The 112690-nt window shown below is 60.1% G+C and carries 112 protein-coding genes, 4 tRNA genes and 3 pseudogenes (1 of these 119 cut by a window edge); 84 read left to right on the top strand and 35 right to left on the bottom strand.

From position 1 onward, the window contains the following. From bamA to ispD, 15 genes are all read left to right on the top strand, one after another. A protein-coding gene (gene bamA, locus KY379_RS06950) for an outer membrane protein assembly factor BamA (protein WP_133326014.1) crosses the window boundary here: on the top strand, positions 1–1285 show its 3' portion. Its footprint begins 1064 nt before the window's first position; only the last 1285 of its 2349 coding nucleotides appear in the window; its start codon lies off the left edge, out of view; it ends in the stop codon at positions 1283–1285. Between the two features lie 42 nt (positions 1286–1327). Further along, complete coding sequence (locus KY379_RS06945; protein WP_133326012.1) at positions 1328–1831, top strand: OmpH family outer membrane protein; 504 nt, start codon at positions 1328–1330, stop codon at positions 1829–1831. Between the two features lies 1 nt (position 1832). Continuing rightward, a complete protein-coding gene (gene lpxD, locus KY379_RS06940) occupies positions 1833–2888 on the top strand; it encodes a UDP-3-O-(3-hydroxymyristoyl)glucosamine N-acyltransferase (RefSeq protein WP_133326010.1) in 1056 nt (351 codons plus the stop codon). 113 nt (positions 2889–3001) lie between these two features. After that, a complete protein-coding gene (fabZ, locus tag KY379_RS06935) occupies positions 3002–3442 on the top strand; it encodes a 3-hydroxyacyl-ACP dehydratase FabZ (RefSeq protein WP_003252314.1) in 441 nt (146 codons plus the stop codon). Beyond that, positions 3439–4215 (top strand): acyl-ACP--UDP-N-acetylglucosamine O-acyltransferase, encoded by a 777-nt coding sequence (gene lpxA, locus KY379_RS06930; RefSeq protein ID WP_133326008.1) that lies wholly within the window; start codon positions 3439–3441, stop codon positions 4213–4215. The genes fabZ and lpxA overlap by 4 nt, the downstream gene beginning before the upstream one ends. A gap of 1 nt (position 4216) precedes the next feature. Further along, on the top strand, positions 4217–5344 hold the full coding sequence (lpxB, locus tag KY379_RS06925) for a lipid-A-disaccharide synthase (protein WP_261239496.1): 1128 nt from the start codon (positions 4217–4219) through the stop codon (positions 5342–5344). 1 nt (position 5345) lies between these two features. Beyond that, entirely contained in the window at positions 5346–5969 is a 624-nt protein-coding gene (rnhB, locus tag KY379_RS06920) for a ribonuclease HII (RefSeq protein ID WP_133326004.1), read from the top strand. A gap of 179 nt (positions 5970–6148) precedes the next feature. After that, complete coding sequence (gene dnaE / locus KY379_RS06915) at positions 6149–9673, top strand: DNA polymerase III subunit alpha (RefSeq protein ID WP_133326002.1); 3525 nt, start codon at positions 6149–6151, stop codon at positions 9671–9673. 105 nt (positions 9674–9778) lie between these two features. Continuing rightward, the gene (locus tag KY379_RS06910; RefSeq protein ID WP_133326000.1) at positions 9779–10726 is read left to right on the top strand and encodes an acetyl-CoA carboxylase carboxyltransferase subunit alpha; all 948 of its coding nucleotides are present in this window, start codon (positions 9779–9781) and stop codon (positions 10724–10726) included. 136 nt (positions 10727–10862) lie between these two features. Continuing rightward, on the top strand, positions 10863–12146 hold the full coding sequence (tilS, locus tag KY379_RS06905; protein ID WP_261239498.1) for a tRNA lysidine(34) synthetase TilS: 1284 nt from the start codon (positions 10863–10865) through the stop codon (positions 12144–12146). Positions 12147–12415: 269 nt separating this feature from the next. Beyond that, entirely contained in the window at positions 12416–14044 is a 1629-nt protein-coding gene (locus KY379_RS06900) for a CTP synthase (RefSeq protein ID WP_133325996.1), read from the top strand. Between the two features lie 3 nt (positions 14045–14047). Then, positions 14048–14893: a 3-deoxy-8-phosphooctulonate synthase gene (gene kdsA / locus KY379_RS06895; protein WP_133325994.1), complete on the top strand. Its 846-nt coding sequence runs from the start codon at positions 14048–14050 to the stop codon at positions 14891–14893. Positions 14894–15045: 152 nt separating this feature from the next. Beyond that, entirely contained in the window at positions 15046–16335 is a 1290-nt protein-coding gene (eno, locus tag KY379_RS06890; RefSeq protein ID WP_133325992.1) for a phosphopyruvate hydratase, read from the top strand. Between the two features lie 156 nt (positions 16336–16491). Next, positions 16492–16773, top strand: a complete 282-nt coding sequence (gene ftsB, locus KY379_RS06885) for a cell division protein FtsB (protein ID WP_012315882.1) — start codon at positions 16492–16494, stop codon at positions 16771–16773. After that, the gene (gene ispD / locus KY379_RS06880) at positions 16770–17477 is read left to right on the top strand and encodes a 2-C-methyl-D-erythritol 4-phosphate cytidylyltransferase (protein WP_133325990.1); all 708 of its coding nucleotides are present in this window, start codon (positions 16770–16772) and stop codon (positions 17475–17477) included. The genes ftsB and ispD overlap by 4 nt, the downstream gene beginning before the upstream one ends. A 126-nt stretch (positions 17478–17603) precedes the next feature. Here ispD and KY379_RS06875 read toward each other — a convergent pair whose 3' ends face one another. Then, a complete protein-coding gene (locus tag KY379_RS06875) occupies positions 17604–18497 on the bottom strand; it encodes a LysR substrate-binding domain-containing protein (protein ID WP_196172213.1) in 894 nt (297 codons plus the stop codon). Between the two features lie 111 nt (positions 18498–18608). Between KY379_RS06875 and KY379_RS06870 the strand changes: the two genes are divergently transcribed. From KY379_RS06870 to rpoS, 8 genes are all read left to right on the top strand, one after another. Further along, entirely contained in the window at positions 18609–19721 is a 1113-nt protein-coding gene (locus KY379_RS06870; RefSeq protein ID WP_133325986.1) for an S-(hydroxymethyl)glutathione dehydrogenase/class III alcohol dehydrogenase, read from the top strand. Between the two features lie 8 nt (positions 19722–19729). After that, positions 19730–20584, top strand: coding sequence for an S-formylglutathione hydrolase (gene fghA, locus KY379_RS06865; protein ID WP_133325984.1), 855 nt, complete (start codon positions 19730–19732; stop codon positions 20582–20584). 137 nt (positions 20585–20721) lie between these two features. Next, the gene (gene ispF / locus KY379_RS06860) at positions 20722–21195 is read left to right on the top strand and encodes a 2-C-methyl-D-erythritol 2,4-cyclodiphosphate synthase (protein ID WP_133325982.1); all 474 of its coding nucleotides are present in this window, start codon (positions 20722–20724) and stop codon (positions 21193–21195) included. After that, positions 21192–22250, top strand: coding sequence for a tRNA pseudouridine(13) synthase TruD (gene truD, locus KY379_RS06855; RefSeq protein ID WP_261239502.1), 1059 nt, complete (start codon positions 21192–21194; stop codon positions 22248–22250). The genes ispF and truD overlap by 4 nt, the downstream gene beginning before the upstream one ends. Beyond that, positions 22238–22987 (top strand): 5'/3'-nucleotidase SurE, encoded by a 750-nt coding sequence (gene surE / locus KY379_RS06850; protein WP_133325978.1) that lies wholly within the window; start codon positions 22238–22240, stop codon positions 22985–22987. The genes truD and surE overlap by 13 nt, the downstream gene beginning before the upstream one ends. Positions 22988–23025: 38 nt before the next feature. Then, the gene (locus KY379_RS06845; protein ID WP_165976041.1) at positions 23026–23664 is read left to right on the top strand and encodes a protein-L-isoaspartate(D-aspartate) O-methyltransferase; all 639 of its coding nucleotides are present in this window, start codon (positions 23026–23028) and stop codon (positions 23662–23664) included. A 189-nt stretch (positions 23665–23853) separates the two neighbouring features. Next, on the top strand, positions 23854–24708 hold the full coding sequence (locus KY379_RS06840; protein ID WP_133325976.1) for a peptidoglycan DD-metalloendopeptidase family protein: 855 nt from the start codon (positions 23854–23856) through the stop codon (positions 24706–24708). Between the two features lie 108 nt (positions 24709–24816). Further along, positions 24817–25824: an RNA polymerase sigma factor RpoS gene (gene rpoS, locus KY379_RS06835; RefSeq protein WP_133325974.1), complete on the top strand. Its 1008-nt coding sequence runs from the start codon at positions 24817–24819 to the stop codon at positions 25822–25824. Between the two features lie 519 nt (positions 25825–26343). Here rpoS and fdxA read toward each other — a convergent pair. Then, entirely contained in the window at positions 26344–26667 is a 324-nt protein-coding gene (gene fdxA, locus KY379_RS06830; protein ID WP_133325972.1) for a ferredoxin FdxA, read from the bottom strand. Between the two features lie 139 nt (positions 26668–26806). Continuing rightward, positions 26807–29380, bottom strand: a complete 2574-nt coding sequence (mutS, locus tag KY379_RS06825; RefSeq protein WP_133325970.1) for a DNA mismatch repair protein MutS — start codon at positions 29378–29380, stop codon at positions 26807–26809. A 145-nt stretch (positions 29381–29525) separates the two neighbouring features. Here mutS and KY379_RS06820 point away from each other — a divergent pair, with 145 nt between their 5' ends. The 3 genes from KY379_RS06820 to KY379_RS06810 all read left to right on the top strand — a co-directional run bounded on the left by KY379_RS06820 (position 29526) and on the right by KY379_RS06810 (position 31660). Further along, complete coding sequence (locus tag KY379_RS06820) at positions 29526–30263, top strand: helix-turn-helix transcriptional regulator (protein WP_133326577.1); 738 nt, start codon at positions 29526–29528, stop codon at positions 30261–30263. A 274-nt stretch (positions 30264–30537) separates the two neighbouring features. Continuing rightward, positions 30538–30891 (top strand): phage holin family protein, encoded by a 354-nt coding sequence (locus KY379_RS06815; RefSeq protein WP_261239504.1) that lies wholly within the window; start codon positions 30538–30540, stop codon positions 30889–30891. A gap of 220 nt (positions 30892–31111) precedes the next feature. Further along, complete coding sequence (locus KY379_RS06810) at positions 31112–31660, top strand: glycoside hydrolase family 19 protein (RefSeq protein ID WP_261239505.1); 549 nt, start codon at positions 31112–31114, stop codon at positions 31658–31660. 127 nt (positions 31661–31787) lie between these two features. On the opposite strand, the gene KY379_RS06805 is transcribed toward KY379_RS06810, so the two are convergent. Continuing rightward, the gene (locus KY379_RS06805) at positions 31788–32039 is read right to left on the bottom strand and encodes a DUF3077 domain-containing protein (RefSeq protein ID WP_196172190.1); all 252 of its coding nucleotides are present in this window, start codon (positions 32037–32039) and stop codon (positions 31788–31790) included. Next, the gene (locus tag KY379_RS06800; RefSeq protein ID WP_261239507.1) at positions 32036–32284 is read right to left on the bottom strand and encodes a hypothetical protein; all 249 of its coding nucleotides are present in this window, start codon (positions 32282–32284) and stop codon (positions 32036–32038) included. Before KY379_RS06800 ends, KY379_RS06805 begins: the two co-directional genes overlap by 4 nt. 741 nt (positions 32285–33025) lie before the next feature. Between KY379_RS06800 and KY379_RS06795 the strand changes: the two genes are divergently transcribed. The 3 genes from KY379_RS06795 to recX all read left to right on the top strand — a co-directional run bounded on the left by KY379_RS06795 (position 33026) and on the right by recX (position 35160). Continuing rightward, positions 33026–33508 carry a CinA family protein gene (locus tag KY379_RS06795; protein ID WP_261239508.1) on the top strand — a complete coding sequence of 161 codons (483 nt, stop codon included), beginning with the start codon at positions 33026–33028 and terminating at the stop codon, positions 33506–33508. A gap of 103 nt (positions 33509–33611) precedes the next feature. Continuing rightward, positions 33612–34679: a recombinase RecA gene (gene recA, locus KY379_RS06790; RefSeq protein WP_196172189.1), complete on the top strand. Its 1068-nt coding sequence runs from the start codon at positions 33612–33614 to the stop codon at positions 34677–34679. Between the two features lie 10 nt (positions 34680–34689). Then, the gene (gene recX, locus KY379_RS06785) at positions 34690–35160 is read left to right on the top strand and encodes a recombination regulator RecX (RefSeq protein ID WP_133325931.1); all 471 of its coding nucleotides are present in this window, start codon (positions 34690–34692) and stop codon (positions 35158–35160) included. A gap of 62 nt (positions 35161–35222) precedes the next feature. Here recX and KY379_RS06780 read toward each other — a convergent pair whose 3' ends face one another. Then, a complete protein-coding gene (locus KY379_RS06780) occupies positions 35223–36341 on the bottom strand; it encodes a TIGR00730 family Rossman fold protein (protein ID WP_133325929.1) in 1119 nt (372 codons plus the stop codon). Positions 36342–36620: 279 nt separating this feature from the next. Between KY379_RS06780 and KY379_RS06775 the strand changes: the two genes are divergently transcribed. Further along, positions 36621–36824 carry a hypothetical protein gene (locus KY379_RS06775; RefSeq protein ID WP_133325927.1) on the top strand — a complete coding sequence of 68 codons (204 nt, stop codon included), beginning with the start codon at positions 36621–36623 and terminating at the stop codon, positions 36822–36824. Here KY379_RS06775 and KY379_RS06770 read toward each other — a convergent pair whose 3' ends face one another. Then, on the bottom strand, positions 36825–37244 hold the full coding sequence (locus tag KY379_RS06770) for a quorum-sensing-regulated virulence factor family protein (protein ID WP_133325925.1): 420 nt from the start codon (positions 37242–37244) through the stop codon (positions 36825–36827). A gap of 218 nt (positions 37245–37462) precedes the next feature. Between KY379_RS06770 and KY379_RS06765 the strand changes: the two genes are divergently transcribed. The 3 genes from KY379_RS06765 to KY379_RS06755 all read left to right on the top strand — a co-directional run bounded on the left by KY379_RS06765 (position 37463) and on the right by KY379_RS06755 (position 39440). Further along, complete coding sequence (locus KY379_RS06765; RefSeq protein ID WP_133325923.1) at positions 37463–38173, top strand: tRNA-uridine aminocarboxypropyltransferase; 711 nt, start codon at positions 37463–37465, stop codon at positions 38171–38173. A gap of 180 nt (positions 38174–38353) precedes the next feature. Beyond that, positions 38354–39004 carry a response regulator transcription factor ErdR gene (erdR, locus tag KY379_RS06760; RefSeq protein ID WP_133325921.1) on the top strand — a complete coding sequence of 217 codons (651 nt, stop codon included), beginning with the start codon at positions 38354–38356 and terminating at the stop codon, positions 39002–39004. A gap of 73 nt (positions 39005–39077) precedes the next feature. Continuing rightward, positions 39078–39440, top strand: coding sequence for a diacylglycerol kinase (locus KY379_RS06755; RefSeq protein ID WP_133325919.1), 363 nt, complete (start codon positions 39078–39080; stop codon positions 39438–39440). Here KY379_RS06755 and finR read toward each other — a convergent pair. Beyond that, entirely contained in the window at positions 39437–40363 is a 927-nt protein-coding gene (gene finR, locus KY379_RS06750) for a LysR family transcriptional regulator FinR (RefSeq protein WP_133325917.1), read from the bottom strand. The two genes, KY379_RS06755 and finR, sit on opposite strands and share 4 nt — an antisense overlap. A 119-nt stretch (positions 40364–40482) precedes the next feature. Here finR and fpr point away from each other — a divergent pair, with 119 nt between their 5' ends. Beyond that, entirely contained in the window at positions 40483–41262 is a 780-nt protein-coding gene (gene fpr, locus KY379_RS06745; RefSeq protein ID WP_023381933.1) for a ferredoxin-NADP reductase, read from the top strand. 66 nt (positions 41263–41328) lie between these two features. Here fpr and tsaA read toward each other — a convergent pair whose 3' ends face one another. The 4 genes from tsaA to KY379_RS06725 all read right to left on the bottom strand — a co-directional run bounded on the left by tsaA (position 41329) and on the right by KY379_RS06725 (position 43831). Next, a complete protein-coding gene (tsaA, locus tag KY379_RS06740; protein WP_196172186.1) occupies positions 41329–42024 on the bottom strand; it encodes a tRNA (N6-threonylcarbamoyladenosine(37)-N6)-methyltransferase TrmO in 696 nt (231 codons plus the stop codon). Positions 42025–42030: 6 nt separating this feature from the next. After that, a complete protein-coding gene (locus KY379_RS06735) occupies positions 42031–42492 on the bottom strand; it encodes a DUF1456 family protein (protein ID WP_133325913.1) in 462 nt (153 codons plus the stop codon). Between the two features lie 49 nt (positions 42493–42541). Beyond that, positions 42542–43252, bottom strand: coding sequence for an rRNA pseudouridine synthase (locus tag KY379_RS06730; RefSeq protein ID WP_133325911.1), 711 nt, complete (start codon positions 43250–43252; stop codon positions 42542–42544). Between the two features lie 120 nt (positions 43253–43372). Continuing rightward, a complete protein-coding gene (locus tag KY379_RS06725) occupies positions 43373–43831 on the bottom strand; it encodes a GNAT family N-acetyltransferase (protein ID WP_133325909.1) in 459 nt (152 codons plus the stop codon). A 291-nt stretch (positions 43832–44122) separates the two neighbouring features. On the opposite strand from KY379_RS06725, the gene KY379_RS06720 reads away from it, so the two are divergent. The 4 genes from KY379_RS06720 to KY379_RS06705 all read left to right on the top strand — a co-directional run bounded on the left by KY379_RS06720 (position 44123) and on the right by KY379_RS06705 (position 48374). Then, positions 44123–44821: a hypothetical protein gene (locus KY379_RS06720; RefSeq protein ID WP_261239511.1), complete on the top strand. Its 699-nt coding sequence runs from the start codon at positions 44123–44125 to the stop codon at positions 44819–44821. Between the two features lie 147 nt (positions 44822–44968). Further along, positions 44969–45814, top strand: coding sequence for a DUF6502 family protein (locus KY379_RS06715; protein WP_133327833.1), 846 nt, complete (start codon positions 44969–44971; stop codon positions 45812–45814). Continuing rightward, entirely contained in the window at positions 45811–47535 is a 1725-nt protein-coding gene (locus KY379_RS06710) for a DUF5666 domain-containing protein (protein ID WP_409977263.1), read from the top strand. The genes KY379_RS06715 and KY379_RS06710 overlap by 4 nt, the downstream gene beginning before the upstream one ends. Before the next feature lie 89 nt (positions 47536–47624). After that, positions 47625–48374, top strand: a complete 750-nt coding sequence (locus KY379_RS06705) for a hypothetical protein (RefSeq protein ID WP_133327837.1) — start codon at positions 47625–47627, stop codon at positions 48372–48374. Positions 48375–48468: 94 nt separating this feature from the next. Here the strand turns inward: KY379_RS06705 and rimO are convergent, their stop codons facing one another. The 3 genes from rimO to KY379_RS06690 form a co-directional block, all read right to left on the bottom strand. After that, entirely contained in the window at positions 48469–49800 is a 1332-nt protein-coding gene (gene rimO / locus KY379_RS06700; RefSeq protein ID WP_133327839.1) for a 30S ribosomal protein S12 methylthiotransferase RimO, read from the bottom strand. A 380-nt stretch (positions 49801–50180) separates the two neighbouring features. Next, positions 50181–50468: a helix-turn-helix domain-containing protein gene (locus tag KY379_RS06695; RefSeq protein ID WP_133327844.1), complete on the bottom strand. Its 288-nt coding sequence runs from the start codon at positions 50466–50468 to the stop codon at positions 50181–50183. Then, a complete protein-coding gene (locus KY379_RS06690; RefSeq protein WP_133327846.1) occupies positions 50468–50782 on the bottom strand; it encodes a hypothetical protein in 315 nt (104 codons plus the stop codon). The genes KY379_RS06695 and KY379_RS06690 overlap by 1 nt, the downstream gene beginning before the upstream one ends. A gap of 224 nt (positions 50783–51006) precedes the next feature. On the opposite strand from KY379_RS06690, the gene KY379_RS06685 reads away from it, so the two are divergent. After that, the gene (locus KY379_RS06685) at positions 51007–52917 is read left to right on the top strand and encodes a potassium transporter Kup (RefSeq protein WP_261239514.1); all 1911 of its coding nucleotides are present in this window, start codon (positions 51007–51009) and stop codon (positions 52915–52917) included. Between the two features lie 85 nt (positions 52918–53002). Here the strand turns inward: KY379_RS06685 and KY379_RS06680 are convergent, their stop codons facing one another. The 4 genes from KY379_RS06680 to KY379_RS06665 form a co-directional block, all read right to left on the bottom strand. Then, positions 53003–54295 carry a virulence factor family protein gene (locus tag KY379_RS06680; RefSeq protein WP_133327850.1) on the bottom strand — a complete coding sequence of 431 codons (1293 nt, stop codon included), beginning with the start codon at positions 54293–54295 and terminating at the stop codon, positions 53003–53005. Then, a complete protein-coding gene (gene mprF, locus KY379_RS06675; RefSeq protein ID WP_261239515.1) occupies positions 54295–56937 on the bottom strand; it encodes a bifunctional lysylphosphatidylglycerol flippase/synthetase MprF in 2643 nt (880 codons plus the stop codon). The genes KY379_RS06680 and mprF overlap by 1 nt, the downstream gene beginning before the upstream one ends. 244 nt (positions 56938–57181) lie before the next feature. Further along, positions 57182–57258: transfer RNA gene (locus KY379_RS06670), tRNA-Met, on the bottom strand. Between the two features lie 133 nt (positions 57259–57391). Further along, positions 57392–57468: transfer RNA gene (locus tag KY379_RS06665), tRNA-Met, on the bottom strand. A 221-nt stretch (positions 57469–57689) separates the two neighbouring features. Between KY379_RS06665 and dinB the strand changes: the two genes are divergently transcribed. Further along, on the top strand, positions 57690–58748 hold the full coding sequence (gene dinB, locus KY379_RS06660; RefSeq protein ID WP_165976063.1) for a DNA polymerase IV: 1059 nt from the start codon (positions 57690–57692) through the stop codon (positions 58746–58748). Positions 58749–58775: 27 nt separating this feature from the next. Here the strand turns inward: dinB and KY379_RS06655 are convergent, their stop codons facing one another. The 3 genes from KY379_RS06655 to KY379_RS06645 form a co-directional block, all read right to left on the bottom strand. Next, on the bottom strand, positions 58776–59729 hold the full coding sequence (locus KY379_RS06655; RefSeq protein ID WP_133327858.1) for a hypothetical protein: 954 nt from the start codon (positions 59727–59729) through the stop codon (positions 58776–58778). Between the two features lie 20 nt (positions 59730–59749). Beyond that, complete coding sequence (locus tag KY379_RS06650) at positions 59750–61465, bottom strand: proline--tRNA ligase (RefSeq protein ID WP_133327860.1); 1716 nt, start codon at positions 61463–61465, stop codon at positions 59750–59752. Between the two features lie 160 nt (positions 61466–61625). Further along, the gene (locus KY379_RS06645; RefSeq protein WP_133327862.1) at positions 61626–62897 is read right to left on the bottom strand and encodes an OprD family porin; all 1272 of its coding nucleotides are present in this window, start codon (positions 62895–62897) and stop codon (positions 61626–61628) included. Positions 62898–63613: 716 nt separating this feature from the next. On the opposite strand from KY379_RS06645, the gene KY379_RS06640 reads away from it, so the two are divergent. Then, positions 63614–64033 carry an HIT domain-containing protein gene (locus KY379_RS06640; protein WP_261239516.1) on the top strand — a complete coding sequence of 140 codons (420 nt, stop codon included), beginning with the start codon at positions 63614–63616 and terminating at the stop codon, positions 64031–64033. A 1-nt stretch (position 64034) separates the two neighbouring features. After that, positions 64035–64247, top strand: coding sequence for a SlyX family protein (locus KY379_RS06635; RefSeq protein ID WP_196172179.1), 213 nt, complete (start codon positions 64035–64037; stop codon positions 64245–64247). Between the two features lie 70 nt (positions 64248–64317). Here the strand turns inward: KY379_RS06635 and KY379_RS27260 are convergent, their stop codons facing one another. Beyond that, positions 64318–64911, bottom strand: a complete 594-nt coding sequence (locus KY379_RS27260; RefSeq protein WP_133327868.1) for a cold-shock protein — start codon at positions 64909–64911, stop codon at positions 64318–64320. 280 nt (positions 64912–65191) lie between these two features. On the opposite strand from KY379_RS27260, the gene KY379_RS06625 reads away from it, so the two are divergent. The 23 genes from KY379_RS06625 (at position 65192) to KY379_RS06515 (ending at position 83901) form a co-directional block, all read left to right on the top strand. After that, positions 65192–65665, top strand: coding sequence for a Dps family protein (locus tag KY379_RS06625; RefSeq protein ID WP_133327870.1), 474 nt, complete (start codon positions 65192–65194; stop codon positions 65663–65665). Positions 65666–65894: 229 nt separating this feature from the next. Further along, on the top strand, positions 65895–66140 hold the full coding sequence (locus tag KY379_RS06620) for a ribbon-helix-helix domain-containing protein (protein ID WP_261239517.1): 246 nt from the start codon (positions 65895–65897) through the stop codon (positions 66138–66140). Between the two features lie 92 nt (positions 66141–66232). Further along, positions 66233–66454 (top strand): FmdB family zinc ribbon protein, encoded by a 222-nt coding sequence (locus tag KY379_RS06615; RefSeq protein ID WP_133327874.1) that lies wholly within the window; start codon positions 66233–66235, stop codon positions 66452–66454. A 95-nt stretch (positions 66455–66549) separates the two neighbouring features. Then, positions 66550–68325 (top strand): aspartate--tRNA ligase, encoded by a 1776-nt coding sequence (gene aspS, locus KY379_RS06610; RefSeq protein WP_196172178.1) that lies wholly within the window; start codon positions 66550–66552, stop codon positions 68323–68325. A gap of 111 nt (positions 68326–68436) precedes the next feature. Further along, positions 68437–69183, top strand: a complete 747-nt coding sequence (locus KY379_RS06605; protein WP_133327878.1) for a YebC/PmpR family DNA-binding transcriptional regulator — start codon at positions 68437–68439, stop codon at positions 69181–69183. 140 nt (positions 69184–69323) lie between these two features. Further along, positions 69324–69848, top strand: a complete 525-nt coding sequence (gene ruvC / locus KY379_RS06600; protein WP_261239518.1) for a crossover junction endodeoxyribonuclease RuvC — start codon at positions 69324–69326, stop codon at positions 69846–69848. Positions 69849–69957: 109 nt separating this feature from the next. Beyond that, entirely contained in the window at positions 69958–70575 is a 618-nt protein-coding gene (gene ruvA / locus KY379_RS06595; protein WP_133327882.1) for a Holliday junction branch migration protein RuvA, read from the top strand. Beyond that, on the top strand, positions 70572–71618 hold the full coding sequence (gene ruvB / locus KY379_RS06590; protein ID WP_133327884.1) for a Holliday junction branch migration DNA helicase RuvB: 1047 nt from the start codon (positions 70572–70574) through the stop codon (positions 71616–71618). The genes ruvA and ruvB overlap by 4 nt, the downstream gene beginning before the upstream one ends. Positions 71619–71743: 125 nt before the next feature. Continuing rightward, the gene (gene ybgC / locus KY379_RS06585) at positions 71744–72196 is read left to right on the top strand and encodes a tol-pal system-associated acyl-CoA thioesterase (RefSeq protein ID WP_133327886.1); all 453 of its coding nucleotides are present in this window, start codon (positions 71744–71746) and stop codon (positions 72194–72196) included. A gap of 2 nt (positions 72197–72198) precedes the next feature. Further along, positions 72199–72894 carry a protein TolQ gene (gene tolQ, locus KY379_RS06580; protein ID WP_133327888.1) on the top strand — a complete coding sequence of 232 codons (696 nt, stop codon included), beginning with the start codon at positions 72199–72201 and terminating at the stop codon, positions 72892–72894. 15 nt (positions 72895–72909) lie between these two features. After that, positions 72910–73362, top strand: coding sequence for a protein TolR (gene tolR, locus KY379_RS06575; protein ID WP_133327890.1), 453 nt, complete (start codon positions 72910–72912; stop codon positions 73360–73362). Continuing rightward, positions 73362–74438 carry a cell envelope integrity protein TolA gene (gene tolA / locus KY379_RS06570; RefSeq protein WP_196172177.1) on the top strand — a complete coding sequence of 359 codons (1077 nt, stop codon included), beginning with the start codon at positions 73362–73364 and terminating at the stop codon, positions 74436–74438. Before tolR ends, tolA begins: the two co-directional genes overlap by 1 nt. A 26-nt stretch (positions 74439–74464) precedes the next feature. After that, a complete protein-coding gene (gene tolB, locus KY379_RS06565; RefSeq protein WP_397465978.1) occupies positions 74465–75736 on the top strand; it encodes a Tol-Pal system beta propeller repeat protein TolB in 1272 nt (423 codons plus the stop codon). 54 nt (positions 75737–75790) lie between these two features. Further along, the gene (gene pal / locus KY379_RS06560) at positions 75791–76291 is read left to right on the top strand and encodes a peptidoglycan-associated lipoprotein Pal (protein ID WP_043209505.1); all 501 of its coding nucleotides are present in this window, start codon (positions 75791–75793) and stop codon (positions 76289–76291) included. Between the two features lie 6 nt (positions 76292–76297). Beyond that, a complete protein-coding gene (gene ybgF, locus KY379_RS06555; RefSeq protein ID WP_261239521.1) occupies positions 76298–77110 on the top strand; it encodes a tol-pal system protein YbgF in 813 nt (270 codons plus the stop codon). A 217-nt stretch (positions 77111–77327) separates the two neighbouring features. After that, positions 77328–78815 (top strand): DUF6538 domain-containing protein, encoded by a 1488-nt coding sequence (locus KY379_RS06550; RefSeq protein WP_023381904.1) that lies wholly within the window; start codon positions 77328–77330, stop codon positions 78813–78815. Between the two features lie 542 nt (positions 78816–79357). Then, positions 79358–79984, top strand: a complete 627-nt coding sequence (locus KY379_RS06545; RefSeq protein ID WP_186600706.1) for a recombinase family protein — start codon at positions 79358–79360, stop codon at positions 79982–79984. Between the two features lie 500 nt (positions 79985–80484). Further along, on the top strand, positions 80485–80832 hold the full coding sequence (locus KY379_RS06540; RefSeq protein ID WP_261239523.1) for a hypothetical protein: 348 nt from the start codon (positions 80485–80487) through the stop codon (positions 80830–80832). Then, entirely contained in the window at positions 80832–81167 is a 336-nt protein-coding gene (locus KY379_RS06535; protein WP_186600704.1) for a hypothetical protein, read from the top strand. The genes KY379_RS06540 and KY379_RS06535 overlap by 1 nt, the downstream gene beginning before the upstream one ends. Positions 81168–81199: 32 nt before the next feature. Further along, complete coding sequence (locus KY379_RS06530; protein ID WP_261239524.1) at positions 81200–82024, top strand: hypothetical protein; 825 nt, start codon at positions 81200–81202, stop codon at positions 82022–82024. Between the two features lie 213 nt (positions 82025–82237). Beyond that, on the top strand, positions 82238–82546 hold the full coding sequence (locus KY379_RS06525) for a hypothetical protein (protein WP_261239525.1): 309 nt from the start codon (positions 82238–82240) through the stop codon (positions 82544–82546). Then, positions 82543–82842 (top strand): hypothetical protein, encoded by a 300-nt coding sequence (locus KY379_RS06520; protein ID WP_261239526.1) that lies wholly within the window; start codon positions 82543–82545, stop codon positions 82840–82842. Before KY379_RS06525 ends, KY379_RS06520 begins: the two co-directional genes overlap by 4 nt. 60 nt (positions 82843–82902) lie before the next feature. After that, positions 82903–83901: a hypothetical protein gene (locus KY379_RS06515; RefSeq protein ID WP_261239527.1), complete on the top strand. Its 999-nt coding sequence runs from the start codon at positions 82903–82905 to the stop codon at positions 83899–83901. 26 nt (positions 83902–83927) lie between these two features. On the opposite strand, the gene KY379_RS06510 is transcribed toward KY379_RS06515, so the two are convergent. Beyond that, entirely contained in the window at positions 83928–84299 is a 372-nt protein-coding gene (locus KY379_RS06510; RefSeq protein WP_216891486.1) for a hypothetical protein, read from the bottom strand. A 315-nt stretch (positions 84300–84614) separates the two neighbouring features. Between KY379_RS06510 and queE the strand changes: the two genes are divergently transcribed. The 4 genes from queE (at position 84615) to KY379_RS06490 (ending at position 87523) form a co-directional block, all read left to right on the top strand. After that, positions 84615–85262, top strand: coding sequence for a 7-carboxy-7-deazaguanine synthase QueE (gene queE, locus KY379_RS06505; RefSeq protein WP_133327898.1), 648 nt, complete (start codon positions 84615–84617; stop codon positions 85260–85262). A 16-nt stretch (positions 85263–85278) separates the two neighbouring features. Next, a complete protein-coding gene (gene queC, locus KY379_RS06500) occupies positions 85279–85953 on the top strand; it encodes a 7-cyano-7-deazaguanine synthase QueC (RefSeq protein ID WP_261239528.1) in 675 nt (224 codons plus the stop codon). A gap of 61 nt (positions 85954–86014) precedes the next feature. Next, positions 86015–86090: transfer RNA gene (locus KY379_RS06495), tRNA-Lys, on the top strand. A 149-nt stretch (positions 86091–86239) separates the two neighbouring features. Continuing rightward, positions 86240–87523, top strand: a complete 1284-nt coding sequence (locus KY379_RS06490; RefSeq protein ID WP_261239529.1) for an AAA family ATPase — start codon at positions 86240–86242, stop codon at positions 87521–87523. A 708-nt stretch (positions 87524–88231) separates the two neighbouring features. Here KY379_RS06490 and KY379_RS06485 read toward each other — a convergent pair. The 4 genes and pseudogenes from KY379_RS06485 to KY379_RS06475 form a co-directional block, all read right to left on the bottom strand. After that, positions 88232–89191: a cation diffusion facilitator family transporter gene (locus KY379_RS06485; protein ID WP_133327902.1), complete on the bottom strand. Its 960-nt coding sequence runs from the start codon at positions 89189–89191 to the stop codon at positions 88232–88234. Positions 89192–89255: 64 nt separating this feature from the next. Next, a pseudogene (locus KY379_RS27355) lies at positions 89256–89768 on the bottom strand (methyl-accepting chemotaxis protein); the annotation flags it as partial. A gap of 345 nt (positions 89769–90113) precedes the next feature. After that, positions 90114–90815, bottom strand: a pseudogene (locus tag KY379_RS27350) (HAMP domain-containing protein); the annotation flags it as partial. A gap of 570 nt (positions 90816–91385) precedes the next feature. After that, on the bottom strand, positions 91386–92738 hold the full coding sequence (locus tag KY379_RS06475) for an APC family permease (protein WP_261239531.1): 1353 nt from the start codon (positions 92736–92738) through the stop codon (positions 91386–91388). An 80-nt stretch (positions 92739–92818) separates the two neighbouring features. On the opposite strand from KY379_RS06475, the gene KY379_RS06470 reads away from it, so the two are divergent. The 3 genes from KY379_RS06470 to nadA all read left to right on the top strand — a co-directional run bounded on the left by KY379_RS06470 (position 92819) and on the right by nadA (position 96077). Beyond that, complete coding sequence (locus KY379_RS06470) at positions 92819–93046, top strand: hypothetical protein (protein ID WP_261239532.1); 228 nt, start codon at positions 92819–92821, stop codon at positions 93044–93046. Positions 93047–93290: 244 nt separating this feature from the next. Beyond that, positions 93291–94796, top strand: a complete 1506-nt coding sequence (locus tag KY379_RS06465; RefSeq protein WP_261239533.1) for a YdgA family protein — start codon at positions 93291–93293, stop codon at positions 94794–94796. A gap of 222 nt (positions 94797–95018) precedes the next feature. Continuing rightward, a complete protein-coding gene (gene nadA, locus KY379_RS06460) occupies positions 95019–96077 on the top strand; it encodes a quinolinate synthase NadA (RefSeq protein WP_196172171.1) in 1059 nt (352 codons plus the stop codon). A gap of 32 nt (positions 96078–96109) precedes the next feature. Here nadA and KY379_RS06455 read toward each other — a convergent pair whose 3' ends face one another. Then, on the bottom strand, positions 96110–97546 hold the full coding sequence (locus KY379_RS06455) for a M48 family metalloprotease (RefSeq protein WP_133327913.1): 1437 nt from the start codon (positions 97544–97546) through the stop codon (positions 96110–96112). Positions 97547–97664: 118 nt separating this feature from the next. On the opposite strand from KY379_RS06455, the gene KY379_RS06450 reads away from it, so the two are divergent. Both KY379_RS06450 and KY379_RS06445 read left to right on the top strand, forming a co-directional pair. After that, positions 97665–97904: a sulfurtransferase TusA family protein gene (locus KY379_RS06450; RefSeq protein ID WP_133327915.1), complete on the top strand. Its 240-nt coding sequence runs from the start codon at positions 97665–97667 to the stop codon at positions 97902–97904. Positions 97905–97924: 20 nt separating this feature from the next. Then, complete coding sequence (locus KY379_RS06445; RefSeq protein WP_261239534.1) at positions 97925–98995, top strand: AI-2E family transporter; 1071 nt, start codon at positions 97925–97927, stop codon at positions 98993–98995. A gap of 33 nt (positions 98996–99028) precedes the next feature. On the opposite strand, the gene KY379_RS06440 is transcribed toward KY379_RS06445, so the two are convergent. Next, positions 99029–99502, bottom strand: coding sequence for a peroxiredoxin (locus KY379_RS06440; protein ID WP_133327919.1), 474 nt, complete (start codon positions 99500–99502; stop codon positions 99029–99031). A gap of 10 nt (positions 99503–99512) precedes the next feature. Continuing rightward, positions 99513–100073, bottom strand: a complete 561-nt coding sequence (locus KY379_RS06435) for a glycine cleavage system protein R (RefSeq protein ID WP_133327921.1) — start codon at positions 100071–100073, stop codon at positions 99513–99515. A gap of 259 nt (positions 100074–100332) precedes the next feature. On the opposite strand from KY379_RS06435, the gene dapA reads away from it, so the two are divergent. From dapA to KY379_RS06400, 7 genes are all read left to right on the top strand, one after another. Further along, complete coding sequence (gene dapA, locus KY379_RS06430) at positions 100333–101211, top strand: 4-hydroxy-tetrahydrodipicolinate synthase (RefSeq protein ID WP_133327923.1); 879 nt, start codon at positions 100333–100335, stop codon at positions 101209–101211. A gap of 17 nt (positions 101212–101228) precedes the next feature. Beyond that, complete coding sequence (bamC, locus tag KY379_RS06425; RefSeq protein ID WP_133327925.1) at positions 101229–102347, top strand: outer membrane protein assembly factor BamC; 1119 nt, start codon at positions 101229–101231, stop codon at positions 102345–102347. Further along, positions 102348–103106 carry an MBL fold metallo-hydrolase gene (locus KY379_RS06420; protein WP_133327927.1) on the top strand — a complete coding sequence of 253 codons (759 nt, stop codon included), beginning with the start codon at positions 102348–102350 and terminating at the stop codon, positions 103104–103106. A 29-nt stretch (positions 103107–103135) separates the two neighbouring features. Continuing rightward, positions 103136–103846, top strand: a complete 711-nt coding sequence (purC, locus tag KY379_RS06415) for a phosphoribosylaminoimidazolesuccinocarboxamide synthase (protein WP_004375217.1) — start codon at positions 103136–103138, stop codon at positions 103844–103846. Between the two features lie 92 nt (positions 103847–103938). Further along, positions 103939–104028 (top strand) — tRNA-Ser (locus tag KY379_RS06410). Positions 104029–104419: 391 nt separating this feature from the next. Continuing rightward, positions 104420–104914 carry a hypothetical protein gene (locus KY379_RS06405; protein WP_261239535.1) on the top strand — a complete coding sequence of 165 codons (495 nt, stop codon included), beginning with the start codon at positions 104420–104422 and terminating at the stop codon, positions 104912–104914. Between the two features lie 121 nt (positions 104915–105035). After that, complete coding sequence (locus KY379_RS06400) at positions 105036–105536, top strand: hypothetical protein (protein WP_261239536.1); 501 nt, start codon at positions 105036–105038, stop codon at positions 105534–105536. 61 nt (positions 105537–105597) lie between these two features. On the opposite strand, the gene KY379_RS06395 is transcribed toward KY379_RS06400, so the two are convergent. The 3 genes from KY379_RS06395 to KY379_RS06385 form a co-directional block, all read right to left on the bottom strand. After that, complete coding sequence (locus KY379_RS06395; RefSeq protein WP_261261826.1) at positions 105598–107001, bottom strand: hypothetical protein; 1404 nt, start codon at positions 106999–107001, stop codon at positions 105598–105600. 88 nt (positions 107002–107089) lie between these two features. Next, a complete protein-coding gene (locus KY379_RS06390; protein ID WP_261242593.1) occupies positions 107090–107476 on the bottom strand; it encodes a hypothetical protein in 387 nt (128 codons plus the stop codon). An 856-nt stretch (positions 107477–108332) separates the two neighbouring features. Further along, positions 108333–109220 (bottom strand): replication initiation protein, encoded by an 888-nt coding sequence (locus KY379_RS06385; RefSeq protein ID WP_261242604.1) that lies wholly within the window; start codon positions 109218–109220, stop codon positions 108333–108335. A 356-nt stretch (positions 109221–109576) separates the two neighbouring features. Between KY379_RS06385 and KY379_RS06380 the strand changes: the two genes are divergently transcribed. The 3 genes and pseudogenes from KY379_RS06380 (at position 109577) to KY379_RS27340 (ending at position 111593) form a co-directional block, all read left to right on the top strand. Next, the gene (locus tag KY379_RS06380; protein ID WP_261242606.1) at positions 109577–109816 is read left to right on the top strand and encodes a hypothetical protein; all 240 of its coding nucleotides are present in this window, start codon (positions 109577–109579) and stop codon (positions 109814–109816) included. Positions 109817–109892: 76 nt separating this feature from the next. After that, positions 109893–110726, top strand: a pseudogene (locus KY379_RS27345) (MCP four helix bundle domain-containing protein); the annotation flags it as partial. Further along, positions 110718–111593: a methyl-accepting chemotaxis protein gene (locus tag KY379_RS27340; RefSeq protein WP_404821199.1), complete on the top strand. Its 876-nt coding sequence runs from the start codon at positions 110718–110720 to the stop codon at positions 111591–111593. The pseudogene KY379_RS27345 and the gene KY379_RS27340, both read left to right, overlap by 9 nt. Positions 111594–111629: 36 nt before the next feature. Here KY379_RS27340 and KY379_RS06370 read toward each other — a convergent pair whose 3' ends face one another. Continuing rightward, on the bottom strand, positions 111630–112136 hold the full coding sequence (locus KY379_RS06370; RefSeq protein ID WP_078473297.1) for a DNA-binding protein: 507 nt from the start codon (positions 112134–112136) through the stop codon (positions 111630–111632). Between the last annotated feature and the right edge of the window lie 554 nt (positions 112137–112690).

Raw genomic sequence — 112690 nt, 5'->3', positions numbered from 1 at the left:
CAACACCAAGACCGAAGACGAAGTGCTGCGTCGCGAGATGCGCCAGATGGAAGGTGGCTGGGCTTCGACCTACCTGATCGACCAGTCCAAGACCCGTCTCGAGCGTCTGGGCTTCTTCAAGGAAGTCAACGTCGAGACGCCGCCGGTGCCTGGCACCGACGACCAGGTCGACGTCAACTACAGCGTCGAGGAACAGGCGTCCGGCTCGATCACCGCCAGCGTCGGTTTCGCCCAGAGCGCCGGTCTGATCCTCGGTGGCTCGATCAGCCAGAGCAACTTCCTCGGTACCGGTAACAAGGTGTCCATCGGCCTGACCCGTTCGGAATACCAGACCCGTTACAACTTCGGCTACGTCGATCCCTACTTCACCGCCGATGGTGTGAGCCTGGGCTACAACGCCTTCTACCGCAGCACCGACTACGATGACCTCGACGTCGACGTGGCCAGCTATGCGGTGGACAGCCTGGGTGCAGGCGTCAGCCTGGGCTACCCGATCAGCGAAACCTCGCGCCTGACCTACGGCTTGAGCGTGCAGCAGGACAAGATCAAGACCGGTAAGTACACCGTCGACGAGATCTTCGACTTCCTGGACGAAGAGGGCGACAACTTCCTCAACTTCAAGGCATCCATCGGCTGGTCCGAGTCCACCCTGAACAAAGGCGTACTGGCGACCCGGGGTCATTCCCAGAGCCTGACCCTGGAGTCCACCATTCCGGGCAGCGACCTGTCGTTCTACAAGCTCGACTACCGCGGCCAGCTGTTCCAGCCGATCAACAACGACTACACCCTGCGCCTGCACACCGAGTTGGGCTATGGTGATGGTTTCGGTGGCACTTCCGGCCTGCCGTTCTACGAGAACTACTATGCGGGTGGTTTCAACTCCGTACGTGGCTTCAAGGACAGCAGCCTGGGCCCACGCAGTACGCCGAGCGATGGTACACGGGACGGCACCGTTCGTGACCCGGACCAGGATCCGCTGCCGTTCGGTGGCAACGTGCTGGTCCAGGGTGGTGTGGAGCTGTTGTTCCCACTGCCATTCGTCAAGGATCAGCGTTCGCTGCGCACTTCCGTGTTCTGGGACGTGGGTAACGTCTTCGACACCAATTGCGGTAGCAAGCCGGACTGCGAGAAGGTCGGTTTCTCGGGCATGGCCAGCTCGGTGGGCCTGGGCGTAACCTGGATCACCGCACTCGGCCCGCTGAGCTTCAGCTTGGCGATGCCGGTGAAGAAGCCGGACGACGCCGATACCCAGGTGTTCCAATTCTCTCTGGGCCAGACCTTCTAAGGTCGGCCCTTGCTCAAACAACGGTTTATCCAGGAGTGCATCGTGCGTAAGTTGACCCAATTGGCCCTCGTGGCTGCGGCGCTGGTCGCCACCCCGGCTTTCGCTGAAATGAAGGTTGCCGTACTGAACTATCAGATGGCCCTGCTCGAATCCGACGCGGCCAAGAAGTACGCCGTCGATGCCGAGAAGAAGTTCGGCCCGCAGCTGACCAAGCTCAAGACCCTGGAAAGCAGCGCCAAAGGCATCCAGGACCGTCTGATCAAGGGTGGTGACAAGATGCAGCAACAGGAGCGTGAGCGCCTGGAGCTCGAATTCAAGCAGAAGGCACGCGACTTCCAGTTCCAGTCCAAGGAGCTGAACGAAGCCAAGGCCGTCGCCGATCGTGACATGCTCAAGCAGCTCAAGCCCAAGCTGGACGGTGCTGTCGAGGAAGTGATCAAAAAGGGCGGCTACGACCTGGTCCTCGAGCGCGGTGCGGTCATCGATGTCAAACCTCAGTACGACATCACCCGCCAAGTCATCGAGCGCATGAACCAAGCGCGTTGATATGACCGTGACCATGACACTCGGCCAGCTGGCCGAGGCGCTCGGCGCCACCCTCCAGGGCGCCGAGGCCGTGCAGATTACCGGGCTGGCGACCTTGCAAGAGGCCGGCCCCGGTCAATTGAGCTTTCTCGCCAATCCGCAGTACCGCAAGTACCTGGAGCACAGCCAGGCTGCAGCGGTGTTGCTGAAGGCGGCGGATGCCGAAGGCTTCGCCGGTAACGCTCTGATCGTCGCTGACCCTTACCTGGCGTATGCGCGCATTTCGCACCTGTTCGATCCCAAACCCAAGGCTGTGGCGGGTATTCATCCCAGCGCCGTGGTGGCGGAGGATGCCCAGGTCGATGCCAGTGCCTGCATCGGGCCCTTCGTGGTCATCGAAAGCGGCGCACGCATCGGGGCCAATGTCACCCTGGGTGCCCACTGCGTGATCGGTGCCCGCAGCGTGATCGGCGAAGGTGGCTGGCTGGCGCCGCGGGTGACGCTGTATCACGATGTGACCATCGGCAAGCGCGTGGTGATCCAATCCGGGGCAGTGATCGGCGGTGAAGGTTTCGGCTTTGCCAACGAAAAGGGCGTGTGGCAGAAGATCGCCCAGATCGGTGGGGTGACCATCGGTGATGACGTGGAAATCGGCGTCAACACCGCTGTCGACCGCGGCGCCTTGTCCGATACCCGCATCGGCGATGGCGTCAAGCTCGACAACCAGATCCAGATCGCACACAACGTGCAGATCGGCGATCACACCGCCATGGCGGCCTGCGTCGGGATCTCTGGCAGCGCGCGCATTGGCAAGCACTGCATGCTCGCCGGCGGCGTCGGCCTGGTGGGGCATATCGATATTTGCGACAACGTGTTCGTTTCCGGGATGACCATGGTGACCCGTTCGATTACCGAACCGGGCTCCTATTCTTCCGGTACAGCCATGCAGCCTCTGGCTGACTGGCGCAAGAGTGCCGCGCGTATCCGCCAGCTGGATGACATGGCTAAACGTCTGCAACAGCTGGAAAAACGCGTCGCTACCGTGACCTCAGGTGGCCAGCCGGCATCAGAAGGCTGATACCATTTCCTGAGCAAGAGTGAACAGTCGCTAGCTGGCTCCTCTTTGGATTGCAAAAGGAGCGTGCGGTCAGCCCCTGCGCTCCCTATTCTTATTACAGGCTTCCCCCCGAAATGATGGACATCAACGAGATTCGCGAATACCTGCCTCACCGCTACCCGTTCCTGCTGGTAGATCGCGTGACGGATCTGGACTTCGAGGCCCAGAGCATTCGTGCCTACAAGAATGTCAGCATCAACGAGCCGTTCTTCAATGGCCATTTCCCGGCGCATCCGATCATGCCGGGCGTTCTGATCATCGAGGCCATGGCCCAGGCGGCCGGCATCCTCGGTTTCAAGATGCTCGACGCCAAGCCGGCAGATGGCACGCTGTATTACTTCGTCGGGTCCGACAAGCTGCGTTTCCGCCAGCCGGTGCTGCCGGGTGACCAGTTGGTGCTCGAAGCCAAGTTCCTCAGCCGCAAGAGCATGATCTGGAAGTTCGAGTGCCGTGCGCTGGTCGACGGCAAGCCGGTTTGCTCGGCGGAGATCACCTGCGCGGAACGCTCCCTATGAATTCGATCGACCCTCGGGCGATCATCGATCCGTCGGCCAAGCTGGCCGACGGCGTCGAAGTCGGGCCCTGGTCCATCGTCGGTCCCGATGTCGAGATCGGCGAAGGTACGGTCATCGGCCCGCACGTGGTGCTCAAGGGTCCGACCCGTATCGGCAAGCACAATCGCATCTACCAGTTCTCGTCGATCGGCGAAGACACCCCTGACCTCAAGTACAAGGGTGAGCCTACTCGCCTGGTGATCGGCGATCACAACGTGATTCGCGAAGGCGTGACCATTCATCGCGGCACCATCCAGGACCGCGCCGAAACCACCCTGGGCGATCACAACCTGGTCATGGCCTATGCCCACATCGGCCATGACAGCGTGATCGGCAATCACTGCATCCTGGTCAACAACACCGCCTTGGCCGGCCACGTCCACGTCGGCGACTGGGCTATCCTGTCCGGCTACACGCTGGTGCACCAGTACTGTCATATCGGCGCCCATGCGTTTTCCGGTATGGGCACGGCCATCGGCAAAGATGTACCGGCGTTCGTCACGGTCTTCGGCAGCCCGGCCGAAGCGCGCAGCATGAACTTCGAAGGCATGCGCCGTCGCGGCTTCAGCGATGAAGTGATCCACGCCTTGCGTCGCTCCTACAAGATCGTCTATCGCCAGGGTCTGACCGTGGAAGACGCGCTTAAAGAGCTTGACGAGTTGGCCGGACAATTCTCCGAAGTCGAGCTGTTCCGCCAGTCGATTCTGACCTCTGCCCGCGGCATCACTCGCTGACATGGCGCAGCTCTGTGTAGCCTTGGTCGCGGGTGAGGCCAGTGGCGATATTCTAGGTTCCGGCTTGATGCGTGCGCTCAAGGCGCGTCATCCCGATGTACGTTTCATCGGTGTCGGCGGCCCCCTCATGGAGGCTGAAGGCCTGCAGTCGTACTTCTCCATGGAGCGTTTGGCGGTCATGGGCCTGGTCGAAGTGCTCGGGCGTCTGCGCGAATTGCTCAAGCGGCGCAAGCTGCTGATCCAGACGCTGATCGCCGAGAAGCCCGATGTCTTCATCGGTATCGACGCCCCGGATTTCACCCTCAATATCGAATTGAAACTGCGTCAGGCCGGGATCAAGACCGTGCACTACGTCAGCCCCTCGGTGTGGGCGTGGCGGCAGAAGCGGGTGCTGAAGATCCGCGAGGGCTGTGACCTGATGCTCACGCTACTGCCGTTCGAGGCGCGTTTCTACGAAGAGCAGGGCGTGCCAGTGCGTTTCGTCGGTCATCCGCTGGCCGATACCATTCCTCTGGATGCCGATCGGCAAGCTGCGCGGCAGGCGCTGGGTCTGGACGACAGTCCCCTGGTGGCGTTGATGCCCGGCAGCCGGGGCGGCGAAGTGGGGCGGCTGGGGGCATTGTTCCTCGACGCTGCGCAGCGTCTGCAACAATTGGTGCCTGGCGTACGTTTCGTGCTGCCCTGTGCCAACGCCACGCGCCGTGCCCAGATCGAGCAGATGATGGCGGGTCGCGAGCTGCCGCTGACCTTGCTCGATGGCCAATCGCATCAGGCCCTGGCTGCCTGCGATGCGGTACTGATCGCTTCCGGGACTGCTACGCTTGAAGCTTTGTTGTACAAACGCCCCATGGTCGTGGCTTACAGACTCGCGCCGCTGACGTACTGGATTCTCAAGCGCCTGGTCAAAAGCCCCTACGTGTCGTTGCCCAACCTGCTCGCCCAACGCGAATTGGTCCCGGAGCTGCTGCAGGATGACGCCACCAGCGAAGCCCTGGCCCAGACCTTGGCACCGTTGGTCACCGATGGCCGCCAGCAGACCGAGCGCTTCGACGAGATTCACCGCACCCTGCGCCGTGACGCCTCCAACCAGGCGGCTGACGCTGTGCTGGCCCTGCTCAAGGACCGCTGACATGCAGATGGGATTGGATTTCAACCTGGTCGAGGATCTGGTCGCCGGTGTCGATGAAGTGGGCCGCGGCCCCTTGTGTGGGGCGGTGGTCACTGCCGCGGTGATCCTCGATCCTGCACGGCCTATCCTCGGCCTCAACGATTCGAAGAAACTCACCGAAGCCAAGCGCGAAGCGCTGTTCGATGAGATCTGCGAAAAAGCCCTGAGTTTTTGCATCGCCCGGGCCGAAGTCGAGGAAATCGACCGGCTGAACATTCTCCAGGCGACCATGCTGGCGATGCAGCGCGCGGTCGAGGGGTTGAGCGTCACGCCCAAGCTCGCACTGATCGACGGAAATCGTTGCCCCAAGCTGGCCGTGCCGGCGGCACCGGTGATTCAGGGCGATGCCAAGGTGCCGGCGATTGCTGCCGCATCGATCCTGGCCAAGGTCAGTCGTGATCGGGAAATGAGTGCGTTCGAGCTGATCTACCCGGGTTATGGCATCGGTGGGCACAAGGGCTATCCGACGCCGGTGCATCTCGAGGCTTTGGCGCGGCTGGGGCCTACGCCGATTCATCGGCGCTCTTTCGCCCCGGTGCGGGCGGCTTGGGAAGCGCGTGAAGGCGTTACCAATTCTTTGATATAGAACTATGTGGCCCATTCGCGGGACAAGCCCGCTCCCACAGACTCTGCGCCTGGTGTGATATTTGTGCGGGGCCTGTGGGGCGGGCTCGTCCCGCGAATGGGCTGCAAAGCAGCCCAAAACCCCCGCCCATTTACGCTACAATCCCGCCCTTGTCGTTCAGCTCTGCTACAGGATCATCCATGTCGGTTCCCTTCGTTCACCTGCGCGTACACTCCGAATTCTCGCTGGTCGACGGCCTGGTGCGGATCAAACCGCTGGCCAAGGCGCTGGCCGGGATGAACATGCCGGCGGTAGCGATCACCGACCAGAGCAACATGTGCTCGCTGGTCAAGTTCTACAAGACCGCCATGGGCGCCGGTATCAAGCCGATCTGCGGTGCCGACCTGTGGCTGGCCGGTGCCGATCCCGAAGCACCGCTGTCGCGCATCTGCTTCCTGGCGATGAACCCCAAAGGCTACCGCAACCTGACTGAGTTGATTTCGCGTGGCTGGACCGAAGGCCAGCGCAATGGCCTGGTGATTCTCCAGCGCGAATGGATCGCCCCGGCCAGCGAGGGCCTGATTGCCTTGTCCGCGGCCCGCGAAGGCGATATCGGCATGGCCCTGATGAGTGGTCGCAACGACGAGGCCGAAGCGCTGCTGGGCGACTGGATGGGCATGTTCCCCGATCGCTTCTACGTCGAGGTGCAACGCACCAACCGCGTCGGTGACGAAGAGTACCTGCACGCCGCCGTGGCCCTGGCCGACAAGCTCGGTGCGCCGCTGGTGGCGACCAACGACGTGCGTTTCATCAAGCAGTCGGACTTCGACGCCCACGAAACCCGGGTCTGCATCGGTGAAGGCTGGACCCTCGATGATCCACGCCGTCCGCGCAACTACAGCGATCAGCAGTACCTGAAGTCGGCCGAGGAAATGGCCGAGCTGTTCAGCGACCTGCCCGACGCCATCGCCAACACGGTCGAGATCGCCAAGCGCTGTAACATCCAGGTGCAGTTGGGCAAGTATTTCCTGCCTGACTTCCCCACGCCGAATGGCATGGGCATCGACGACTACCTGCGGCATGTGTCCCATGAGGGCCTGGAGGAGCGCCTGGCGGTGCTCTGGCCCAAGGAGACCACGCCCAACTACGAAGAGAAGCGCCAGGTCTATCTGGACCGCCTGAAGTTCGAGCTGGACATCATCATCCAGATGGGCTTCCCCGGTTACTTTCTGATCGTCATGGACTTCATCAAGTGGGCCAAGAACAACGGCGTGCCGGTCGGCCCTGGTCGGGGTTCGGGTGCAGGTTCGTTGGTAGCCTATGTACTGAAAATCACCGACCTCGATCCGCTGGCCTATGACCTGCTGTTCGAGCGCTTCCTCAATCCTGAGCGTATTTCCATGCCCGACTTCGACGTCGACTTCTGCATGGACGGTCGCGACCGGGTCATCGATTACGTGGCCGAAGCTTACGGGCGTAATGCGGTGAGCCAGATCATCACCTTCGGCACCATGGCCGCCAAGGCGGTAGTGCGTGACGTGGCGCGGGTGCAGGGCAAGTCCTACGGTCTGGCCGACCGTCTGTCGAAGATGATTCCGTTCGAAGTGGGCATGACGCTGGAGAAGGCCTACGAGCAGGAAGAGATCCTTCGGGATTTCCTCAAGGGTGACGAAGACGCCCGGGAAATCTGGGATATGGCGCTCAAGCTCGAGGGCGTCACCCGTGGTACCGGCAAGCACGCCGGCGGTGTGGTGATCGCACCGACCAAACTGACCGATTTCTCGCCGATCGCCTGTGACGAAGAGGGCGGCGGTCTGGTGACCCAGTTCGACAAGGACGACGTCGAGGCCGCCGGCCTGGTGAAGTTCGACTTCCTTGGCCTGCGTACGCTGACCATCATCAAGTGGGCGATGGAAATCATCAACCGCGAGCAGGCCAAGAAGAACCTGCCCGACGTCAATATCGACTTCATTCCGCTGGACGACCGCAAGACCTACGAACTGCTGCAGAAGGCCGAGACCACCGCGGTGTTCCAGCTCGAGTCGCGTGGCATGAAGGAGCTGATCAAGAAGCTCAAGCCCGACTGTCTGGAAGACCTCATCGCACTGGTGGCACTGTTCCGCCCCGGACCGCTGCAATCAGGCATGGTGGACGACTTCATCAACCGCAAGCACGGCCGTGCCGAGCTGGCCTATCCGCACCCCGATTATCAGTACGAAGGCTTGCAGCCGGTGCTGGCGCCGACCTACGGCATCATCCTGTATCAGGAACAGGTCATGCAGATCGCCCAGGTCATGGCCGGTTACACCTTGGGTGGCGCGGACATGCTGCGTCGGGCCATGGGTAAGAAAAAGCCAGAGGAAATGGCCAAGCAGCGCGGAGGCTTCATCGAGGGTTGTGCCAACAACAATATCGATGCGGAGCTAGCCGGTAACATCTTCGACCTGGTAGAAAAATTCGCCGGCTACGGCTTCAACAAATCTCACTCCGCTGCCTACGGGCTGGTGTCGTACCAGACCGCCTGGCTCAAGACCCATTTCCCGGCGCCGTTCATGGCGGCGGTGCTTTCGGCGGATATGCACAACACCGACAAGGTCGTCGTGCTGGTCGAGGAAGTGCGCAGCATGAAGCTGCGCCTCGATGCGCCGGACGTGAACTTCTCCGACTTCAAGTTCACCGTCAACGACGATGGCCGCATCGTCTATGGACTGGGGGCGATCAAGGGGGTCGGTGAGGGGCCGGTAGAGGCGATCGTCGAGGCTCGCGCCCAAGGAGGGCCGTTCAAGGATCTGTTCGACTTCTGCGAGCGCATCGACCTCAAGCGGGTCAACAAACGGACCCTCGATGCGTTGGTGCGCAGCGGTGCGCTTGATCGCCTGGGGCCGCACTTCCACGACGAGATCAAGGCCTACCACGCCAACATCGACCGTAACCGGGCGACGCTGCTTTCGGCCCTGGGCGAGGCCATCAAGGCTGCAGAACAGACCGCCCGCACTGCCGACAGTGGCCACATCGACCTCTTCGGTGGCATGTTCGAGGAGGCGGACGCCGATGTCTATGCCAACCACCGCAAGGTGCGTGAGCTGACCCTCAAGGAGCGCCTCAAAGGCGAGAAGGACACCCTGGGGCTGTATCTGACCGGTCACCCGATCGACGAATACGAAACCGAGATTCGTCGCTTCGCCCGCCAGCGCATCATCGACCTCAAGCCTTCACGCGAGACTCAGACGGTGGCCGGCATGATCATTGCCTTAAGGGTGATGAAGAACAAGAAGGGCGACAAAATGGGCTTCGTCACCCTCGATGACCGCTCTGGGCGCATCGAGGCCTCGCTGTTCGCCGATGCCTTCATGGCCGCCCAGGCACTGCTGCAGACCGACGCCATGGTGGTGGTCGAGGGCGAGGTCAGTAACGACGACTTCTCCGGCGGCCTGCGCCTGCGGGTGAAACAAGTGATGACCATGGAGGATGCCCGCACCAAGCTCGCCGAAAGCCTGCGCCTGAAAGTGGCGCACGATGCGCTCAAGGGCGACCGCCTGAGCTGGCTGGGTGAGTTGATCACCCGCCACCGCGGTGGCTGCCCGATCACGCTCGAATACACCGGCAGCGATGCCAAAGCGATGTTGCAGTTCTCCGATGAATGGTCGATCGACCCGGCCGATGGCCTGATTCAGGCGCTGCGTGACCAGTTCGGACGTGAGAACGTCTTCCTGCAATATCGTTGAACCGACGAATTTTAATCTCGACCTGAATGCGCCTGATCCCTTAAGGTAGGGCGCCAAACGGATCAACCGGCCGGCCGCCTGGCCGTAGACCCAAGACGGATGCCTATGAACCCGAATTTCCTCGATTTCGAACAGCCGATTGCCGACCTGCAAGCCAAGATCGAAGGGCTGCGCCTGGTGGGCAACGACAACTCGCTGAACATCAGCGATGAGATTGCCCGTCTGCAAGACAAGAGCAACACCCTTACCGAAAGCATCTTCGGCAACCTGACCAGTTGGCAGATCGCCCGTCTGGCTCGTCACCCACGTCGTCCCTACACCCTGGACTACCTCGAGCACATCTTCACCGAGTTCGAAGAGCTGCACGGTGACCGCCACTTCTCCGATGATGCTGCCATCGTCGGGGGGACCGCTCGCCTGGACGGCAAGCCGGTCATGGTCATCGGCCACCAGAAGGGCCGGGAAGTGCGCGAGAAGGTGCGCCGCAACTTCGGTATGCCGCGTCCTGAAGGCTACCGCAAGGCCTGCCGCCTGATGGAAATGGCCGAGCGCTTCAAGATGCCGATTCTGACCTTCATCGACACCCCGGGTGCCTATCCGGGCATCGACGCCGAAGAGCGTAACCAGAGCGAGGCCATCGCCTGGAACCTGCGTGTCATGGCGCGGCTGAAGACCCCGATCATCGCCACCGTGATCGGCGAGGGCGGTTCCGGCGGAGCACTGGCCATTGGCGTGTGCGACCAGCTGAACATGCTGCAGTACTCAACCTACTCGGTGATCTCGCCGGAAGGCTGCGCTTCGATCCTGTGGAAGACTGCCGACAAGGCCGCCGATGCCGCCGAGGCCATGGGTATCACCGCCGAGCGTCTGAAGAGCCTGAACATCGTCGACAAGGTCATCCAGGAGCCGCTGGGCGGCGCCCACCGTGATCCGGCGAAGATGTCCGAAAGCATCCGTGCCGACCTGGTCGAGCAGCTGGACATGCTGGGCAAGTTCGACAATGACGCATTGCTGGCCCGTCGCTACGAGCGACTGATGAGCTACGGCGTCTGATAGATCGCCGGGCCGCACCGCGGCCCATTCGCGGGCAAGCCCGCTCTCACAGGTACAGCGCAAGCCTCTGGTGCAGCGCAGATTTTGTGAGAGCGGGCTTGTCCGCGAATGCGCTATCGAATCGTTCGAGGTCCTGATGATTGATCTCACCCCCTGGCTCAACGCCCCCACCTGGTACATCGCTTTCTCCGGCGGCCTCGACTCCACCGTCCTATTGCACCTGCTGGCCGACCACGCCCGCAACCAGGCCACCCCGCCGCTGCGTGCCCTTCACATTCATCACGGCCTGCAACCCGCCGCTGACGCATGGCCCGCGCACTGCCAGTCGGTCTGCGACGCACTTGGCATTCCGCTCCAGGTCATCCACGTCCGGGTAGCTTCCGCTGCCAGTCTCGAACAGGCTGCCCGCGAGGCGCGCTACGCCGCGTTCGAGCAGGTCATGAAACCCGGTGACGTCGTTTTCACCGCCCAGCACCGCGACGACCAGGCCGAGACCTTGCTCTTTCGCCTGCTGCGCGGCGCTGGCCTGCGCGGCCTGGCCGGTATGCCGTTGCAGCGCCCGCTGGGGCAGGGCAGCCTGGTCAGGCCGTTGCTCTCGATGAGTCGGGAACAGTTGCAGGATCATGCCCAGGCCCGCGGCCTGAACTGGATCGACGACCCCTCCAACAGCGACACACGCTTCGCCCGCAATTACCTGCGCGGTGAGGTGCTGCCGGTGATGCGGCAGCGCTGGCCACAGGCGGCACAGAGCATGGCGCGTACAGCTGAACACCTGGACGAGGCGCTTGGCCTGCTCGACGAACTGGCCGAAGGCGATCTGGCCGTGGCCAAGGTGGGAGCTCCGACACTGTGGCTGGGCCTGGACTCGCTCGACCTGGCCACACTCGCTGAACTGTCCCCGGCGCGCCAGCGTAACGCTCTGCAATACTGGCTGCGTCGCCGCACCCGGTTACCTGATGCGCGCCATTGGGCGGGCTGGGGCGACCTGCGTGATGCCGCTGCCGATGCATGCCCCGTGTGGTGCCTGGCCGATGGCCAACTGATGCGTAGCCATGGCCGGGTCTGGTGGTTGAGTGGCGATTGGTTACGCCCTGTCGAAGGCCGTCATGGCTGGTCAGACCCAAGCATCGCGCTGAGCCTGCCCGGTAACGGCAGCGTGCGCCTTCACGCGGCCCAGCCTGTGGCCGACCTGTATATCGCCTACCGCCAGGGTGGCGAGGTGCTCGATCTGCCTGGGCGCGGCCGGCGCGACCTCAAGCGCCTGCTCAACGAGTTGCAGGTGCCGCATTTTCTGCGTCCGCGCCTGCCATTGCTGTACCAGGGCGGTCGTCTGCTGGCAGTCGCCAACCTGCCGGGCCTGGCGCAGGCCGATTGCCAACTGGAATGGCAGTTGCCGACGAACGCGCAAGGTTTGAGCTGAAGGGTACATTCGGGTAGACTACCCTCCCTTCTTGATACAGCTTCTGTGGGTTCCGCGAAAACACAGGAGTTGCCGATTACCAAGCAGTTTTTTGCTGGGCTGAATCTTAAAATGACGAGCGAGCTCCATGCCGGGGATGCCCCTGGTCTGTACAGACGCGGCAGTTTTTCGAGATGCACTGTGATTGACGCAGGTGATCGGGGGCTTCGGCCTTCCTTCGCTTTCTCCGGCGGCGCTGGCCGCCTTAACGCAGACTTCTAGGGTTTTTCATGACGCGCTACATATTCGTCACGGGCGGTGTTGTTTCTTCATTGGGGAAAGGCATTGCCTCGGCTTCCCTGGCGGCCATCCTGGAAGCGCGGGGGCTCAAGGTCACCATGCTCAAGCTGGATCCGTACATCAACGTCGACCCGGGCACCATGAGCCCGTTCCAGCACGGTGAGGTGTTCGTCACCCACGACGGCGCCGAGACCGACCTCGACCTGGGCCACTATGAGCGGTTCATCCGCACCACCATGACCCAGAACAACAACTTCACCACCGGCCGTATCTACGAGCACGTGCTGCGCAAGGAGCGCCGTGGTGATTACCTGGGCGCGACCATCCAGGTCATCCCGCACATCACCGACGAAATCAAACGCCGCATCATCAAGGGCGCCGGCGATGCCGACGTGGCCCTGGTCGAGATCGGCGGTACCGTGGGTGACATCGAGTCGCAGCCGTTCCTCGAGGCGATCCGCCAGCTGCGTGTCGAAGTGGGCTCCAAGCGTGCCATGCTGATGCACCTGACCCTGGTCCCGTACATCGCCACCGCTGGCGAGACCAAGACCAAGCCGACCCAGCACTCGGTCAAGGAGCTGCGCTCCATCGGCCTGCAGCCTGACGTGCTGATCTGCCGTTCCGACCACCCGGTCGATGCTTCCTCGCGTCGCAAGATCGCGCTGTTCACCAACGTCGAAGAGCGTGCGGTGATCTCCCTGGAAGACGTCGATACCATCTACAAGATTCCTGGCGTGCTGCACGCTCAGGGCCTGGATGACTTCGTCGTCGAGCGCTTCGGCCTGCAGTGCAACAGCGCCGACCTGTCCGAGTGGGACAAGGTCGTCGATGCCAAGCTCAATCCCGAGCAAGAAGTCACCATCGCCATGGTCGGTAAGTACATGGAGCTGCTGGATGCGTACAAGTCGCTGATCGAAGCGATGAGCCACGCCGGCATCACCAACCGCACCAAAGTCAACCTGCGCTACATCGACTCCGAAGACATCGAGAACCAGGGCACCAGCCTGCTCGAAGGTGCCGATGCGATCCTCGTCCCGGGCGGTTTCGGCCTGCGCGGCGTCGAGGGCAAGATCACCGCGGTGCAGTACGCCCGTGAGAACAAGGTGCCTTACCTGGGTATCTGCCTGGGCATGCAGGTGGCCGTGATCGAGTTCGCCCGTAACGTGATGGGCTGGAAAGACGCCAACTCCACCGAGTTCGACCGCAACAGCGGCCATCCGGTGGTCGGTCTGATCACCGAGTGGGCCGATGCCACCGGTGCCGTCGAGACCCGTACCGAAGCGTCCGACCTGGGCGGCACCATGCGCCTGGGCGCACAGGACTGCCAGCTGGCGGCCGGTTCCAAGGTGCACGAATGCTACGGCAAGGACATCATCACCGAGCGTCACCGCCACCGTTACGAGGTCAACAACAACCTGCTGCCGCAGTTGGTTGAGGCTGGCCTGGTGGTATCCGGTCGCTCCGAGGATGGCGCGCTGGTCGAAGTGGTCGAGTCCAAGGATCACCCATGGTTCGTCGCCTGCCAGTTCCACCCTGAGTTCACCTCGACCCCGCGTGACGGCCACCCGCTGTTCAGCGGCTTCGTCAAGGCAGCTCTGGCACAGAAGAACAAGGCCTGATCCATGACCCAGAAGATCATTCGCGTCGGTAACATCGAGATCGCCAACGACAAGCCATTCGTGCTGTTCGGCGGCATGAACGTGCTGGAGTCCCGCGACCTGGCCCTCAAAGTCTGCGAAGAGTACGTGCGCGTCACCGAGAAGCTCGGTATCCCCTACGTGTTCAAGGCCAGCTTCGACAAGGCCAACCGTTCGTCGGTCACCTCGTACCGTGGCCCTGGCATGGAAGAAGGCCTGAAGATCTTCGAGGAGATCAAGCGGACCTTCAACGTGCCGGTGATCACCGACGTCCACGAGCCTTACCAGTGCGAACCGGTGGCCAAGGTGTGCGACATCATCCAGTTGCCGGCCTTCCTGTCGCGCCAGACCGACCTGGTGGTGGCCATGGCCAAGACCGGCGCGGTGATCAACATCAAGAAAGCCCAGTTCCTCGCCCCCCAGGAGATGAAACACATCCTGGCCAAGTGCGTGGAGGCCGGTAACGATCAACTGATCCTGTGCGAGCGTGGTTCCAGCTTCGGTTACAACAACCTGGTGGTGGACATGCTCGGCTTCGGCATCATGAAGCAGTTCGAGTATCCGGTGTTCTTCGACGTGACCCATTCCCTGCAAACGCCGGGTGGCCGCGCCGACTCCGCCGGTGGCCGCCGTGCCCAGGTCACCGACCTGGCCAAGGCTGGCATGAGCCAGGGCCTGGCCGGTCTGTTCCTCGAAGCGCACCCCGACCCGGACAACGCCAAGTGCGACGGTCCATGCGCGCTGCGCCTGGATAAACTGGAGCCATTCCTGGCCCAGCTCAAGCAACTGGACGACCTGGTCAAGAGTTTTCCGACGGTAGAAACCGCGTAAACCTCAATTCTCGGGTAAAGTACCGCCCGTTTCCCCCTGACCTGCCGGTCAGGGGGCCTGTTCATCAGGCCTGCCTGCCGCGTGCTACCGCCTGGTGAAGCAAGGATTTCCCAAGCTGCGTTGTTTTCGTCAATTCTGGAGTGCTTACAACAATGGCAAAGATCGTCGACATCAAAGGTCGTGAAGTTCTCGATTCGCGTGGCAACCCCACCGTGGAAGCCGATGTACTGCTCGACAACGGCATCATCGGTAGCGCCTGCGCGCCGTCCGGTGCTTCCACCGGCTCGCGCGAAGCGCTGGAGCTGCGTGATGGCGACAAGAGCCGTTACCTGGGCAAGGGCGTGCTGAAAGCCGTCGGCAACATCAACGGTCCAATCCGTGACCTGCTGCTGGGCAAGGATCCTTCCGACCAGAAGGCCCTGGACCGCGCCATGATCGAACTGGACGGTACCGAGAACAAGGCCAAGCTGGGCGCCAACGCCATCCTGGCCGTGTCGCTGGCTGCTGCCAAGGCCGCCGCCCAGGACCAGGACCTGCCGCTGTACGCGCACATCGCCAATCTCAACGGCACTCCGGGCCAATACTCGATGCCGGTTCCGATGATGAACATCATCAACGGCGGCGAGCACGCCGACAACAACGTCGACATCCAGGAGTTCATGGTTCAGCCGGTCGGCGCCAAGACCTTCTCCGACGGCCTGCGCATGGGCACCGAGATCTTCCATCACCTCAAGGCTGTACTGAAGGCTCGCGGCCTGAATACCGCGGTGGGTGACGAGGGTGGTTTCGCACCGAACCTGGCTTCCAACGAAGACGCCCTGGGCGCCATCGCCGAAGCCGTGGAAAAAGCCGGCTACAAGCTGGGCACCGATGTGACCCTGGCGCTGGACTGCGCGGCTTCGGAATTCTACGAAGACGGTAAGTACAACCTGTCCGGTGAAGGCAAGTCGTTCGATGCCGAAGGCTTCGCCGATTACCTGAAAGGCCTGACCGAGCGCTTCCCGATCATCTCCATCGAAGACGGTCTGGACGAGTCCGACTGGGCTGGCTGGAAGATTCTGACCGACAAGATCGGTGCCAAGGTGCAACTGGTCGGCGACGACCTGTTCGTGACCAACACCAAGATCCTCAAGGAAGGCATCGAGAAGGGCATCGGTAACTCGATCCTGATCAAGTTCAACCAGATCGGCTCGCTGACCGAAACCCTGGAAGCCATCCAGATGGCCAAGGCCGCAGGCTACACTGCAGTCATCTCGCACCGTTCCGGCGAAACCGAAGATTCGACCATCGCCGACCTGGCCGTTGGTACCGCTGCCGGCCAGATCAAGACCGGTTCGCTGTGCCGTTCTGACCGCGTTTCCAAGTACAACCAGCTGCTGCGCATCGAAGAGCAACTGGGTGCCAAGGCGGTGTACCGTGGTCGCGCCGAGTTTCGCGGCTAAGCAAGAGATGGTAAAAAGACAGCTGCCGAGGCTGTCGGACATTTCATACTGAGATTTCCGACGCTTCATGCGGGTTTCTGTCAACGAAGCCTGGCCTCGGCCAGGCTTCGTGCTATATGACGTCCGTGTGCGGCGGTCTTTAACCTGGATACCTTGATGCGCAGTCCCTATTGGTTGTTTCTTGTCCTGCTCCTGCTGCTCGGTGGTCTGCAATACCGCCTCTGGGTCGGTAACGGCAGCCTGGCGCAAGTGGCCGAGCTCAAGCAGCAGATCGACGAACAGCATGCCGAGAACGAGCGGCTGCTGGAGCGTAACCGCGTGCTCTACGCCGAGGTGTTGGAATTGAAGAAAGGCATGGAGACCGTCGAAGAACGGGCTCGCCATGAATTGGGAATGGTCAAAGAGGGCGAAACCCTCTTCCAGCTGCCGCAAAAATGAGTGAAACGCTACCGGCCTTCTGGGCCGTGATTCCTGCTGCGGGCGTGGGTGCCCGCATGGCTGCCGACCGTCCCAAGCAGTACCTGCAACTGGGCGGGCAGACCTTGATCGAGCATAGCCTCGACTGTTTTCTCGACCATCCGTCGCTCAGGGGCGTGGTGGTCAGCCTTGCCGCCGATGATCCTTACTGGCCGGGTCTGCGCTCTGCCAGCGATCCACGTATCCAGCGAGCTCCTGGCGGGCGAGAGCGTGCCGATTCGGTGCTCAATGCCTTGCTGGTATTGCATGAACAGGGCGCTGCGGACAGCGACTGGGTGCTGGTGCACGACGCGGCGCGGCCGAACCTCGCGCGCAGTGATCTGGACCGCTTGTTATCAGAACTGGCTGATGACCCCGTGGGTGGACTACTGGCAGTGCCGGCTCGCGACACGCTCAAGCGGGCCGACGGCAATGGACGGGTCAGTGCGACGGTGGACCGCAGCACCATCTGGCAGGCCTATACGCCGCAGATGTTCCGCCTGGGGACCTTGCACCGTGCGCTGGCCGAGTGCCTGGTAGCCGATGTGGTGGTCACCGACGAAGCGTCCGCCATCGAGTGGACTGGACTGGCTCCGCGGCTGGTCGAAGGGCGCAGCGACAACATCAAGGTCACGCGTCCGGAAGACCTGGAGTGGTTGCGCCAGCGTTGGTCAGCGCGTAGCTGATCGTCGTGTTCCCCAGTGGCCCCTTCGCGGGCAAGCTCGCTCCCACAGGTGTACTACGGGATTCAAGGTTTGTGCTGGTCCTGTGGGAGCGGGTTTACCTGCGAAGAGGCCGATAGCGCCAGCACATCAGCTGAGCCGATACTCCGGCAGCCCCGCCAACCCCTGCTTCAGATGATCCACCAGGCGCCTGACCTTCGGCGACAGGTGCCGCTGCTGCGGATACAGCGCCCAAACCGCGGTATTGGGCGGCTGATGGGCTTCGAGCAACGATACCAATGCCCCACTGTGCAAATGCTCAAGCACGTAGTAGTCCGGCAACTGGCACAAGCCCATTCCCTGCAGCGCCGCATCCAGCACCGCCTGGCCGCTGTTGCAGCGCCAGTTGCCCTGAATCCGTTGGCTGATTTCCCGGCCATCTTGCTGCAACGCCCACAAGTCCGTGCTGCCCACCAGGCAGTTGTGCCGTGCCAGCTCCGACAGACTGTGGGGCCGGCCGTAGCGCTCGAGGTAGTCGGGGGAGGCGCACAGATACATGCGCCGTGGCGCCAGGCGGGTGGCCACCAACCGAGAATCCTGCAAACGGCCCAGGCGAATGGCCAGGTCCATGCCTTCGTGAACCAGATCGAGCGTGCGGTTGCTCAGTTCCACGTCGACCCGCAGCTGTGGGTACGACGCCATGAAGCGTGTCACCAGCGGGACGATGAAGCGCTCACCGTAAGCCACCGCGCAGGTCATGCGCAGCAGGCCCTTGGGTTCGCTGGCCAGGTCGCCGATGGCGCGCAGGGCCTCATCTCGACCATCCTGCAGGCGCTGGCAATGCTGCAAGAAGGTCTGCCCAGCCTCGCTCAGGGTCACGCGTCGGGTACTACGGTATAGCAGGCGGGTCTGCAAACGCTCTTCGAGCCGGGCGATCTGCCGGCTCATGTGCGAAGACGACACGCCGAGACGCTCGGCGGCAGCGGTGAACTGACCCGCCTCGGCCACCGCGACGAATTCGTCGATACCCTCCCAGCGACTGATCATGGATTATCCCTGTGCGGCAATAATGTTTTGTCTTGGCCCCGATTATTCCTCAAATGATGCTGAATTACACTGGTGGTTCGATTTCATCTATCTGAATGGAGACCGCCGATGATCAAGTCCCGTGCTGCCGTTGCCTTCGAGGCCAAGAAACCCCTGGAAATCGTCGAAGTCGACGTGGCCATGCCCAAGGCCGGCGAGGTGCTGCTGCGCGTGGTCGCCAGCGGTGTCTGCCACACCGATGCGTACACCCTGTCGGGTGCCGATCCGGAAGGCATCTTCCCGTCGATCCTGGGTCACGAAGGCGGTGCGATCGTCGAAGCAGTGGGCGAGGGCGTGACCTCGGTGGCTGTCGGCGACCATGTCATTCCGCTGTACACCCCCGAATGCGGCAAGTGCAAGTTCTGCCTCTCGGGCAAGACCAACCTGTGCCAGGCGATCCGCGCGACCCAGGGCAAGGGCCTGATGCCCGATGGCACCACCCGGTTCTCCTATAAAGGCCAGCAACTGTTCCACTACATGGGCACCTCGACCTTCTCCGAGTACACGGTGCTGCCGGAAATCTCCGTGGCCAAGATTCAGAAGGAAGCCCCTCTGGAGAAAGTCTGTCTGCTCGGTTGCGGTGTCACCACCGGCATCGGCGCGGTGCTCAACACCGCCAAGGTCAAGCCTGGTGATACCGTGGCCGTCTTCGGCCTGGGCGGCATCGGTCTGTCGGCGATTATCGGTGCGGTCAAGGCCAAGGCCTCGCGCATCATCGCCATCGACATCAACCCGGCCAAGTTCGAAATCGCCCGCCAGTTGGGCGCTACCGATTGCATCAATCCCAAGGAATACGATCGTCCGATCCAGGAAGTCATCGTCGACCTCACCGACGGCGGGGTGGACTTCTCGTTCGAGTGCATCGGCAACGTACAGCTGATGCGTGCGGCCCTGGAATGCTGCCACAAGGGTTGGGGCGAATCGGTGATCATCGGCGTGGCCGGGGCCGGCCAGGAAATCTCCACCCGTCCGTTCCAGCTGGTGACCGGTCGCGTCTGGCGCGGTTCGGCGTTCGGCGGCGTGCGTGGCCGCAGCGAGCTGCCGAGCTATGTGGAAATGTCCGAGAAGGGCGAGATCCCGCTGGATACCTTCATCACCCACACCATGGGCCTGGAGGACATCAACAAAGCCTTCGACCTGATGCACGAAGGCAAGAGCATCCGTAGCGTGATCCACTTCTGAGGTCTGTCATGAGCCTGGATAACATCTCTTGCCAGAAGAGCTTCGGCGGCTGGCACAAGCGTTACCGGCATCACTCCAAGGTGCTGGGCTGCGACATGGTGTTCGCCGTCTATCTGCCTCCGCAGGCCGAACAAGGCGAGAAGCTGCCTGTGCTGTACTGGCTCAGCGGCCTTACCTGCACCGACGAGAACTTCATGCAGAAGGCCGGCGCCCAGCGCCTGGCTGCCGAGCTGGGTTTGATCATCGTGGCGCCAGACACCAGCCCGCGCGGCGACCAGGTGCCTGGCGACCCCGATGGCGCCTATGACTTCGGCCTCGGCGCGGGCTTCTATCTCAACGCAACCCAGCAACCCTGGGCGCAGCACTATCGTATGCACGACTACGTGGTGCAGGAGCTGCCGGCACTGATCGAGGCGCATTTCCCGGCCTCCGACCAGCGCAGCATCAGCGGCCATTCCATGGGTGGCCACGGCGCGTTGGTGTGCGCCTTGCGCAACCCAGGGCGCTACCGTTCGGTATCGGCGTTCTCGCCGATCAGCAACCCGATGGACTGCCCGTGGGGGGAGAAGGCGTTCAGCCGTTACCTGGGTGAAGACCGCGCACGCTGGCGCGAATGGGACGCCAGCGTGTTGTTGGCCGAGGCGCCGGCAGGCCAGTGCCCGCCGCTGCTGGTCGACCAGGGCGACCGCGATGACTTCCTCGACAAGCAGCTCAAGCCGCAAGCGCTGGAGCAGGCTGCACGCAAGGGCGGTCATGAACTGACCCTGCGCATGCAGCCAGGCTATGACCACAGCTACTACTTCATCGCCAGCTTCATCGATGAGCACCTGCGCCACCATGCGGAGGCCCTGGGGCGGGTGTAAGTTCAGAGCGGCAAGCTTCAAGCTGCAAGAAAGAGCAGGTTGCACATCGCCCCGATTTTTCTTAAGGCTTGCAGCTTGCAGCTTGCAGCTCCAAATGCAGGTAGAATCACGCCCTGACTCAATCAGGGCGTTTTTCTATGCGTATTGGCCACGGCTACGATGTGCACCGTTTCTGCGACGGTGATTTCATTACCCTGGGTGGGGTGCGTATCCCCCACAAATACGGCCTGCTGGCCCATTCCGACGGTGACGTGCTGTTGCATGCCCTGAGTGATGCCTTGCTCGGCGCCGCTGCGTTGGGCGATATCGGCAAGCATTTCCCCGACACCGACCCGCAGTTCAAGGGTGCCGACAGCCGCGTGCTGCTGCGTCACGTGGTAGGTATCGTCGCGGCCAAGGGCTGGAAGGTCGGCAACGTCGATGCCACCATCGTCGCCCAGGCGCCGAAAATGGCCCCGCACATCGACACCATGCGCCGAGCCATCGCCGAAGACCTGCAGGTCGAACTCGACCAGGTCAACGTCAAGGCCACCACCACCGAGAAGCTTGGCTTCACCGGTCGCGAGGAGGGCATCGCCGTGCATGCGGTCGCCCTGCTGCTGCCCGCATGACCGAACTGGAACTGCTGGGCCCGCGTGCGTCGGGCGGGTCGCTGGGGACCGCGGTACTCAAGGCGGTGGCCGAGGACTTCCAGGTCGACGAAGTGCTCGACATCCCGCTCTCCGGCCAGGGCGAGCATCTGTGGCTGTGGGTCGAGAAGCGAGACCTCAATACCGAGGAAGCGGCGCGCCGGCTGGCACGAGCCGCTGGCGTACCGGTGCGAGCGATCAGCTACGCCGGGCTCAAGGATCGTCAGGCGCTGACCCGCCAGTGGTTCAGCTTGCACCTGCCTGGCAAGGCCGACCCCGACCTGTCCCGTGCCGAGGATGCCAGCCTGCGTGTGCTCAAGCAGGTTCGCCACCTGCGCAAGCTGCAACGTGGCGCCCATTCGGCCAACGGCTTCACGCTGCGTTTGACCGGCTTGACAGCGGATCATGCAGCGCTGGATGCCCGCTTGGAAAGCCTCAAGGCGCAAGGCGTGCCGAACTATTTTGGTAGCCAGCGCTTCGGCCATGCCGGCGGCAACGTCCATGATGCCCTCGATTGGGCAAGCCGCAAGGCGCTGCCAGAACAACGCAATGTACGTTCGCGGCTGCTTTCGGCGGCGCGCAGCTATCTGTTCAACCAGGTGCTGGCGGCGCGTGTGGCCGACGGTAGCTGGCAGATAGCCCAGGTCGGCGACTTGTTGGCGTTCACCACCAGTCGTAGTTTCTTTCCTGCAGGCGAGCAGGAATGCAGCGATCCGCGCCTGGCGATTCTCGACCTGCACCCGACGGGTCCGCTTTGGGGCGAAGGCTCAGTAGCGACCTGCGGCGCCCCCGGGGCGCTGGAATCGGCGGTTGGCGATCGGCACCCGCAGTTGTGTCAGTGGCTGGCGCAAGCGGGAATGGTTCACGAACGACGCATCCTGCGGCTCCCTATTGGCGGCTTGACGTGGCATTATCCAGAGCCTGATATCCTGCAACTGGAATTCGTCCTTCCGGCCGGATGCTTCGCCACCGTCGTGGTGCGCGAACTCGTCGATCTGGTGCCGGCAGGGCAGACGGACAGCCCATGCGTATTCTGATTTCGAATGACGACGGTGTTACCGCACCTGGCCTCGCCGCGCTTCACGCTGCGCTGGCGGATTATGCCGAGTGTTCGGTAATTGCCCCGGATCAAGACAAGAGCGGCGCCAGCAGTTCGCTGACCCTGGATCGGCCACTGCACCCGCAGGCCTTGGCCAACGGTTTCATCAGCCTCAACGGCACGCCGACCGATTGCGTGCACCTGGGGCTGAACGGTCTGTTGGCCGAGACGCCGGACATGGTCGTGTCGGGCATCAACCTGGGGGCTAACCTGGGCGATGACGTGCTGTATTCCGGCACCGTCGCCGCCGCCCTGGAAGGCCGCTTCCTGGGCGGTACCTCGCTGGCCTTCTCGTTGCTCTCGCGTCAGCCGGACAACCTGCCGACGGCGGCTTATATCGCCCGCCGTCTGGTCGAAGCGCAAGCGCGCCTGCAATTGCCGGCGCGCACCGTGCTCAACGTCAACATTCCCAACCTGCCGCTCGAGCACATCCGCGGCATCCAGCTCACCCGTCTGGGCCACCGCGCCCGTGCTGCGGCGCCGACCAAGGTGGTCAACCCGCGAGGCAAGGAAGGCTACTGGATCGCTGTGGCCGGCGATGCCGAGGACGGAGGGCCGGGCACTGACTTCCACGCGGTGATGCAGGGCTACGTCTCGATTACCCCGCTGCAATTGGACCGCACCTTCAACGATGCTTTCGAACAACTCGATGGTTGGCTGGAGGGCGTGCTCTGATGCGCGAACAGGACGATCTGCTGCGGCGCGGCATCGGCATGACCTCCCAGCGGACCCGGGAGCGGTTGATTCAACGTCTGTGCGAGGAGGGCGTTTCGAACCCCAAGGTGCTCGAGGTCATCCGCCGCACCCCTCGGCATCTCTTCGTCGACGAGGCCCTGGCGCACCGGGCCTATGAAGACACCGCGCTGCCGATCGGCCATAACCAGACCATCTCTCAGCCGTTCATGGTCGCGCACATGAGCGAACTGCTGCTCGAAGCCGGTCCGCTGGACAAGGTGCTGGAAATCGGTACCGGCTCCGGCTACCAGACCGCGATCCTCGCCCAGTTGGTGGAACGGGTGTTCTCGGTGGAGCGGATCAAGGTCCTGCAAGACCGCGCGAAAGAGCGTCTGGTCGAGCTCAACTTGCGTAACGTGGTATTCCGTTGGGGCGATGGTTGCGAGGGTTGGCCTGCCCTGGCGCCCTATAACGGCATCATCGTCACTGCAGTGGCCCCAGAGGTACCCCAGGCGTTGCTCGACCAGTTGGCTCCGGGAGGGCGCATGGTGATTCCGGTCGGTCCGGCGGGCGAAGTGCAACAGCTGATGTTGATCGTGCGCGAGGAGCACGGCTTCTCACGACGGGTACTGGGTGCAGTGCGTTTCGTGCCGTTGCTCAACGGCCCAGTAGCCTGAGTCGCAAGGCTTTTTCGCCCTCGCCGCGAATTCTTGCGTCGGCCGCCTGTCTATCTGGCGGGGGCTTCAGGGTATTCATGGGTATCCAGGCCAGACGACCCTCCCTTTGCGGATGGGCTTGGTTATAATTGCAACAATATTGCATTTCATTTCGTCTTTACGTTTTTTGGCACCATGAGGGGAGCGCGGGTGGGTCACACAGGCATGCGGCAGCGCAGGGATCGAGCGGGTTTCAAGCTTCTGGCGATTGCGTTGGCCATGGGGACCCTGTTGGCAGGGTGTTCGAGCACCGGCTCCAGTGGCGCACGGGTCGTCGACCGCGGCAGTTCGAACGCAGCGCCCAAGCGGCCGACCGTGACCTCCGGGCAATACATCGTCAAGCCGGGGGATACGCTGTTCTCCATCGCCTTCCGCTATGGCTGGGATTACAAGGAGCTGGCTGCGCGAAATGGCATCACGGCGCCATACACCATCCGTCCGGGCCAAGCGATTCGTTTCAGCAGCGGTTCATCCGGACGAACCACGGTCGTGTCCAGCCCATCGTCATCGAGCCGCACCACGGTCACCCGGCGGCCTGCTGGGACCACTACGACGACCACCAGCAAACCAGCCACCGCCACAGCGTCGAGCAGCACGCCGGTGGTCACCACCGTACCCGCCGCGGAGCGTGCGGTGGGCGGCTGGACCTGGCCTGCGAACGGTGTGCTGATTGGAAAATTCGCTTCAAACGGTAGTTTGAATAAAGGCATTGATATCGCCGGTGATTTGGGACAGCCTGTTTTTGCTGCGTCTGATGGTTCGGTGGTGTACGCCGGGAGTGGCTTGAGGGGCTACGGCGAGCTGATCATCATCAAGCACAGCGATACCTACGTCAGTGCCTACGGCCACAACCGCAGGCTTTTGGTTCGGGAGGGGCAGCAGGTCAAGGCAGGGCAGTCGATTGCTGAAATGGGGTCCACGGGCACTGATCGGGTGAAGCTGCATTTCGAGATTCGCCGCCAGGGCAAACCCGTCGATCCTCTCCAGTTCCTGCCACGTCGTTGACCATTGTGCCTGGCCTGTTCCTTTGACGTAGAGGGGACGGGCTCCAGCGATGCCAAGGAGACAGGCGCCGCTCGAGTCTGAGTTCGAACTCAGCAAAGGACTATAACAATGGCTCTCAGTAAAGAAGCGCCGGAGTTTGACATCGACGAGGACGTCCTCCTGATGGAGACGGGCATCGTTTTGGAAACGGATGTGGTGTCAGACGAACCTGCTGTACCTTCGGTTCGGACCAGGGCCAAATCAGGCTCTTCGCTCAAGCAGCACAAGTACATCGATTACAGCCGGGCACTCGATGCTACCCAGCTGTATCTCAACGAGATCGGCTTCTCGCCTCTGCTGTCGCCAGAGGAGGAAGTGCATTTCGCCCGCCTCTCGCAAAAAGGCGACCCTGCCGGGCGCAAGCGAATGATCGAGAGCAACCTGCGCCTGGTGGTGAAAATCGCCCGCCGCTACGTCAACCGCGGCCTGTCACTGCTCGATTTGATCGAGGAGGGCAATTTGGGTCTGATCCGCGCGGTCGAGAAGTTCGACCCCGAGCGTGGCTTCCGCTTCTCGACCTATGCCACCTGGTGGATCCGCCAGACCATCGAGCGGGCGATCATGAACCAGACCCGCACCATTCGCCTGCCGATTCATGTGGTCAAGGAGCTCAACGTTTACCTGCGCGCCGCGCGGGAGCTGACGCAAAAGCTCGATCACGAACCCTCCCCGGAAGAAATCGCCACGCTGCTGGAAAAGCCGGTAGCCGAGGTCAAGCGCATGCTGGGTCTCAACGAGCGGGTGTCTTCGGTGGACGTTTCGCTGGGCCCGGACTCGGACAAGACCCTGCTCGACACCCTGACCGACGATCGTCCAACCGACCCCTGCGATCTGCTGCAGGACGATGACCTGTCGCAGAGCATCGATCAGTGGCTGGGCGAGCTGACCGACAAGCAACGTGAAGTGGTGGTGCGTCGTTTTGGCCTGCGGGGGCATGAAAGCAGCACCCTTGAGGATGTTGGTCTGGAGATCGGCCTGACTCGCGAACGCGTGCGGCAGATTCAGGTAGAGGGGCTCAAGCGCCTGCGTGAGATTCTCGAGAAGAACGGCCTGTCCAGCGAATCGCTGTTCCAGTAACACGAGCTGGAGTCGAAGAGCCCCGTCATTTGGCGGGGCTTTTTCATGGCTATCGAAACCCGGAGGGCTCGCTCAAGCACCGAGCAAGCCGGAGGCCGACGCTTAAAAGATGGCATCCGCTACCTTTGTAGCGTTGGATGTAAGCCTTTGCTTACTCTTTGTGTAAGCCATCTATGTGATGAGGAGTAAATTATCGCCGTTTTCACATTCCGCGAAAATCTAAGTGCTTGAAAGTATTGCGTTTATTCGATGTGTGGAAGTGTGTCCCTGGTAATGTCTTGTGAGGTTTCGCAGTTTGCGGCACCGATTCAACTCGTTAGTATTCGAGCTGTGCACACGGACATGCACAGGCTCTCACGGATGAAGGCCAAGGACATCGCAAGAAGCGATTTCATCAGGACGATGTTTAGGACAAGCAGGGACTACGGAAAAAAATGTGGGCGGGTCAAACCGCCCCTTTTTTTTGCCTGGCGAAAATGAAAAAAGGCTCTCTCGAGCCTTTTTCATACGCTTGCGCTATCAGCGCTGCAGATCGGCGATCTTGCCGGTCTTGCCATCCCACTCTTCAGCGTCAGGCAGCGCGTCTTTTCTCTCGGTGATATTCGGCCAGATTTCCGCCAGCTCGGCATTGAGCTCGATGAAGTTTTCCATGCCAGCAGGGATCTCGTCTTCCGAGAAGATCGCCTGGGCCGGGCATTCAGGCTCGCACAGTGCACAGTCGATGCACTCGTCCGGGTGAATGACCAGGAAGTTCGGGCCTTCGTAGAAGCAGTCCACCGGACAGACTTCCACGCAGTCGGTGTATTTGCATTTGATGCAGTTGTCGGTGACGACGAAGGTCATTTCTAGTTCTCTCCTCAGGCGACGGCGGCGGCCCTTCCTCTCAGGGCCGCGCGGCTAACTGGCAATGGCTGCAGGCCAGGCTAATAGCCTGCAGCACCAGCAAACCGCGGCGGATTCTACCAGCTTGTTGTGGGCGCCGTTATAACAGGTTCTTTAGTTGATATAGCGTTTCGATAGCTTGACGCGGGGTCATGTCGTCCAGCGCCAGCTTGCCCAGCTTCTCGATGGCTGGGTGAGGCAGGCTGGCGAACAGGTCGCTCTGGTGCGGCACGCTTGGGGCATCGGCGGCTTTCTTGGCCACCGGGGCCTCATGCGGCAAGCTGCTGGTTTCCAGCCGGCCCAGGTGTTCGCGGGCACGCTGGATGACTGGCGCCGGCACGCCGGCCAGTTGCGCCACAGCCAGACCATAGCTCTGGCTGGCAGGGCCGGGCAGCACGTGGTGCAGGAAGACGATCCGCTCATTGTGCTCGGTCGCGTTCAGGTGCACGTTGGCCACCAATGGTTCGCTTTCGGGCAATACCGTCAGTTCGAAGTAGTGGGTGGCGAACAGTGTGTAGGCGCGCAGTTGGGCCAGGCGCTCGGCAGCGGCCCAGGCCAGCGACAGGCCGTCGAAGGTGCTGGTGCCGCGACCGACCTCGTCCATCAGCACCAGGCTGCGGTCGGTGGCATTGTGCAGGATATTGGCGGTTTCGCTCATCTCGACCATGAAGGTCGAACGACCGCCGGCCAGGTCATCGCTGGAACCGATGCGGGTGAAGATGCGGTCGACCAGCGACAATTCGCAACGGGCCGCCGGCACGAAGCTGCCGATATGGGCCATCAACACGATCAACGCGGTCTGACGCATGTAGGTCGACTTACCGCCCATGTTCGGGCCGGTGATGATCAACATGCGAGTGCTGTCGTCCAGGCTCAGGTCGTTGGCCACGAACGGCGTGGTCAGCACTTGCTCGACGACAGGATGGCGACCTTGGTCGATGCGCAGGCAAGGCTCGTCGACGAATGTCGGGCAGTTCAGGTCGAGGTTCAGCGCGCGCTCGGCCAGGTTGCTGAGCACGTCCAGCTCGGCCAGGGCGGCGGCGCTGTCTTGCAGCGGCGCCAGGTGGCCGATGAGGTTTTCCAGCAGCGCGTCGTAGAGCATCTTCTCGCGGGCCAGGGCGCGGCTCTTGGCCGACAGGGCCTTGTCCTCGAAAGCCTTGAGCTCCGGAGTGATGAAGCGCTCGGCACCCTTGAGGGTCTGGCGACGGATGTAGTCGCCCGGCGCCTGTTCGGCCTGCTTGGTCGGCAGCTCGATATAGTAGCCATGCACGCGGTTGTAGCCGACCTTGAGGTTGGCCAGGCCCGTGCGGGCCTTCTCCCGGGCTTCCAGGTCGATGAGGAACTGGCCGGCGTTCTCGCTCATGGCCAGCAGCTCGTCGAGCTCAGTGTCGTAACCGGTCTTGAGTACGCCGCCGTCACGGATCACAGCGGGCGGGTTGTCGATGATCGCCCGTTCCAGCAGGCTGGCCAGTTCCGGGTAGGTGCCGGTGATCGCGGCCAGGCGTGCCAGGTGCGGCGCCTCCAGCTCGGCCATGGCGTTCTGCAGCTCCGGCAGCGCCCCGAGGGCATCGCGCAGGCGCGCCAGGTCACGCGGGCGGGCGTTGCGCAGGCCGATACGGGCGAGGATCCGCTCGATATCGCCGATTTCCTTGAGCTGCGGTTGCAGTTTCTCGAAGCGGTAGCCGTCGAGCAGGCAACGGATCGACTGCTGGCGCGCCTGCAGGACCTTGAGGTCGCGCAGCGGACGGTTCAGCCAGCGGGTCAGCAGGCGGCTGGCCATGGCAGTCTGGCAGCGGTCGATCACCGACTGCAAGGTGTTGTCGCGGCCACCGGCCAGATTGATGTCCAGCTCCAGGTTGCGCCGGCTGGCGCCGTCGAGGATCACCGTATCGTCCATGCGCTCGTGGCGCAGGCTGCGCAGATGCGGAAGGGCAGTACGTTGGGTTTCCTTGGCGTAGGTCAGCAGACAACCCGCGGCGCCGATGGCCAGGGTCAGCTTGTCGCAGCCGAAGCCCTTGAGGTCCTGGGTGGCGAACTGCTGACACAGACTCTTGCGCGCCGAGTCACGGTCGAAGTCCCACGGCGCACGACGGCGCGCACCTGGGCGCTTTTCCGCGGGCAGGCCCTGGGGCCAGTCGTCAGGGATCAGCAGCTCGACCGGGTTGAGGCGTTCGAGCTCGGCCAGGAGGTTTTCCCAGCCTTTTATCTCTTGCACGCTGAAGTTGCCGCTGGTGATGTCCAGCACGGCCAGGCCGAACAGGCGCTCGTCACCCAGCAGGGCGGCGATCAGGTTGTCGCGGCGCTCGTCGAGCAGGGCTTCGTCGCTGACCGTGCCAGGGGTGATGATACGCACCACCTGGCGCTCCACCGGACCCTTGCTGGTAGCCGGGTCGCCAATCTGTTCGCAGATGACCACCGATTCGCCGAGCTTGACCAGCTTGGCCAGGTAGCCTTCGACCGAATGGAATGGGATGCCGCACATCGGGATCGACTGGCCCGCCGATTGCCCGCGGGCGGTCAGGGTGATGTCCAGCAGTTTTGCGGCTTTCTTCGCATCTTCGTAGAAGATCTCGTAGAAATCGCCCATGCGGTAGAACATCAGCTGGTCTGGATGCTGGTTTTTCAGCTTCCAGTATTGCTGCATCATCGGGGTGTGTGCGGATAGATCAGACATTCAGGGCCTTACAGCGGTCATCTGGTTGGCATTTTGCGAACCGCGCATTCTACAGGGATTTCCCTGCAAAGGGGCACGGAGCGGCGGCCCATCACCTATTCATGCATGGTTGCATTTCTTGAGGTTCGCTTGCATGATGCACGTTATGCAAAAGCGCAACGTAGCAACCGTACTCAGAGCACTGCTCGATCGCCACGGCCTGTCCCCGACGGAGCTGCACCGGCGCACGGGCGTCCCGCAATCGACTCTGTCACGGATTCTCAGTGGCAAGATCGTCGACCCCTCCGACAAACACGTGTCGAAAATCGCCGAGTATTTCGGTGTGAGCACCGATCAACTGCGCGGTCGCGCCGAACTGGGCGAAACGCGTGAACAGGCCAGGCCGGTGCATGGGCATGCGCAACTGAGCGACATCAGCTTGTGGGACGATGAAACCCCCGTCGAGGACGACGAGGTCAGTGTGCCTTTCCTTCGTGAGGTCGAATTGGCAGCCGGATCAGGAAGATTTGTCATCGAGGAGAGCGAACGCGCCCGCTTGCGTTTCGGCAAGCGCAGCCTGCGCCATAATGGCGTGCAGTTCGACCACGCCAAATGCGTCACCGTGCGGGGTAACAGCATGCTCCCGGTGCTGCGCGATGGGGCCACGGTCGGGGTGAACACCGGCAAGTGCTCGATCGGCGACATCATCGATGGCGATCTCTACGCCATCAACCACAACGGGCAGTTGCGTGTGAAGCAGGTGTACCGCCTGCCCACTGGCATCCGCCTGCGTAGCTTCAACCGCGACGAACATCCCGACGAGGACTACAGCTTCCAGCAGATGCAGGATGAGCAGATCAGTTTGCTCGGGCATGTGTTCTGGTGGGGCATGTACGCACGTTGACCCCGGCTTCCTGAAAAAACCGCTTCGGCGGTTTTTTTTTGCCTCCAGAAAATCCACTAAGGGCAAGCGACGCAGGGCGTGTGTATGCATTTTCGCAATTTATCGTGCGTCGAAATGACCTTTTACTCGTTGACCAATTATGCATTGATGCATAATGTGAGTTTGGGCCGGCCGTACACCTGTTGTTACACACGGCATCGTCGATTACCGGAAGCATGTTTGTGTCCCGCCGTTCGCCGGTGTCTAGAGCAGGCTGCAGAGAGGAGATAGAACAATGATGAACGAACCCCAAGCAGTACTGGAGATGCCGCTATGGGTGGTAATCGGGTTGGCATTGCTAGGCGGACTGAGCGGCGAGATGTGGCGCGCAGATAAGGCAGGCGTTAAGGGATGGTCGTTGTTGCGCCGCCTGGCATTGCGCTCAGGGGCCTGCGTGATCTGTGGCGTTTCTGCTGTGATGCTGCTCTATGCCTTGGGCCTTTCCATCTGGAGTGCCAGTGCTATCGGCTGTCTGACAGCTGTCGCTGGGGCAGACGTTGCCATGGGTATCTATGAGCGTTGGGCGTTCAAACGCCTTGGGTTGCATGTGGAGGAGCGGTCTGAAGAGGAGGCGCCGCGTGACCGATGAACGGTCTCACCTCGTTGCAGGTGACGGAGGTTGGTTACCGGGGAAGGCTTTGCCGCTGGGTTCGATGTCCCATAGCTGGTCGACTCGTGGAACACGCTTTCGCCGCGTCTGGCTGGCGCGTACCACGCTGCGCTGCATCGGTGGAAAGGCGGGCGAGGTGCAAGCCGTGAGTAGCGCCGAGCGGCGCTGACCACTGATCCATCGGAGGAGATAAACAAGGATGCTCAACGAATCACAACTGCTGCAGATACTGCCCAATGCCCGATCTGTCGTGGGTGTTTTCCTGCCGGCGCTCAATGCCAGCATGTCGCGCTGGGAGATCGACAAGCCGGGGCGAGTGGCGGCTTTTCTCGCTCAGGTGGGTCATGAATCCGGCCAGCTCCGTTATGTGCGCGAACTGGGCAGCGACGAGTACCTGGCCCGTTATGATACCGGTAGCCTGGCGCAGCGCCTGGGCAACACGCCACAGGCTGATGGCGATGGGCAGCGTTATCGCGGGCGGGGTTTGATCCAGGTCACCGGGCGTAACAACTACCAGGCTTGCAGCCGTGCGCTTTTTGGCGACGAGCGTCTGCTGGAACAGCCGCAACTACTCGAACAACCGCGCTGGGCCTGCGAATCGGCGGCTTGGTTCTGGCAGTCAAGGGGCCTCAATGCGCTGGCGGACCAAGGCGAGTTCAAACGCATCACCCGCCTTATCAATGGTGGGCTCAATGGTTTGGATGAGCGCCTGAAGCTGTGGAAGAGGGCTCAGGAGGTTTTGTGCTGAGACCCATCGTTTATTGATGCTGGTTTGCGCATGGCTTTGCCGACAAGCTGGCTCCCGGTTGCGTCGAACCGTTTTGGTCGGCACTGGCTTGTCGGCGATTGAGCCGTCGGTGCGGCGCCTAGTTCGATCAATCAACGCAATTGAAACCTACCTCCATGTCATTGATCAGTGCCTTGGCCATGGCGCTGAGGATGCGCGCTGCACTGCCGGCGATCAGATTGCTTTCCATTTCGGCTTCCTCGGTCAGGTGCTCGATGCAGCCTAGCAGGGCGGAGAGTTCGGAGAAGGCATGATCGAGGGGAATTCCCGGGCGGATGGCGTATAGCTCGGAGAAGTTGGTCTGGCCTGCGGTGGTGCGGGAGCCGAGCGTGGTTTTCATCGCGCACGCTCCAGTTTTTGGAGGTGGGTGAATACCGCTGCCAACAGGTCGGTGCGCATCGCCAGTTCGTCGAGGGCGGACGTGGCGGCTTCATCGGTTTCGGCGTTCAGGTAGTCGTTGCTGGTTTTGGTGAGGCTTTTCATGAGCTTGGTTGCGTAGAGCAGGGCTTTTTCGCGGGGGAGGTAGGGTGGAAATGTGTAGCGAGGGGAATTGAGGTCAGTGGGGGGAGGGATGATTTTTTTCATGGTGATCGTCCGCGGGGTTGGTCCAAAAAACCGCCACCAAGCACTTCTCACGGTTTGGGTGGCAGCCGTACGCGAGGTGAGAAGTCCGCGCCCCGAGTTCGCGGCTAGACCGAAGTCTGCACGCGCACGGCTACCATGACAGAAAGCCACAGCAGTAAGGGGCAACGTCGGCTTCTCACAGCCGCTCGCCATATGGGCGAACCGTGACCTTATCCCTGGGGTGCTTCCCCGCCTATCAGATGACATCCGACACAGGGCGTAGGATAGTTCGATATGGTTGTGCCACTGAAGTATTGGGATCCAGGTTCGGAATCTTCTTACGGAGCGGCGGTGGTTCAGGGTGTGCGCTTGAGAAATGTAGCGCTGCCGAAATCGAGCGCCGCCCGCGCGGCGCTTCGCGGGACAAGCCCGCTCCCACAGTTTGTTGCAACGAACCTATGTCTGTCAGGCCGGGGTTGTTCGCCTTTGGCGGCACCACCGAATATCGTGGTGAGCCCTGCGCCAACACAAATATCGCGCCGGGCCCACCAGGCTGACAACCATGACCTATCAGACATAGGTTCGTTGCAACAAACTGTGGGAGCGGGCTTGTCCCGCGAAGCGCCGCGCGGGCGGCGCTCGATTTCAGTGGCGCTGCACCTCTCAAGTGCACACCTCGCGAACCACAGTTCGGGCGCCGCTACATTTCTCAATCGCACACCCCAAATGCTACCGTACCCCATCCCCCCAAGGACTCCACCCATGGACCCGATCACCGTTCTCGCCACCCGCCTGGGCGAACATCTGCAACGCCTCAACGCCCATGTCACCACCGCCGAATCCTGCACCGGCGGCGGCATCGCCGAGGCCATCACCCGTGTGCCGGGCAGCTCGGCCTGGTTCGAGGCCGGTTACATCACCTACTCCAACAGCCAGAAAACCCGCCAACTGAACGTCCCCGAGACCCTGTTCGGCCAAGTCGGCGCAGTCAGCCAGGAAGTGGTCGAGGCCATGGCCCGTGGCGCCCAGGCCGCCACCGGCGCACGCTTTGCCGTTGCGGTGAGCGGCGTGGCCGGGCCTGACGGCGGATCGCCCGACAAGCCAGTGGGCACCGTATGGCTGGCTTGGGCCGATGGCGACCATGTCAGCAGCGAACGCCGGCACTTCGACGGCGACCGCGAAGCAGTGCGTCGACAGACGGTAATCGCCGCGTTAGACGGCTTGTTACAGCTCGGTGCCGAGTAAATCGACGACAGGGGTTTGCCTCGGCGCTCGCCTGTGGAATAATACTGGCTACTTATACAGGTATTCCGGCCGTCAGGGCCAAGTCGAACACGTGAGGATTTCAATGGACGACAACAAGAAGCGCGCCTTGGCTGCGGCCCTGGGTCAGATCGAACGCCAATTCGGCAAGGGCGCGGTCATGCGCATGGGCGACCACGAGCGTTCGGCCATCCCGGCCATTTCCACCGGCTCGCTGGGCCTGGACATCGCCCTTGGCATCGGCGGCCTGCCAAAAGGCCGTATCGTCGAGATCTACGGCCCGGAATCGTCGGGTAAAACCACGCTGACGCTGTCGGTCATCGCCGAAGCCCAGAAAAACGGCGCCACCTGTGCCTTCGTCGACGCCGAGCACGCCCTCGATCCGGAGTACGCTGGCAAGCTGGGCGTCAACGTCGACGACCTGCTGGTCTCGCAGCCGGACACCGGTGAACAGGCTCTGGAAATCACCGACATGCTGGTGCGCTCCAACGCCGTTGACGTGATCATCGTCGACTCCGTGGCGGCCCTGGTACCCAAGGCCGAGATCGAAGGCGAGATGGGCGACATGCATGTGGGTCTGCAGGCTCGTCTGATGTCCCAGGCGCTGCGCAAGATCACCGGTAACATCAAGAACGCCAACTGCCTGGTCATCTTCATCAACCAGATCCGTATGAAGATCGGCGTCATGTTCGGTAGCCCGGAGACTACCACCGGTGGTAACGCCCTGAAGTTCTACGCTTCGGTGCGCCTGGACATCCGCCGTACTGGCGCGGTCAAGGAAGGCGACGAGGTGGTCGGTAGCGAAACCCGCGTCAAGATCGTCAAGAACAAGGTCTCGCCGCCGTTCCGTCAGGCCGAGTTCCAGATCCTTTACGGTAAAGGTATCTACCGCAACGGTGAAATCATCGACCTGGGTGTTGCCCAAGGGCTGGTGGAAAAATCCGGTGCCTGGTACAGCTACCAAGGCAACAAGATCGGCCAGGGCAAGGCGAACGCTGCCAAGTACCTGCAAGAGAACCCGGCCATCGGCAACGAAATCGAGAAGCAGATCCGCGACAAGCTGCTCAATTCGGGTGCCGTTGCCGCTGCTGGCAAGGCTGCCGCCGCCGATGCCAACGCTGACGATGTAGCCGACGCCGACGCTGGCTACTAATTAGACGCGTATGTCCGTCGTACTCGACAATCCCGTCGCGGTCCGCCGGGCAGCCATGGACCTCCTCGCGCGCCGCGAGCATGGTCGAGTCGAGCTGACGCGCAAGTTGCGTCAGCGCGGCGCATCCGATGAGCTGATCGAGCCTGCGCTCGATCGGCTTGCCGAAGAAGGGCTGCTCAGTGAAGCCCGCTATCTCGAAAGCTTCATCCGTTACCGCTCCAATTCCGGCTACGGCCCTGCCCGTATCCGCGAGGAATTGGGCCAGCGTGGCCTCAACCGTGGCGACGTCGACCAGGCACTGCGTGAAAGCGAAGTGGACTGGGCAGCGCTACTCAGGGACACGTGGCAACGCAAGTTCGCCGGGCAGCGCCCTCATGATCCTCGTAGTCGCGCCCAGCAGACGCGGTTTCTTGCCTACCGTGGCTTTCCCATGGACATGATCGGCCGTCTGCTCAACGGGCGAGATCTGGACGATTACTGAGATGGCCTCATCGCCGGTTTGCCGGCGATGAGGTCGTTTGTCTTGATGGAGCCCTGAGTCCTTTAGCTGGCTTTCAACGCTTCCCGCGCACGCTGTGTGGTATGCATAGGTTGTGGCTTGGCCCAGTTTTCCGGCAAGTTGATGAAGTCCACCAGTTCGCGCAGCCTGCCTTGGTCACGACCATTGAAAGCGAAGGTCAGCCTCGTCAAGTGACTGAAATCACCGACCTCGTGTTCAAAACCACCGTCCCCTTGCTGATGATACTTGCCACTCAGGCGCAGGTCGGCGAAGCCTTCCTGGATGTCGTATAGCGCTGCTTCGCTCAGTGCATGGTGCATGCGGATCACGAACTGATTCTTCAGCCAGCGACTGGAGTGATAGTTGCTGTAGAACTGATTGATTTCCTCCACCGCTTCGTCGGCACTGTGTACCAGGCGCACCAGCTTGAGGTCGGTGGGCAGAATATAGCGATTCTCTTCCAACTGGCGGGTAATAAAATCCAGGCAATCGCGCCAGAACGATCCTCCGGGCGAGTCGAGCAATACCACCGGCACCAGGGGGCTCTTGCCGGTCTGGATCAGTGTCAGTACTTCCAGGGCTTCATCGAGTGTGCCGAAACCGCCCGGGCACAGCACCAGCGCATCGGCTTCCTTGACGAAAAACAGCTTGCGAATGAAGAAGAAATGGAAGGACAGCAGCTTGTCGGTGCCGTCCACCGTGGCATTGGCGTGTTGCTCGAAGGGCAGGGTGATGTTGAAACCCAGACTATGGTCGCTGCCAGCCCCTTCGTGGGCCGCCGCCATGATCCCGCCGCCGCCGCCCGTAATGACCATCAGATCGGAGCGAGCCAGGGTTGCGCCGAGTTCGCGGGCCAGAGCGTACATGGGATGCTCCAGTGGCGTGCGTGCCGAGCCGAACACGGTAACCTTGCGACGGCCCTTGTAGCGCTGCAGGGTACGGAAGGAATGGTCGAGTTCACGCAGGGCCTGCAGGGTGATCTTTGCGCTCCAGCGGTCGCTGTCGTCATGGGCCATGCGCAGGATGGTCAGTATCATGTCGCGGTACAGGGGCAGGTTCGGGCTGTTGGAAGCCACCTGCTGGAGTTGTTCGTCGATGTGGTGCAGGTCGATGCCGTTTTCTGTGAAGTAACTGGACAGGCGTTCATTTGGTAGGTAAGGCATTCAACGTCTCCTTCTGCAGCAAAACCTCTTGGACACTTCGTGTGTCACGGGCTGCCGTGGCTCGAGCATGCCACCCGAGCATTGCAGTGGGCCTGCAAGGCCGTGCTGCAGGTCGCAAAAGTCCATCTCGTTTTTCTTGGGCGTTCGCTATCAATCTAGACCCTCGGCCCTGATCGTGCCGAAGCGGATTGACCGTGGCCACTCGTCGGCACATGGCCACAGGGCCCAGGGCTTTGGTTAACTGAGATGGCGAAGGTGCTGAAGACGGGGAGGTGGCCTATGCATCGCTTGGTCATCGAGGTAGACCGGCAGCTGTATCAGCAGCTGGAACATGCAGCTCAGGTACATCATGTGAGTCTGGAGGCCGAGTGTCGGCGCAGGTTGGGGCTGCTTGAATGCCAGTCTCGCTACCTGCAGGCGATGCTGGCGGAGATGCGCGCCGATGAGGATTCGCGGCGCGCCCATGAGGATCAGCCGAGCTAGTTACTTTCTCTTGTTGCCGGCCGTGCAACTGGCTGCATCGAAAGCTTGGTCCATGACCGGCTGGTTGGTCTTGTAGACGCTGAAGCGATAGACCATGACTGCGCCCTTGGACATCAGGTTACGGTAACCATTGTTGCGGCATACGCTGTCGCCCAGCTGGCTACGCACCTGCTCAGGGTTCGCCTGCATGCGCTCGGCGTGCTCGGCACGTACGCTCAGGTGATTGACCAGCGCCTTGCCCTCGACCGTGTAGCCTTGGTCGAGGATGTCTTCATTGATGGCACGCGGCGTGCCGACGCTGCTCTCCTTGGCGACCTTCTGCAGCATTTTGTTGAGGTCGTAATCCTGCTTGGAGGCGGCCTGGGCTGCCAGCGGCAGGGCCAGCAGCAGGCTCAGGGTCGGGACGATAAGACGCAGCATGAATCTCTCCTGGTTCGTTGACTGGCGCTTTGACATGCGCCGGCAGGCGGCGTTCCATGAAACCCTGCTGGCGCGGGGATGTGTTGGCCGGCAAAGGGCGGATTATAAGGGCGCAGGGGAGCCCTTGCACGGGCAAAACATGGTCATTCTGATAGACTGGCGCTCTGTCTACTCCGAGTTACCGCAGTGTTCATTTCCTCCTTCAAAGGCTCGCCAGCATGAGCCACGCCGTAGCGCGGCTGCGCGCCGAGCGCCTGGCCCGCAGCATCAAACCCTTCATCGCCCGCGGCTCGCGTGCTGTCCGTTGCCCGGATTGCCGGGTCATCGCCAGCCATTGCCTGTGCAAATGGAAGCCCAAGGTACAGGCCGATTCGGGTGTATGCCTGCTGATGCATGACACCGAGCCATTGAAACCGACCAACACCGGCTGGCTGATCGCCGACCTGGTCGAGGACACCTCGGCGTTCGGCTGGCTGCGCACCTCGGTCGACGGACAGTTGCTGGCCCTGCTCGAACAGCCCCAATGGCAGCCCTATATCGTGTTTCCTGGCGAGTTCGTAGCCCAGGAGCGCGTGGTGACCGAGGTGGTGCGTGAACCGGGCAAGCGGCCGTTGTTCATTCTGCTCGACGCGACCTGGACCGAAGCGCGCAAGATGTTTCGCAAGAGTCCGTACCTGGACCGCTTCCCGGTGCTGAGTCTGGAAGCCGAGCAGATGTCGCGCTATCGCTTGCGCCGTTCCAAACGCGATGATCACTTCTGCACTGCCGAGGTCGCGGCGATGTGCCTGGAACTGGCCGGCGATGCGCGCGCCTCCCAGGCGCTGGACGCCTACCTGGATGTGTTCAGCCTGCATTACCTGAGTGCCAAACGGCACCTGCCGCTGGATGAGCAGGACGCGGCGCACCAGCGTTTGCATACCTTCCTATAGTCCAAGGGGCAGATGCCCCAGACTGGTTCATAATGTCGGGGCTGGCGGCCAGGGTGGCGGGTTCGGCGGGGCGTTTGGCTTGACCATCGCCAGCCGCGCTCGGCATCCTTGGTGCCGATTCCCCGCCAGGCGCCTGACCTACCCCGCCCGCGCCTGGCACAGAACAGGATCCATAGATCGATGGCCACATACGAAATCCTGATTGCCGACGACCACCCGTTGTTTCGTAGCGCATTGCGCCAGGCCGTTACCCTCGGCCTGGGCGCGGATGTACGACTGGTTGAAGTGGCGAGCATCGCCGAACTGGAAACCCGTCTGAGTGAAAAATCCGATTGGGACCTGGTCCTGCTGGATCTCAACATGCCGGGAGCCTATGGCTTCTCCGGGTTGGTCCTGTTGCGCGGACAGTATCCGCAGATCCCGGTGGTGATGGTTTCGGCCCAGGAAGAAGCGGCCGTGGTGGTCAAGTCGCGTGAGTTTGGTGCCAGCGGCTTCATCCCCAAATCCAGCGGCCTCGAAGTGATACAGGATGCGGTGAGAAAAGTGCTCGATGGCGAAGTCTGGTGGCCACCCCAGGCGTTCGAAAAAGTCGATGTCTCGGCCGAGGCCAAGGCCGCCAGCGAAGGTCTGGCCAGCCTTACCCCGCAGCAGTTCCGCGTGTTGACCATGGTCTGTGAAGGGTTGCTGAACAAGCAGATCGCCTACGAGCTGAATGTCTCCGAAGCGACCATCAAGGCCCACGTGACGGCGATCTTCCGCAAATTGGGTGTGCGTACTCGAACCCAGGCGGCGCTGCTGTTGCAACAACTGGAATCGGTTGCCAGCAACTAAGTCGCTGCCAATTCACGCTTTTTTGACCCCAGCCCAACTAGGCTGCGGGCCTTTTATCGGTGAAGGGACGCATATGTCGCCATTCAAGGGCAAGACGGGCCTCAAGCGCATTCTCAACGCGGCCGGCTATTCGCTGGACGGTCTGCGCGCGGCCTACAAAGGGGAGGCGGCGTTTCGCCAGCTGGTATTGCTCAACGTGGTGCTGATTCCCTTGGCGTTCTGGCTGTCGGTGAGCCGTGCCGAGCGAGCCATCATGATCGCGGTGTGCTTGTTGGGCCTGATCGTGGAGCTGTTCAATTCGGCAGTGGAGGCGGCTATCGATCGCATCTCGCTGGAGCGTCATCCCTTGTCGAAAAATGCCAAGGACATGGGCAGCGCCGCGCAGTTCGTAGCGTTGACCATGGTCGCCCTGGTCTGGGCGGTGATCCTGCTCTAAGCGATCGGCGGCAGCACGATTTCGTCACTGCGGGTAAAGCCCGCAGTGAAGTTGCGGCAGAGCTCGAGAAACTCGCGCATTGCCGAGGTTTGGTACTTCTGTTTATGCCAGATGAAATAGAACTGGCGCATCAGGTCCAGTTCTGGGGTTTCGACCGGCACCAAGCTGCCGCGGCGGAACGCATCGCGCAGGGCCAGGCGCGAAATGCAGCCAATGCCCAGACCGGACTCCACCGCACGCTTGATGGCCTCGGTGTGTTCCAGTTCCAGGCGGATATTCAGGTTGGCGCGGTGATGGCGCATGGCTTGGTCGAAGGTCAGCCGCGTGCCTGAACCCTGTTCACGCAGGATCCACGCTTCATGCGACAAGGTTTCGACATCGGCGCGGCCAATCGTGGCCAATGGGTGCTGCGGCGCGCAGAACACCACCAGTTCGTCTTCGACCCAAGGCTGCACTTCGAGGTCGGGGTGGTTGCAATCGCCTTCGATCAGACCCAGGTCAATTTCATAGTGGGCCACCTGTTGCACGATATGCGCCGTGTTCTGCACATGCAGCTTCACCTGGCTTTCCGGGTGCACCTGCATGAAGCTGCCGATCAGCAGGGTGGCTAGGTAGTTGCCGATGGTCAGGGTCGCGCCGACCGCCAGCGAGCCGAAACCGGACTTACCGTTGAGCAGGTCTTCGATTTCCTTGGCCTGGTCGAGCAGCGCCACGGCCTGGGGCAGCAGTTGATGGCCCAGGGCGTTGAGCGCCAGGCGTTTGCCGGCGCGGTCGAACAGCTGGCAGCTCGATTGGCGCTCGAGTTCGGTGATCGAGGTGCTGGCGGCCGATTGTGAGAGCGCCAACACGCTGGCAGCGCGCGACACGCTCTGGTGCTGGGCGACGGCGACGAAAACCTGCAGTTGACGGAGAGTGAATCGCATATCGATATAACCGATAACACATATCTTGATAATTCAGTTAACAGATATTGTCGCTGCCCCTAAACTATCGCGCAACTGCGCGTCTCGCGCGCTGCGTTTTTCTTCAGGAGCCCCCCTAGATGAGCAACATGAACCACGAACGTGTCCTCAGTGTGCACCACTGGAACGACACCCTGTTCAGCTTCAAGTGCACCCGCGATCCGGGCCTGCGCTTCGAGAACGGTCAGTTCGTGATGATCGGCCTGCAACAAGACAACGGCCGTCCGCTCATGCGCGCCTACTCCATCGCTTCGCCGAACTGGGAAGAGCACCTGGAGTTCTTCAGCATCAAGGTCCCGGACGGCCCGCTGACCTCTCAGCTGCAGCACCTGAAGGAAGGCGATGAGATCATCATCAGCAAAAAGCCGACCGGTACCCTGGTACTGGACGATCTGAACCCAGGCAAGCACCTGTACCTGTTGAGCACCGGTACCGGTCTGGCGCCGTTCATGAGCGTCATCCAGGACCCGGAAACCTACGAGCGTTTCGAGAAGGTCATCCTGGTCCACGGCGTGCGCTACGTGAACGAAGTGGCCTACCGCGAGTTCATTACCGAGCACCTGCCGCAGAACGAGTTCTTCGGCGAGGCGGTACGCGACAAGCTGATCTACTACCCGACCGTGACCCGTGAGCCGTTCGAGAACCAGGGTCGTCTGACCGACCTGATGCGCAGCGGTAAGCTGTTCAGCGACATCGGCCTGCCACCGATCAACCCCCAGGACGACCGCGCCATGATCTGCGGCAGCCCGAGCATGCTCGATGAAACCAGCGAAGTGCTGGACAGCTTTGGCTTGAAGATCTCTCCGCGCATGCGTGAGCCAGGTGACTACCTGATCGAGCGCGCTTTCGTCGAGAAGTAAGACGAACGCCGTGACGAAAAAACGCAGACCTTGGTCTGCGTTTTTTATGCTCATCGACTTCTGCTTTCAGCGTTCGCGGACCACTTCCAGTATGCGGATCAAATCCGCCTGCGGATAATGCCACCTGACCTGCACATCCCAGAACTTCACGCCATACACCCGCTCTGGCGACGGCACCTGATAAGCCGGTCGCGGGTCCTGGGCCAGGCACTGCTCGATCAGCTCTACCAGCGGTTCAGACAGGCGCAAGGCATGTGCGCGAGCCTGGGGCAGGGCATTGTCGTGCCACTGCACGGCAATCGACGGCGGGGCTTCGCTGGCCATCTGGTTGCGCGCATCGCCGACGCTGTCGGCATAGGGCACGTAGGGCTTGATGTCGAGGACTGGGGTGCCATCGAGCAGGTCGATGCCCGAGAGCCGCAGGCGTCCGGGTTCGACACCTTCCAGGCGTACCACCGACTGGCCGATACCGTTGGGGCGGTGGGTAGCGCGGGTGGCGAACACCCCCATGCTTTTGTTGCCACCCAGCCGTGGCGGGCGCACCTTGAGCCTGGGTTTATCCTCCAGGGCCTGGTGGAACAGGAACAGAATCCAGATGTGGCTGACCTGCTCGAGACCGGCGACCGCGTCGCCCTGGTCGAAAGGCGGTATCAGTTCCACTACCCCGCGGGCCGCAGGCGCCAGGTGCGGCTGGCGTGGAATGGCGAACTTCTCCTTGAAGCAGGAGCGCACGATGCCGACCGCTGAAACCGAATGCTGCATGCTCGTTCAGCCACGCACGCGCAGGGTCAGGCCCTTGAGGAAGTTGCGCAGCAACTGATCGCCGCAGGGGCGGTAGTTGTCATGCCCAGCTTTGCGGAACAGGGCACTGAGCTCTGGCTTGGACACAGGAAAGTTCACTGACTTCAGGATCGCATGGAGGTCGTCTTCCTTGAGCTCGAAGGCGACTCGCAGCTTCTTGAGTATGGTGTTGTTGGTCACCGGCAGCTCGACTGGCTGCGGCGCACGGCTGTCATCCTTGCCGCGGCGATGGATCACCAGGCCGTCGAGAAAGTGCGCCATGACCCGTTCCGGGCAGCGCACGAAGCCTGCCTCGTCTTCCTTCTTCAGGTAGGTGGCAAGAACCACCGGATTAACCTCGAGGCCGGACAGCGCGATGATCTCGGCCATCTTGGCGTCGTTCACCTTGAGCATGTAGCGCAGGCTGCGCAGGACATCGTTGTGGTTCATGTGACTCGGATCCTGTTCAGAGCCGCGCCTCCAGGCACGGCGGCATTGCTTAGAAACGTTCGGTGCTGGCGACGTAGCGCCACTGACCCATCGGCAGTTTGCCCATGGGCACGCCACCCAGACGAATGCGGCGCATGCCAACGACCTCCAGGCGCAGATAGGCGCACAGTTCGGCGATCTGACCGGGCTGTGGGTTCTTCAAGGCCACGCGCAGGTGGGTCTCGTTCTGCCAGCTGGCCTTGGCCTTGGGCAACTCCCGATCATTGCGCGTAGCCCCGCGGGCCAAGCGCTCGAGAGCCTGAGGGGTCGTTTGACCGCGCACTTCGATGATGTATTCCTGCTCCATGCGCCGCATGTCAGCGTCGAGCTTGCGGCTGACCCGCCAGTCCTGAGTGAACAACTGCAGGCCGCTGGCGCCGCGCTCCAGCGGTGCCACGCAGGTGAGCCGGGAGAAGTGTCCGTGCAACGGGCGCACACCTTCGCGGTGGGCCTCGCTGAGGTTGGTCATGTTCAGGCTGGCGCGCGCAGTTTCGCTGTCCACGCCCGCTGCCTGGTGCAGGAGCAGGGTCACTGGTTCCAGGGCTTCGGCGCGGGCGCCAGGCAGCAACTCGATACGCTGGGTATCGACCTTGAACTGCGGTTGCTCGACCACCACGCCATCGACTGTGACCCAACCGCCTTCGATATACAGCTCGGCTTCGCGGCGTGAGCAGCCGAGTTGCTCGATAAGGCGTTTGGACAAGCGCACCGGTTCGGACATGACAGCGATTCACAAGACAGGAAGAGACCTGCATTGTACCTGTCTGCTCACACAAGGTGACGGGAATCGATGGCAATTACGCCATTTGCAAGATATTGCACGGCATCGCCGACGCCGGTCCTAGGCGTAGGTACGCCTTCGACGCATGTGCAGCAATGGGTACGGCTGACCCAGACCGTCGGTCTCCGAGCGCCCCACCACCTCGAACCCCTCATGCAGGTAGAACCCGAGAGCCTGGGCATTCTGCTCGTTGACGTCCAAGCGTTCAGCATTGAGCTCGGTCACGGCGTAGCGCAGCAGTCGTTTGCCCACGCCTTGCCCACGGTATTGCGGTGCGACGAAAAGCATGGCGACCTGGCCGTTGGCGACTCCGGCGAAGCCGCAGATACGTTGGTGGGCATCCTTGCAGCAGATCAACATCACGGCATTCAGGTAGCGGCGCAGGACCTGCTCGCGCAGCAGCACGATGTAGTACTCGGGCAGAAAATCGTGTGTTGCGCGCACCGAGGCCTCCCACACTTCCACCAGTTCGGGAAAGTCGCCTGGGTGCGGGGTTTGCAACGTCAGTAGTGCGTGCATGCGGAACTTCCTCCAATGCCATAAAGCAAACATAGATGTAAAAGTCCGCACCGCCAGGGCGATGCCGCAGGTGCTTGTCGCTGACATCGATCGCTTCAATGAGAACGCGTCCCTCCTTCTGCAGTATTCCGGGTGTGACCGCTGGTCGTCTCCCGCATGCGCCGCTTGAACACCCGATGAAGGAGGTCTATTACTAAAGCGTGGGAAAAATTCCCACACAATAAAAAGTAAAAGCCTACGAACGACTACGTGATTTGGCGTCCCATCGCGGTGATGACCAGGAGACGGAAAATGCAGATTCATTGGCTGTTCAAGCGGGCTCTATTGGCGGTAGCCGTTGCTGGCGTACTGTCGACCGCCATGGTTTTGGTTCCTGACTCGATTTCAAGCGGTTCCAGCGCCTTTGCCAAAGATGGCGGCGGCGGCGGTGGCCACGGTGGCGGCGGCGGTGGTGGTCATGGCGGCGGTGGTGGTGGCCACGGCGGTGGCGGCGGTGGCGGTGGCCACGGCGGCGGCGGCGGTGGTGGTGGCCACGGCGGCGGTGGCCATGGCGGCGGCAGCGGTGGCGGTGGCCATGGCGGTGGCAGCGGTGGCGGTGGCCACGGCGGTGGCAGCGGAAGTGGCGGTCACGGTGGGAGTGGCGGAGGCAGTGGTCACGCCGGCTCGGGCGATAGTGGCGGTGGTCACGATTCGGGCCGCGGCCACGACGGTAACTCCAACTCTGGGCGCAGCAGCAATCATGCTGAGCGTGGTGATGATCACGGTAACCACGTCGGTGGTGAACCCGGTGACGACCATGGCAACCACGTTGGCGGTGAACCCGGTGATGATCATGGCAATCATGTTGGCGGTGAGCCTGGCGATGACCATGGCAATCACGTGGGTGGTGAACCTGGTGATGATCATGGCAATCATGTGGGTGGCGAACCGGGCGATGACCGCGGTGCTCATGCCGGGGGCGAAGCCGGGGACGACAACAGCCGGAGCTGACAGGCCGTGATGGGCGGTGGCCGCCTGGACCACAAGTGCAGTGAGCGCTGACGACCTATTCCTAAACTATGGAGGGAAGTGGATACATATCGTGTGGGATGTTTTCCCGCGACATATACTGCTTTCGTCTGTCAAGGAACGCGCTCAATGCAACCGCCTACGCAATCTCCCTCTATGTTAAGTGCGCTGCGCCGGGTCGTTCGACCTTTGGTGCGGCTCATGTTGCGCAAAGGGGTCACCTACACGATGTTCGCCGACCTGCTCAAGGAAGTATTCGTCGATGTGGCCCACCGTGAATTTCGTCTGGATGACAAGGTCCCGAGTGATAGCCGCATCAGCCTGCTTACCGGGGTACATCGCAAGGATGTCCGGCGCTTGCGCGCCGAGGGTGACGCTGCGCCTGAGACGCTGCCGGAAAACATCACCCTCGGCGCCCAACTTGTGACTGCCTGGACCACCTGCCGACCATTTTGCAACGAGGCCGGCCAAGCGTTGCCGCTCCCGCGGTTGAGCAGTGTCGGTGGGGACTTTTCTTTCGATGCCTTGGTGGCCAGGATCAGCACGGATATCCGTGGGCGGGTGGTGCTCGATGAATGGTTGCGACTGGGTGTTGTGCGGGTCGATGATCAGGACTGCGTACACCTCGAGGCCCAGGCCTTCGTTCCGCAGAAGGGCTTCGATGAAAAGGCTGCCTATTTCGGCCACAACCTGCATGATCACGCCAGCGCGGCGGTGCACAACCTGAGCGATGAAGGCCCGCCGTTTTTCGAGCGCAGCGTGCACTACGATGCATTGACACCTGCCAGTGTGGCTATCCTGCGTGAGGCCGTGGCCCATGACGGCATGCGCATGTTGCTGGATTTCAGCCGCAGCGCTGCGGACCTCGAAAGCGCCGATGTACCGGCACCAGAGCAACGCCAGCGCATCACCATCGGGCTCTATTTCTATTCCGAACCGACCGACTCAGTGTCGTCGAAGTCGCCTAACCCATGAATGCCCTGTTGCGCCGCCTCAGTGTCGCCTTCCTGACCCTGGTTCTTGGGGTAAGCCTGGGGGCGCCCATGGCTGCGCAGGCCGCGCCAGTATGCGTCAGTCGTGACGAATTAGGCATGGCAGGAGCCGCTCAGATGCAGTATCCGGGCGGTAGCGGCGGTACGGGCGCGCGTACTGATAATGGTGGCGTGGGTGGCACTGGCGCTCCATTGCGCAAACGTCCTGGTGGCACCGGCGGTACCGGGGCGGTGGCCGAGGGTGTGGATGATGGTGTCTACGAGCGTGACAACGGCGGAGTCGGCGGCACCGGTGCACCCATCCTCAGCCCAGGCGGCACAGGCGGTACCGGTATCGTCGGCACCATCACCGGGTTTGCTTCGATCTGTGTGAACGGCCTGGAAGTGCACTTCGGCAAGGATGTGCCGGTCAGTGAGAATGGCGTCGCTTCCAGCACTGATCACCTGGCGATAGGGCAGGTGGTCGCAGTGGAAGCGTTTGCCAGCAATCGTGGTCTGCAAGCGGGGCGTATTTCCATCCTGAACGTCTTCGAGGGGCCCCTGACCTCGATGCCCAATGCTTCGGCTCCGCTGCGGGTGATGGGCCAGCCGGTGCGGCTTGCGCCAGGGGCGCGGGTCGCCGAAGGGCTACGCCCGGGCGATCCCGTCAAAGTCAGTGGTCTACGCGATGCCAGTGGTGCTGTGGTGGCGAGTCGTATCGCCCGAGCACCAGGGCTCAAACAGGCCAGCGCCATTGGTTCGGTCGACCGTAGCGGAACCCTCCAGGGTCTGAAACTGGGAAGCCGAGTCGCGCCGACGGCTGACGTGCTGGTCCGCGGGCAGTGGACCGGCGGCCAGCTACAGGTCGCGCAAAGCCGTCCCGACCCGAGCCTGCCATTCACCGGTCGTGTGCATCAGGCGGTCATCGAAGGCCTGGTACAGCGCCGCCAAGATGGCCAACTGGTGATCGCTGGGGTTCAAGTGACATTGGGGCGCGACACTGTATTCGTTGGCAAGCACGCCGCCGCCCTAGCCGTCGATCAACGATTGCGGATCAGCGGAGTGTTCAGTGGTTCGCGGGAAATTCGCGCCACGCGCGTGGAGTTCCATGAAGCCCGTATCGACGGTTCGGAAAGAGGCCGGGGCGGGCACCAAGGCGAGCAGGATGACAGGAGTTCGGACCACTCGAGCAACAGCGGTGCTAGTGGCAGTGGTCACAGTGCGCACAGTGGCAGCAGTGAGAGGCACGTGGATGGACGCTCGCAGGACGTGGATGACGATCATGGCCCGTCAGAAATCGGGGACACATCGGGTCGTTCTGGGCACCCCGAGGCTGTAGATCTCTCTGGAAGCAGCGGAAGTGGTCGTTCCGAAAGGGGGGAAAAGGTCGAGGTCGAGAAAGCGGAGGAGATCGAGAAGGCCGAACGCAAGGAAGTTGAGAAGGCGGAAAAGATCGAGAAAGCCGAGAAGGTTGAAAAGGCGGAGAAGGTCGAAAAAGCGGAAAAGGCCGAGAAGGTTGAAAAAGTCGAGAAAGTTGAGAAGGTAGAGAAAGTCGAGAAAGTAGAGAAAGTAGAGAAAGTAGAGAAAGTAGAGAAAGTAGAAAAGCCCGAGAAGGTGGAGAAAGTTGAAAAGGTAGAGAAAGTCGAGAAGGTGGAAAAAGTCGAAAGGCCTGACAAGGTCGAAAAAAACGAAAAGGTCGAGCGACCCGAACGATCCGGGCGTTAGTTTCTACCTGGCGACGCCTTCCAGGCCAGCGATTAGCAACTAGGCTGGGTACATCCGACACCACTTCCTGACAGGATATCGAGGTGCAGATGAGACCCATGCTTCCTCTGTTGGCCGGCCTGTTGTCGGGCATCGGCCTGTCGGCCTCCGCCGATACCTTCAGCACCGCTGTAGGCCTGGATTATTCCAGTGGCGACTATGGTACTGGCACCACGTCGGAAATCTGGTACCTGCCAGTGGTGGCGAAGTACGAAACCGGTCCCATGACCTATAAAGTCACCGTACCTTGGCTGCACATCACCAATCCTGAAGTCGGGCCCGATGGCGATCCACTGCCCGGGGGCTGTCGGGATGTCGAAAGTGGACTGGGTGACACTGTCGCCAGCGCCGCTTATGCACTGCTCGATGGCAACCGCAATGGCGTTTTTCTCGACCTCATTGGCAAGGTCAAGTTTCCCACAGCAGATGAGGATCAGTGCCTGGGTACCGGTGAATACGACTACACCGCCCAGGTCGATCTCGCCAAGGCGTTTGGCCCGGTGACAGGCTTCGCCACCTTGGGCTGGAAGAAATACGGCGATCCGCCCGGCAGTGATTTCGATGATCCGATCTTCGCCAGCCTGGGCTTCGCCTTCCCGCTGGTGGCTGGCACCACGGCAGGCGCTTCTTACGATTGGCGGCAGAAAGTGGTTTCCACAGGATCACAGATCAAGGAACTGACCCTGTTTCTCACCCACAAGCTCAACCAGCAGTGGAAGATCCAGTTGTACGCGGTCAAGGGCTTTTCCGATGCGAGCCCGGATGGCGAGGGCGGCCTGATGCTGTTCCATACATTCTGATGCAATGGGTCGGGTCCACACGGAAAAAGCCCCTGGTCCCGCACCGCTTTGTTCAAGCGTGCGGGGCCAGGGGCTTTTCAGTCCGGCTACCGGCTTAGATAGGCTCAGCCCACATATCGTATTCGTCGGCATCGACCACGCGGCAGCGGACCTTGTCGCCTGGCTTGAAGCCATGGTTGCCATCGATGAACACACTGCCGTCGATCTCCGGTGCATCGAAGAAGCTGCGGCCAACCGAGCCTTGCTCCTCGACTTCGTCGATCAGCACGTCGATCTCCTTGCCGATGCGCAGTTGCAGGCGTGCGGCGCTGATCGCCTGCTGGTGGGCCATGAAGCGGTCCCAGCGATCCTGCTTGACGTCATCAGGTACTTCCTCCAGGCCCAGGTCGTTGGCCGGTGCGCCTTCGACCGGCGAATACTGGAAGCAGCCGACGCGGTCGAGTTGGGCTTCGGTCAGCCAGTCGAGCAGGTATTGGAAGTCTTCCTCGGTCTCGCCTGGGAAGCCGACGATGAAGGTGGAGCGGATCACCAGCTCCGGGCACTGTTCGCGCCAGTTCTTGATACGCGCCAGGGTGCGATCCTCAAAAGCCGGACGCTTCATCGACTTGAGCACCTTGGGGCTGGCGTGCTGGAACGGGATGTCCAGGTACGGCAGGATCTTGCCGGCGGCCATCAGCGGGATCACGTCGTCGACGTTCGGGTAAGGGTACACATAGTGCAGGCGCACCCACGCGCCCAGGCTGCTCAGGGCCTCGCACAGCTCGAGCATGCGGGTCTTGACCGGGCGGCCATTCCAGAAGTCGGTCTTGTACTTGACGTCCACGCCATAGGCGCTGGTGTCCTGGGAGATCACCAGGATCTCTTTGACGCCGGCTTTGACCAGGCGTTCGGCCTCGCTGAGCACTTCGCCAACGGGACGGCTGACCAGCTTGCCGCGCATGGACGGGATGATGCAGAAGCTGCAGCTGTGGTTGCAGCCTTCGGATATCTTCAGGTAAGCGTAGTGACGCGGGGTCAGCTTGACGCCCTGTGGCGGCACCAGGTCGATCAGCGGGTTGTGGTCCTGGCGCGGCGGCACGACTTCGTGCACGGCGTTGACCACCTGCTCGTACTGCTGTGGGCCGGTGACCGACAGCACGCTCGGGTGCACGTCACGAATATTGCCTTCCTCGACACCCATGCAGCCGGTGACGATGACCTTGCCGTTTTCCTTGATCGCTTCGCCGATCACTTCCAGCGACTCGGCCTTGGCGCTGTCGATGAAGCCGCAGGTGTTGACCACCACCACGTCGGCGTCCTCGTAGGTGGGCACGACTTCATAGCCTTCCATGCGCAGCTGGGTCAGGATGCGCTCGGAATCGACCAGGGCCTTCGGGCAACCCAGGGAAACGAAGCCGACCTTCGGCGTGGCGGGAGTGGTGGACATGGCTAACCTCGGTATTGAATGCAGGTCGCCCGGCCGCTGACGGGGGCGATCTCGACGGGCGCTGCTGGCGCCTCTGATCAAAAAGTGCGCAATTCTAGCGAGCAGGAGGGCGCTTGACCAGCAGAATTACGACGAACGCTGAGCCGCTGCAGCGGCGTGCATACTCCGACTATCACAACGGCTGGATATACCGTGCTGCCGCTTTGGTCGCGCCGCCGTGCAACGGTAGCCTGCGAGAAAGAAAGCGGAACTCAGCCGGCGAATGAGTAATAACTAACTGGGAACCCGCTGTGTTCGAGGCTTATGGTTAAACGGCAGAACTGAACCGACAGTTGTAATTGGATGCATGAAAAAGCCCGCGACTGCGGGCTTTTGAGTACCTAGCTCAAGGCCGCAAGTACATGCACAGGATCGTTATGAATCGCCCGGAGTAAGGCCCGAGCCGGACCTTCAGGCTCGCGACGGCCTTGTTCCCAATTACGCAATGTCCCTACTGCGACATCGATACGTTTGGCGAACATAGCCTGGGAAAGGCCGGTAGCTTGACGAATCTTTTTGACCTGAAGCGCGTCTACGTGGAATTCACGCGATGGCTGACGCTCACCCCGATCGATCTCATCCATCTGAGTCATGCTTTCCACAAGACGATCGAAGAGATTCTTCTCCATTATTTCCACCCTTTGTTGAGCGCGCGAAGTTGCGCTTTCTGACTATTGGTCAAGGTATCCATGATCCCCTTGCGATAGATCAGAATCATTCGAATCTGATGGGCTGCTGTGACATGGTAGTAAATCACTCGAACACCGCCGCTTTTGCCTTTGCCCTTGGCAGCCCAACGGATTTTCCTAAGACCACCTGTGTCCTCTAAGAGCGACCCTGCCTCCGGATGCTCTGCAAGGTATGCCTGCAATGCCCGATACGCTTCATCATCCAGGTGTTCCTTCACCTCTGAGGTGAAAACCGGCGTTTCGATGAAGATCATGCAGTCCCTTTGTGTGCGCCATTGGCGTACAGAGATTTTAGGGCGTCCCTCAGGAGTATGCAACGATTTGCTAAGCGCTTTGATTTGGCAGGGCAACGGCCGCTTGACCAGCAGAATTACGACGAACGCTGCGCTATGCTTCGCGGCACTGCGCCCAGGGTTCTGCAAGGCCTCGGCGACAGGAGAATTTCAAGGGCCTTGATGGCCGTCTGCGGGAGTGGTCGATGGTTCAGGCAAGCAGTCACGCCGAAGGCGGGCAGGCTGGGAAGCACAGTGGGGCGCGGTCGATCGGCCTGCTCGTGGCAGCGGTAGGGGTCGTATATGGCGATATCGGGACCAGCCCTCTCTATACCCTCAAGGAGGTCTTTACCGGCGGCTATGGCGTGCCGGTGAATCATGATGGTGTGCTGGGCATCCTTTCGTTGATTCTCTGGTCGCTGCTGTGGGTGGTGTCTTTCAAGTACGTGATGTTCATCCTGCGCGCCGATAACCAGGGGGAGGGCGGCACCATGGCACTGACCGCCCTGGCCCGCGGCGCGACGGCGGCCTACCCGCGGCTGCGCGGGTTGATGGTCATCTGCGGTCTGATCGGCGCTTCGCTGTTTTACGGCGACAGCATGATCACCCCAGCGGTATCGGTACTTTCGGCAATCGAAGGGGTGGGTCTGGCCGTCGATGGGATCGACCACTGGGTCGTGCCGCTGTCGCTGCTGGTGCTGGTCGCATTGTTCCTGGTGCAGAAACACGGCACCGAGCAGATCGGCAAGCTGTTCGGCCCGATCATGGTCACTTGGTTCCTGGTGCTGGCCGCGTTGGGAGTGCATGGCATCTCCCAGAGCCCTGAAGTATTGAAGGCGTTCAACCCGGCGTGGGCGGTTAACTTCTTCGTGGTGCATCCCGGCCTGGGCGTGACGATTCTCGGCGCCGTGGTGCTGGCGCTGACCGGCGCCGAGGCCCTGTACGCCGACATGGGGCACTTCGGCCGCCAGCCGATCGCCCGCGCCTGGTTCGCCCTGGTGTTACCGGCATTGGTGCTGAACTATTTCGGTCAGGGAGCGCTACTGCTGCAAGACCCAGAGGCCGCGCGCAACCCGTTTTATCTGCTGGCACCGAGCTGGGCACTGCTGCCGCTGGTCGGGCTGGCGACCATGGCCACGGTCATCGCCTCCCAAGCGGTGATATCCGGGGCTTTCTCCCTGACCCGTCAGGCGATTCAGCTTGGCTACATCCCGCGCATGCAGATCCAGCACACTTCGAGTGCCGAGCAGGGACAGATCTACATCGGTGCAGTGAACTGGACACTGATGGTCGGCGTGATACTGCTGGTGATCGGCTTCGAATCGTCCGGCGCCCTGGCGGCAGCTTATGGCGTGGCCGTGACCGGCACCATGTTGATGACCACGATCCTGGTGGCCTCGGTCATGTTGCTGCAATGGAAATGGCCGCCGCTGCTGGCGGTGCCGATCCTGCTGGGTTTTCTGCTGGTCGATGGGCTGTTCTTCGCCGCCAACGTGCCGAAGATCGCCCAGGGCGGCGCATTCCCGGTACTGGCTGGCGGTGTGCTGTTCCTGTTGATGAGTACCTGGAAGCGTGGCAAACAGATACTGGTCGAGCGCATCGATGAAGCTGCGCTGCCGCTGCCGGTGTTCATCGCCAGCATCCGTGTGCAGCCGCCGCACCGGGTCGAGGGCACGGCGATATTCCTGACCGCGCGGCCCGATGCCGTGCCCCATGCGCTGTTGCACAACATGCTGCACAACCAGGTATTGCACAGCCAGGTGGTGCTCTTGACGGTGGTGAGCGAAGATCGGCCACGCGTGCCGGAGCAGGAGCGTTTCGAGGTCGAGGCATACGGTGACGGCTTCTTCCGCGTGCTGCTGCACTTCGGCTTCATGGACGAGCCGGATGTACCGGCGGCCTTGAAGTTGTGCCATCTGGAGGAACTGGACTTCAGCCCTATGCGCACCACCTATTTCCTCAGCCGGGAAACGGTGATCGCTTCACGATTGGAAGGCATGTCGCGTTGGCGCGGGAATCTATTCGCCTTCTTGTTGAAGAATGCCAACGGCAATCTGCGTTTCTTCAACCTGCCGTTGAACCGGGTGATCGAATTGGGAACCCAGGTCGAGATCTAGGTGATGCCGTGATCGCCGGCAAGCCGGCTCCTACAGGATGTTCAGCGTCCGTGTAGGTGCCGGCTTTGCCGACGACCGGCTGCGCTCAGTTCTGCTCGGCCACGCTGGATTTGCCCTGGCGGGTATCGATTTCGCCGATCAGGCGTTTGGCCAGCGCCGGGTAGTTCTCGTCGAAGTGATGGCCACCGGGCAACTTCAGCCGTTCACCCACTGCGGTCTTGTCGGTGCAGCCACTCTCGTCGGCTTCCTCGACCCCGTACACGCACACCACCTTGGACGCCGGCAGCTTGGCCATCTCCGGTCCGGTGGGGGCCTCCTGGCCTTCCTTGCCCAGCCATCCTTCCACTTCGATCTCGAAGCTGCCGCTGCGGGCGAACGCCAGCAGCACGACCGCGTCGACCCTTTGCTGGTCTTCGGTCGGCAGACGATTGTAGATCGCCGGTAGCACATCGGCACCGAACGAGTAGCCCGCCAGCACGAAGCGCTTGGTGCCCCACTTCTGACGATAGTGTTGCATCAGCTCTGACAGGTCGGCAGCGCTTTGCTCTGGGGTCTTGTGTTGCCAGTAATAGCGCAGGGTGTCGATGCCCACGACCGGATAGCCGAGCTTGGCCATTTCGCCGGCCACGTCACGGTCCAGATCGCGCCAGCCGCCATCACCGGAGAGAAACAGGGTTACGGTGTCGGTGGTTTGACCGGCGGGCACCTCTACCACCGGAATGGCCAAGGCATTGCCGTCACGGCCGACCAGCGCTTGGGTCAGTTGGGCCTTGAGCACCTGTGGCAGATGAATGTCGTAGTCGCTGATGCTGGTTTCAGCGTTGGCCTGGTCACGCACGAAAGCGGCACTGGCGTCGTCCGGGTTGTCGTTCCAGGCCACGTTCCAATGGCCGTGCGCCGCCGCCTTTGGCAGCGCTGCGGTGCAGCCCGGTTGCTCGAGGCTGAAGTCCACGGAAATGGCCCGGGCCTTGTCGTCGGACTGGCTGGTCAACCAGCGCCAGGCCTGGGACGCGCCTGCGCCGATGCCGGCGACCACGGTCGGCTGGCCCGCCAGTTGGCCGATCGCCTGGTTCACGGCCTGCTGTTGCTGCATGCAGTCGTTGGGCGGCAGGATCACCTGTACCAGTTGCGCTTCGCCAGCCTGGCTCAAATCGAGCAGTTGCTTGTCGGTCAAGGCCTGTTCCTGGGGGACGCCTATCGCCACCCGGGCCTTGGCGTGCACACCCGGCGTCACGCGGGTCATTTGCAGGCCGTTGACGGTCAGTTGTTCGAGGTGTGCCTCGGGAGCCGGGCGGGTCCATAGCCAAAAGGCCACGGCACCGGCCGCAGCAGCCAGCAGCAGGGGGATCAGTACATACAGCCAATAGCGTCGGATCATCAACGTTTCACCAGTCCAGTCAGGCCGCCAGCGATCAGGGCGGCGGTGTCAGCCAGTGCCACCAATGGGTCCAACCCGGCTGGCACGGCCATGTAGCGAGGTTCCCAGTCCGGCTGGAACTTGTCCTTGAAGCGCCGCAGGCCTTGGAAGTTGTAGAGCTGTTCGCCCCGGCGGAACACCATCGAGCCCAGGCGTTGGGTCAACGGGGCGCCGCGCCGGGGTTGCAGGCCCGAGAGCGGCACCATGCCCAGGCTGAAGCGTGCGTAGCCGTGGTTTTTGTAGTGCAGGATCAGGCCGATCATCATGAACTCCATGGTCGACTTCGGCGCTTCGGGATGGGCCCGCATCAGGTCGAGGCTGGCCAGTTCGTTGCCATGGGTCTCCAGCAGGTTGGCGAAGGCCACCGGCCGCCCTTGAAAGCGGATCAGGGCGATACGGAAGTGCTGCAGGTAATCGGGGCTGAAGCGTCCCAGCGAAAAGCCTTTCTCGCGGACGTTCTTGCCGCCGAGCCAGGCATCGGATATTTCCTTGAGTGCGTCCAGAGGAGCCTGGCCGGGTTCATGGATTTCCAACGTCAAACCATCGCGCCCGCCGCGATTCCAGGTGTAGCGCAGGTCCTTCATCTCCTTGCCTTTGGCTTCCAGGTCGAAGCGGCGCAGATCGACCCGTGCTTCTTCGCCTAGCTTGAGCGCAGTCAGGCCGATGTCCATGTAGAACGGCAGGTTCTCCGCGCGTACCTGGTAGAACACTGGGCGTGCATGGTGCAGGTCGCACAGGTCGCGGAACTGCCAGATCATCTCGGCCCGCTCCTGGGCCGGGCCGATGGGATCGTACAGCGCCACCAGGCTGCGACCACGGCGGGCATACATGAGGAAGGCGTTGTCGTTGGGGTGGAACAGCAAGGCTTTGTCGCCGCTCAGGGCGAGGCCGCCGTCGGGCTGGTCCGAGGCCAGCAGAATACGATTGGCCCGATGCAGCTCATCGTCATCGGGCAGGTGGATGGTCGGTCGTGCGGTGCGCAGCAGCCAGGTCAGCGAGACGATCACCAGCAGCACGGCGCTGCCCATCGCCGCTCGCAGGCCGCGTGGCGCGTCTGCGTCCAGGGTGAACTGCCACCAGAGCTGATGGCTGTAAGGCACATCCTGATAGGCGAACAGCAACAGCCACACCGAAGCACCGACCACACAAGCGCTGGCCACCAGGTACACCGGCGAGAAGGGCAGTTCGAGCAAGCGGCTGGGGCGGTAGAACGAACGGCGGAACAAGGCGAGCAGGGCGGCGGTGAAGGTCAGTAGGCAGGCCTCTTCCCAATCGAAGCCCTTGAGCAACGAAAGCAGTGCCCCGACCAGCAGCAGCACAGTGGTCAACAGCCAGGCGGCGGACAGGCGACGGCGCAGGCCTTGGGCGAGCAGCAGGCAAAGCACGCCGATCAGGCTGGCGCCGAAGTGCGAAGCATCAATCAACCGATGCGGCACCAAGAAGCCCATATGCTCCAGGCGTGTGTCGATTTCCGGCGTAGCGCCAGAGAACAGCAGCACCACACCGGAAAGAAACACCAGGATCGCCAGGATCGGTGCCGCCAGGCCCGATGCCGCTTTGATCGCCTGGTGGGTGAACAGCAGGCGCCGGGCCTCGTTGGCGAGCAGCAACACGCACGCCGCCAGCAGAGGCAACACGACATAGATCAAGCGGTACAGCAGCAAGGCCGCAGCCAGCGGCGCGGCACCCAGCTGGTCGGCAAAAGCAGCCAGCAGGATCGCCTCGAAAACGCCGACCCCCCCGGGCACATGGCTGAGCACCCCAGCGGCCAGGGCCAGCAGATAGACCAGCACGAAGGCGCCGAACGGTGGCGCTTCGGGCAGAAGCAGATACAACACGGTGGCGGCGGCGGCGACGTCCAGGGCGGTGATCAGCAGCTGCAATGCGGCCAAACGTGCCCCCGGAAGGCGCAACGTGCGCCGGCCCAGTTGCACCAGCAGGGTGTCGCTGAGTGGTTGTTCGGCCAGACGCCTCCGGTACAGGCCGATAACCAGTGCGGCAGTGGCGACCAGTACGGCAATGGCGATGCCGGCCAGCACGCCGGCGGGTAGGCGCAATGCTGCAGCGGCTGCCGGCAGGTTACTCAGGGTTGCAAGGGCTGCCAGTGGCGGCAGTGCGCAGCCGAGCGAGAGGCTGGCGAACACCGTCATGCGTGCGACCTCTGCAGCGCCTAGACCTTGGCGCGCATACAGGCGATAGCGTACCGATCCACCGGAAAGCATCGACAAGCCAATGGCATTGCCGATAGCGAAGGCGCTGAAGCCGCCCAGCAGGAGGCTGCGCGTGGGCAGCTTCACCCCGGCATAACGGCTGGCCGACCATTCATAACCAAGCAGAATCGCGAAGCCGACCAAGGTAGCCAGGAAGGCGCCCAGCAGCGATGCGCTCGGCACGCTGAGCATGGCGTCGTGCAAGGCGTCCAGGTCAAGTTCGCTGAGCAGGTGACGGCAGGCGATCAACGCCAGGGCGAACAGCAGCAAGGTGACTGCCAGTCCGATGGGTTGCCGGTAGCGACTGACGCGCTCGAGCAATGGCAGGCGTTGAGCAACTGCAGGAAGCGCGGCAGCCAAGGGCGTCGTATGTTCTGGTTGATTGGAAGTCATGGGTTACCCCGGGCCTGAAGCGCGAGGTTGGGGGAGGGTGCGGCCAATTGAAAATCCCTTTGGAAAACGTATCCAGATATTACTCCTGGCGGAGACGCTTTCAGCTGTCCGCCCGGGTTAAAGATAGTTCATGCTCAGGGCAGATCTTCAAGCCAGGTGCTGGGCAGAGGGGCGTGGGATTTTCACATGACGAAAACAACAATGCCCACGCTGTTTTCACAGTGTGGGCGTTGTTCTGACGATATGGTTGCGGGAGCCGGATTTGAACCGACGACCTTCGGGTTATGAGCCCGACGAGCTACCAGGCTGCTCCATCCCGCGTCAGTGGTGCGCATTCTACAGTTTGGCTGATGGGTGTCAAGCGCTAACTGTTGATTTTTCGCTATTTTTTTCCGCGCCTTTTGGCGAGGCAAAGAAAAAGGCCGCTGTCTGAACAGTGGCCTTTTCTTGAATCTGGTTGCGGGAGCCGGATTTGAACCGACGACCTTCGGGTTATGAGCCCGACGAGCTACCAGGCTGCTCCATCCCGCGCCTGTGGAATCGAATTCTACGGATTTCCGCTGGGGTGTCAAGCGTTAATGTGAAAAAAACCTTTTTCGTTCAGAAACTTAGCGCCGAAATCCGGCTTGCAGCTCAGGCGCGACGGGGCTTGTAGGCCGATTGTCGTGCCGCGCTGTGCGTGGACTGTCTTGGCAATAGCTCCATGCGGTACTATCTGTATGAATTTACAGTGCTGGCGAGCATCCATGTCATTGCGCAAAATCATCCATGTCGACTGCGATTGCTTCTACGCCGCGATCGAGATGCGCGATGACCCGCAATTGGCGGGCCGCCCGATGGCGGTGGGCGGCTCGGCGGACCGCCGTGGCGTGATCGCCACGTGCAACTATGAGGCGCGCGCTTATGGTGTGCGTTCGGCGATGTCCTCTCGGCATGCGCTCAAGTTGTGTCCGGACCTGGTGATCGTCAAGCCACGTTTCGATGCCTACCGTGAGGCTTCCCGCGAGATCCATGCGATCTTCCGCGACTACACCGAGATCATCGAGCCGCTTTCGCTGGATGAGGCTTACCTCGACGTCAGCGACAGTCAGTGGTTTTCCGGTAGTGCTACCCGCATTGCCGAGGACATCCGTCGGCGGGTTGCCCGGACCTTGCATATCACCGTCTCGGCGGGGGTGGCGCCTAACAAGTTCCTGGCCAAGATCGCCAGTGACTGGCGTAAGCCCAATGGCCTTTTCGTGATCACCCCGGGAGAGGTCGAAGCCTTCGTCGCTGCTTTGCCGGTCGCCCGGCTGCACGGCGTGGGCAAGGTGACGGCCGACAAGCTGGCGCGGCTGGGCATCGACAATTGCCTGCAGTTGCGTGACTGGCCGCGATTGTCGCTGGTGCGGGAGTTCGGCACCTTTGGCGAGCGTTTATGGGGATTGGCGCGGGGCATTGATGAGCGTGCCGTACACAATGACAGCCGTCGACAATCGGTCAGTGTAGAAAACACCTATGACGCTGACCTGCCAGACCTGGCCAGTTGCCTGGAGCGCCTGCCGGATCTTCTGGCCAGCCTGAACGAGCGGATCGAACGCATGGACAGCAGCTACCGTCCGGACAAGCCGTTCGTCAAGGTCAAGTTCCATGATTTCAGCCAGACGACCCTGGAACAGGCCGGGGCTGGTCGCGACTTGGAAAGCTATCGGCAGTTGCTGGGGCAGGCATTCGCCCGAGGCGGCAAACCGGTGCGCTTGCTCGGCGTGGGGGTGAGGCTGCGCGATCTGCGCGGGGCGCATGAGCAGTTGGAGCTGTTTCCTTATAAATGAAAAGGGCCGCATCGCGGCCCTCGTTGATCATTGCATGCCGGGATCAGCTACCAGGCGCCCGGTGGCTTTGGTCAAGGCCTGCAGGAAATCCTCCTGCAGTTCCGGGTCGTTGCGGGTCAGTTCGATGAGGCTTTGCTCCATCTCGCTGGCTTCCTCTTCCAGACCCAGCTCGGACAGACGCTTGACCCTGTGCACCCACTGTCCCACGTCGTCGTCTTCGAGATCATCGAAGATCAGTTCATGGGCTTCGAGCAGCTTGTTGCGCAAGTTGGCGCTGACCAGCAGGCTGGCATCGCCACGTACCGCGTTGTCCTCGTCGAGCACCTGTAGATGCAAGGTGCCGACGTGGTTGAGGTTCTGCTCGGAGAACGGGCTGTCGAGCAGGTTCAGGCGCAGCACGCCATTACGGTCGGTCGTCAGCTCGTGGGTCATCTTGCCAGCCTTGACCTCCACCAGTCGCTCGCTCCACGGCAGGCTGCTGGACTCCTCACGCTTGTCCTTCTGCACTTCGCTGACCGCAGCCAGGTTCTGCTGGGCGCGGCCATTGGACTGCACGTTCATGAACGGGTTGAGTCCAGCCACACCATAGCTCAGCCAGTCATGGGTCACGCTTTCCGGCAGGTTCCCCAAAGCGAACACGTTGACCACATTGGCGCCGACACCGGCCACCACGGCCACCGCGCCCAGCGGAATCTCGTAGATCTCGCGCCAGGGCTGGTAAGGCGTGTAGCGATCGTAGCGTCGGGTCACTTCGAACTCGGTGACTTCGAAGCGTTTTTCCTCATGGACACGCACGCGCCGTTGCGGGAGCTCCATTACCTTCGGCTCGCCGACATCGATCTGCAGGGTATGTTCGAGCAGCTTGCGCTCGACGCGCTCCTCATGCTCGCTGCGCTGGGACATCTGGTTGGCGCAGCCGCTGACGAGCAGGGTGCCGCACAAGGCGGCCCCCCCCAGGGTAAAGGTACTTCGCTTGGACATGATCACTCGTGCATTGATTATCAGCGGCGGACGCGGGCCTGCAGGAAGGTCAGCACCTCATTGAGCGCAAGCGCCTGGGCGTCCTGCTCGGTGCGATGCTTGTACTCCAGGTTGCCTTCGGCCAGGCCGCGGTCGCTGACGACGATGCGGTGCGGGATGCCGATCAGCTCCATGTCGGCGAACTTGATGCCGGGGCTGGTCTTCTTGTCGCGGTCGTCGAGCAGTACTTCGTAACCGGCGGCGGTCAGTTCGGCGTACAGTTTGTCGGTCGCCTCGCGGACCACGTCGGTTTCGTAGCGCAGCGGTACCAGGGCGATCTGGAACGGTGCCAGAGCGTCGTTCCAGATGATGCCTTTGTCGTCGTAGCTTTGCTCGATGGCGGCGGCGACCACGCGCGATACGCCAATGCCGTAGCAGCCCATGGACAGGGTAACCGGCTTGCCGTTTTCGCCAAGCACCTGGCACTTGAGCGCCTCGCTGTATTTGGTGCCGAGCTGGAAGATGTGGCCAACCTCGATGCCGCGCTTGATTACCAGGGTGCCCTGGCCATCCGGGCTCGGGTCGCCCTCGACGACGTTGCGCAGGTCGGCGACCTGAGGAACTGGCAGGTCACGCTCCCAGTTGACGCCGAAGTAGTGCTTGTCGTCGATGTTGGCGCCGATGCCGAAGTCGCTCATCAGGGCGACCGAGCGGTCGATCACGCACTCCAGTGGCAAATTCAGTGGGCCCAGCGAACCTGCGCCGGCACCGATGGCCTCGCGCAGCTCGGCATCGGTGGCCATGACCAGCGGGTCGGCGACCTGCTCCAGTTTGGCAGCCTTGATTTCGTTCAGCTCGTGGTCGCCGCGGACGATCAGGGCGACCAGCTTGCCTTCCTCGGCGCCGCGCACGATCAGGGTCTTGACGGTCTTTTCGATTGGCAGGCCGTGGTTTTCCACCAGTTGCGCGATGGTCTTGGCATCTGGGGTGTCGACCAGACGCAGCTCCTCGGTAGGCGCCGGGCGTACGGTTTCACGCGGGATGGCCTCGGCCTTCTCGATGTTGGCGGCGTAGTCGGAGCTGTCGCTGAAGATCACGTCGTCTTCGCCGGATTCGGCCAGCACGTGGAACTCGTGGGAGTAGCTACCACCGATGGAGCCGGTATCGGCCTGCACCGGGCGGAAGTCCAGGCCCAGGCGGGTGAAGATGTTGGTGTAAGCCTGGTGCATGCGGTCGTAGGTTTCCTGCAGGGAAGCCTGGTCGGCATGGAAGGAGTAGGCGTCCTTCATGATGAATTCGCGTCCGCGCATCAGGCCGAAGCGTGGGCGGATCTCGTCACGGAATTTGGTCTGGATCTGGTACATGTTGAGCGGCAGCTGTTTATAGCTGGACAGCTCGTTGCGGGCCAGGTCGGTGATGACCTCTTCATGGGTCGGGCCTACGCAGAAGTCGCGCTGGTGGCGGTCCTTCAGGCGCAGCAGCTCTGGGCCATACTGCTCCCAGCGACCGGATTCCTGCCACAGTTCGGCAGGCTGAATGCTCGGCATCAGCACTTCCAGGGCGCCGGCTGCGTTCATTTCCTCGCGGACCACGTTCTCGACCTTGCGCATGACCCGCAAGCCCATCGGCAGCCAGGTGTACAGGCCGGAGGCCAGTTTGCGGATCATGCCGGCGCGCAGCATGAGCTGGTGGCTGATGACCACTGCATCGGCAGGGGTTTCTTTCTGGGTGGCGAGCAAATATTGACTGGTGCGCATGGTGGGCCGTGTCGATTGCCTAAGACATTGAAATGACCCCGCATTGTACGGGGGCGAAACGAAGGCGTACAGGATGCCCCAGGGCGGGGCGCTTGTCAGCCAAGAAAAAGCCCGGCGGGATAGCCGGGCTCTTTCAGGTGCGGGGCACTATAAGCCAGGCTTACAGGATGCTCAGCGGGTACTCGACGATCAGGCGCAGTTCGTCGATGGACGAGGAACCGTAGTAGACGCCATCGGAGGAGCGGTAGGTAGCCTGACGCACGCGGAAGCTCAGGTCTTTAGCCGGGCCTTCCTGCAGCACGTACTTGATGTCGACGTCGCGTTCCCATTCCTTGCCGTTGTTGGTAGTGGCGGTGTTGGCGCCAGTACCACGAACGTAACGAGTCATGAAGCTCAGGCCTGGGATGCCGTACTCGGCAAAGTTCAGGTCGTAGCGAGCCTGCCAGGATTTTTCGTCTTCGGCGTTGAAGTCGGAACGGGCCACGGAGTTGGCCAGGAATACAGTGCCGCCGCCGTCTACGCCATAGCCGTAGTCGCCATCACCGGTGACACGTTGGAAGGCCAGGGTGAAGGTGTGGGCGCCGATGTTATAGGCACCGGACAGGCTGAAGGCGCGGTTGTCGAGCTTGGTCGCGTCGTCTTTGGCGGCGCGCTGCAGGCCCTGGCCATCGCTCTTGGTGTCATAGATGTTGAAGTCGAACACCAGACCTTGATCATCGGAGATCGGCAGGGCCCAGTTGATGTTGGCGTAGTACTTGCGCCAGTAGTCTTCGACCTTGGAGTAGTACAGGCTGGTGGACAGGTTGTCAGTGAAGGCATAGGTGCCGCCGAATACGTCGGCGCTCTTCAACTGAAGGCTGTCGCGGTTGGTTTGCTCTTGCGCGGTCAGGCTGGTGAAGCGACCGGCGTTCAGGGTCAGGCCCTTGATCTCGCTGCTGGTGATCAATGCGCCTTGTGCGATTTCTGGCAGCAAGCGGCTGTCGTCAGTGGCGAACACAGGCAGCGCGGTGAATTGATCGCCGACTTTCAGTACGGTGTCGGAAATGCGGAATTTGACCGCCGCACCGCCTTTGGAGTAGTCGTCTTGCGAGCGGCCGTCAGAGCCGGTCGGGAACAGGCCGGTACCGGCGCGGCCTTTGCCGCTGTCCAGTTTCAGGCCGAGCATGCCGATGGCATCGAGACCTACGCCGATGGTGCCCTGGGTGAAGCCCGACTCGTAGGTGCCGAGGAAGCCCAGACCGGTCTCTTCGCTGCGGCTTGGGCCGGTGTCGTTGTTGCGACGGTCACGGCTGAAGTACAGCATGCGGGTTTTGACGCTCAGCGTGCTGTCTTCGATGAAACCTTTGGATTCATCCTGAGCAGAGGCGAATGCCAGCTGCGAGGTCCCTGCCGATACTGCCAGGGCGATCATGCTCCACTTCATCACGCGCATCGTGATTTGCTCCTTTGGTTTTTAGGAAGAGTACCGCTGCACCCAACATGTTTTAGTTATAGGGGCAGCTCTTTCTTGTTATGTCGGCGAAGATTTATAGCACGCTGACTGTTATTGGCGATATGACGAAAAAGATCCTTTCGGGAAGTTTATTCGCATGTCGCATTCAGGTATTTCCATGTCGCAAATCACACCCTTAGTTAGCGGGTGCATAACGCCAGCGCTGTTTCTTCCACCGTAACGAAACTGTAAAGAACGCTTCGGGCTCGGAAAACTCCCTGGGTAACCGACGACGCTGTAGCCATTTGTCGCGTTCACCTGACAATGCAGGTGTCGTGCCGACTTGGCGTGAAAGGAATGCAACAAGCGTGCTCAAAATACCCAACGTTTCATGAAATTTTCACAAAATGGGGGCGCAAGTGGGTAAACCCACCGAAAACACGGGGTTTTGCTTGTCTGATGGTGTGCCATAGTTAGCTTGCTTACTTTCCTGATAAAGCTTCCAGCTAACTCAATGTGTTACCGCAAACTGTTGATTCGTCGTGGGGAATGTGGCGGTAAATGCAGTCAGGGCCTCACCGAGGCCTCATTTTGGTGCGAAAAGTAGCGCTGTGTTACCGCCTTCGTGCACGCCCCTCCCCAATCGCCCACAGAGGAGTATCCTTGCGCGCAGGTCGCCAGTGTCGCTGGCCAGATTTTCCTCAAGGAGGTTTCCCGTGTTCGTCCTGGATTCGCGTTTGCAGCAGGATACCCTGGTGTTGGGCAGTTTTCCGTTGTGTCAGGTACTGCTGAGCAGAGATGCCAATTACCCCTGGTTCATCCTGGTGCCGCAGCGTGCCGAAGTCAGCGAGGTGTTCGACCTTGATGCCGAGGATCAGCAGCAATTGTGGAATGAAACCAGTTACCTGGCCAAGGCGCTTGCGGCGGCGTTTGGCGCTGACAAGATGAACGTCGCTACCTTGGGTAACGTGGTCGGCCAGTTGCACATGCATGTGATCGTGCGTTATCGCGACGATGCGGCGTGGCCCGCACCGGTATGGGGCAGATGTGAGGCCCGGGCATACACCGATGAACGAGTCGAGGGCATTCGTCAGCGCCTGCGTGCGGTACTCGATGCGCGCTTCGAGGAGGCTTGAGGTGGCAGAGGTAGATCGTATCGTCGAACTGGAGATGCGTCAGGCATTTCAGGACGACACCATCCAGGCGCTCAATGACGTGATTGCCGCGCAAGGCGAGGCGATCGTGCGGCTGCAGATGCAGGTATCCGAACTGATCAGGCGCTATGAGGAAGTGGTCGGTCAGTATGGCGCGGGCGAGGAAGGTGAGGAAGCGCCGCCGCCTCATTATTGATGCAGGCGCTGCAAGTGCGGGCGGGCATTGGCAGCGGAAGGCCCCGGATTCGCTCCGGGGCCGGATGGGATCAGCGGCGCGGTACCGCCACGACGTCTTCGGCCTGCAGGCCTTTGTCGCGGTGCATCACGGAGAACTCCACGCGCTGGCCTTCGACCAGGATGCGGTGGCCCTCGCCGCGGATGGCGCGAAAGTGCACGAATATATCGTCACCGGAGTCGCGGGAGATGAAGCCAAAACCCTTGGAGGTGTTGAACCACTTCACCGTGCCCGTATCGCGTTTGCCGGCTTCCTGCGGCGTGCTTTGGGTGGCGCGGGCCTTGCGCCCGGTGCGGGTGAAGCTGGCTGCCAGATGCAGGAACACCGCCAGAGCAGCACATAGCAGTGCGGCGAGGTTGCCCAGTTCCGGGCGGGCCAGCAGGGTCAGGGTCTGCAACACCACCGCCACGACCAGCAGCGCGCTGGCCAAATGTTGCAGCTGTTGCCGTGCGCCACGGTAGTAAAGAGGAACCACGGGGGCGAGCAGCAGGTTGAGCAGGCCCAGCAGGGCCAGGTACACCGCCTCGGGTTGCTGCAGAAAAGGTGAAGCATCGGTTTTCAGGCTGGGAATGAGCGACAGCAGCAAGGCCGCTACGCCCGTCACTAGATGGACGATCTTGAACATGGGATTGGCTCACACTCGATAAGGCCGGTCACAGAAAAAAGCTGGCGGCACGGTGCGCATGAGGTATAGACGCGCGAAAACGTGATGAGCCAGCCTATGCACCCGGCATTTACAGTCCGCACGGGTGGCACGGTGCCTATTTAACCGCAAAGCCGGGGGCTTCTCAAACCGATGCCCCAGTTGCGGTCGCGTTGCCTCAGGTCACGGGCAGGGGTTGGCATCTGTTGCTACAGTGTGCGATGCCCGCTTGATCACCAAGCCATATGGAAAGGAGCGCTTCATGGCAATTGATATCGGTATCAGTGAAGAAGATCGCAAATCCATCGTCGACGGGCTTTCCCGGTTGCTATCGGACACCTATGTCCTATACCTGAAAACCCACAACTTCCACTGGAACGTCACCGGCCCTTCGTTCCGCACCCTGCACCTGATGTTCGAGGAGCAATACAACGAACTGGCCCTGGCCGTCGACTCGATTGCCGAGCGCATTCGCGCGCTGGGCTTTCCGGCCCCGGGCTCCTATGCCTTCTATGCCCAGCACTCCTCCATCGAGGAAGAACCTGGTGTGCCGCCTGCGCAGGAGATGATCCGGCAACTGGTTCAGGGTCAGGAGGCGGTCGTGCGCACTGCGCGAAGCATCTTCCCGGCGGTCGACAAGGTCAGTGACGAGCCGACCGCCGATCTGCTGACGCAGCGCATGCAGGTGCACGAGAAGACCGCCTGGATGCTGAGGGTGTTGCTCGAAGACCAGTGAGTGGCGTTTTCGTCACGCTGCGAGCGTCCGGTTACTCCGGGCGCTCTTGCCTGAGCGGGAACATTTTGCCGCTGCACTCGGGACGAGCCAGGGCGCTTCATGAGCGGACTGTAACCGCTGATCATGGAGAGCGCTGGTGGAATGCAAAGTACAAACGAATAAAGGAAGGGGCGGACAGGGGCCTTGGCCTGGGCGTCAGTGCGTCGATCCCTTCGACGCCGATTTCGACATGCGTCAGGCTCTGCCGGTGTCGCGCTCGGTGCGGCTCAACGGTTTTTCCACCTGTCTGCGCCTGGAAACCGTCTACTGGCGTATTCTCGAGGGCATTGCCGAGGTCAACCGCTGTTCGGTCAGTGCCGTGCTGTCCTACATTGACCGAGAGGTGCATCTGCGCCAGGGTGGTGTCCGCAACTTCAGCGGACTGATCCGGGTGATCTGCGTTGCCTGGCTGCTCGACCCACCCCATTCGCGCTAATCGCCGGGCGGGCTGCGCAGCGCTCCTTAACCATATATAATCCCGCTTTTTGCTGCCTTGGCAGCCAGCGTTGTGGTTGACGAGAGACACCCATGCCCCTTTATGACTATCAATGTGCATCCTGCGATCACAGGATGGAAGTACTGCAGAAGATCAGCGCCGCACCGTTGACCGACTGCCCGGCGTGTCAGGCGCCGGCATTGAAAAAACTACTGTCGGTACCCGGCTTTCGCTTGAGCGGCAACGGTTGGTATGAAACCGACTTCAAGACCGGGGCGAAGAAGAATCTGGCAGGCGGCGACAGCGCCGACTGACTTGAAGTGCATTAGCCGGGTCTTGCAGTAACAGTCCCAAGGGGCGGCCAAGGCCTTACCGATTTACACGAATCACGAGAAGCGAAACCACCATCATGATGCGCAGCCATTATTGCGGCCAACTGAACGAGAGCCTGGACGGCCAGGAAGTCACCCTTTGCGGCTGGGTCCATCGTCGCCGCGACCACGGCGGGGTGATCTTCCTCGACATCCGTGACCGCGAGGGCATGGCCCAGGTCGTGTTCGATCCCGATCGCGCCGAGACCTTCGCTGCCGCCGACCGCGTTCGCAGCGAGTACGTCGTGCAGATCACCGGCAAGGTGCGCAAGCGCCCCGACGGTGCGGTGAATGCCAACATGGCCTCCGGTGCCATCGAAATCCTCGGCTACCAGCTGAACGTGCTCAACGAAGCCGAGACCCCGCCGTTCCCGCTGAACGAATATTCCGACGTTGGCGAGGAAACCCGCCTGCGCTACCGCTTCATTGACCTGCGCCGTCCGGAAATGGCCGACAAGCTGCGTCTGCGTTCGCGCATCACCAGCAGCATCCGCCGCTACCTGGACGAGAACGGCTTCCTCGACGTCGAGACACCGATCCTCACCCGTGCTACCCCGGAAGGCGCTCGCGACTACCTGGTACCGAGCCGTACCCACGCCGGCAGCTTCTTCGCCTTGCCGCAGTCGCCGCAGCTGTTCAAGCAGTTGCTGATGGTCGCCGGGTTCGACCGCTACTATCAGATCGCCAAGTGCTTCCGTGACGAAGACCTGCGTGCCGATCGCCAGCCCGAATTCACCCAGATCGACATCGAGACCAGCTTCCTCGATGAAAGCGAGATCATGGGCCTGACCGAAGGCATGATCCGCAAGCTGTTCAAGGAAGTCCTGGACCTGGAGTTCGGCGAGTTCCCGCACATGACCTACGAAGAGGCCATGCGCCGCTATGGCTCCGACAAACCGGACCTGCGTATCCCGCTGGAACTGGTCGACGTTGCCGATCAGCTCAAGGACGTCGACTTCAAGGTCTTCGCCGGTCCTGCCAACGATCCGAAGTGCCGCGTCACCGCCCTGCGCCTGCCAGGTGGTGCCAGCATGCCGCGCAGCAAGATCGACGAGTACACCAAGTTCGTCGGCATCTATGGTGCCAAAGGTCTGGCCTACATCAAGGTCAACGAGCGTGCCAAGGGCGTCGAAGGCCTGCAGTCGCCGATCGTCAAGAACATCCCTGAGGCGAACCTCAACACCATCCTCGATCGCGTTGGTGCCGTTGACGGTGACATCGTGTTCTTCGGCGCCGACAAGGCCAAGATCGTCAGCGAAGCCCTGGGCGCGCTGCGTATCCGCCTGGGTCACGACTTCGAGCTGCTGACCTGCGAATGGGCACCGATGTGGGTGGTCGACTTCCCGATGTTCGAAGAGAACGAGGACGGCAGCTTCACCGCATTGCACCACCCGTTCACCGCGCCGAAGTGCACCCCCGAGGAGCTCGAGGCCAACCCGGCCACCGCGCTGTCGCGTGCCTACGACATGGTGCTCAACGGTACCGAGCTCGGCGGCGGTTCGATCCGTATCCACCGCAAGGAGATGCAACAGGCGGTATTCCGTCTGCTGGGTATCGAGGCGGCTGAACAGGAAGAGAAATTCGGCTTCCTGCTCGATGCCCTGAAGTTCGGTGCTCCACCCCACGGTGGTCTGGCCTTCGGCCTGGACCGCCTGGTCATGCTGATGACTGGCGCCCAGTCGATTCGTGAAGTGATTGCCTTCCCGAAAACCCAGAGCGCCGCCTGCGTCATGACCCAGGCCCCGGGCATGGTCGACGCCAAGGCCCTGCGTGAGCTGCATATCCGCCTGCGTGAGCAGACCAAGGTCGAGTAAGCGGGCCCCGGGCGCATCCACATGGATGCGCCTTTGCGTTACGGCGCAGGATTTTTCGTTGCGCCCCGTCAGGGGCGCAGTTGTTTGTGTTTCAAAGGATTCGGAGTCGTTATGGCTGGTCATTCCAAGTGGGCGAACATCAAGCACCGCAAAGAGCGCCAGGATGCCAAGAGAGGCAAAATCTTCACCAAGTGGATTCGCGAGCTGACCGTCGCTGCCAAGCAGGGTGGCGGTGATCCGGCTTCCAACCCGCGCTTGCGCCTGGCCCTGGACAAGGCCTTGGGCGCCAACATGAGCCGCGACATCATCGATCGCGCCGTGGCCCGTGGTGCCGGTACCAATGAAAGCGACAACGTCGAAGAGCTCAGCTACGAAGGCTACGGCCCAGGTGGTGTGGCGATCATGGTCGAGGCCATGACCGACAACCGCAACCGTACCGCCGCTGCCGTGCGTCATGCCTTCACCAAGTGTGGCGGCAACCTGGGGACCGATGGCTCGGTGGCCTACCTGTTCGAGCGCAAAGGGCAGCTGAGCTTTGCCCCAGGCGTCGATGAGGACGCATTGATGGAGGCGGCGATGGAGGCCGATGCCGACGACGTAGTGGCCAACGAAGACGGCTCGTTCGAGGTGTTCACCTCGTTCAACAGCTTCTATGCGGTGCGCAACGCTCTGGAAGAAGCCGGCTTCAAGGCCGCGGACGCTGAAATCGTCATGCAGCCGACCACCAGTGCCGAGCTGGATCAGGAGGGTGCCGAGAAGGTGCTCAAGCTGATCGACATGCTCGAAGACCTGGACGACGTGCAGAACGTCTACTCCAATGCGCAGATTTCTGACGAGATCATGGAGAATCTCGGCTAAGATTTTGCGTTTGGCCTTAAGGGCCTATTCGCGGGCAAGCCCGCTCCCACAGGTACTGCGCCGATGTCAGATTGAGTGCTGCCCCTGTGGGAGCGGGCTTGCCCGCGAATAGGCCATTACATATTGAAAAAACAGGCGTTATGACTCTGATTCTTGGTATCGACCCCGGCTCGCGCATCACCGGTTATGGCGTGGTACGCCAGACTGCCCGTGGTTGCGAGTACGTGGCGTCGGGCTGCATCCGCACCGGCAGCGGCGAGCTGCACGAGCGGTTGCAGATCGTTTTTCGTGGAGTCAGCGAGATCATCCGTCTGCATGGCCCGATGACCATGGGCATCGAGCGGGTGTTCATGGCGCGCAACGCCGATTCGGCGCTCAAGTTGGGCCAGGCCCGGGGAGCAGCCATCGTCGCTGCCGCCGAGGCTGGTCTGGAAATCGCCGAATACAGTGCCACCCAGGTCAAGCAGGCTGTCGCCGGCTCCGGTGGTGCGAACAAGGAGCAGGTGATGATGATGGTCATGCACCTGCTCAAACTCACCCAGAAGCCCCAGATCGATGCCTCCGACGCGCTGGCCATCGCCCTGTGCCATGCCCATACCCGTTCCAGCCTGGTACCCCATGGCCTGGCCACGGCGCGGCGGCGCGGCGGGCGCTTGCGTCTTTGAGCGCTTCATGCGCTGATACACATTTTGTCCGGGTGAAGCGTTCACCCGTTGCATTTGCTGATAGGGTTGAGCGGTCTTCGACCGGCTCCCCGAGAGGAAGGATCGGAACGTGATTGGACGTTTGCGCGGCACCCTGGCGGAGAAACAGCCGCCGCACCTGATTATCGACGTCAATGGCGTGGGCTACGAGCTGGAAGTGCCCATGACGACCCTGTATCGCCTGCCCAAGGTCGGCGAACCAGTGACCGTGCATACCCACCTGGTGGTACGCGAGGACGCCCACCTGCTCTACGGTTTCGCCGAAAAACGCGAGCGCGAGCTGTTTCGTGAGCTCATCCGCCTCAATGGGGTGGGGCCGAAACTGGCCTTGGCGCTGATGTCCGGATTGGAAGTCGACGAGCTGGTGCGCTGCGTGCAGGCCCAGGACACCTCGGCCCTGGTGCGTGTGCCCGGCGTCGGCAAGAAAACCGCCGAGCGCCTGCTGGTCGAGCTCAAGGATCGCTTCAAGGCCTGGGAAACCTCTCCGGCCATGTTCACCTTGGTATCCGACGGCCCGCTGCCCGTCAGCAGTGGCTCTACGGCCGAGGCCGATGCGGTCAGTGCCCTGGTATCCCTGGGCTACAAACCGCAAGAGGCCAGCAAGGCCGTGTCGGCGATCAAGGACAAGGCGGGTCTGAGCAGCGAAGAACTGATTCGTCGCAGCCTTAAAGGGATGATTTCCAAGTGATCGAAGCTGACCGCCTGATCGCCGCCAGCGGGCGCGACCGTGAAGAGGTCCAGGACCGGGCTATCCGTCCGCTGCGCCTCGACGAATACATCGGCCAGCCGGTCGTGCGCGAGCAGATGGCGCTGTTCATCCAGGCTGCCCGTGGCCGCAACGAGTCCCTCGACCACACCCTGATCTTCGGCCCGCCCGGCCTTGGCAAGACGACCCTGGCGAACATCATCGCCCAGGAAATGGGTGTTTCGGTCAAGAGTACTTCGGGCCCGATTCTGGAGCGCCCGGGTGATCTGGCGGCGATGCTGACCAACCTCGAGCCCCATGACGTGCTGTTCATCGACGAGATTCACCGTTTGTCTCCGGTGGTCGAGGAGGTGCTGTACCCGGCCATGGAGGACTTTCAGCTCGACATCATGATCGGCGAAGGCCCTGCGGCCCGCTCGATCAAGCTCGACCTGCCGCCGTTCACGCTGGTTGGTGCCACTACCCGTGCCGGTATGCTCACCAATCCGCTGCGCGACCGTTTCGGTATCGTCCAGCGCCTGGAGTTCTACAGCAACGCCGACCTTGCCACCATCGTCAGCCGCTCGGCGAACATTCTGGGCCTGGCCATCGAGGATCAGGGCGCCTTCGAGATCGCCCGCCGTGCCCGAGGTACGCCGCGGATCGCCAACCGGCTGCTGCGCCGCGTGCGCGACTATGCCGAGGTGCGGGGCAAGGGTCAGATCACCAAGGCGGTCGCCGACATGGCGCTGAACCTTCTGGATGTCGACGAGCGCGGTTTCGACCACTCCGACCGCCGTCTGCTGCTGACCATGATCGAGAAGTTCGACGGCGGCCCGGTGGGCGTCGACAACCTTGCCGCGGCCATCAGCGAGGAGCGCCATACCATCGAGGATGTGTTGGAGCCTTACCTGATCCAGCAGGGCTACATCATGCGTACCCCACGCGGTCGCGTGGTGACTCGGCATGCCTATCTGCACTTCGGTTTGAATGTGCCCGGTCGCCTGGGCGAAGGGGGAGATTTTTCCGATCAGGGCGATGAATGACAGATCGAAATCGGCTTTTCGTGGTCCTACCGCTGGCATGCCGCAAAGGTGCTGGCAATACGACATTGATGAAGAAAAAACAGTTGCCGCAGCGGATTGGCAATCTGAGGAGTAAGCACTAGAGTATGCGCGCGCAAAAAGGCCTGGAACCGTTCGCTCACCGTTGTCGCGTCTATTACGAAGACACCGATGCGGGCGGCGTGGTGTATTACGTCAACTACCTGAAATTCATGGAGCGCGCGCGCACCGAACGCCTGCGGCACCTGGGCTTTTCCCAGTCGCAGTTGGCCGAGGACAATCTGTTGTTCGTGGTCCATTCCAGCGAGGCGCGCTATCACGCGCCGGCGCGCCTGGACGACGAGCTTCGGGTAACCGCGCAAGTTCTTGAACTCAATCGCGCCAGCCTGCGCTTCGTGCAGCAGGTGTGGCGGGAGAAGGATGAAACGCTGCTTTGCGAAGGGCAGTTCCTGGTGGCCGCCGTGCGCGCCGATACTTTCAAACCCCGAGCCATACCCCCGGAGCTGCGCGACGCCTTTGCGGCAGACGGCTTGGGTACTCAATCGAATGCAGGAGAATAAGCGTGGAAGCTAACGTCGTCGACCATACCTCCATGTGGAGTCTGGTCAGCAATGCCAGCGTGGTAGTGCAGCTGGTGATGTTGACCCTGGTGGCCGCCTCGGTCACCTCATGGATCATGATCTTCCAGCGCAGCACCATGCTGCGCGCCGGTCGTCGAGCGCTGGATGCCTTCGAGGAACGCTTCTGGTCGGGCATCGACCTGTCCAAGCTGTACCGCCAGGCCGGGAGCAATCCGGACCCGGACTCTGGTGTCGAGCAAGTGTTTCGCGCCGGCTTCAAGGAGTTCTCGCGCCTGCGTCAGCAACCGGGCGTCGATCCGGATGCGGTGATGGAAGGCGTTGGCCGTGCCATGCGCGTGGCCATCTCGCGTGAGGAAGAAAAGCTCGAGCAGAGCCTGCCGTTCCTGGCAACCGTGGGTTCGACCAGCCCGTACATCGGCCTGTTCGGTACCGTATGGGGCATCATGAACTCGTTCCGCGGGCTGGCCAGCGCCCAGCAGGCGACCCTGGCCACCGTTGCTCCGGGTATTGCCGAAGCCCTGGTCGCCACTGCCATCGGCCTGTTCGCGGCTATTCCCGCGGTCATTGCCTACAACCGATTCTCCGCACGCAGTGAAGTGCTGATCGGTCGCTACTACACCTTCGCCGACGAGTTCCAGGCGATCCTGCACCGTAAAGTGCACACCAGCGAAGAGTAAGCAGGTATTAACCCCATGGCCCGAGTTCGCCAAAAACGCAAGCCGGTCGCCGAGATGAACGTGGTGCCCTACATCGACGTGATGTTGGTGCTGCTGGTCATCTTCATGGTGACGGCTCCCATGCTCAACCAGGGCGTGAAGGTCGACCTGCCCAAGGTTTCCAGCGAAGCCCTGCCGCAGGACAACAACGTCCAGATCCTCACCATCTCCATCAAGGCCGACAAGACCTACTACTGGAACCTCGGCAGCGAAGTCGATACCGACAAGCAGATGGACAAGGCCATGACCTTGCCGGAAATGACCAGCGCAGTGACCAAGATCATTGCCGCCGGTCGCGACCAGGGCAAGCAGACTCAGGTCTTCATTCGTGGCGACAAGGCTGTCGACTACGGCGCGGTCATGGGTGCCATGGGCGGGTTGCAGAAAGCCGGTGTCGGTAACGTTGGCCTGATTACCGAGGCGCCCTGATGCAACAGCGAGAGCCATCCGCCTCGGAAAGCTACTTCTGGCCCAGTGTCTGGGCCATCGGCCTGCATGTGCTGGTGTTCGCAATGCTGTTCGTCAGCTTCGCCATGACGCCGGAGCTGCCGCCTTCCAAGCCGATCGTTCAGGCTACCCTGTATCAGCTCAAGTCCAAGAGCCAGGCGACTACCCAGACCAATCAGAAGATTGCCGGGGAAGCGAAGAAAACCGCCTCGCGCCAGACTGAAGTCGAGCAGCTGGAGCAGAAGAAGGTCGAGCAGGAGGCCATCAAGGCCGCGGAACAAAAGAAGGCCGATGCCGCTCAAAAGGCCGAGCAAGCGCGTGAGGCCGCCGAGGCGAAGAAGGCCGAAGAGGCCGCCAAGGCTGCTGAAGCCAAGAAAGCTGCCGAAGCCAAGAAGGCCGAGGAGGCGAAGAAGGCCGCCGAGAAGCAGCAGGCTGACATCGCCAAGAAAAAAGCCGAGGAGCAGGCCAAGAAAGAGGCCGCCGAAGAAGCCAAGAAACAAGCTGCAGAAGAGGCCAAGAAGAAGGCCGCTGAAGAAGCGAAGAAAAAAGCAGCCGAGGACGCCAAGAAGAAAGCGGCGGCCGAGGAGGCGAAGAAGAAGGCAGCTGAAGAGGCCAAGAAAAAGGCCGCTGCAGATGCCCAGAAGAAAAAGGCACAGGAAGCAGCCCGCAAGGCGGCGGAAGACAAGAAAGCCCAGGCTTTGGCCGAGCTGTTGTCCGACACCACCGAGCGCCAGCAGGCCTTGGCTGACGAGCAGGGTGACCAGGTGGCCGGCGACTTCGACGACCTGATCCGCATGCGCGCCGCCGAAGGCTGGGCACGTCCGCCTTCAGCGCGCAAGGGCATGACGGTAGTCCTGCAGATCAACATGCTGCCGGATGGCACCATCACCAATGTCAGCGTATCGCGCTCCAGTGGCGATGGTCCGTTCGACAGTTCGGCGGTTGCAGCCGTGAGAAACATTGGTCGTTTGACCGAGATGCAGGGCTTGAAACCGAACGAGTTCAATCCGTACCGTTCGTTCAAGATGACATTTACACCTGAGGATCTAGCGTTGTGATTAAACTCCTTCGAGGAATGCTGGTCATGCTCTGCTGCGTGGCTGGCATGGCCATGGCAGAGGAAAAGAACATCCTGGTCACCAGCGGCAGCGATCGGGCCACGCCCATCGCGGTCGTGCCGTTCGGGATGCAGGGTGGCAGCGTACTGCCGGAAGACATGGCCGATATCATCGGCAACGACCTGCGTAACTCGGGCTATTACTCGCCGATTCCGCGGCAGAACATGATCAGCCAGCCGACCCAAGCCAGCGAAGTGATCTTCCGTGACTGGAAAGCCCTGGGCGCCCAGTACGTGATGGTCGGCAATATCGTGCCTGCGGGCGGTCGGCTCCAGGTGCAGTACGCCTTGTTCAACGTCGCCACCGAGCAGCAAGTGCTGACCGGCAGCGTGACCGGCGGTACCGACCAGTTGCGCGACATGGCGCACTACATTGCCGACCAGTCCTTCGAGAAGCTCACCGGTATCAAGGGCGCGTTCTCCACGCGCATCCTTTATGTCACCGCCGAGCGTTTTTCCGCCAACAACACTCGCTACACCCTGCAGCGTTCGGACTACGACGGCGCACGTGCGGTGACCCTGCTGCAGTCGCGTGAACCGATTCTGTCGCCGCGTTTCGCCCCGGATGGCAAGCGCATCGCCTATGTCTCGTTCGAGCAGAAGCGTCCTCGCATCTTCGTGCAGAACATCGACACCGGTCGTCGCGAGCAGATCACCAACTTCGAGGGGCTCAACGGTGCACCTGCCTGGTCGCCGGATGGTTCGCGCCTGGCGTTCGTGCTGTCCAAGGACGGTAACCCGGACATCTATGTGATGAACATGGGTTCGCGCCAGATCAGCCGTGTCACTGCCGGTCCCGGTATCAACACCGAGCCGTTCTGGGGCAAGGATGGCAACACCCTGTACTTCACCTCCGACCGTGGCGGCAAACCGCAGATCTACAAACAATCGGTCAGCGGTGGTGGTGCCGAGCGTGTGACGTTCGTCGGTAACTACAATGCCAACCCGAAACTTTCGGCCGATGAAAAGACTCTAGTAATGATTCATCGCCAACAAGGTTTCACCAACTTCAAGGTGGCGGCTCAGGACTTGCAGCGCGGAAGTGTAAAGATTCTCTCCGAGACCAGTCTTGATGAGTCTCCCACTGTTGCGCCAAACGGCACCATGCTAATCTACGCCACCCGCCAGCAGGGCCGGGGAGTCTTGATGCTCGTGTCGCTTAATGGACGCGTGAGGCTCCCACTTCCTACCGCTCAAGGCGAAGTCAGAGAACCGTCCTGGTCCCCTTACCTGAACTGATTGCGGCGTAATACGTTTTGCTTAACACACTGGGGTTTCATTAGGAGTTTCACGATGGAAATGCTGAAGTTTGGTAAATTCGCTGCGCTGGCTCTGGCCATGGCCGTAGCTGTAGGTTGCTCCTCGAAGGGCGGCGACAACGCTGGTGAAGGCGCTGCTGTCGATCCGAACGCTGGCTACGGTGCAAACACCGGTGCCGTTGACGGTTCCCTGAGCGAAGAAGCTGCCCTGCGCGCAATCACCACCTTCTACTTCGAATACGACAGCTCGGATCTGAAGCCAGAAGCCATGCGCGCCCTGGACGTTCACGCCAAGGACCTGAAAGCCAACGGCAACCGCGTTGTCCTGGAAGGCCACACCGACGAGCGTGGTACCCGCGAGTACAACATGGCTCTGGGTGAGCGCCGTGCCAAGGCCGTTCAGCGCTACCTGGTTCTGCAGGGCGTTTCCCCTGCTCAGCTGGAACTGGTTTCCTACGGCGAAGAGCGTCCAGTTGCCACCGGCAACGACGAGCAGTCCTGGGCTCAGAACCGTCGCGTAGAACTGCGTAAGTAAGTTCTTATGCGTATGTGCCGTCGTGTTGTAACCGTCCTCGCACTCAGCCTTCCGTTTTCGACGTGGGCTGCGGTTCCTGTAGTAGATGACAACGCCGGTGGTTATCCGCCGTCGGGTTATGGCACGAGCGGCGCCTATGCCGGGTCAGGGGCTTCGGCCCCTGCCTCTGCACAGGGTCAGCTGTTCATGCAACTGCAACAGATGCAGGATCAGATCTCCCGCCAGCAGGGCATCATCGAAGAGCTGCAGAACGATGTCGCCCGAATGAAGCAGGAAAACCTGGAGCGTTACCAGGATCTGGATCGTCGCATCAACAGTGGTGGCGCGCCTGCCGCGAACCCTGATAATTCTTCCGCCGGTGGTGCTTCCGATGCCGCCGGTGCAGCAGCAGGTGCCGCCGGCGCCGCTGCCCAACAACCGGCCGCCAGCAGCGAGCCGGGTGATCCGGCGAAAGAGAAGCTCTATTACGATGCTGCTTTCGACCTGATCAAACAGAAGGACTTCGACAAGGCCAGCCAGGCGTTCAATGCCTTCTTGCGCAAATATCCCAATAGCCAGTACGCCGGCAACGCCCAATACTGGTTGGGTGAGGTCAATCTGGCCAAGGGTGACCTGCAAGGCGCCAGCCAGGCCTTCGCTCAAGTCAGCCAGAAGTACCCGAAACACAGCAAGGTGCCTGATTCGCTGTACAAGCTGGCGGACGTGGAGCGTCGCATGGGCCATACCGACAAGGTGAAGGGCATTTTGCAGCAGGTCATTACTCAATACCCTGGCACTTCCGCTGCGCAGTTGGCGCAACGTGATCTGCAAAAACTCTGAGTTTGTAGGAAAGAGTTAAGCCATTTGAAAGAAACCCGCGCTTGTCGCGGGTTTTTTCGTTAGAGGGATGGTGCACAAACTCCTTGCCGGATTACGGCGCAGGCCGCATCCTGCGGGCCTTGCAGCCCTGGGTTGACCGGGGCACAACAGCCGTTTAGAGGGCCATTTCACCGGGGCGCATGACCGGTGCACGTGACCCACTGCCAGGAGTTGCGCCATGTCGGATCATCTGATGAAGCGAGACGGGCGGTTCATCTACCGCCGCCGCTTCCCTGTCGAAGTTGCCAGCATTGTGGGCCGTACCGAGTTCCGAAAGGCGCTTGGCACCAGCGACCGCAAGGAAGCGCTACAGCTTGCCCGTGTGGTGTCGGTTGACTTCGACCGTACCTGCGCCGAAGCCCTGGCAGGGAGCGCCTGCGGTGGCGGTACAGGGGCGATGCAGGCCCTTGGCGGGGATGTCCCAGCGGTAACGGCAGAGCGCATCCTAGAGCGTCTGCGGGCCGTTGTAGACGATGCTACCCGGTCGGCTGTCGAAGCCCTTGAACCGAGCCAGCGGCAGGCCCCGACCTGGGCGGCAGAGCTTGAATGGCGCAAGGCCGCACTACAGGCGATTGCCGACGGGAAGCATCCCGGCGCGGCTGACTACAGCCCGATGGAGGCATTGGCCGCCCTGCGCGCCCTGGAGGCCCTGGAGAGGGGCGAGGTGCCCACGCTAGGGCAGCCCTCAACGCCTGAGCCAGCTAACGCTGTGCCTTCTATTGCGCCTGTTCCAGAGCACTCTGTACCTGCAATCCCTGCTCAACGGGCGCGGCATGGGCAGACCACCGCCGCCGAGTTTCAGCGGACCTTGGATAAGTACCTGGCCCAGGCTACACCCCGACGTGGACAGCAGGTGCAGACGCTGTGCCGGGACGCCCTACGTTGGCCAGCCACCCCAGCGGAGCAGGTCCAAAGCATTCTCGACTATGGCCAACGGCGCCTTGAGCAGGGCATGAAAGCGTCGTCACTCAATACCAGCACCAATGCCATTCTGGCCGTACTTCGCTGCATGCCTGGGTGGGAGGGGATCAAGCTGCCGAAGCTCGATGCCACAGCCAAGACGATTCGTTCCGGTGCTGGCGCCAGGAAGGAGGCCCGCCAGCCGATCCCCGTTGCAATGCTCAAGGCTTGTATCCAGAACATGCAGGACACGGCACCCGAGGTGGACTGTGCGGCGTTGCTCATCCTGGCCCGGTACGGCTTGCGCCCGTCTGAACTACTGCGGGAGGGACCGGAGGCATTGACGGTGCGGGAGGACATCATGGGCGGTAAGGAACTGGTGTTCCAGGCAGGGTTATCCGGTAGGAAGACTGATGCCAGCCGCCGTGACCTCCCGGTGCATGCCGATGACGCCCGGCTGTTCCGGCTGGTGCTGGCCGAAAGGGGAGAGGCTGCCGACCTGGGCCGTAGGACTGAGCAACGTGTCCGTCGATTGCATGACCTGTTGGGGCGTCGCCTGCCTGCCGGTTACACGTTGTATGGCGTTCGGCATACAGTGGCTGACCTGATGCGGCATGCCGGTGCCTCTGAGCATGAAGCCGGGGCAATCCTTGGGCACGTTGGTAAACAGAGCATGACCAGCATCTATGGTGGCAAGTCTGCGTTGAAGGCCCAGCGGGAGCTATTGGACAAGGTGCGCCAGTTGCTCGAAAGCCCAGCGGCCTAAATTTGTTGTAGTCGTGCGAGGGGAGGGTCTGACCCGATCAAGGCCAGAATCCCCCCGTGGGGTGCCAGTCAGGTCCCCACGGATTGATTGCGGTTAGCCTTCGTTTGCTACAAGGCTGTAGTCACAGGTCGAGCATCGGCGAACGGTGAGGGCGCCAACCTCCGCCACGCTGTGAAGTGTTTGCTTGGTGCAGTTCGGGCATTTCTGTCCCTTACCTTGGCCAGGCTCCACGACGTGATTCCATCCCCAGCCAGTTGCATGGCACTGAGTGCACTGCTTGACAGCGCCGTTGTTGTAATAGGTCTTCTGGGAGCACGAGGGACAGACTGAGCCAGGCATAATTCGGTTCCATGAGTGGTGGCTAAGGGCCGCTACTCTACATCACATTTGTTGCGCTCAAAAGGAATTGAAGTGTGGCGTTACGGGTATGCCTCAAGCGCTACCGTTCATCAATCAAGTGCTGGTGTAGCGATATTGTTGTTTGACGTATCTAAACGCTACACATATAGTCGCTACATCCAAACCGCTACAGGGCGACTATCATGATGATCCGTGCTTACCTCCGTGCCTCTACTGCCGAGCAGGACGCCAGCCGCGCTAAGGAACAGTTGCGAGATTTCGCCCAGCAGCATGGCCACCGCGTTGCTGGTTACTATGTAGAGAACGAATCCGGCGCCACGTTGCAGCGCCCGGAGCTGTTCCGCTTGTTAGCAGATAGCGAGCCTGGCGACATTTTGCTGGTCGAGCAGGTAGACCGATTGGCGCGATTGAATGAGGCTGACTGGTCAGCTCTGCGGGCCACTCTCCAGGCGAAAGGCGTACTTGTTGTTGCCCTTGACCTGCCGACCTCACATCAAGCAATGCTCCAGGCGAAAGCTGGTGACGACTTCACAGGTCGTATGCTGGCGGCTATCAATACGATGCTGCTGGATATGCTGGCGGCAGTCGCCAGAAAGGATTATGAGGACCGGCGCCGTCGGCAGGCGCAGGGCATCGAGAAAGCAAAGTCGGCTGGTGCTTATAAGGGGCGCCAGGTGGATGCCGATCTGCACCGCCGAATCGCGCAGTTGTTGGAGGACGGCAAGTCGGTGCGCGGTATCGCTGACCTGCTCGACTGCTCGACCAATACCGTCCAGCGGGTCAAGCGGGAGCGCACAGCCAACGCCTGAGGCAGCCTCGCCGGTGTTACCACAGCGCCTGGGCATATCCGCCTGGGCGTTTTCGTTTCTAGGCCCTGGGAGCGGCTGTAGCGCCAGTTGTCGCGGTGCTGCACTCCCGGCCTGTTTTGTGCTGGCTCCGCGCCTGGCGGCCACTCCCTATCAAGTTTTATTATTTGATAGATTTCGTAAATGTTCCATACACCAGAGATAGTTAGACACCTGTCAATCTATCTCGACCGGTGCTGTACGTTACATCTACGTGATTCGCGGCGACCTGGGACCCCATCCGGGTCGCTGCGCTTTTTACTTCTGCACCGAACTTCGTCGTTGTCCGTCCGGCTGTGCAACGGCCAGGGCATACGAACCCACCTTTGGCGATATCTGAGATACCGAGCGGCACTCGTCGTGTTCTTGGATAGGTTCGATAGCAACGCACCTGCACACCACGCCGCTCTTGGCGTTTCCCTTTTCTTTTAGCGTGATCTGCATCCTGATAAGGAGGACTCACCGTGTCCGATCTGTATAAGCGGCGAGGCCGCAAGCCCTTGGCCGCTGCCCGTATCGTCGAGGTAATGCGGCGTTTGGCAACCCAAAATGCACCGGTTACCACCGCTGTGCTGCGCAAGCATCTGCCCGACCTTCCAGCGTCAAGTCTGCTCCGTGCTGTGCAGTGGCTGCGCGATGAGGCTGGTCTTCTGGTCCGCAACATCAACGGCACCAACGTGCGCGAATATCTGCTTGGCACGCAGCATCGCACCTGGGCGATCAACCTATCGCCTGAGCAAGTACGCCAGTCCGCACGTGCCGAAACCACCCTGCTGATCGTTCTTCAAGATGCAGAGCGAGGCAAGCCCTGATGGCCCGTAGAAAGAAGATTGACCTCGACAGGCTGGGTCTTGAGCTGCTCGCCGAGACGATTGAAGGCACCAAGAAACGATACGCGGATGCTAAGGCAGAAGGGTACCCGGTGGACGCTGCGACGATCTCGGCGAGTGTGTCGTTGTTGAAGCTGATCGAGGCGACAAAGGCGGCTCGGGAGATTGATACCGCCGCAGAACTGGAGCGCCTCCGCGAGCAGTTCAAGCGTCCGCCAGCCAGCCGACCGGCAGGTCCTGCATCAGCGATCCAGAATGAACCCGCCGACCGAGCCGCCTTGCTCGCAGAGTACGGCATTACCGATCCCACTACTTAACCGATGGCCTGGCGCCTTCGACCGGAGGAACCATGACAACGAACTTGGAAGAGTTGAAACAACGCGGCCAGGCTGGCGCTGAGGTGGGCCAGCCAGATGAGCGGCCACCCTTCGACCGTGCAGCCGCACTACGGCAGGTAATCAAAGAGAAACCCTACATCAAGGGCACGGAGGCGACGCTGCTGGTCGACAAGATGGAGGCCGCCCACAACCGCACTGCAGTAGGTTCGGCCACAGCCCAAAGCATTGTCCGGCACTACATGGGGAAGACCCAGGCCCAGCGAAGAGAGATGGCGAAGGAGCTGCGGGCTATCGGTTACCGTGGCCGCTACGCCTCGGCAGGGGAAGTGCTGGACCTGATGACGGAAGCACACAACCGGGCGCTTGATGATGTGCGCCCGTCCGCCCGCGCCATCCTGCGCCAGCAGGTCGGGGAGGATGACGCCCCACGGCTAGCCACAACCAAGAGCCGCTACATCAAGAGTGCCATGCAGAAGCTGGCCGACCACCCCACCGCCCGACTCATGGAGGCCGAAGGAATGCGCACAGCACGCGACGTAAGTGAAATCTGCAAGTCCTCCCTGGCCGGTGGGGTGGCTGCGCTGTATCAGCGTGCCGACGTTGCCAAGCGCCTTGCTGGGCTCACCGATACCCAGGCAGAACAAGCCCGTGAGATTGCCGCTTTGAAGGCCCGTCTGGTTGCCCTGGAGACGCGCCAGGATGTTGCCGAGTCCGGTGAGCACTGGCACGACGTGGCCAAGCGCATGCGTTCTGAGGGCGCTACGTACGGCTCTATTGCCAAGGCTACCGGGCAAGGGCGTAGCGCAGTGTCTAACTACCTGCTGCGTAATGCATGAGCAATCATAAAGCTACGAAGTAGCTATAGAAATCGAACCAGTTTTGGCTGTACACGCGTGTACACCTGCCGTGTACAGCTAGCCAGTTCACTAGGGCCTGCCACAGGCCCAGGCTGCGCGCTCCAGCGCACCCACCAAGAGCCTACCCCACCGCCCAGCCGATGAGCCAAAGACGCTCAGACGAAGCCGTGGGCGGCATTCAAGGAGAACACCATGACCACCCGCTATACCCGGATTGTGAAGGAAGATCCCACCGCCAGTATGACCCTCGACCACAAGGCTTTGGCCGTCGTCCTGAGCATGATGACCCGCGACAAGGTGCGCGGCATCTCGCTGACTAAACGCCTGACCTGGGTGGCCCACGTTCAGCGCAACGGCGTGCTGCATCAAAAGGAGTTCCCGTTCGGGGAGAAGGCCCAGGCGATTGCCTGGTTGCTGTGCACACGCGCCCAGCTTCAAGCCGAGGGCAACGACATCAACCAGCGCGGCAGATGGAAGCGCTCGCCAGCGGTGGCCGCATGATCCACCAACTGATCCAGATGATCCAATCGGTGCAGGAAACGCCCGAGGCAGAAGCCGCCAGGGCAACGGCCCAGGCCCGGCGGCAACGTGGCCTGACCGAAGCCGACTTGGCGAGCCTGTCGATGTCGGCCTACCAGTTGAGGCAAGCCCGCGAAGCTGCGCTGGCCAGCCAGTCCGCGCAATCGGCCCCAGCCAGTGCATCTGTCGAACAGTTCACCCTTGAAGTTGTGGCTGGCGGCAACGCTGCAACCACTCGCCGCCAGCGCCCAGGCTCCTCGCTCGGCATTAACACCTGACCTGCTGCATTAGCGCCCTCGATTCAAACCACGTAGACGAACACGTACCGGAGACCACAAATGACCAAGACCAACAAGCCAGTAATCAACGCAACCGTATCCCCGCGCACCCAAGCCCTGCTTGGCGCCCTCCGCACCGCCATTACCCTGGACCGCCTCGACGTGCCGGAGCTGACCGCGCCTGCTGTCCCCAGCAACTATGCCGACGTGAAGGCCGGGCTGAGCCGTATGGCAGAGCGCTTCATTGACCCGGCCCGAGCCGAAGGCAAGCGCACTGGCGCAGATGACGTAGCCCGCGAGCTGGGCGCTGTGCTCGCCCAGGCTGCCCGTTCCGGCATGCCGCTGGCTGACCTGCCCGCCGCCCTGGACTATGATGCCGCCATGGTGCAGTACCGTGGTCAGCAGGCCCATTACCTTAAATCCAGTGATGCCCACGCCGCCCTCCTGGCTGAGTCTGTCCAGACCTGGCTAGCTGATCTGCTGGCGGTGCTGAGCGTCCGTGGTGTGCTTGGCGCTGACGTGGTGCAGGATGCCGCTGCCGCTGGTAACAAGACCATGGCCGCGACCGCCCTGGACCTTGTAGCCCGCGAGAAACTGAACACCGCTGGTGCTGCCGACCTGCCTGTCATGGCTGCCGGTCGTGGCCTGATGGTACTTCTTGCCGCTGGCGTTGATCCCGCTGAACTGGTGCTGCATGACCTTGAGGTGCTGGTGGCGCTGGCGGGTAACGAGATCATCCCGGCCACCTTGCTGGGTGCTGGCCTGTCCGCTGCTGACTTGTCGTTCCGCGCCGGTACTTCGCTGGTGAAGGTGAGCACCCGTGGCGCCGTCCTCTACCGCGAAGCTGAAACCCAAGGTGGCCGTGTCGTCCTGCCCCACAGCGTGCTGGTGGCGGTCAGCCAAACTGCGCTGGAGCAGTTGCAGGCGGAAGTGGGCGAGCGCCTGGCCCGTACTCCTCACCGTTTCCAGGAGGCGGCAGTAGGCAACAGTTCGCTGGACCGTAGCCGTCGTGTCGTGCACGGTGGTGGCCTCGGCGGCTTCGCGGCAACTATTGGCTAAATAATGGATGGCCCGCCTAGTGCGGGCTAAAGGCCATGCTCGATATCACGCATAAACTCCGATTCCGGTGATAAGGCGCCCATCAGAGCCATACGGGCCGCAGGGCCGATAGCCTTCCTGCCAAACAACCCCGCACGCTTAGGGGTTGCGTAATCCTTCATCTGTGCCCAGAACGCAATCCGTTTGTTTGCATGCTCCCACACCTGCTGCGCTTGGGGTGTAGTTGCTCCGCCATGGTTAAGGGCGTCGTTGTAGATGCCGACCACCAAGCGCAGGTCATTCAGATACTGTTCCTGCTGGTCTGAGCTTTGCAGGCGGAGCGTCGCTGCAACATACTGGGGATCAAACTCCAGGCCGGTGGCCTTGCGCAAATCTTCAAAGAACAAAGGTTCGTCCATGGCAAGCCGCTCATAAGGAATGGTCTGCGCAACGCTAGTCGAGGCGCTTAGAAACCGCCATATCAAAATAGTGGCATGCTCGATAAGGTTGCGGTGCCAGAGCGGGGCACAAGCCCTGTGCACCGGACGTGCCGCGACGAGCCGACAAACGGCTCAAGCCCAGTAAATTCAAGGCTTCTGGACTAATTGCCCGGTTCTTCGTTAGAATCTGTGCCCTTTTTGTTCAACACGCTGCCCCGGATAACGCGATGTCGAGTCTGGGGTGGTGCCTGACGGAGGCGGACAGCCTGTTTAGCTGTCACGCCCGTGGCGATCATGCAAGATACATTACGCATCACCGAAGTCTTTTACTCGTTGCAGGGTGAAACACGAACGGCGGGGCTGCCCACGGTATTCGTGCGCCTCACCGGTTGCCCCCTGCGCTGCCAATACTGCGACAGCGCGTATGCGTTCAGTGGCGGCACTTTACGCACCCTCGACTCGATCCTCGAGCAGGTGGCCAGCTTCAAGCCGCGCTACGTCTGCGTTACCGGTGGTGAGCCACTGGCTCAGCCGAATGCGTTGCCACTCCTGCAGCGTTTGTGCGACGCCGGCTACGAAGTGTCACTGGAAACCAGTGGTGCGCTCGATATCGCCGGCACCGATGTGCGCGTCAGCCGTGTGCTCGACCTCAAGACCCCTGGGTCGGAAGAGTCGCACCGCAACCGCTACGAGAACATCGAGTTGCTGACCCGCAACGACCAGGTCAAGTTCGTCATCTGTTCGCGCGAAGACTACGACTGGGCAGTGTCCAAGCTGATCCAGTACAACCTGGCCGAGCGCGCGGGTGAGGTACTGTTCTCGCCGAGCCATCATCAGGTGAGCGCTACCGACCTGGCCGACTGGATCGTCGCCGACAACCTGCCCGTCCGTCTGCAGCTGCAGTTGCACAAGCTGCTGTGGAACGACGAACCCGGACGTTGATTGAGAGTAAACAGACATGACTGAGAAACGCGCGGTAATCCTGCTGTCCGGTGGCCTCGACTCGGCTACTGTCGTCGCCATGGCCAAGGCCGAAGGCTACAGCTGCTACACCATGAGTTTCGACTATGGCCAGCGTCATCGCGCCGAGTTGAACGCTGCGGCCCGTGTGGCCCGTGACCTGGGTGTGGTCGAGCACAAGGTGATCGGTCTGAACCTCGACGGCATCGGTGGCTCGGCCTTGACCGACAGCAGCATCGATGTGCCGGAGACGCCGGGCGATGGGATTCCCGTGACCTATGTTCCGGCGCGAAACACCGTGTTCCTGTCTCTGGCCCTGGGCTGGGCTGAGGTGCTGGAGGCGCGTGATATCTTCATCGGCGTAAACGCCGTGGATTACTCCGGTTATCCCGACTGCCGCCCTGAATTCGTCGAAGCGTTCGAACGCATGGCCAATCTTGCCACCAAGGCTGGCGTGGAAGGACAGGGCTTCCGTATCCAGGCGCCGCTGCAGAACATGAGAAAGGCTCAGATTGTCCAGGCCGGCCTGGCACGAGGCGTCGATTACAGCCTCACCGTTTCGTGCTATCAGGCCGATGACGAAGGCCGTGCCTGTGGTAAATGCGACAGCTGCCGCCTGCGCGCCGAGGGCTTCAAGGCCGCCGGCGTGGACGACCCAACACGTTATTTTTGAAAAAATTGCCTGTGAAGTGTTGATTTCCCGTTAGAAATCAGTATTATACGCGCCATCCAACGGGTCGTTAGCTCAGTTGGTAGAGCAGTTGGCTTTTAACCAATTGGTCGTAGGTTCGAATCCTACACGACCCACCATATGCAGTAAGTCAAAGCCCGCAACCGGTAACGGTTGCGGGCTTTGTCGTTTCTGGATTTTCCTGAATGAGCAGAGTGGCTTGCTCTATGCAATGCTGATCTGGTCAACTCTTCGTTTCGGCCCGCGAAGTCGCCAAGGGGAACATGGCATGAAAGTCTCTCAGCTCCGACTCATAAATTTCAGAGGTATTAGCGACCTTTCGGTTGACTTCACTGAGCGCACGACAGCGTTCGTTGGTGTAAATGGCGTTGGAAAATCCACAGTGCTTGACGCATTGGCTATTGGGCTATCTCAGCTCATGTGGCGGATTGCCGGAACTGCTCAAAAAGCCCGCCCCATCGCCACGGATGATATCCGCGCTGGCGCTGATTTCGCGAGGGTTGAGTTGACAGTCATCTTGGATGACAAACCGGTACGCTGGGCCGTTGTCACCAATCAAAAAAAAGGGGTTTATAGCGATCCGCTTCGGAAGAGCGAATTGGATGCGCTCAATGAGTATGTGAGTGGACAGCATGAGCGTTGGGTTGCTGAAGGAGTTGATGACCGGCCCCTTGCTGTATTTTACGATGTAAACCGAGCAGTTCTTGATGTTCCGATGCGTGTACGCGAAAAGCTTTCTCATGATGCTAAAGAAATATATCAAGATGCATTAGACCATGGGGGAGCTGACTTCAAGCGATTCTTCATTTGGTTCCGAAATTTTGAAGATGCAGAAAATGAAGTTCGCATAGACGATCCCGACTTTCGTTATTACGGTCTTGAGGCTGCTCGCAAAGCTATCTTGGAATTCACAGGGTTCGAAGGGGTCCGCGTGCGTCGCAAGCCCAAGATGCGAATGACTGTTCGAAAGCGCGGCGGAGAGTTCAACGTTCTGCAGTTATCAGACGGTGAGCGTAATATGCTGGCTTTGGTGGGGGATATGGCTAGGCGCTTGAGTGTACTCAATCCAGCGCTTTCCAATCCCAATCAAGGTGCTGGTATAGTCATTATTGATGAGGTTGATTTGCACTTGCACCCTCGATGGCAGCGAGAGGTTGTAAAAAAGCTCGAATCTACGTTTCCGAACTGCCAATTTTTCATTTCTACCCATTCCCCTCAAGTGATTGGCGAATTGGCCCCTGAATCGGTGATGTTGTTAAAGGATGGGAGGCTTCTAGGCCATGCTAGACGCGCTATAGGTTTGAGTAGTGGCGAAATTTTGGAAGAATTGATGGAAGGGACTGCGCGTAACGATAAGTTTCAGTCTGCAATCGACTCGATTCAGCGCGATATTGAAGATGAGCGTTTTGGTGCCGCTAGGGATGGGTTGAAAAAAGTTTCAGAAATTTTTGGTCCTCTGCCAGAGGTTTTGCGTTTAGAAGAGTCACTCGAATGGTATGACCCTACAGAAAAACTCGAAGTCGGTGAGCATGGATCTGGAAATCGAACATGAGAACGATACGGAAGGGAAAGGAGTGTGTCGAGTTAAAGGCTTGGAAGAGGCTGAATAGGACTTCACCGCAAAATCTTCACTATGATTATTTGGATAGTGCCACCCGGTCAGCGATGTTGCAGCGTTTGGTGATGGAGTCGGGGCAGCTCTGCGCGTACACAATGAAGCCAATAATTATGAAGGATGGCAGGTGGCAAGCCCACATTGAGCACGTCATGCCGCGCACGACTCACAGTGATATAACAATCACTTGGACCAATCTTGTGGCATGTATTCCCCAGCCAGGCGCTGCCTGTGATTTTGGTGCTGTATGCAAGGGGGCATATGATCCCGATGTAAGACCTTTTCTTTCGCCGATTGGTCAGGGGGTCGCTGGGCGATTTCGATTCCGGGATAATGGAAAGGTAGAAGGCTTAGACCCCGCAGCAGTCGAGGTGGTGAAACCGACTGTGTTGAATTTAAACCATCCAGAGTTGGTTAATGACCGAGAGGCCAAAATCAGAGAAGCGCTTCGCCATGCTCAGACCGCGAAAAAAGCTCGTGATCGAGCAAGCGCGCTCCGCATGCCAGATCGAAATGGAGTGATGGAGCCTTATTGTGAAGCGGTCGCACAAGTCTTGGATGAGCATGCGAGGAAGTTAGAAAACCGGGCTGGTCGCTTGGCTAGGACTCGACGCGATTAGAAATGCTGGGCTGCGAGTTAGTCCCTTACTCAGCCCACTCCGGGTCACCGGTGAATACCACGGTCAACCAGCGGTTCGGCCCTTCGCCGCCCACCGCCTCGCCGACTTCGTCGCGCAGTGCGTCCCATTCCTCGATGCTCTTGGCGCCCATGCTCTTGGGTACGATGAAGTACAGCTCGATCTCGCGCGAGCGGCCAACCTTGGCCACATAAGCGCGATACGACTGCAAGCCGTGGCGGGCGACAAAAGCGCGGGCGACTTCGTCCACGTGGACTTTCAGGTCGCCGGGAGTGACCAGGAATATTTCCGACAGCGCTTGGCGCACCACCGATAACGGCAGGGGAATGATCACCAGGCAGACCAGTGCCAGAACGGCTGGGTCGATGTAGGGCGACATCCATTCCCATGGCGTGCCCTGCACGGCATAGCCAAAGCAGAAGGCAATCAGCAGCGCGGCGGTGATGCTGGCCGACATCACCCAGCCCTTGACGTCCATGCTCACGAAATCCGAGCGCAGCTTGCGGTTGGCACGTGCTTCGATCACGGCGATGGTCACGCAGGCGATCACGGTGAGCACTGCATAGCCAATGGCAATGCCGAACTCCAGGTGACGACCGCCTTCGAGTACGCTGGCGATGGCGTTGATCAGCGCGTAGATGGCCACACCGCTGAGCAGGATGCCATTGAGCGCCAGTACCATAGGTTCAAGGTGCCAGAAGCCCATGGTGAAGCGTTCGCGCAGCTTGCGCGACAGATGCAGGCTGGTGGTGTGCGAGGTGATCAGGCGTACCACCACCAGCGACAGACCGCTCATGCTGGCATCGACCAGCGAATAGACGCCGTCGAAGACGATCGAGAACGAGCCGGACGCGAGGCCGAAGCCGATGCCGATGGTGGCGATGAATAGGGTCACGGCGATCGAGGTGCGCAGCAGACCCTGCTCGCTGGCGATGTCGAAGAAGGGCGGTTTGCGGGTTGTTTCCATGGGTAGAACTCGGTGAGAAGGTAGATTGCCGGTGCCTGCGAAGCAGGCGCCCTGGCTTTACAGGCTAGACGCGAAACTGCTCCATCAATGCCTGTTGCTGGTTGGCCAGGCGATTCAGGGCCTGGCTAATACGCGCCGATTCGTCGGCCTGACCGGACAGCGCCTCGGTCACGTCGCGGATACCTGCCACGTTGCGGTTCACTTCCTCGGCCACGGCGCTTTGTTCCTCGGCGGCCGAGGCGATCTGCAAGTTCATGTCACTGATCACTGTCACGGCTTCGCCGATGCGCTGCAGCGCCGGGACCGCCTGTTCCATGCGCGTGGCGCTGTCTTGTGCCTGGCGTTGACCCTCGTGCATGGCACCGACCACGTCCTGTGTACCTTGCTGCAGGCCTTCTATCACCTGACGAATCTCACCTACCGATACCTGGGTGCGCTGGGCCAGGCTACGGACTTCGTCGGCGACCACGGCGAAGCCACGGCCTGCCTCACCGGCTCGAGCGGCTTCGATGGCGGCATTGAGCGCCAGCAGGTTGGTCTGCTCGGCGATTGCACGGATCACCTCCAATACCGAGCCGATCTGTTCGCTGCGGCTTTCCAGGGCGCGGGCTTCGGTCATGGCGTTGCTCATGTCGACAGCCAGTCGATCGATGCTTTGGCGGGTACTGGCGATCAGTTGCAGGCCTTCGCGGCTGGCCTGGTCGGCGCCTCTTGCAGCCTGGGCCGCCTGCGCGGCGTTGTGGGCGACATCCTGGGCGGTGGCGCTCATCTCGTTGGCGGCGGTGGCCACTTGTTCGATCTCGCGCTGCTGTTGTTGCATGCCGCTACTCGTCTGGCTGGCGATGGCCGCAGACTGATCGGCGGTGCCGCGGGCATCCTGCAGCGAGCTTTTCACTTGGGCAATCACCGGCTGCAGTTTGTCGAGAAAACGGTTGAACCAGCCGGTCAGTTGCCCGAGTTCATCCACGCGTGCGTAGTCCAGGCGTCGGGTAAGGTCGCCCTCGCCGCTGGCGATGTCCTGCAACCGTGCAGCCACGGCGAGGATTGGCCGGGTCACGCCCCGGGCGGTCAGCCAGACCAGCAGCAGCCCGAGCACCGCGGCGCCCAGGCCGATCAGCAGGCTGGTGAGGTTGGCGTTCTGATTGTGCGTGTCGAGCCGCTGATTGAGGGCCCGCGCGGGTGCTTGCAGGACAGCCTCCGGCACTTCCAGCAGCACCTGCCAGGGCGTTGCGCCCGGTATTGGCGCAAAGGCACGGGCGACACGCAGCGTGTCTGGTGCGATGCCCTGATCCAGCGGTTTGCCCAGGCGGCTGGCATCACGGCTGTGCCCTGCCAGCAAGCCGGTAGGACTGGCGATGCTGACCTGGCCCTGACCGTCGAAAAGTTGCTGGCGCCCCTCGAGGCTGACTTGCTGCAGATTGGCAAGGCCAATGTCCACGCCGACCACGCCGACCACCTTGCCTTGCTCCAGCAGGGGCAGGGCGATGCTGGTCATCAGGACCTGACGGCCATTGACCTCGTCAAGGTACGGTTCCACTACGCAGGTCGCGGCGGTCTCTTCAGGGCAGGTCAGCCAGCGATTTCCGGGAATGCCGTTGCTGCCGAGGGTGGCGTCGGCCAGCATCGATTCGGGCATCGCCTCCTGTTCCAGGGTGCCGGGGCTGGGCTGCGACCAATACAGCGAGAAGCGCCCGCTGTCGTTGCTGCCGACGCTTGCCTGACCGACGAACCGACTGTCCTGATGATCCAGTGCGTTGGCTTGGAAGACCACGTACAGCCCGATGATTGCTGGATTGCCCGCCAGACTGGCGCGAGCCTCGCGGGTCAATTCTGCGCGCAGGTCGTCGCTCCCTTTGGCCTTCAGCACCTGGACCAAGTGGGCGAAACCATTGCTGTACTGGTAGGCGTCCATGAAGTAACGCTGCACCCGCACGGCCTGGACTTCGGCCTGTGCCTGCAAACGCAGGCGTGCGCTCTGGTCGAGCATTTCGGTATTGGCCTGGTTGACCAGAGCAGCGCTGCGCACCGACTGAAGCAGCGAGGTGGCGACCAGCAGGGCGACGATGGCCAGCAGGCATAGGCCGGCGAGCAGGGTGATCTTCCACTGGATGGAGAGGCGACGCAGCGGCATGGGCTTTCCTTTTCGATCAATGACAACGCCCGCGTTCAGGCGGGCGTTGTTCGGTGGCAGGGGTCAGTCAGCCAGGCAGTTCGGGGGGGCGACCCGGAATGCCTTGGTCAGCCAGGCCAGGTACAGCAACCCGAGGGCAGCCCAGAGACCGCCGAACATCAGCGAATGCTCGTTGAGGTCGAGCCACAGCGAGGCGATGATGCAGAAGCCGATGGTGGGCAACACCAGGTACTTGAAGTGGTCGGCGAAGCCGTTGCGGTTGCCTTCGCGCAGATAGCAGTGGGTGATGACCGACAGGTTGACGAAGCTGAAGGCCACCAGTGCGCCGAAGTTGATGATCGAGGTGGCCGTGACCAGGTCGAAGAAGATCGCCGACAGCGACACCAGGCCGACCACCGCAATGTTCACCACCGGTGTCTTGAAGCGCGGATGCAGCTGGGCGAACACGCCGCTCGGAATCACATTGTCGCGACCCATCACATACAGCAGGCGCGAGACGCTGGTCTGCGACGCCAGGCCCGAAGCGATGGTGTTGATCACCGTGCAGGCGATGAAGATCGACTGGAACAGCTTACCGCCCACGTACAGGGCGATTTCCGGCAGGGCCGCTTCCTGATCATGGAAGCGAGCCATGGTCGGGAAGTATGCCTGGATGAAGTACGACACCAGGATGAACACCACGCCGCCGATCAGGGCGGTGAGGAAGATGGCCCGTGGAATCGTCTTGCCTGGGTCGCGGGTTTCTTCCGACAGGCAGGTGACCGCGTCGAAGCCCAGGAACGAGAAGCAGAGAATCGTCGCGCCAGCGGCGAGGGCGGCGAACTGGGTCTGGTCATCGGCGAACGGGATCATGCTCCAGGTAGTGGCCAGCCCTTCGCCTTGATCCAGACCACGTACGCAGAGGTAGATGAACACCGCGATGATTGCCACCTGGACAATCACGAACAGCAGGTTGAAGTGTGCAACCAGGTTGATACTGCGCATGTTGATCAGGCTGATCAGCGTGACGAAGCCCGCTACCCACATCCACTCCGGCACTTCGGGGAACATGGCGGACAGGTAAAGCTTGGCCAGCAGGGCATTGACCATCGGCAGCAGCAAGTAGTCCAGCAGCGACGACCATCCGACCAGGAAGCCCACATGCGGGTTGATGGCACGCTGGGTGTAGGTGTAAGCCGATCCAGATTGCGGGAAGCGGCGCACCAAGGTGCCGTAGCTCACGGCGGTGAACAGGATGCCGACCAGGGCCAGGATATAGGCGCTGGGCACATGACCGGCTGTGATCCCGGAGACGATGCCGAAAGTGTCGAAGACGGTCATCGGCGTAAGGTAGGCCAGGCCGATGATCACCACGTGCCACAGGCGCAGGGATTTGCGGAACTGGGTGTTGTCCGGAGCGCTGTGGTCAAGCTGCATGCTGGCGCGGCTCCTGAACGTAGGCGTGGACGGCGGGCGTGCTGAGCTGCGCATGCGGCAAGGGCGAGCGGATGGGCTCCATGTTGTTCACCTTTTTTGTTGGAGCTGAGTTAGGCGCGAGCAGCGCGCCCGTGTCGGGGTCCGGCGGGATGGTGCTAGGAGGGCGAAGCGAGCGGATAGGGCTGTTTGGGCATCATCGTGGCGCGACTGTTTTTCTTGGTGGATCGGGCGCTGTGCAAAGTGATGAAAATAAAAAACGATGGGCCGATCCGTGTCAAGTTAAACATGACAAGATGTTGCAATACTGAAATATTTATCGGCTGAAGGCTTGATTTGTTCGATATTTCTGCGTTTTTTTGCGATTTTGAACGATTCGAGTGTCCGTTAAAATTTACGATGCGGAATTGTGCCGTATCCGATGTCGGGCGATTCCCAAATGGCGGCTTTGCGCTGCCCGGCCACCACTGCACGTTCGCGAGGGTGATATTCTTTCAGCCCCACGTGGCAACCCGGCTGTGTGGAAGCCCCTACGGACAGCAATCGGTTCTATTCATGAAGAAATCAATCCGCATTCTTTCCGGCCTGGCCGTCGCCATCGCCGTCGCAACCACCGCTGGCGCCTGGTACACCGGCAAGCAGCTGCCCGCAGAGCTCGAACGCTCCATCGCGGGCGTCAACCAGGACATGCGTCGGGCGCTGGTCGGTGTCGGTGGCAGTGTGACGTTCGAACTCGCCTCGTTGGATCAGCACTTTTTCACCAGCACGGCGCACTACCGCGTCAAAGTCGATGACATCCCGCTACAGGACGGCCAGACGCTCGATTTCGAAGTGGGCGTGATCGATCAGATCGAACACGGCCCGTTCCCCTGGTCGCGGGTCAAGGCATTCAAGCTGCTGCCCGTGCTGGCCACCAGCAACAGCGCATTGGAAAAAGACGACACGACAGCCGCCTGGTTCGAAGCCGCGGGCGGGCAGGCGCCACTGTCGGCGCAGACCAGCCTGGGCTTCGATGGCAGCGTCGACAGCGACATGCAGGTGGCACCGATAAGCATTCAGGATGATACCGGCACCCGCATCGAATTCTCCGGCATGCACCTGCAGGCCTCCGAGGACCGGGAAGGGGCGTCGACCTTCAAGGGTGGCGCCGACAGCTTCGTATTCAAGCTGGTGGGCGCCGATCATCCCCCGGCTACCCTCGAACTCAAAGGCCTGAAAGTCGACGGCAAGCTGGCCACGACCCAGTACGATGCCGTATATGTGGGCAACGTCGACCTGCACCTGGGTGAAGCCAAGGCCACCTTGGGGCCCAAGCAACAGGTGCTGCTGCTCAAGGGGCTGGAGCAGAATGCCTCGCAGGCGTTTGATGGTGCCGAAACCCTGGGTGGGCGGGTGGACTACAAGATCGCCGACATCAGCTGGGATGATCACGCGGTCGGCAGCATGCAGATGGGCGTCAGTCTGCAGTCGCTCAATGCGCCGGCATTGCAAGCGCTATCGCAGTGGTACCAGGTCCATCAGCATGAGTTCGAGCAGGCTGCCGCCGCTGGTCAGCCGTTCCCCGAGATCGACATGGGCGCGGAAGAAAAGGCCCGCTTCCACAGCGACCTGCAAAAGCTGTTGGCGGCGAAACCGAAAATGGCGATCGACAATTTCTCGCTGAAAACCGCCAATGGCGAAAGCCGCTTCAACCTGGGAATGGACTTCGCCAGCCCGACTTCCTTCGACCTGCCAGCCGATCAGTTGGCCAAGCAGTTGATTACCCAGGTGAAGAGCCAGTTGACCCTGTCCAAGCCAATGATCGGCGACCTCGCCACGCTGCGAGCTCTCGTGCAGGGACAGAGCGATGCGCAGACCATTGCCCAGCAAGCCGGCCAAGCCGGCGAGATGGTCGGCATGTTGGCGGTGCAGAGTGGCATGGCGACCGTTCAGGGCAGCGATGTGGTGTCCAGCCTGCACTATGCCGATGGCATGGTCGATTTCAACGGCAAGAAGATGACCCTGGACGAGTTCGTCGCGCTGCTCAACGCCCACGTGGCAGCGCTGCAGCCGCAGGGTTGATGTTCTGATCCCATGGCGGCCCTCTCGTTGGCGGGCCGCTACCGGGTGTATAAAAACCGCTTTTGAATTCCCTCGATTGTCTGTAGCCTTCGGCCTCCGATAATAATCCGTGCCCGCAGAGGGCCGTGATGGCGCGCCAGCCGTCCGGCACCCCTAGCCGATCTGTCAGGGCCGGGTGGTACACTCGACAGACGCGCATGCGCGCCCGCAGGTCCAGCGATCATGACCCAGATTTCCGAACGCCTTTTGGTTCAGGCGCATCTTGACGCCAAGCAGCCCAATCCGCTGACCGCCGAGCAGGAGGCCGATTACCGTGCGGCGATCGCTGCCGAGCTCAAGGCGCAAAACGCTGTGCTGGTAGCCCACTACTATTGCGACCCGGTCATCCAGGCGCTCGCCGAGGAAACCGGCGGTTGCGTGTCCGACTCCCTGGAAATGGCCCGCTTTGGCAAGAACCATCCCGCCGAAACGGTGATCGTCGCTGGCGTGCGGTTCATGGGCGAGACCGCCAAGATCCTCACCCCCGAGAAGCGCGTGCTCATGCCCACCCTGGAAGCGACTTGCTCGCTCGACCTGGGCTGCCCGGTAGAAGAGTTCTCGGCCTTCTGTGACAAGCACCCCGAGCGCACCGTGGTGGTCTACGCCAATACCTCGGCAGCGGTCAAAGCCAGGGCCGACTGGGTGGTGACCTCCAGCTGTGCGCTGGAAATCGTCGAAAGCCTGATGGACAACGGCGAGACCATCATCTGGGGGCCCGACCAACACCTGGGTCGTTACATCCAGAAGCAGACTGGCGCCGACATGTTGTTGTGGGACGGAGCCTGCATCGTCCACGAAGAATTCAAGTCGCGCCAGCTGGCGGACATGAAGGCGCTGTATCCGGACGCGGCGATCCTCGTCCACCCCGAATCGCCGGAAGCGGTCATCGAGCTGGCCGATGCAGTGGGTTCGACCAGTCAGCTGATCAAGGCGGCGCAGACTCTGCCGAACAAGACCTTCATCGTCGCCACCGATCGCGGCATCTTCTACAAGATGCAGCAGCTGTGCCCGGACAAGGTGTTCGTCGAAGCGCCCACGGCGGGGAACGGCGCGGCCTGCCGCAGTTGTGCGCATTGCCCATGGATGGCGATGAATACCCTGGAGCGGGTGCTCGATTGCCTGCGCAAGGGCAGCAACGAGATCTTCGTCGATCCTGCACTGGTACCCAAGGCGATCAAGCCACTCAATCGCATGCTCGACTTTACCCAGGCAGCGCGCCTGAAGTTGTCGGGTAACGCCTGATACCGCTGGGGCCGCTGGGCGGCCCACACGGTCTACCGTCCCATCAGGTCCCGCACCATTCGCTGCTGTTCCATGATTTCCCGTTGGCGCTGGTCGATCTGCGATGCCAGCGGGAAGTTGCCCCCTGCCCGACGTTTGGCGTAATCCAGTTGTTGGATCGCCTGGTCGAAGTCGCCCACCAGCGTGAAGTATTCGGCCCGTGCCCGGTGCAGCCCGATGGTATTGCCCGACAGGCCCCGAACTTCTGCCACGTCGTACCACACGTCCGGGTCGTCAGGTCGGCTCTTGAGCAGGTCGTCGAGTACCTTTTCCGCCTCTGCCGGTTTGTTCTGCTTGACCAGCAGGTCCGCTCGCACCTGTTTGAGAGGGTAGTTGTTCGGGTACAGCCCGCGCATGCGCTCGGCACGTTGCATGGCGTCGGCCAGGCGGTTGTTGGTAATGTCCAGGTCGATCTGCGCCAGGTTGTAGGTGATGTCGTTTGGCGCTGCGGCGAGCAGCGGCTTGAGATTCTCCCGGGCTTCGTTGAGCTGGCCGCCCTTGATCTGTGCCAGTGCCAGGCCGTAGCGGGCGGCATCGAGCTTGGGGTTTTCGTCGAGCTGCGCGCGGAAGCGCTTGGCGGCGAGGCCCGGCGTGCCTTCGTAGGTGAGGGCCACGCGGGCGCGGATCAGTTGGTAGCGCTGGCTGTCCTCGATGCCACCCTTGGGAGCCTGCTCGGCGCGGTTGCGGGTGTCGGCGATACGCGATTCGGTGACCGGGTGAGTCAGCAGAAACTCCGGTGGCTTGGCGTCATAGCGGTATTGCCGGGCCAGACGCTCGAACATGGTCGGCATGTTACGTGGGTCGTAGCCAGCGCGTTCGAGGTTCTGGATGCCGATACGGTCGGCCTCTTGCTCATTCTGCCGCGAAAATCGCCGCTGCTCCTGAATCGCCGCCGCCTGGGTTCCGGCGATCACACCGATACCGGCATCGCCACCACCACCGGCAGCCAGCACGATGCCGGCCAGCAACGCCGCCATCATCGGCAGTTGCATGCGCTGTTGGGCCTCGACGCCGCGGGCGAAGTGGCGTTGCGACAGGTGCGCCAGTTCGTGGGCCAGGACCGAGGCGTACTCGCCTTCGGTCTGGGCGTTGAGGAACAGGCCGCCGTTGACCCCGACGATGCCGCCAGGGGCGGCGAAGGCGTTGAGCTCACGGCTGTCGATGAGGATGAATTCCAGGCGTCGATCCTGTAGCTGGCTGGTCTCGGCCAGTTTGTAAACGCTGGTTTCGACGTAGTCCTTGAGCTGCGGATCGTTCAGCTGGTTGACCTGCCCGCGCAGCAGACTCAGCCAGGCTCGGCCTAGCTGGTGTTCCTGTTGCGGCGAAACGATCGCGGAACTGGCGTCACCCAGGGACGGCAGGTCGTCGGCATGGCCGGGGAGGGCCATCAGGCAGGCCAGCGTCAACAGGGTAGGGCGCAGTAGATTCATGCGTGAAGCTCGCGTCGGATCAAAGCCACTACTGTAGCCCGCTCGCACCTTGGGGACCAGTGGCGCTATCCTAGCGAGCCTGAAAGCCGACTGGCTTGTTCGCCTGTGGAGATCTGTAATGAGTGATACCCCGACCTGCGACGCCGAACTCGACGCCAGCGGGCTCAACTGCCCCCTGCCGCTGCTCAAGGCGAAGATGGAACTCAATCGCCTGGCCAGCGGCGCGGTGCTCAAGGTAACCGCTACCGACGGCGGCTCGCAGCGCGATTTCCGCACTTTCGCCAAGCTCTCCGGTCATACCCTGCTGCACGAAACCGCCGAGGCCGGCACCTACACCTACTGGCTGCGCAAGGCCTGAGCCCCAACCAAGGATCGTCAATGTTCAAAGTGCTTCGCGACTGGATGCAGCGCTACTTCTCCGACGAGGAGGCAGTGGTGCTGGCAGTGTTGCTGGCGGTGGCGTTCACCGTGGTCCTCACCCTGGGCGGCATGCTCGCGCCCGTGCTGGCGGGTATGGTCCTGGCGTTCCTGATGCAGGGTTTGGTCAATGCCCTGGAGCGGCTGCGCATTCCTACTCGAGTCGCGGTGGTGGTGGTATTCGCCCTGTTCATCGGGGCGCTGGCGGTGTTCATGCTGGTGCTGGTGCCGTTACTCTGGCATCAGTTGATCACCCTGTTCAATGAACTGCCCGGGATGCTCGGCAAGTGGCAGTCGCTGCTGTTGCTGTTACCGGAGCGGTACCCGCACCTGGTTTCGGACGAGCAGGTCCTGCATGCCATCGAATCGGTGCGCGGGGAGATCGGCAAGTTCGGCCAATGGGCGTTGACCTTTTCCTTGTCGAGCCTACCGCTGCTGGTCAACGCGATGATCTACCTGGTGCTGGTGCCGATCCTGGTGTTCTTCTTCCTCAAGGACCGTGAACTGATCGGGCGTTGGGTCAGTGGCTACCTGCCACGCCAGCGTGCCTTGCTCAACCGGGTGGGCAGCGAGATGAATCGGCAGATTGCCAACTACATCCGCGGCAAGGGCATCGAGATCCTGATTTGCGGGATCGCCACCTACATCGCCTTCATCAGTCTGGGGCTCAACTACGCCGCCTTGCTGGCGTTGCTGGTCGGGCTTTCGGTGGTGGTGCCGTACGTCGGGGCGGTGGTGGTAACCGTGCCGGTGACTTTGATCGCTCTGTTCCAGTGGGGCTGGGGCGACCAGTTCATCTACTTGATGACCGTGTACGCGATCATCCAGGCGCTCGATGGCAACGTGCTGGTACCGCTGCTGTTCTCCGAGGCGGTGAGCTTGCATCCGGTGGCGATCATCTGCGCAGTGCTGCTGTTCGGCGGGCTATGGGGGTTCTGGGGGATTTTCTTCGCCATCCCGCTGGCGACGCTGATCAAGGCGGTGCTCGATGCCTGGCCGAGGCAGGAGCCTAGCGTTTCGCCGTTGCTCTGAATGAAAAGGGGCCGCGTTGCGGCCCCATCGCTCTCAAGCCTTGTTCAGGGCTTGCGCCGCTTCCAGCACCGCATCGACATGCCCCGGCACCTTCACTCCGCGCCATTCCTGGCGCAGCACGCCATTCTTGTCGATCAGGAAGGTGCTGCGGTCGACGCCCATGTACTCCTTGCCATACAGCTTCTTCAGCTTGATCACGTCGAACAGTTGGCACAGAGCCTCGTCCTTGTCGCTGATCAGCTCGAAGGGGAAGCCCTGCTTGGCCTTGAAGTTCTCGTGCGACTTCAGGCCATCGCGGGAGACACCGAACACCACGGTGTTGGCCGCCTCGAAGGCCGCGTGCTGGTCACGGAAGCCCTGGCCTTCGGTGGTGCAGCCCGGGGTGCTGTCCTTGGGGTAGAAGTACAGCACCACCTGGCGGCCCTTGAGTTCAGCGAGGCTCACGGCCTGGCCGCTGGTGGCCTGGGCCTGGAAGTCGGCGACGGGTTGGTTCAGTTCTACGGCCATGGTGGCTTCCTTACACGGGGTTCTGTGGGCGCCAGGGTTCGATCAGCGCGTCCAGGTTCAGGGCGTCGGCGAAGTCGAGGAACTGGTCGCGCAGCCAGCTGATCTGGGTGCCTGCCGGCAGGATCACGGTGAACTGGGCGTTGAGCATGCTGCTACCGGTCTGCGGCGCCAGGTAGGTATCGCAGGTCATCGCCTCGAGCTCGACGCGGTGGTCGAGGAAGAACTGGCACAGCTCGTTGATGATGTCCGGTCGGTAGGCGGCGCTGACGTAGGCCACGTAGGGCAGGGCTTGGGGGCGCACTTCCTGGTCGGCGCTGCGCACTACGTCGAGGGTCAGGCCATGCTTCTTGCCCAGGCCCGGCAGGGTGGACTCCAGACGCGCAAGGGCGTCCCAGCTACCGCCGACCTGCAGTACCAGCGCGCTGGTCTCGCCGTGGCGGCTCAGGCGCGAGGTAATGACCGCGCAGCGGTTTTCGAACGCAGCACGGCTGAGGACGTTGGCCAGTTCCATGGGGTTCGGCCCCAAGGCACTGATGACGAGAAATTGTTCGCGGACGGTGGGGGTGGACATGCAGCATTCCTAAAGCGATGAGCGGTCGGCGCAGGACGGGCGAAAGCCTCCAGTCGGCAGGGCCCGGGGCTCGCATGCGAGGGGGAGGACGCTGGCCCGGAGCGGGGTCGACGGCCCGGCGGGCCGCGCTGCACCGATCAAAGGATCAAGGGTAGCGAAATAAGGCGCCGAGGGGAATGCTCCGCCTGCCTGCTTCGCTTGTGCAAGGTCGAAGGCGCCAGTACCATTACCGCTCTCTTTTTCCGGCAGGAGCAGTTACATGATTGCGGGCAGTATGGTGGCATTGGTCACACCCATGGATGCACAAGGGCGTCTTGATTGGGACAGCCTGGGCAAACTTGTAGACTTCCACCTGGAAAAGGGCACCCACGCGATCGTCGCTGTCGGCACCACCGGTGAGTCCGCCACCCTGGACGTCGAAGAGCACATCAAGGTCATCGAATTCGTGGTCAAGCGTGTCGCCGGGCGTATCCCGGTCATCGCCGGCACCGGTGCCAACTCCACCAGCGAAGCCGTGCACCTGACCCAGAATGCCAAGAACGCCGGCGCCGATGCCTGCCTGCTGGTGGTTCCGTACTACAACAAGCCGACCCAGGAAGGCCTGTACCAGCACTTCAAGCACATCGCCGAGTCCGTCGACATTCCGCAGATCCTCTACAACGTACCCGGCCGCACCTCCTGCGACATGCAGGCCGAGACTGTGATCCGCCTGTCGAAGGTCAAGAACATCATCGGCATCAAGGAAGCCACCGGCGACCTGGTCCGTGCCAAGGCCATCATCGACGGCGTCGACAAGGACTTCATCGTCATGTCCGGCGATGACCCCACCGCTGTCGAGCTGATCCTGCTCGGTGGCAAGGGCAACATTTCCGTTACCGCCAACGTCGCCCCGCGCGAAATGGCCGATATGTGCGAGGCCGCCCTCGAGGGCAATGCCGAGAAGGCCCGCGCCATCAACGAAAAACTCATGCCGCTGCATAAAGACCTGTTCTGCGAAGCCAACCCGATCCCGGTGAAGTGGGCGCTCGTCGAAATGGGCCTTATGCACAAGGGCATTCGCCTGCCGCTGACCTGGCTGAGCGAAGGTTGTCACGAAAAAGTCCGTACTGCCTTGCGCCAGTCCGGCGTACTGGTTTAAACGAGGAAGTACACCGCATGAAGCGACTGGCTGGTCTTTCCGCCCTTGCCCTGATCATCTCCAGCACCAGTGGGTGTGGCTGGTTGTGGGGCGACGAGGGTTATTTCCGCGACCGCGGCAGCGATTACCTGCAGGCGCACCCGACCGCGCCGATGCAACTGCCGCCGGACGCCAGCAACGTCAAGCGTCTTGACCCGTTGTTGCCGATTCCGCGTAACGTTGCCGACGACCACGCCACCGGCGAGTTCGAGGTGCCGCGCCCGCAGCCGCTTTCGAGTGTTGCCGAAGTCAGCGATTTCAGTCTGCAGCGCAGCGGTTCCAGCCGCTGGGTACTGGCCCAGCGCTCGCCAGCCGAAGTCTGGCCGGTGGCCCACCAGTTCTTCGAGGACAACGGCTTCCGTATTGCCGAAGAACGTCCGCAGACCGGTGAATTCAGCACCACCTGGCAGCGTTTCGACGAACTCTCGGCCGCCCTCGGTCAGCGCCTGGCGAGCACCGCCAGCAGCGGCGACAGCGAGGTCCGCGTGCGTGTCCGCATGGAGCCTGGCGTACAGCGCAATACCTCCGAGGTGTATGTGGTCAGCGTCGAGCGGCCGGCTGGCAGCACCGCCGAGCCTGCATTCCCATCCACGTCCACCAACACGGGCGCAGACGCCCTGCTGGTCGACGAAATGCTCGCCAGCATGAACCGCAGCGCCGAGAAGGGCGGTTCGGTTTCCCTGCTGGCCGCGCGCGATTTCGACGCACCGAGCCGCGTTACCTTGAGCGAGGACGGCAGCGGCAACCCGGTGCTGTTCGTCGGCGCCGACCTGGATCGCGCCTGGTCCAGCGTAGGTCGCGCCTTGGAAGAGGGCGGCCAATGGCGGGTCGAGGACATCAACCGCAGCTTGGGCCTGTACTACATCAACCTGTCCGAAAAACCTGAAGACAAGCAGAACGAGCCTGGCTTCTTCAGCCGTCTGTTCGGCAGCGAGCCGACCAAGGAAGAGCTGGAGGCCCGTGCCGAGCGTTATCAGGTGCGTCTGGCCAAGGTTGGCGAGACCGTGCAGGTCACCGTCGAGAAGAACATCAACACCGTGGCCCCGGCCGATGTCGCCCGCCGTGTGCTGAGCGCCATTCAGGACCACCTGGGCTAAGTGCGCTTCGCGGTACTAGGAAGCGGCAGCCAGGGAAACGGCACGCTGATCGCTCGGGGTGACACGTTCATCCTGGTCGATTGCGGGTTTTCCCTGCGTGAAACCGAGCGGCGCCTGGCGCTGCTCGGGGTACAGGCCTCGCAACTGAGCGCGGTGCTGGTCACCCACGAACATGCCGACCACGTGCATGGGGTGGGCTTGCTGGCGCGGCGCTACAATGTACCGGTCTACCTCAGCCAAGGGACCTTGCGTGGTTTGCGCAAGCCGGTCGAGGTCGCCGGTTTTCTTGCCTGTGGCGATCGCCTGGAAATCGGCGAGCTGCAAGTGAGCGCCGCACGCGTCGAGCATGATGCCTACGAGCCTTTGCAATACGTGTTCAGCGATGGCCGGCGCCGTTTCGGCATGCTGACCGACCTGGGCTCGTACGATGCGTTGTTGCTCGAGCGCTATCAGGGGCTGGACGCATTGCTGATCGAGGCCAATCACTGTCGCGACATGCTCGCCCGAGGGCATTACCCGTACTTCCTCAAGCAGCGGGTAGGCGGGGCCCAAGGGCATTTGAACAATCACCAGGCCGCGCGTCTGGTGGAGGAGTTGGGCTGGAGCAACCTGCAGCACCTGGTGCTGGCCCATCTCAGTAGCAAGAACAACCTGCCACAGTTGGCTCGCCAGTGCTTTGTCGACACCCTCGGGTGCGACCCGGACTGGCTCCAGGTGGCAAATCAGGAACACGGGCTCGACTGGCGCGAAATCGCCTAGCCCAACCACTCAAGCAAGCGGAGCCCATCATGGAAAAACGCGACGAACTCTACCGCGGCAAGGCCAAATCGGTTTACAAGACCGATGACGCCGACCGCTTGATCCTGCTGTTCCGTAACGACACCTCGGCGTTCGACGGCAAGCGCATCGAACAGCTGGACCGCAAGGGCATGGTGAACAACAAGTTCAATGCCTTCATCATGCAAAAGCTCGAAGAAGCCGGCGTGCCGACTCAGTTCGACAAGCTGCTGGGCGACAACGAGTGCCTGGTGAAGAAGCTCGACATGATCCCGGTCGAATGCGTGGTGCGTAATTATGCCGCCGGCAGCCTGGTCAAGCGCCTGGGTGTGGAAGAGGGCATCAAGCTGGAGCCGTCCACCTTCGAACTGTTCCTGAAGAACGATGAGAAAGGCGATCCGTTCATCAACGAATCCCACGTCGTGGCGTTCGGTTGGGGTACCGCCGAGCAGTTGGCCGAGATGAAGAAGTTGTCGCTCAAGGTCAACGAAGTGCTGAGCAAGCTGTTCGACGACGCAGGCCTGCTGCTGGTCGACTTCAAACTGGAGTTCGGTGTGTTCCATGGCCAGATCGTGCTGGGCGACGAGTTCAGCCCGGACGGTTGCCGCCTGTGGGACAAGGAAACCCGCAAGAAGATGGACAAGGACCGCTTCCGTCAGGGGCTGGGTGATGTGATCGAAGCCTACGAAGAAGTTGCCAAGCGCCTGGGCGTGCCGCTGTAAGCGGTTGGTTCACGCAAGCGCCTGATACCACGCGATTTTTTTGCAAATAAAGGTTTGCGTTTTCAGATTTCGCTGGTATGATGCGCGGCATTGGAGAGATGCCGGAGTGGTCGAACGGGACGGATTCGAAATCCGTTGTACTGGCAACAGTACCTAGGGTTCAAATCCCTATCTCTCCGCCATATTGAAAAAGCCCTTATAAATCAATGATTTACAAGGATTTGAAAATGGCGATTTGTAGCAAGGTTTTGTAGCAAAAACCTGACCTGCAGATCGCCATTTTTTTCGTCTGTCATTTGCCCCTACCTGTTGCTCGTTCTGAGCGTCTTTGGCCCTTGTGCCTATCCTGTGCCTCATCCGACCCTGCTGCGTGCTCCTGACGAGCTGCTAGGCCGTTCCTGTGCCTAGTTTAGGATCAGGGTCGTCAACGGTGCGGGGACTTGTACCCGTGCCGGTGGGGACCGGACACGCGTCCGAGGGGTGGTGGCCAATGGCTACTTGTCTGGTACTGCACTGATATATATTCTAAACCGCCGTATCGGATGGTGCGATACAGTTAACTAAGGATAGACTATGAAAAAGCTCCTTCTGGGTATGGTTGTTTCAGTGGCCACACTTAATGCTAATGCCTTTGATGAGCGAGATGCCTCTAAGCTTGTACGTAATTATAGCGAGACTGTTGCTTGTCAACTTGATGATGCTGCCGAATATCAAAAAAACCAATACAAGGCGATAAAACTAAAAGACGGTGACCCTGACGCGTACGGGCTGGGGGAGCTATATGTCGTATTTTGGGAAGGGGATGTTGGTTGCTCCGGTGGTAATGGAACTATTCTCCCGAATTTCACCATGGTAGAGCGTAGTGGATTTGGCAGTGCCAATCCTATAGTTGTTGAAAGGTACATATTTCCTGATCTGGATTTAGTAAAGTTAACTGGAATTTCAGGCGGTAATGGATATCTTAATATTCAAGGTCTTGCCTATGGGGGTAGTGATATGCAACACAAGCCGAGCAAAAAGGTCTCGTATACTTTAATTCTTCATGACTACGAGTTTAAACTTCAATAGTTAAAGTTTAGATGGCCTTCATCTCGGAGCGGGCCTACCTTATGAAAGGGCGGCTCGTTAATGAATCGCTAGATCCTGAGTTGCTTTAGAAGGGTTGACAGGAAAATTTTCGGAGCAAAGCATGAGCGAGCACTCGCTGCATTCTTCATATCGTGAAAAACTAATCGAGCATTTGCTCGTTGGTGAGCTGCTAAAATTTTCTTGGAAGAACAAAAATTTCACTCTTGAAATATCAAAGCCCGAGGTGGATAACTCTGGTTACGACTTAATCGCTGAGGCCAACGGCGTTATTAGGCACATTCAGCTAAAGACTGCTTTTGTTGGGTCAGCAACTGCGACACAAAAAATCCATATTTCGCTGGCAAAGAAACCGTCCGGCTGCGTGGTTTTAGTTTATTTCAATAACGAAACTCTTGAGCTTGGCCCGTATTATTTTTTTGGTGCTGCTCCGGGGTGCCCACTGCCCAGTCTAGAGAATCTGAAAACCGCCAAGCACACAAAAGCCGACTCTTTCGGTGTGAAGGCAGAGAGGCCGAATATCCGTATATTGAATAAAGGTCAATTCAACAAGCTGAATAGCATAAGCGAGTTGTATGTCCATCTATTTGGAGACGGTTTATAAGTGGTAAAGCAGAAGTGAGCGGATACAAGGGTTCGTAGTAGGAAAGCCCCGTTGGGGGCTTTTATAGTGCTTCTCGACATATATGATAGATCCATGGGTAGTCTTGTCTTTGTACCCCGCGACTGTACTTGTATCCGCCAATATTCATGCTTGAATAGTAGCCGCGAGTACCATAAATTTCGTTGTCGTAAAGCGTCTGTCCATTCCAACGTATCATAGTGCTGTTGGTGTAGAGATGTGACCATGTGTACTTGTTAATGTCATAGAGGCACTCTTTAGTTACCTTCGTACCAGTGGCGGTTCTGGTGGATGAAACGGTAATGTTCTGGGCTTCCGTGATAGGTGATCCAACGTTACGAATCGCCTTTGTGGTCGTTTCCTGTTCACGATCTTGTCTTGAACGGGTTTGAGCCTGTTTACAGTCAGTGGCTGTTTGGGTGAAGGATTGACCAATTGTAACAGTGGATGTTGCTGGTGACCAGTTGGTGCAGCCAGTAACGGCTCCACTGTTCACCCAAGCTGTGTAGGTTGGAGTAGTGGCTACCCAAGTCTCTTTTGAACCAGTTGCAGATCTTGTTGAAGAAGTAGTGATGGTTTGGTTTTCGGTAACTGCGGTGCCCTTGTTACGAATAGCATTGGTGGTGGTTTCCTGTTCACGGTCTTGCCTTGAGCGGGTTTGAGCCTGTTTACAGTCAGTGGCTGTTTGGGTGAAGGATTGACCAATTGTAACAGTGGATGTTGCTGGTGACCAGTTGGTGCAGCCAGTAACGGCTCCACTGTTTACCCAAGCTGTATAGGTTGGAGTAGTGGCTACCCAAGTCTCTTTTGAACCAGTTGCAGATCTTGTTGAAGAAGCAGTGATGGTTTGGTTTTCGGTAACTGCGGTGCCCTTGTTACGAATAGCATTGGTGGTGGTTTCCTGTTCACGGTCTTGCCTTGAGCGGGTTTGAGCCTGTTCACAGTCAGTGGCTGTTTGGGTGAAGGATTGACCAGTTGTGACGGTAGACGTTGCTGGTGACCAGTTGGTGCAGCCAGTAACGGCTCCACTGTTTACCCAAGCTGTATAAGTTGGAGTAGTGGCTACCCAAGACTCTTTTGAACCAACAGCTTCTTGGGTACTACTGACAGTTATAACCTGCATTTGTGAATAAATCTCACCTATGTTACGGATACTGCCAGATAGCTCATCGATTTGCCTGTCTTGAACTGTTCTAATTTGATTCTGCTTACAGTCAGTGGCTGTTTGGGTAAAAGATTTTCCTACGGTGATATCTGAATTAGATGGTGCCCAGTTAGAGCAAGAGTGAATATCTCCTGTATTTTCCCATTCACCAAAAACTGGATCGGTTGTTATCCAGCTGTAGAACGTGACGTTGTTCTGCTGGATCGGTATTTTTACGGTAAACTCTGCTTGGGCTGCACCAGTAATTATTGTGGTTAATATTGCAATGGTTAATTTGTTCATTGTGATTTTTATTGTTAGTTACTAACAATTTACCACGACTTGAGGGAAATGGAAGATGCTTTGAGGATATAGCCATGTAAGCCTCTGCTTACATGGTGGTTGATTTAAGTTCTTCTATTTTGAGTTTCTTGAATGCTTCTGCATCTTCGTCAATTTTTCTTTTGGCTTCTCTCCATAGCTCTTTGTATGTGTCGTCGTGCCTTGAAACTATTAGGGTTACAATGTCGTCTAAGTTCTGCTGTTTTACCTTGTTATTTGCTCTTCCAAACTCTTTCACCAATACATCATTAGAGATGGACTTGTAGCCTGAAAATCCGGTTATTAGCTTTTTTGCAAGGCTTGATGTCAGCCTTAAATTAGGATATTCCTCCATTTCTATTGTTTTTAGGAGGCCGACTAAAAATTTTTGACGTTCTCTTCTTTTGAATCCACCCACCATACCGCCTATCTTTCCTGCTATTTCTGCTCTTTTCATATATTTTCCTATGCTGTTTTAAATACAAATAGCATAGGTTTAAAATAAGTCAATGTTTCAGGGATATATCTCCGAAGGATTACGCTAGCTTTTGGCGAGCCGCCAATCGGAGGCAGGTTTTTTAAATTTTCAATTTTTTACGTGACCTATTCCCCACGTTCAATCTTGAAATTAAAACTGGAGAGATTTTTGAAAATTCGATTTGATTTTTTAGTAGGGGTTAATTGCAAATCTCAACTAACTAAAGTGCGATAGAGTCGAACCATAAACTCGAATAAGGTTGAACGATAAAAATATTTTCATTTTACTATTGACAACGTTTTTTGCCGTAATTAAGCCATAAAGTGATGGTCGGAAAAATCGAGTTATCAATAATTTGATATAAAGTTGTAAAAAATTTTCAAGATTTTTTTTGAAAATAGCATTTTAATGCTTGCGGGTCGATGGCGTTGGTTTTTATCGAAAATGACCTGTTTTGGGTTTATGACAAAAATACAGGTTTTTGGAGGATTGAAGTGGGCTGCTGTGGTGGGTTGTCCTATGGGATTTGATATGTATGTATACATACATATAGCTTCGGGGATATATCTCCAAACCTATGTAGGCTATGCGGTGGGGTAGTGCGAAATTAAGGCGTTATGGCGTGTCTTTCACTTTGTGCGAGGTTTTGTATCAATTGAGCGAAAACGGCCCCATTTGACCCGTTTCCGTGAGTGATACGGCTATTGAGGTGTCGGTGGGTATGTACGTGGGTGTATATGGGTAGGAATGGGAGGAAAGGAGGGAGGGGAGGAAGAAGAAACACCCTCACCGGGTGCTATTATCTGATATAGGCTTTTGTCTCACCACTATAATGCTAACTTCGATTTTGTAGCCTGTACCAAGTTGCTCTACTAATTCCCAGTACATCCCAAGGTCTGCCATTTGCAGTAGTTGTTGCAGGTCTTCCACCTTTCTTACCTCTGAAAGACTGCATTTCGCTTGTATGGGTTCTGGCGACATAATCGTCAAAGGTGCCTCTGGTAAAGTTTCGATGCGTCCACTTCGCTACGCTCTTGGCTGTGTGTTTTACTTCGGAAATATCCAAGGGTGTGGAGAAATTGACGTTGTAGCCTATGGCTCTGTCAAGACAAGCATTAAGCCATTGGTTGTAGTCGGGCCACCCTTGGCGGATGGCTTTGTATGCCCACGCTCTTAACTCATCGAAAAGCATACAGTTACGACCAAGACCATAGTCCTCCACGGGCTTCACTTTGGCCTTTTCAGGGGTGAGATCGATGTAGTCGGCAAGATCGTCCAGCGTGTATGGGGTGGATTCCCATTCTTGGACGATCCAATGTGAGTTGATCGGGTTCTTGCAGATCAGGCCGGAGTAGCCTCTGTCTGCTCCCAGAAGGTTACGCAATGCTGCTTCGATGGCTGCAGCGTAGCGTAAAGGGGCTGTTTTAGCGTCGATTGCGGTTCGGATAGGGGTTTGTAGCAGGTAGAGCAAATGGGCGTGCCCATTGGCTGGATTTCGAGCGATTAGGTTAGGGGCAGGTGCTCCAACGTCATCCCAGTGCATTCCGGCGTTGGATCTGTCGAGGTCGAAAACCATCCAGTATCTATGGGTAGGGCCGTTTGGTTGGACCAATCGAGCAAGTTTTGCTTTTTCTTTTTTATTGATTTTTAGGCCACTGACTAAATCGTCTGTGTGATAAGGTCTATTTGGTAAGTAGTCCTCAAATATTTTTACGCATCCCATCGTTATCCTCTTCTAATATTAAATTTAGAAAAAGAAAACCTTGAGAATGGACTTGACAATATTTTATTTGGTGATTAAATGGAGGTGTAAGTTTTATAAAATATTGTTATATGTATGTATGTCTTGCCACCTTCCCCAAGGTGGTTTTCTTTTTCTGTTCTATTCAAATTGCCATATATTGTTGTTTTGTCAAATTTGAATAGTAAAAAGCCCGCTCTTTGGCGGGTTTTTATTGCCTGTGGTTTCGAATTAGCAAATGAATCCTAATGTGATAAAATGTTAGTAATTAACAATTACAGCTACTATGAATAAGATTATTTAATACACGTTTCGCTGATGAGGTAGAAGACAAATTAATGAGGTTGGTTGACGAGTACAGTAAAAGTCTCGAAAAAGAATTTAAAGCAGAGGGTGCTTTTGTAGGGCTTAACGGATTGCTCTTCGTTAAACGAGCAAAAGACAAGATGGCATCTATAGGGCTGGATGTTGGAGGTAAAGACTTGCACTTGTTGTTGGCAAAAAAAGCCCGCACTAGGCGGGCAAATGTCGATCAAGTAGGAAAATCCATTCCTCGTAGACGGACGGATCATACCTGAGAGCAAAAGGCTCGTCAATTAGTCGAAGATTTATTGCGAAATAAAGTATGGCCTAACAAAATATCCTTAAAGAATTATGAGTTGTTGCCGATATTGTCGTTACATACCATTGGGTTTAAAGATGAAAGGAGGGATTATGAGCTTGAGAAATATGAATATCGGGAGTCGGGCTGGCCTCGGCTTTACGATAATTGGGTTATTGGTTTTGGCGATGGGGTTGATTGCTCTGTTCCAAGCCAACGAGATGGATGACGCGACTGCTGAAATCCGTGTCGAGTGGTTGCCAGCGGTGCAGGACGTGGGAGAGATTGGTAGTGGTCTGGGGCGTACCAGAGCGTTGACGCTCAGGACGCTTACCATGAAAGAAGGCGATCAGTTAAAAGAAACGGTTGGTTTGGTAAGACGTATCAATCAAGAAATATCCGCTTTTTTAATTAATTATGAAAAAGGAATAGACTCACCTGATGATCGAAAGCTGTTTGAGGACTTCAAAAGTTCTTACGCCAAATATTTATCCTATCAAGAGCGGATACTGGATGGTGTACTTGCGTCAGTAGAACGTGGTGATGAGATTGAAGTGGCTAATGGGCCGCTTGCTAGTGCAGCGGATCAGATGATGGCTGCCTTGAATAAACTGATCAAGTTTAATGAGCAAGGTGCTGTTCACGCCGCCGATCAGACAAGAAAAGCATTCGATGCTGCAGTGTTTATGATTGTTGTAGCGTTGATCCTGATCTTGATGCTAATGGTCGTAATTGCTATCGTGTTGACTCGGAGCATTGTGTCTCCACTATCTGAGGCAGTTATAGTTGCTGATAGAGTTTCCAGTGGTGATCTTACTCAAAATATTCATGTTACTGGAAGCGATGAGCCTGCTCATCTGCTGATTGCTTTGAAGCGGATGCAAGATAGTCTGCATGAGACAATAGAGAAAATTTCTGAATCGTCCAATATGCTTGCCTCTGCCTCGGAAGAGCTACATGCTGTAACTGAGGATACGAATCGCGGACTTAATCAGCAAAGTGCTGAAATTGACCAAGCAGCTACGGCAGTTAATCAGATGACAGCAGCGGTTGAAGAGGTGGCTCGCAACGCTGTTAATACTGCTGATGACTCAAAAGCTGCTGATAAGAGCACCTATCAAGGTCGAGAAAAGGTTAGTCAGGCTTTAGAGTCTATTAACCGGCTTGTTGGTAACGTTTCTGATACTTCGGAAGAGGTTAAGTTGTTGGCACAAAATGCCAATGAGATTAGTCAGGTCTTGGTAGTGATTCGCTCAATTGCGGAACAGACCAACCTGTTAGCACTTAATGCTGCAATTGAAGCTGCTCGGGCTGGTGAAGCTGGTCGAGGGTTTGCAGTTGTAGCTGATGAAGTAAGGGCACTGGCCTATCGTACTCAACAATCGACAGGCGAAATTGAAAAAATGATTGAAGGGATTCAATCTGGTACTGATCGTGCGGTTGATGCTATGAATGAGAGCCAAGAGCGAGCTAATGGCACGTTGCAGGTGGCTCGGGAGGCTAATGATGCTCTGGACGTGATTGGTGAGGCTATTGCTTCGATAAATCAAAAGAATTTGGTTATTGCCAGTGCCTCTGAAGAGCAAGCACAGGTTGCCCGTGAGGTAGACAAAAATCTTGTGAATATCAGAGATTTGTCAATGCAAACTTCTGCTGGAGCAAATCAGACGAACGCATCCAGTCAAGAGCTATCGCGTCTTGCCGTGGATTTACATGCGATGGTTTCAAAGTTCAGGCTTCGAATGCGGCAATAGAGCGTAAAAGCGTTAAAGCCCCATCTCGGGGCTTTTTTATTTCTGGAGGTTTAAAAGCTCTGTCAGTTTCTGGTTTTTTTGCTTCTCTTCCTCTAACGCGGTTTCTGCAATTTTCCGATAGGTCATTTCATCAAGTAGTTCACCTGCTTGATCAAGATTGATTTTCTTCGCAAGGTCAAGGTCATATCGTAGTTGTTCATTTTCATTGATAAGGGTTTGAGTTTTTTCTCCAAGCTCTGACTTCTCTGTATTCCAAGCCTTTTGAGCTTTTCTGAGGTTTTCACCTGCAGCGTGTTCTGCAATGCTCCAAAGCGTTGCCGTCGCTTCACTGATGGCTTTCTGAAAGGTTTCAGAGCCGTTTGACTGGTCGGATTTCTCCGCGTCCATTTCTTTACGCCATTGCCTCATTGCTTCACTGGTCGTATTCATATCTGTCTTAGCTATGGCTCGGACTTGGTGAACTGTTGGATATGATTTTTTACCATTTGTCATATACAACTCTGTAGCTACGTTGAAAATTCTTTCTAATACTGTGTTGTTCATTTATTTCCTCCTAATAATAAGAATAATAAGTACTGAATTATTATTGCTACTACAATAATAAGAAGAATAATATCGTTATTATTTTCGTTATCAATGAGTCTTGTGGCTTGCACCAAAGGGTGGAAGCCCAGCAGAATCAAGGAAAACTCAGAGGGATAGCGAGAATAATATCTTATTATCTTCCTTGTGATAATAAGAATAATTAAGTTGTTATTATTGTTATTGCAATAATAATGATAATAGTGACTTATTATTGCTATTATTAAATCATATAAAAATAGAGTTTCAAGGGGTGAGGCTAAAAATACTATTGTGCTATATGATGTATCGTATCCTCCAAGAGCAGAAAACCGCACTATGCGGTTATTGATATGGGTCGTAAGGGTCTTGAAATGGGCTTGGCGGTTTGGGTTTTAGTAGTCTTCTCTTTCTGGCCGCTTTTGCCTGCTCGGCTTCTTCTTTGTCAAATTCAACCACTTGAATCGCCCCTGGTTTCCTAGACACTCTCCAAGCTCAGGAAATAGCGTTTCTCATACTCTATTGGAGACAGCTGC

Origin of the sequence: Pseudomonas sp. HD6422 (assembly GCF_025377065.1) — a bacterium.
Classification (GTDB): domain Bacteria; phylum Pseudomonadota; class Gammaproteobacteria; order Pseudomonadales; family Pseudomonadaceae; genus Aquipseudomonas; species Aquipseudomonas putida_U.
This window is presented reverse-complemented; position numbering and strand designations above follow the sequence as displayed.

Bases quoted from the DNA above. Each gene is read 5' to 3' on its own strand.
- lpxD (WP_133326010.1), top strand. From the start codon at position 1,833: ATGACCGTGACCATGACACTCGGCCAGCTGGCCGAGGCGCTCGGCGCC.
- fabZ (WP_003252314.1), top strand. From the start codon at position 3,002: ATGATGGACATCAACGAGATTCGCGAATACCTGCCTCACCGCTACCCG.
- lpxA (WP_133326008.1), top strand. From the start codon at position 3,439: ATGAATTCGATCGACCCTCGGGCGATCATCGATCCGTCGGCCAAGCTG.
- lpxB (WP_261239496.1), top strand. From the start codon at position 4,217: ATGGCGCAGCTCTGTGTAGCCTTGGTCGCGGGTGAGGCCAGTGGCGAT.
- rnhB (WP_133326004.1), top strand. From the start codon at position 5,346: ATGCAGATGGGATTGGATTTCAACCTGGTCGAGGATCTGGTCGCCGGT.
- dnaE (WP_133326002.1), top strand. From the start codon at position 6,149: ATGTCGGTTCCCTTCGTTCACCTGCGCGTACACTCCGAATTCTCGCTG.
- KY379_RS06910 (WP_133326000.1), top strand. From the start codon at position 9,779: ATGAACCCGAATTTCCTCGATTTCGAACAGCCGATTGCCGACCTGCAA.
- tilS (WP_261239498.1), top strand. From the start codon at position 10,863: ATGATTGATCTCACCCCCTGGCTCAACGCCCCCACCTGGTACATCGCT.
- KY379_RS06900 (WP_133325996.1), top strand. From the start codon at position 12,416: ATGACGCGCTACATATTCGTCACGGGCGGTGTTGTTTCTTCATTGGGG.
- kdsA (WP_133325994.1), top strand. From the start codon at position 14,048: ATGACCCAGAAGATCATTCGCGTCGGTAACATCGAGATCGCCAACGAC.
- eno (WP_133325992.1), top strand. From the start codon at position 15,046: ATGGCAAAGATCGTCGACATCAAAGGTCGTGAAGTTCTCGATTCGCGT.
- ftsB (WP_012315882.1), top strand. From the start codon at position 16,492: ATGCGCAGTCCCTATTGGTTGTTTCTTGTCCTGCTCCTGCTGCTCGGT.
- ispD (WP_133325990.1), top strand. From the start codon at position 16,770: ATGAGTGAAACGCTACCGGCCTTCTGGGCCGTGATTCCTGCTGCGGGC.
- KY379_RS06870 (WP_133325986.1), top strand. From the start codon at position 18,609: ATGATCAAGTCCCGTGCTGCCGTTGCCTTCGAGGCCAAGAAACCCCTG.
- fghA (WP_133325984.1), top strand. From the start codon at position 19,730: ATGAGCCTGGATAACATCTCTTGCCAGAAGAGCTTCGGCGGCTGGCAC.
- ispF (WP_133325982.1), top strand. From the start codon at position 20,722: ATGCGTATTGGCCACGGCTACGATGTGCACCGTTTCTGCGACGGTGAT.
- truD (WP_261239502.1), top strand. From the start codon at position 21,192: ATGACCGAACTGGAACTGCTGGGCCCGCGTGCGTCGGGCGGGTCGCTG.
- surE (WP_133325978.1), top strand. From the start codon at position 22,238: ATGCGTATTCTGATTTCGAATGACGACGGTGTTACCGCACCTGGCCTC.
- KY379_RS06845 (WP_165976041.1), top strand. From the start codon at position 23,026: ATGACCTCCCAGCGGACCCGGGAGCGGTTGATTCAACGTCTGTGCGAG.
- rpoS (WP_133325974.1), top strand. From the start codon at position 24,817: ATGGCTCTCAGTAAAGAAGCGCCGGAGTTTGACATCGACGAGGACGTC.
- fdxA (WP_133325972.1), bottom strand. From the start codon at position 26,667: ATGACCTTCGTCGTCACCGACAACTGCATCAAATGCAAATACACCGAC.
- mutS (WP_133325970.1), bottom strand. From the start codon at position 29,380: ATGTCTGATCTATCCGCACACACCCCGATGATGCAGCAATACTGGAAG.
- KY379_RS06820 (WP_133326577.1), top strand. From the start codon at position 29,526: ATGCAAAAGCGCAACGTAGCAACCGTACTCAGAGCACTGCTCGATCGC.
- KY379_RS06815 (WP_261239504.1), top strand. From the start codon at position 30,538: ATGATGAACGAACCCCAAGCAGTACTGGAGATGCCGCTATGGGTGGTA.
- KY379_RS06810 (WP_261239505.1), top strand. From the start codon at position 31,112: ATGCTCAACGAATCACAACTGCTGCAGATACTGCCCAATGCCCGATCT.
- KY379_RS06805 (WP_196172190.1), bottom strand. From the start codon at position 32,039: ATGAAAACCACGCTCGGCTCCCGCACCACCGCAGGCCAGACCAACTTC.
- KY379_RS06800 (WP_261239507.1), bottom strand. From the start codon at position 32,284: ATGAAAAAAATCATCCCTCCCCCCACTGACCTCAATTCCCCTCGCTAC.
- KY379_RS06795 (WP_261239508.1), top strand. From the start codon at position 33,026: ATGGACCCGATCACCGTTCTCGCCACCCGCCTGGGCGAACATCTGCAA.
- recA (WP_196172189.1), top strand. From the start codon at position 33,612: ATGGACGACAACAAGAAGCGCGCCTTGGCTGCGGCCCTGGGTCAGATC.
- recX (WP_133325931.1), top strand. From the start codon at position 34,690: ATGTCCGTCGTACTCGACAATCCCGTCGCGGTCCGCCGGGCAGCCATG.
- KY379_RS06780 (WP_133325929.1), bottom strand. From the start codon at position 36,341: ATGCCTTACCTACCAAATGAACGCCTGTCCAGTTACTTCACAGAAAAC.
- KY379_RS06775 (WP_133325927.1), top strand. From the start codon at position 36,621: ATGCATCGCTTGGTCATCGAGGTAGACCGGCAGCTGTATCAGCAGCTG.
- KY379_RS06770 (WP_133325925.1), bottom strand. From the start codon at position 37,244: ATGCTGCGTCTTATCGTCCCGACCCTGAGCCTGCTGCTGGCCCTGCCG.
- KY379_RS06765 (WP_133325923.1), top strand. From the start codon at position 37,463: ATGAGCCACGCCGTAGCGCGGCTGCGCGCCGAGCGCCTGGCCCGCAGC.
- erdR (WP_133325921.1), top strand. From the start codon at position 38,354: ATGGCCACATACGAAATCCTGATTGCCGACGACCACCCGTTGTTTCGT.
- KY379_RS06755 (WP_133325919.1), top strand. From the start codon at position 39,078: ATGTCGCCATTCAAGGGCAAGACGGGCCTCAAGCGCATTCTCAACGCG.
- finR (WP_133325917.1), bottom strand. From the start codon at position 40,363: ATGCGATTCACTCTCCGTCAACTGCAGGTTTTCGTCGCCGTCGCCCAG.
- fpr (WP_023381933.1), top strand. From the start codon at position 40,483: ATGAGCAACATGAACCACGAACGTGTCCTCAGTGTGCACCACTGGAAC.
- tsaA (WP_196172186.1), bottom strand. From the start codon at position 42,024: ATGCAGCATTCGGTTTCAGCGGTCGGCATCGTGCGCTCCTGCTTCAAG.
- KY379_RS06735 (WP_133325913.1), bottom strand. From the start codon at position 42,492: ATGAACCACAACGATGTCCTGCGCAGCCTGCGCTACATGCTCAAGGTG.
- KY379_RS06730 (WP_133325911.1), bottom strand. From the start codon at position 43,252: ATGTCCGAACCGGTGCGCTTGTCCAAACGCCTTATCGAGCAACTCGGC.
- KY379_RS06725 (WP_133325909.1), bottom strand. From the start codon at position 43,831: ATGCACGCACTACTGACGTTGCAAACCCCGCACCCAGGCGACTTTCCC.
- KY379_RS06720 (WP_261239511.1), top strand. From the start codon at position 44,123: ATGCAGATTCATTGGCTGTTCAAGCGGGCTCTATTGGCGGTAGCCGTT.
- KY379_RS06715 (WP_133327833.1), top strand. From the start codon at position 44,969: ATGCAACCGCCTACGCAATCTCCCTCTATGTTAAGTGCGCTGCGCCGG.
- KY379_RS06710 (WP_409977263.1), top strand. From the start codon at position 45,811: ATGAATGCCCTGTTGCGCCGCCTCAGTGTCGCCTTCCTGACCCTGGTT.
- KY379_RS06705 (WP_133327837.1), top strand. From the start codon at position 47,625: ATGAGACCCATGCTTCCTCTGTTGGCCGGCCTGTTGTCGGGCATCGGC.
- rimO (WP_133327839.1), bottom strand. From the start codon at position 49,800: ATGTCCACCACTCCCGCCACGCCGAAGGTCGGCTTCGTTTCCCTGGGT.
- KY379_RS06695 (WP_133327844.1), bottom strand. From the start codon at position 50,468: ATGGAGAAGAATCTCTTCGATCGTCTTGTGGAAAGCATGACTCAGATG.
- KY379_RS06690 (WP_133327846.1), bottom strand. From the start codon at position 50,782: ATGATCTTCATCGAAACGCCGGTTTTCACCTCAGAGGTGAAGGAACAC.
- KY379_RS06685 (WP_261239514.1), top strand. From the start codon at position 51,007: ATGGTTCAGGCAAGCAGTCACGCCGAAGGCGGGCAGGCTGGGAAGCAC.
- KY379_RS06680 (WP_133327850.1), bottom strand. From the start codon at position 54,295: ATGATCCGACGCTATTGGCTGTATGTACTGATCCCCCTGCTGCTGGCT.
- mprF (WP_261239515.1), bottom strand. From the start codon at position 56,937: ATGACTTCCAATCAACCAGAACATACGACGCCCTTGGCTGCCGCGCTT.
- KY379_RS06655 (WP_133327858.1), bottom strand. From the start codon at position 59,729: ATGTCCAAGCGAAGTACCTTTACCCTGGGGGGGGCCGCCTTGTGCGGC.
- KY379_RS06650 (WP_133327860.1), bottom strand. From the start codon at position 61,465: ATGCGCACCAGTCAATATTTGCTCGCCACCCAGAAAGAAACCCCTGCC.
- KY379_RS06645 (WP_133327862.1), bottom strand. From the start codon at position 62,897: ATGCGCGTGATGAAGTGGAGCATGATCGCCCTGGCAGTATCGGCAGGG.
- KY379_RS27260 (WP_133327868.1), bottom strand. From the start codon at position 64,911: ATGTTCAAGATCGTCCATCTAGTGACGGGCGTAGCGGCCTTGCTGCTG.
- KY379_RS06625 (WP_133327870.1), top strand. From the start codon at position 65,192: ATGGCAATTGATATCGGTATCAGTGAAGAAGATCGCAAATCCATCGTC.
- KY379_RS06620 (WP_261239517.1), top strand. From the start codon at position 65,895: ATGCGTCAGGCTCTGCCGGTGTCGCGCTCGGTGCGGCTCAACGGTTTT.
- KY379_RS06615 (WP_133327874.1), top strand. From the start codon at position 66,233: ATGCCCCTTTATGACTATCAATGTGCATCCTGCGATCACAGGATGGAA.
- aspS (WP_196172178.1), top strand. From the start codon at position 66,550: ATGATGCGCAGCCATTATTGCGGCCAACTGAACGAGAGCCTGGACGGC.
- KY379_RS06605 (WP_133327878.1), top strand. From the start codon at position 68,437: ATGGCTGGTCATTCCAAGTGGGCGAACATCAAGCACCGCAAAGAGCGC.
- ruvC (WP_261239518.1), top strand. From the start codon at position 69,324: ATGACTCTGATTCTTGGTATCGACCCCGGCTCGCGCATCACCGGTTAT.
- ybgC (WP_133327886.1), top strand. From the start codon at position 71,744: ATGCGCGCGCAAAAAGGCCTGGAACCGTTCGCTCACCGTTGTCGCGTC.
- tolR (WP_133327890.1), top strand. From the start codon at position 72,910: ATGGCCCGAGTTCGCCAAAAACGCAAGCCGGTCGCCGAGATGAACGTG.
- tolA (WP_196172177.1), top strand. From the start codon at position 73,362: ATGCAACAGCGAGAGCCATCCGCCTCGGAAAGCTACTTCTGGCCCAGT.
- tolB (WP_397465978.1), top strand. From the start codon at position 74,465: ATGCTCTGCTGCGTGGCTGGCATGGCCATGGCAGAGGAAAAGAACATC.
- pal (WP_043209505.1), top strand. From the start codon at position 75,791: ATGGAAATGCTGAAGTTTGGTAAATTCGCTGCGCTGGCTCTGGCCATG.
- ybgF (WP_261239521.1), top strand. From the start codon at position 76,298: ATGCGTATGTGCCGTCGTGTTGTAACCGTCCTCGCACTCAGCCTTCCG.
- KY379_RS06550 (WP_023381904.1), top strand. From the start codon at position 77,328: ATGTCGGATCATCTGATGAAGCGAGACGGGCGGTTCATCTACCGCCGC.
- KY379_RS06545 (WP_186600706.1), top strand. From the start codon at position 79,358: ATGATGATCCGTGCTTACCTCCGTGCCTCTACTGCCGAGCAGGACGCC.
- KY379_RS06535 (WP_186600704.1), top strand. From the start codon at position 80,832: ATGGCCCGTAGAAAGAAGATTGACCTCGACAGGCTGGGTCTTGAGCTG.
- KY379_RS06530 (WP_261239524.1), top strand. From the start codon at position 81,200: ATGACAACGAACTTGGAAGAGTTGAAACAACGCGGCCAGGCTGGCGCT.
- KY379_RS06525 (WP_261239525.1), top strand. From the start codon at position 82,238: ATGACCACCCGCTATACCCGGATTGTGAAGGAAGATCCCACCGCCAGT.
- KY379_RS06520 (WP_261239526.1), top strand. From the start codon at position 82,543: ATGATCCACCAACTGATCCAGATGATCCAATCGGTGCAGGAAACGCCC.
- KY379_RS06515 (WP_261239527.1), top strand. From the start codon at position 82,903: ATGACCAAGACCAACAAGCCAGTAATCAACGCAACCGTATCCCCGCGC.
- KY379_RS06510 (WP_216891486.1), bottom strand. From the start codon at position 84,299: ATGGACGAACCTTTGTTCTTTGAAGATTTGCGCAAGGCCACCGGCCTG.
- queE (WP_133327898.1), top strand. From the start codon at position 84,615: ATGCAAGATACATTACGCATCACCGAAGTCTTTTACTCGTTGCAGGGT.
- queC (WP_261239528.1), top strand. From the start codon at position 85,279: ATGACTGAGAAACGCGCGGTAATCCTGCTGTCCGGTGGCCTCGACTCG.
- KY379_RS06490 (WP_261239529.1), top strand. From the start codon at position 86,240: ATGAAAGTCTCTCAGCTCCGACTCATAAATTTCAGAGGTATTAGCGAC.
- KY379_RS06485 (WP_133327902.1), bottom strand. From the start codon at position 89,191: ATGGAAACAACCCGCAAACCGCCCTTCTTCGACATCGCCAGCGAGCAG.
- KY379_RS06475 (WP_261239531.1), bottom strand. From the start codon at position 92,738: ATGCAGCTTGACCACAGCGCTCCGGACAACACCCAGTTCCGCAAATCC.
- KY379_RS06470 (WP_261239532.1), top strand. From the start codon at position 92,819: ATGTTGTTCACCTTTTTTGTTGGAGCTGAGTTAGGCGCGAGCAGCGCG.
- KY379_RS06465 (WP_261239533.1), top strand. From the start codon at position 93,291: ATGAAGAAATCAATCCGCATTCTTTCCGGCCTGGCCGTCGCCATCGCC.
- nadA (WP_196172171.1), top strand. From the start codon at position 95,019: ATGACCCAGATTTCCGAACGCCTTTTGGTTCAGGCGCATCTTGACGCC.
- KY379_RS06455 (WP_133327913.1), bottom strand. From the start codon at position 97,546: ATGAATCTACTGCGCCCTACCCTGTTGACGCTGGCCTGCCTGATGGCC.
- KY379_RS06450 (WP_133327915.1), top strand. From the start codon at position 97,665: ATGAGTGATACCCCGACCTGCGACGCCGAACTCGACGCCAGCGGGCTC.
- KY379_RS06445 (WP_261239534.1), top strand. From the start codon at position 97,925: ATGTTCAAAGTGCTTCGCGACTGGATGCAGCGCTACTTCTCCGACGAG.
- KY379_RS06440 (WP_133327919.1), bottom strand. From the start codon at position 99,502: ATGGCCGTAGAACTGAACCAACCCGTCGCCGACTTCCAGGCCCAGGCC.
- KY379_RS06435 (WP_133327921.1), bottom strand. From the start codon at position 100,073: ATGTCCACCCCCACCGTCCGCGAACAATTTCTCGTCATCAGTGCCTTG.
- dapA (WP_133327923.1), top strand. From the start codon at position 100,333: ATGATTGCGGGCAGTATGGTGGCATTGGTCACACCCATGGATGCACAA.
- bamC (WP_133327925.1), top strand. From the start codon at position 101,229: ATGAAGCGACTGGCTGGTCTTTCCGCCCTTGCCCTGATCATCTCCAGC.
- purC (WP_004375217.1), top strand. From the start codon at position 103,136: ATGGAAAAACGCGACGAACTCTACCGCGGCAAGGCCAAATCGGTTTAC.
- KY379_RS06405 (WP_261239535.1), top strand. From the start codon at position 104,420: ATGAAAAAGCTCCTTCTGGGTATGGTTGTTTCAGTGGCCACACTTAAT.
- KY379_RS06400 (WP_261239536.1), top strand. From the start codon at position 105,036: ATGAGCGAGCACTCGCTGCATTCTTCATATCGTGAAAAACTAATCGAG.
- KY379_RS06395 (WP_261261826.1), bottom strand. From the start codon at position 107,001: ATGAACAAATTAACCATTGCAATATTAACCACAATAATTACTGGTGCA.
- KY379_RS06390 (WP_261242593.1), bottom strand. From the start codon at position 107,476: ATGAAAAGAGCAGAAATAGCAGGAAAGATAGGCGGTATGGTGGGTGGA.
- KY379_RS06385 (WP_261242604.1), bottom strand. From the start codon at position 109,220: ATGGGATGCGTAAAAATATTTGAGGACTACTTACCAAATAGACCTTAT.
- KY379_RS06380 (WP_261242606.1), top strand. From the start codon at position 109,577: ATGAGGTTGGTTGACGAGTACAGTAAAAGTCTCGAAAAAGAATTTAAA.
- KY379_RS27340 (WP_404821199.1), top strand. From the start codon at position 110,718: ATGCAAGATAGTCTGCATGAGACAATAGAGAAAATTTCTGAATCGTCC.
- KY379_RS06370 (WP_078473297.1), bottom strand. From the start codon at position 112,136: ATGAACAACACAGTATTAGAAAGAATTTTCAACGTAGCTACAGAGTTG.